Consider the following 113,302-nt stretch of genomic DNA (forward strand, 5'->3'; position numbering starts at 1 on the left):
GAGCGCGGCCTGCGTCTGCGCGTCCGGAGCCGGCCAGACCAGGAGCCGGCGCGGGTTGTCCAGAGGCTCGGGGGGCAGCTCGTCGTCCACGGGACGGGGCACGGCCCGGTTGACCACCTCGACGGCGCCACCGGGCCCGTCCAGCGGCTCGGGGCCCTCGGCGGAGCCCGCCTCGGGTGCTCCTATGGCGAAGGCACGGCCCTCGGGGGCGGGCTCCGCGAGCCGGCGCCGCCGGCCGGAGCCGTTCGTGTCGCCGGCCCCGCCGCCCTGGCCGAGGCTGCCCAGCGCGCGGACGCTGATCGGCGCCCCGGCGGCCTCCGCGGGGGCGTCCTGCGACTGCCGGGCTCCGGGTACGGCGATCTGCCCGCTGCCGTCCGAGTCCTCGGGGGCGGTACGGGCCGCCGGAACCGGCCAGGCCGGTGTGGCGGGCAGCGCACGCCGCCGCCCGGTGGGATGCGTCTCGGGGCCTACGGGTCCTACGGGGCCCTGCGCGCCCGCGTCCGGCCGCCCGGCGGCGGCTTCGGCGCCCTCGGATTCGGTGCCGGGCGCGCTCAGCACCCGGCGCCCGCGCCGCCCGCCGGCGGCTTCGGCGTCGGAGTCGGCCTCGGCGGGGGCCCGCGGCGGCTGCGGAGCCGGCGTCGGCCCGGCGGGCAGCGCGAAGCCGCCCTCGGGGGCGATGGGCCGTACGGGGGCGGGGGAGGCCGGGGGCGCGGGCATCGGAGTGGGCATCGGAGCAGGCATCGGCGCGGGCGTCGGCCCGAGCCCGGTCGCCGGGACCGGGCCGGCCGGCTGCGCCGGTCCCGCCGCGCCCAGCGCACGCCGCCGCCCGGCGGGGTGCTCCGTCAGCGGAACGGGAAGCCCGGGGAACGGCGGCACCGGCACGGGAGCCACCGGCACGGGCGGGAGCGCGGGCATCTGGGTCCCCTGCGGGGGCACGGGCCGCCCGGGGCCGCCCGGACGGTCGTTGCCGCCGCTGGAGTCGCCACCGCCGCTGCCGTCGCCGTTCTGGCCGCGGCGCCGCCCCGTGCCGCTGCCACCGCCCAGGCCCGCCGGGTTCACGGGGGACTGGGCGAGCTCCGCGGGAGCCCCGTCGCCGGGCCGGGCAACCGCCCCGGCCTCGCCGCCCCGGCGCCGACCGGACGGCAGCGCGAGCGCGCTCCCGCCGTCGGAGTCCTGACCCGTCTTCGCCACATCGGTGCCGGCGCCGGAGCCGCTGTCGGCCCCCTTGTCGGCATCTGCGTCGTCGTCGAGGAACGCGTCCACACCGCGCCGGGCGCGCCGGCCGCCGGAGACCTGCCCCGGGCCGCCCTCGCTCCCGGGAGCGGCCGGGGGAGCCTCCACGGGCTCGGGCAGGGTGACCGTCCCGGCTCCCGCACCCAGCGGCAGCTCCAGTACGTACGCCCCGCCGGGAGCGCCCGGCACCTCCACCGTCTGCAGCACACCGCCGTGCGCCTCCACGATGCCCCGCACGATCGGCTCGTGCACCGGGTTGCCGCCCTCGTACGGGCCGCGCACCTCGATCCGTACGACCTCGCCGCGCTGCGCGGCGGCCACCACGATCGTCGAGTCCGTGTACCCGCTGCCCTGACGGGTCTTGCCGGTGGCGTCCACCCCGGCGACGTCCGCGACCAGATGGGCGAGGGCGGTCGCGATCCGCTCCGCGTCCACCTCGGCCTCGATGGTCGGGGCGTGCACGGCGAACTGCGCCCGCCCGGGGCCGATGAGCTCGACCGCTCCGTCGACGCCGGCCGCGACGACCCCGTCGATCAGCACCTTCTTCTTGTCGAGCTTCTCGCCGCCCGCGTCGAGGCGCTGGAAGGCGAGCACGTTGTCGACCAGCGTGGTCATCCGGGAGTAGCCGGCGGCCAGGTGGTGCAGCAGTTGGTTGGCCTCGGGCCACAGCTGTCCCGCGTCGTCGGCGGCCAGCGTGGCCAGCTCCCCGCGCAGCTCCTCCAGCGGCCCGCGCAGGGAGTCGCCGAGGACGGACAGCAGCTGGGCGTGGCGCGCGGCCAAGGCGTCGTAGGAGCGCCGGTCGGTGAAGGTCATGACGGCGCCGACGAGCTGCTCCCCGTCCCGTACGGGAGAGGTGGTCAGGTCCACGGCGACGGGCTGCCCGGCCTTGTTCCACAGCACCTGGCCGCGGACCCGGTGCTTGCGTCCGCTGCGCAGGGTGTCGGCGAGCGGGGACTCCTCGAACGGGAACGGCGAACCGTCGGCGCGCGAGTGCTGGACCAGCCCGTGCAGTTCGCGGTTGCCGAGGTCGGTGGCGCGGTAGCCGAGGATCTGGGCGGCGGCCGGATTGACCAGCACGACCCTGCCGTCGGTGTCCGTGCCGACGACGCCCTCGGCGGCGGCGCGCAGGATCATCTCGGTCTGACGCTGGGAGCGGGCCAGCTCGGCCTCGGTGTCCACCGTCTGCGAGAGGTCCCGTACGACGAGCATCAGTAGCTCGTCGCCGGTGTACGAGGGCTGCGGCTCGCGGTAGGCGTCACGGCCGTCGAGATGGGCGGCGGTGACCTCGACGGGGAACTCGCTGCCGTCGGTGCGGCGCGCCACCATCCGTTTCGGGCGGGCACGGCCGCCCTCGTCCTCGCCGGGCCGGCGCATGGAGCCGGGGATCAGCTTGGAGTCGAAATCGGGCAGGAGGTCGAGCACGCCCCGGCCGACGAGCCCCGTACCGGGGCTCTCCATGACCTCAAGGGCGATCGAATTCGCGTTGACGACCGTGCCGTTGGCGTTGACGAGCAACAGCGCGTCCGGAAGAGCGTCGAGTATTGCTGCGAGGCGAGCAGCGCCTCGGGATGGCCTGCTGCTCACGACGAGCTTCCTCCCTGACCACAACTACCGGCATGTCACGGGAGGAGTCTAAGCGCACGGGCTCCCGATGAGGGGGCGGATGCCCGGCGCATAACGCCCGACCGGCGCATCCTCCCAGGTCAGGAACGCCCACCTGGAAGCACAGGTTCCAAGTCGTTCCACCGGCGGATCTCGCATCCGTTCGCCCGGCGGAACCGGGACTCCACCCTGTGGCCGTGCCAGGTTCCGGTGATCCGGGCGGTGGCGCGGCCGCCGTCCTGCATGGTGCACAGCTGGTTCTTGGGCTCGGGGGCGAAGGGGTCCTTCCCCTCGCGCCCGAGGGCTTCGAGGCGGGCGCAGGCGTCCTCGGCCCGCGGGTGGTTCCCGCCGGGCGGGTCGCACTCCAGCCGGTACTCGCCGTCGGCCAGCGGGTTGCCCGTGTCGGCCACGACGATGGTGAGCCGGTCGGGGGAGGGGGCGGACAGCAGCCGGCCGAGCGGCGGCAGCGGGGGCAGGGGGCCTGCCGCCCCTGCGGCCAGAGCGGAGGCGACGGCGAAAGCGGCGAGACGCAGCATGGGGAACTCCAGGTCGTCCGTACGTCGTACGACAGACCAACGACGAGCCGGCGCCGACGTTCCGCACACGGGGGTGCTTAAGGCTTTGCTCTGCGGGCCGCCCTCCTTGTACCGTGGGAGCGGATTGGTGACCGGCCCCTGGCCTGTGTCATCATCTGCACGCACCTTCGTACGCGAGGGTGTGCTGGAGGCGTCGCCTAGTCCGGTCTATGGCGCCGCACTGCTAATGCGGTTTGGGGCTTACCCCCCATCGAGGGTTCAAATCCCTCCGCCTCCGCACTTCACGAAGCCCCGGTCCTTGCGGACCGGGGCTTCGGTGCGTTCGGGGTCCGGGAGGGTGCGGGATCTGCCGGGGATCTCTCGGGGGTCTCTCGGGGGTCTGTCTGGGATCCGCCCGCGATCTGCCTGGGATCTGCCCGCGCAGACGCGCGCCGGGGACGCTCCGGCATCCAAGTGGATGATCTTCTTCCGAGCCGTTTCCGCAGGTCAGAGTGGGTGGGGCTAATGGATTTCGCGTCCCGGCGAGGTCCATGTATTGTTGTTCTCGCAAGGCCAACGGGGCGCAAAACCCCGGCGGACAAGCACTCGTAGCTTAACGGATAGAGCATCTGACTACGGATCAGAAGGTTGCAGGTTCGAATCCTGCCGAGTGCACAGCAGCCCAGAGGGCCCGGACGAAAGTCCGGGCCCTCTGGCGTTTCCGCCGTAAAGCAGCGGCGAGGTACGGCAACCGCTTCAGAAGCTGGGACCCATCACGTCTCCCCGGCGCTGGTCGGGCTCAAGCGGGCGGCGGGCGGCGTGCGGGTTGCCGGGGCTCGGGGCCGTTCAGTGAGGACATCGAGGGTGGCGTTGTCCTTCTTCCTGTTTTCTCCTCCTCAGTGATGAGGCCTGGCTCCGGGGAGCCACGGGGTGAGATGGCTCTGGCGGGGGACGCGGGGTGACGCACGGCCCGCCTACGGTTTCTTGGAGATCGACTCAACGGGAGAGGTCACCGGGAAAGCAGGGGGAGCTCACATGGGACTGTTCGGGAACGCGCACGCCGTGGATCCGGCGTCGGCACATCGCGAGTACGCGCGGCTGCTGGGGCAGGGGGAGCAGGTGCACGCCGCGTATCTGCTGATCCGCGACACGATCCTGTTCACCGACCGGCGGCTCGTGCTCATCGACAAGCAGGGGCTCACCGGGAAGAAGGTGGAGTACCACTCGATTCCCTACCGGAGCATCACGCACTTCTCCGTGGAGACCGCCGGCCATTTCGACCTGGACGCGGAGCTGAAGATATGGCTCTCCGGGAGCTCGGTGCCGATAGCGAAGACCTTTACGAAGGGCGTCGACATCTATGAGGTCCAGGCGATCCTGACCCAGTTCGTCGCCCGCTAGCCGGGCCACCGGAGGCGGGGGAGGAGCCGAACTCCGTTCGGTCGCGGGGGGTGAATGCAGGATCAGGTAGCGTCTCCGCGAGGGTTGCAGGGACGTGGGAGGAAGTTCGGTGGACGACATCGACCGGGCGCTGATCCAGCGCCTCCAGGAGGACGCGGGCCGGCCGTACGCGGCGCTGGCGGCCTCCGTCGGGCTCTCGGCGGGCGCCACCCACGAGCGCGTGCGCAAGCTGCGCGAGCGCGGGGTCATCCGGCGGACCACGGTCGAGGTGGATCCGGCGGCCGTCGGCATCGGGGTGCTGGCCTACGTGATGGTCGACTCCACGGCCTGGATGGGCGACTCGCGGGCCGCCTTCGAGGCCATCGCGGAGATCCAGGAGGCGCACATCATCGCCGGTAGCGCCTCGGTCATGGTCAAGGTCCGCACGGCCACCACCGAGCAGCTGCAGGACGTCCTGCGCCGGCTCTACGCCATCGACGGTGTCAGCGGGACGCAGGCCACCGTCGTCCTGGAGACCTTCTTCGAGCGACCGCTCCCCCTGTGACCTGGTGGTGCACCGGCCTCCGGTGGAATGACGGCCGGCCCGCCATGGGCTGGTACGGGCGGGGACCGGGGCAGGGAGAGCGCGCCAGCGTCCTCGCGTACGGGCAGCCGCTCGCCTTCGCCGCCCGGGGAGAGCGCCACTGCCTCGGCATCCGCAGGGCCGGGCGGCGGACGCCGTGCCCGACGGAGCGGACCGTGCCCGGCCGGGCCGGGAACGCCCAGTGCCCCGAGTGCGCCGGCCTGGACCGTTCCTTCTCGGTGGCGGCCGACACCAACGCCGGTGATCCGCGTACCTACCGGGTGTACCTCGCCTGGTTCGGGGCCGGACTGGTCAAGGTGGGCATCACCGCTGAGGAGCGCGGGTCCGTCCGGCTGCTGGAGCAAGGGGCGGTGGCCTGGGCCTGGCTGGGGCGCGGTCCGCTGATGGCCACCCGACGGACCGAGGAGCTGCTGCGGGCCGCGCTCGGAGTGCCCGACAGGATCGCCTATGCCCGTAAGCGGTCCGTGCGGGGAGAGGTGCCGCCGGGGCCCGAGCGGGCGGCGGAGGTCTCGGCCCTTCACGCACGGGCGGCCGCGCTGGAGGGGTGGCCGGAGTCGCTGGAGAGGCTGGAGTGCGAGGTGACCGACCACGCGGGAGCGTTCGGGCTCGGTACCCTGCCCGCCCCTGCCCGGGTGATCACCGAGATGGTGCCCGGGGGGACCGTCGCCGGGCTGCTCGTCGGGGCGGCAGGGCCCGATCTGCACTTCGCCGACGGGCTGGTGGTGGACACCCGGCTGCTCGCGGGATGGGAGCTGGTGGCGCCCGGGGAGGGCGATGTCACCGATGTGCCCGTGGCGGGGATCCCGAGCACCGGACGGGACACCGCCGCGCAGGACGGGCTGTTCTGACCCGGTCGGGCGAGTGACGGGGCAAGGTCAAAACTTGGATCCCTTTGACCGTCCGGGCCGTTTTCCGGTGGACATGCCGGGCGCCGGCCGCAGAGGGTGGTGGGCATGACCATCAAGCCCGTACAGGCCTTCGAACCGCCCTATGTCATCAGTGTGTTCACCAGCGTCCGGACCCCCGAGGACGGTGGATACCCCGAGACGCTCGACCGGATGACCGAGCTCGTCAGCGGCAACCCGGGCTTCCTCGGCTACGAGTCCGCGCGGACGCCCGGCGGGCTGGGCATCACCGTGGCCTACTTCCGCGACCACGAGTCCCTCGCCCTCTGGCGCCAGGAGATGGAGCACCAGGCGGCGATGAAGCAGGGCCGCGCCGACTGGTACGAGAGCTACACGCTGCACATCGCGACGGTCGAGCGGAGCCACGGCTTTGTCCGCGAAGACGGCTGAGGTCGTCCGGGCGTTCCGGGAACGGCTCGGGATCCCCGGACTGGTCGACGTACACACCCACTTCATGCCCGAGCGGGTCCTGGACAAGGTGTGGGACTACTTCGACGCGGTCGGTCCGCTGACCGGCGTCGAATGGCCCATCACCTACCGGCACGAGGAGGAGCAGCGGGTCGCTCTGCTCCGGGAGTTCGGGGTCCGGGCCTTCACCGCCATGCTCTACCCGCACAAGCCGGCCATGGCCGCCTGGCTCAACTCCTGGTCCGCCGATTTCGCCGCCCGCACCCCCGACTGCCTGCACACCGCGACCTTCTTCCCCGAGGACGGGGTACGGGAGTACGTCGGCCAGGCCGTCGCGGCGGGGGCCCGGATCTTCAAGGCCCACCTCCAGGTGGGCGGGTACGACCCCACCGACGACCGGCTCGACCCGGTCTGGGGGCTCCTCGCCGAGGCCGGGATCCCGACGGTCGTGCACTGCGGTTCGGGGCCCGTCCCGGGGAAGCACACCGGACCCGAGCCGATCGCCCGGCTGCTGGCCCGCCACCCCCGGCTGCCGCTGATCGTCGCGCACATGGGGATGCCGGAGTACGCGGACTTCCTCGACCTCGCCGACCGGTACTCCGAGGTCCGCCTCGACACCACCATGGCCTTCACCGACTTCTCGGAGCAGTTCAGCGGCTTCCCGCCGCAGGACCGCGGCCGGCTCGCCGACCTCGGCGACCGGATCCTGCTGGGCACCGACTTCCCGAACATCCCCTACCCCTACGAGCACCAGCTCGACGCCCTGGAACGGCTCGGCCTCGGCGACGCCTGGCTGCGCGCCGTCTGCCACGACAACGGAGCCCGGCTCTTCCGCCTGACCTGAGGGGCGGGAGGGGTTTCTCAGGGAATTCACAGGTTCAGGAAAGAGCGCTCTCACGGGCGTCGGCCAGCGTGTACCCATGACTGCGACGACCACTTCCCACGCGTCCACGTCCACCGGCAGCCACACGGCCCTCGTGCGGCCGGACGGCAGCCCGTGCCGGGTCCTCGTCGTGGACGACGAGGCCGCTCTCTCGGAGCTGCTCTCGATGGCCCTGCGCTACGAGGGCTGCGAGGTCCGCAGCGCGGGCGACGGCGCGGGCGCGGTGCGTGCGGCGCGGGAGTTCCGGCCCGACGTCGTCCTGCTCGACATCATGCTCCCCGACATGGACGGGCTGGCCGTCCTGGGCCGCCTGCGGCGGGAGCTCCCGCACGTCCCCGTGCTGTTCCTGACCGCGAAGGACTCGGTCGAGGACCGCATCGCGGGCCTGACGGCCGGCGGCGACGACTACGTCACCAAGCCCTTCAGCCTGGAGGAGGTCGTCGCCCGGCTGCGCGGCCTGGTCCGGCGCTCCGGCGCGGCGCAGGCCGCACGCGGCGGGTCGGTCCTGGAGGTCGGCGACCTGCGGCTCGACGAGGACAGCCACGAGGTGATCCGGGGCGGTCAGGACGTCCACCTGACCGCGACCGAGTTCGAGCTGCTGCGCTACCTGATGCGCAACCCGCGCCGGGTGCTGAGCAAGGCGCAGATCCTGGACCGCGTGTGGTCGTACGACTTCGGCGGCCAGGCCAACGTCGTCGAGCTGTACATCTCCTACCTGCGGCGCAAGCTGGAGGCCGGAACAGGCCTCCCGCCGATGATCCACACCCGCCGCGGCGCGGGCTACCTGATCAAGCCGGCCGACTAGTGGCGGCCGGCGAGCCCCGGCCGGAGCGCCGTGCGCGCGAGGCGGCCGAACCGGGAGCCGGGGACGTACGAGCACCCGCGCGCACCCGCCGTCCCCGCCGGCCGGGCCGCCCCGGGCGTCCCTCCGGCCCCCGCCGCCCCCGGTGGAGCCGGCGGCCCTGGTCGCTGCGGACCCGGCTGGTCGTCTCGGCGGTGGCCCTCATCGCCGTCGTCGGCGCGGCCATCAGCACCGTCACCACCGTCGCGCTGCGCTCGTACCTGGTCGACAAGGTCGACGAACAGCTGCGCGTCTCCGTCGAGATGGCGAGCCGCCCGGGCGCGGGCAAGTTCCCCCGGGAGAACAACCTCGGCGTCGTCATGGGACCCGGCTCCCCACTGGGGGCCGTCGGGGTCCGCCTCGACAGCACGGGCAAGACCGTCGACAGCGTCCGCAGCGAACGCAGTGCCGCCCTCGGCGGATCCGGGTCCGGCGGCCACCCGCCCCTCACCCCGGCCCAGGTCTCCGTCCTCGCCGGGGCCGCCCACAAAGCCGCCGACGGCCGTCCCGGCGACCCGGTCGAACTGCAGCTGCCCGGCCTCGGCGGCTACCGGGTGCTGACGTCGCCCGACGCGAGCATCGTGCTCGGCTTCCCGCTCACCGAGGTCGATTCCACCGTGCACACCCTGATCGCGGTGGAGGTCTTCGTCACCCTCGCAGGGCTCATCGCGGCCTCCCTCGCCGGACAGGTCCTGGTCGGCGTCGCCCTGCGCCCGCTGCGCCGGGTCGCCGCCACCGCCACCCGGGTCTCCGAACTCACCCTGCACAGCGGCGAGCCCGCCCTCCACGAGCGGGTCCCCGACGCCGAGGCCGATCCCCGTACCGAGGTCGGGCAGGTCGGCGCCGCCCTCAACCGGATGCTGGGCCACGTCTCCTCGGCCCTGACCGCACGCCAGCAGAGCGAGACCCGGGTCCGCCAGTTCGTCGCCGACGCCAGCCACGAGCTGCGCACCCCGCTGGCCTCCATCCGCGGCTACGCCGAACTGACCCGCCGGGGCCGCGAGGAGCCGGGCCCCGACACCCGGCACGCCCTGGGCCGCATCGAGTCCGAAGCCACCCGGATGACCGGTCTGGTGGAGGACCTGCTGTTGCTGGCCCGGCTCGACGCGGGCCGCCCGCTGTCCACCTGCGACACCGATCTGGCCCCGCTGGTCGTGGACGCCGTCAGCGATGCCCGGGCCGCCGGCCAGGACCACCACTGGCGCCTGGAACTCCCCGCGGATCCGGCGCCCGTCCGCGCCGACCCGGCCCGGATCCAGCAAGTGCTGGTGAACCTGCTGGCCAACGCCCGGACCCACACCCCGCCCGGCACCACCGTCACGGCCCATGTTTCACGTGAAACATCCGCCGTCCGGCTCCGGGTCGAGGACGACGGCCCCGGCATCCCGCCCGAGCTGCTGCCCCACGTCTTCGAGCGCTTCGCCCGCGGCGACGCCTCCCGCTCCCGCTCGGCGGGCTCCACGGGCCTCGGCCTGGCCATCGTGGCCGCCGTCGTCTCGGCCCACGGCGGCCACGTCGGCGTCCGCAGCGCCCCCGGCCACACCTCCTTCGAGGTCCTGCTCCCCCTGGCCGACCCGGCGGGCCCCGGCGTCTGCGCCGTACCCACCGCCTCCGCCGCCCTCACCGCCACGGCTCCGGCGGCGCAGCCGAACTCACAGACAGGCCACAGGGTCAGCACACAGCGGTGACAGCCCGGCCCGGGAGGGTCGGGGCATGCCTACCGACACCTCTCCCGGAGCGCTCCCGGTACGGGCGCCCCTCGCGCCCGTACCGGGTGAGCCCGTCCTCGACGTGGTGATCCCGGTCTTCAACGAGGAGACGGACCTCGGCCCCTGCGTGCGCAGGCTGCACGAGCACCTCACCCGGACCTTCCCGTACCCCTTCCGCATCACCATCGCCGACAACGCGAGCACCGACCGCACCCCCGAGGTCGCGGCCGCCCTCGCCGCCTCCGTGGCGGGCGTACGCAGCACCCGGCTGGAGCAGAAGGGCCGCGGCCGGGCCCTGCGCACCGTGTGGGGAGAGTCGGACGCGCCCGTCCTGGCCTACATGGACGTGGACCTCTCCACCGACCTCAACGCCCTGCTTCCGCTGGTCGCCCCGCTGATCTCCGGCCACTCCGACCTCGCCATCGGCACCCGCCTGGCCCGCTCCTCGCGGGTGGTCAGGGGAGCGAAGCGGGAGTTCATCTCCCGCGCCTACAACCTGCTCCTGCGCTCCTCGCTCTCCGCACGCTTCAGCGACGCCCAGTGCGGCTTCAAGGCGATCCGCCGCGAGGTCGCGACCCGGCTGCTGCCGCTCGTCGAGGACTCCGGCTGGTTCTTCGACACCGAGCTGCTGGTCCTCGCCGAGAGGGCCGGGCTGCGGATCCACGAGGTCCCGGTGGACTGGGTCGACGACCCCGATTCCACCGTCCACATCGCCCGCACCGCCGCCGAGGACCTCAAGGGCGTCTGGCGGGTCGGCCGGGCGCTGGCCGTCGGCGCCCTCCCGCTGGACCGGCTGGCCCGCCCCTTCGGGGACGACCCGCGCGACCGCACCGCCCTGCCCGGGGTACCGCGCGGGCTGGCCCGCCAGCTGCTGGGCTTCTGTGTGGTCGGAGCCCTGTCCACGCTCCTCTACCTGCTCCTCTACTCCGCGGCCCGCACCGCCGCCGGCCCCCAGCTCGCCAACGCCGCCGCGCTGCTGCTCTCCGCCGTCGCCAACACCGCCGCCAACCGCCGGCTCACCTTCGGCGTCCGCGGCCGGGCCCGCGCCGTGCGCCACCAGGCCCAGGGGCTCGTGGTGTTCGCCATCGGACTGGCCCTGACCAGCGGCTCGCTCGCCGCCCTCGGGGCCGCCAACGCCAAGCCGGGGCACAGCACCGAGCTGGCCGTCCTGGTCACCGCCAACCTTGCCGCCACCGTGCTGCGGTTCCTGCTCTTCCGCGCCTGGGTCTTCCCCGAACGGCGCGCCACTCCCGCGAAGGACCACTCCTGATGACCACGGCAGCGCTACCGCTCCACCCGCCCTCCCCGGCCTCCCCGACCCACCGGTCGGCCGGGGCGCACGCCGCGCGGCCCGGCTGGGAACGCCCCGCCTTCCTCGGGCTGCTCCTCGTCACCGCCGTCCTGCTGCTGTGGGACCTGGGGGCCTCCGGCTACGCCAACTCCTTCTACTCCGCGGCCGTCCAGGCGGGCAGCGAGAGCTGGAAGGCCTTCTTCTTCGGCTCCTCCGACGCCGGGAACTCCATCACCGTCGACAAGCCCCCGGCCGCGCTGTGGCCGATGATGCTGTCCGTCCGGCTCTTCGGGCTCGGCGCCTGGCAGATCCTGGTCCCGCAGGCCCTGATGGGCGTGGGCACGACCGCCGTGCTCTACGCCGCCGTGCGCCGCCAGTTCGGCCCGGTGGCGGCCCTGATCAGCGGAGCCGTCTTCGCGCTCACGCCCGTGGCCGCGCTGATGTTCCGCTTCAACAACCCCGACGCACTGCTGGCCCTGCTGATGACGGTCACCGTGTACTGCGTGCTCCGGGCCCTCGACGGAGCGCACACCAAGTGGCTCGTCTGGGCCGGGGTCGCGGTCGGCTTCGCCTTCCTGACCAAGACCCTGCAGGCCTTCGTCATCCTGCCGCCCCTCGCCCTGCTGTACGCCGTCTGCGCGCCGACCCGGCTGCGCAGGCGCCTCGGGCAGCTGCTGCTCTCCACGCTCGCGATGGTGGTGGCCGGCGGCTGGTGGGTGGCGATCGTCGAACTGTGGCCCGCCTCCTCCCGCCCGTACATCGGGGGCTCGCAGACCAACTCCTTCCTGGAACTGACCCTCGGCTACAACGGCCTCGGCCGGATCAACGGCGAGGAGACCGGAAGCGTCGGCGGCGGAGCCCGCACGGCCGCCGAAGGCATGACCGGCGGCCCCGGCGGTGGCGGCGGCGGTGGCGGCGGGATGAGCTGGGGTGAGACCGGCATCGACCGGCTGTTCTCCTCCAACATCGGCGGTCAGATCGGCTGGCTGCTGCCCGCCGCGCTGATCCTGCTCGTCGCGGGCCTCGTGGTCACCTGGCGGGCCCGCCGGGCCACCGACTCCCTGGAGGGCATGGCCCGCGCGGCCTTCCTCGCCTGGGGCGGGGCGCTGCTGATCACCGCGGTGGTCTTCAGCTTCATGCAGGGCATCTTCCACGAGTACTACACCGTCGCCCTGGCCCCCTACATCGCCGCCCTGGTCGGCATGGGCATCGCCGTCCTGTGGGAGGAGCGGGGCAGCCGGGCCGCCTCCCTCACGCTCTCGGGGACCCTCGCACTCACGTCGTACTGGGCCTTCGTGTTGCTCGGCCGCTCCGCGGAGTACGTGCCGTGGTTGCGCTGGTTGGTCCTCGCTGCCGGACTCGGCACGGCCCTGCTGCTGCCGTTCGCCGCGCGGCTGGGCCGCCGTACCGCACTCGGTATTGCGGCAGTCGGCCTGGGCGTGGCCCTGGCCGGACCCCTCGCGTACTGCCTGAGCACGGTGACCACCGCGCACACGGGCTCGATCGTCACGGCGGGCCCGGCGGTCGCGGGCGGCCGCGGCGGCCCCGGCGGCGGGATGCGCGGCTTCGAGATGCCGGGCGGCGGCGGAATGCCGGGCGGTGGCGGCGCCCCGCAGGGCATGCCCCAGGGCGGCGGCGGTCAGGGCGGCCAGGCCCCCGGCGGCCAGGGTGGTCAGGCCCAGGGTGGTCCCGGCGGCAACCAGACCACCGACGGCAACCAGACCACCGACGGCGGCCGGACGGGCCGGACCGACGGCGGCGGCCCGGGCGGAACCGGCGGGGGCATGGGCGGAGGCGGCATGGGCGGCCTGCTCGGCGGGACGAGGACCAGCGCCGAGGCCACGGCTGCGCTGCGCGCCGACGCGGACCGGTACACGTGGGCGGCGGCCGCCATCGGCTCGCAGAACGCCGCGAGTTACCAGCTGGCTTCGGAGCAGCCGGTGATGGCCCTGGGCGGCTTCAACGGCAGCGACCCCTCTCCGACCCTGGAGCAGTTCAAGGAGTACGTGAGCGCCGGGAAGATCCACTACTTCATCGGCCAGGGCAGTGCGGGAGCTGCCGCCGGCGAAGCGGGCGGCGCGGCCGAGACGGGCACCGCGGTCCGCGGCGGTGGCGGTCCCGGCGGGGGCGTGAGCAGTTCCATCGAGACCTGGGTCAAGGCCAACTTCAAGGCCTCCACCATCGGCGGAGCCACCTTCTACGACCTCACCGCGCCCACCTCGTAGGCGTCCACGACCTACGGAAACCTGCCAGATCTCCGCGTCCGCCCCCTGGCATCCAGGGGGCGGACCGGGCGTTTCGGGCGGCTCGCCGCCGCGCCCGCAGCCCCGTGGACCGCCCGGCTACTCCGCCGGGGCGGAGGCCGGCTCGTGGACCGCCGGCTTCGACCTCAGGGCGACCTCCTTGATGAACACCACCAGCACCAGCGAGAGCAGCGCGGTGGGGGCGGCGTAGAGGAAGACGTCGCCGACGCCGTGCCCGTACGCGGACTCGACGACCGTGCGGAAGGGCTCGTGCAGCTGGGCGAGGTCGGGGATCGCGCCCCCGCCGGTGCCGCCGTGGCCCATCGCCGCCGCCTTCGGGCCGAGCTCGGCCAGACCGTCCTTGACGTAGTGGGTGACCCGGTTGGCCATGACCGCGCCGAGCGCGGAGACGCCCATCGCGCCGCCGAGCGACCGGAAGAAGGTGACGACCGAGCTGGCGGCGCCGAGGTCTTCGGGGGCCACCTGGTTCTGGGAGGCGAGGACCAGGTTCTGCATCATCATGCCGAGGCCGAGGCCGGTCAGCGCCATGAAGATCGCGATGTGCCAGTACGGGGTGTCGTACCGCAGGGTGCCCAGCAGGCCGAGTCCGGCCGTCAGGAGCACACCGCCGGAGACGAGCCAGGCCTTCCACTTGCCGGTCTTGGTGATCACCTGACCGGAAACGGTGGAGGAGACGAAGAGCCCGCCGATCATCGGAATCGTGAGGATTCCGGACATCGTCGGGGACTCGCCGCGGGCCAACTGGAAGAACTGGCTGAAAAACACGGTGCCCGAGAACATCGCGATGCCGACGAAGAGCGAGGCGGCAGACGCGAGGCTGATGGTCTTGTTGCGGAACAGGCGCAGCGGAATGATCGGGTCGCTCGCCCTGGATTCGACGAGGACGAAGAGCAAGCCGAGGGCGAGCGCGCCGCCGGTCATCGTCCAGGTCTGCCAGGAGATCCAGTCGTACGAGCTGCCGGCCTGGGTCACCCAGATCAGCAGGAGCGAGACGGCGCCGCTGATCAGGAAGGCGCCGAGCCAGTCGACCTTGACGTCGCGGCGGACGACGGGCAGGTGCAGGGTGCGCTGGAGCACGACCAGGGCGATGACGGCGAACGGGATGCCGACGTAGAAGCACCAGCGCCAGCCGAGCCAGCTCGTGTCGGTGATGACCCCGCCGAGCAGCGGACCGCCGACGGTGGCGACGGCGAAGACCGCGCCGAGGTAGCCGCTGTACCGGCCGCGCTCGCGCGGGGAGATCATCGCGGCCATGACGATCTGGGCGAGGGCGGAGAGCCCGCCGACGCCGATGCCTTGGACGACGCGGCAGGCGATGAGCATGCCGGTGTTCTGGGACATGCCCGCGACCATCGAGCCGAGGACGTAGATCACCAGGGATATCTGGACCAGCAGCTTCTTGCTGAAGAGGTCGGAGAGCTTGCCCCACAGCGGGGTCGCCGCCGTCATCGAGAGCAGGGCGGCCGTGACCACCCAGGTGTACGAGGACTGGGTGCCGCCGAGGTCGCCGATGATCTGGGGCAGGGCGTTGGAGACGATCGTGGAGGACAGGATCGCCACGAACATGCCGAGCATCAGCCCGGAGAGCGCCTTCATGATCTGCGGGTGGGTCATGGGCGGGCTGTCGGACGCGGTCTCCGGCCGGCCGCCTCCCCGCACACCGGTGGGTGTGGTCGTAGCCATGTGTTTCCTTCGGTCTAGCTGTCTGGAAGCGTGAAGCTCGACCGGAGTCGGGCCAGCAGGATGTTCAGGTGGTCGATGTCCGCGTCGGACCAGTCGGCCAGGGCTTTCTCCAGCGCGTCGGTGTGGCGGGTGCCGAGCTCGGCGAGGAGCGCGCGGCCTGCCGGGGTCGGGCGCAGGATCCGGCAGCGGGCGTCGCCGGGGTCGGTGTCACGGGTGATCCAGCCGCGGTCGGCGGTGTGCGCGACGTGCCGGCTGGTCACCGAGATGTCGATGGCCAGGTGCTCCGCCAGGCGGCTGAGCCGCATCTCGCCGTGGCGGTCGAGCACCGTGAGCACGGCCGCCGAACCGGGAGGGCAGTCGGAGGGCAGGAGGCGGGCGAGGTCGCGCTTGACGGCGCCGATGCCGGTGAGCTGACGGGCCAGCTCGGCGTGACGCGTGGCAGGCGTGGCAGCCATCGCCGGCATGGCGGCCATGGCAGGTGCGGGCGCTACGAGCGCCACGGGCGGTGCGGTCACCGGGACCCCCCTCCGAATGTCGTTGCTTCGGGCAACCATAGAATCAGATGGTTGTTACAGGCAAATGAATCGGAGGCCTGGGCGGTAAAGGAATGGGAAAACCGGCTAGGGTCCTGCGCATGGCTGCGAATCACGACTCGAACCACAACTCACAGGCTCCCCAGGGCGACTACGACCCCGCGGGCAGCACTCAGATGTTCCGGGCGTTCGTCGAGGAGCCGGTACCGGCCCCCGCCGTCCCGGGCTCGCGCATGCAGAACCGTGCCGCCCGCAAGTCGGGCTCGGGCGCGGGCCTGTGGATCGGCGTCGGCATCGCCGCGGTGATCCTGATCGCCGTGGTGGCCTGGCTCGCGCTCTGAGGCTCGGCCGCCCGCTCAGTTCCAGGTGGCCGTGACCTTCTGGGTCTCCACGCGCATGCCCAGGGGGACGCGCCAGGATTCGACGCAGATCCGGTAGGTCTGCGTCTTCGTCGTGCCGCCCGCGATCGGGGCGGGCAGCGGCTGGGTCGAGTTGATGGTGGCCCAGTCGACGCCAAGGGCCCCGATGATGTGCGTCGCGAAGCTCACCGTGCCCGAACGGGCCGCGGTGCCTCCGGTGTTGGTGAAGGCCACCGTGACCTGCTCGCACCAGCGTTCCGCCGTGGCGGTACGGGTGGGCGCGCCGATGCTCAGCTTCGCCGGCGTGGCCGGAGGCCGCGAGGGCGTGGACGGGGCCGGCTTCGGGGGCGGGCTGGACGGAGTGCCGGGATTGGCGCCCGGGCCGGTGGGAGGCGTCGTGCCGGGTGCGGTGCCGGGAGGGTTCCCGGAGCCGCCGGGGTCGGTGGCCCCGCTTCCGCCCGGGGTGGAGCCGCCGGAGGGCTGGGTCCCCGGGGCGTCGGGCTGCGTACTGCCCGGGACCCCGCCCGGAGTGCCGGTCGGTGCGCCGGCCGACGGGATGTCCGCCGAGGTGCTGCCCGACGGAGCGCCGGCGGCCGCGGAGGATCCGGGGGCCGCCTGCGGGAGCGACTGGAACTCGACCCCGGCCTTGGGCGCGACGTTCTCCCCGGCACCCCGCTCCGGGCCCGGAGCCGCCGCGCCGACGGCCACGTAGCCCTCGCGCGCCGGGCCTGCGCAACCGGTCAGGGCGGCGGTGGCGGCCGTGGCGCACAGGACGAGCAGGGCGGCTGGCCGGGATACCTTTCGCATCCCGGCAGTTTTCCTGACGTGCCGTCAATTGGGAAGCGGGTGCGGTGGATTGCCCGAGCGCACCCGCACCCGGTGACCGCTGTGGCTACTCGCCGATCAGGCCGACGCGGAGCTGCGCGAGCGTGCGCGTCAGCAACCGGGAGACGTGCATCTGGGAGATGCCGACCTCCTCGCCGATCTGCGACTGGGTCATGTTCGCGAAGAACCGCAGCATGATGATCTGCCGTTCCCGGGGCGGGAGCTTGGCCAGCAGCGGCTTGAGCGACTCGCGGTACTCGACGCCCTCCAGCGCGGTGTCCTCGTACCCGAGCCGGTCCGCGAGCGAGCCCTCGCCGCCCTCGTCCTCGGGGGAGGGCGAGTCGAGCGAGGAGGCGGTGTACGCGTTGCCCACGGCGAGGCCGTCGACGACGTCCTCCTCCGAGACCCCGAGCACGGCCGCGAGCTCCGGCACGGTCGGCGAGCGGTCGAGCTTCTGGGCGAGCTCGTCACTGGCCTTGGTGAGGGCCAGGCGCAGTTCCTGGAGCCGGCGCGGGACGCGCACGGACCAGGAGGTGTCCCGGAAGAACCGTTTGATCTCACCGACGACCGTCGGCATGGCGAAGGTCGGGAACTCCACCCCGCGTTCGCAGTCGAACCGGTCGATGGCCTTGATCAGCCCGATCGTGCCGACCTGGACGATGTCCTCCATCGGCTCGTTGCGGCTGCGGAAACGGGCCGCGGCGTAGCGCACGAGGGGGAGGTTCAGCTCGATCAGGGTGTCGCGCACGTAGGTCCGCTCGGGACTGTCCGCGTCGAGGCCGGCGAGCCGCTTGAAGAGGGAGCGGGAGAGGGTGCGGGTGTCGATCCGGGTGTCGATGGCTTCCGAGCGGTGGGACACTGCCGGCACTTCACGCTGCTTGACGAGCGTGAGCACCTGTGAGCTGCCCTGGTCTACGGACATGCCACCCCCTTGAGGTCGCGGACGGTTCGCGCTTCATCTGCGCGCCCGTCGGAGGAACGCAGCCTCCACCTGAATACCGGAGGCGGGGCTGCGGCAAACGCGGTTCCAGCAGAATGTCACATGTCGGCAACACGCTGTAGCGCCATGTCGACAAGTATCTCCAGCGACAGAACACGTTAGGCCTGCTCTAGGGCGGGAATCTGGCGCTCTGTCCGGAAACGCGGAGAATGATCTCCACTCGATCCGGTTAGGCCTCGATCCTGTTTGCGGATCTCAGCCGGGCGAAGCTCCGGGCGAGGAGTCGGGAGACGTGCATCTGGGAGACGCCGAGCTCGGCGCTGATCTGCGACTGGGTCAGATTGTTGTAGTACCGCAGGAGGAGGATCCGCTGCTCGCGCTCGGGCAGTTGTACGAGCAGGTGGCGGACCAGGTCGCGGTGTTCCACGCCGGCCAGCTCGGGGTCCTCGTAGCCGAGGCGGTCGAGCAGGCCGGGGAGCCCGTCGCCCTCCTGGGCGGCCTCCAGGGAGGTCGCGTGGTAGCTGCGGCCGGCCTCGATGCAGGAGAGCACCTCGTCCTCGCTGATGCGCAGCCGCTCGGCGATCTCGGGGGTGGTCGGGGTGCGGCCGTGCGCGGTGGTGAGGTCCTCGGTGGCGGCGTTGACCTGGACCCACAGCTCGTGGAGGCGGCGCGGTACGTGGACGGTGCGGACGTTGTCGCGGAAGTACCGCTTGATCTCGCCCACGACGGTCGGCATCGCGAAGGTCGGGAACTGCACCCCGCGCTCGGGGTCGAACCGGTCGATCGCGTTGATCAGCCCGATCGTGCCGACCTGGATCACGTCCTCCATGGGCTCGTTGCGGCTGCGGAAGCGGGCCGCCGCGTACCGGACGAGCGGGATGTTGGCCTCGATGAGGGCGCCGCGCACCCGGGAGTGCTCGCTGGTGCCCGGCTGCAGGTCCTTCAGCTGCCCGAACAGGACCTGGGTGAGCGCCCGGGTGTCGGCACCCCGGCTCTGCGGCCTGGGGGCGACCGGGGCCTCCTCGGGGGCCTCCTGCTGGGGCGGTACGTGGGATTCCGGCGCCGGGGGCTGCGCGAGGGACTCCGGCGCCGCGGGCTGCGCGTGGGGCTGCGCCGGGGCGGGCGGGGAGGCCTGGGGCGGGGCCTGGGGCGGGGCCTGGTGCGGAGCCGGCACCGGGGCCTGCGGGGACCCCTGGTGCGGGCCCTGGTGAGGAGCCTGTGGGGAGCCCTGGTGCGGAGCCCGTTCGGATTCCCGGTGCGGAGCCTGGCCGGTTTCCCGGTGCGGTTCCTGTGGGTGCTCCTGCTGCGGGTCCTGCTGGGGCGGCACCTCGGGCGCAGTACTGGCCGGCACGGTCACGCCACCCCTTCACTTCACGTCATCAACTCATCCGTCAAAAGCGGTCATAGCATCACAAGACATGTGCACTGTGTGCAAGCACCGTATATCGCCGTGTTGAGGGCAAGTTGGGCATAACAGGGCATCCTGCCCCGTATGTGGGAACGCAAAAAGCCCCCCACCCGTCGGAGTGGGGGGCCGGGAAGTCCGGAAACCGCTTCAGCGTACGGGTTCAGCGCACCAGTTCGGTCATGAACTCGCCGATCGCCGTTGCGGCATCCGAGATTCCTTGGAAGCCTATTTGCACCATATCGGCGGCTTTTTTGGGCTGAGTGATGATGACGAAGAGGACGAAGACGACGAGGGCGCCCGATATCAGCTTCTTGGTTTCCACGTGCGCTGTCGGCCTCCCCAACCGGTCCTGCAAGGTCGGGAGAGTCTAGCCGGTCGTGTTCGAACACTCACCTGGCCTTTAAGGACCAATGACCTGGCGGCACAGGCCCTTTGCCGGTGTGCCGGCGGCCCCGGACGGCGCAGTATTGAACACGAGCCCACCGGTTCTGGCAGGAAATCGGTGAGCGAGGGACAGGACCTCACTGCGGGGTCCGAGCCGCAAGCTTCCCCCCTGACTGCGGCTTGGACTGGCAGGTTCCGTCCTCATCGGGGGAAGTGGCTTGTCCCCCCGATGCCACTTCCCCCGTCCCAACCGTTGAAGGTCCCGACTCAGGTCGGGGCCTTCTTCGCGTTGTCCGCCGAACGGTGCGGGCTCCGTGGGCTCAGCGGGCTGCGGGCGCTGCGGGCTTGAGGTCCTGCCTACTCCAGCCCGCCGGCCAGGTCGGCGATCGGCTGGACCGGGGCGATCACGGGCGCGAGCTGGTTCGGCAGTTCCATCAGCTGGTTGAGCTGGTTCAGGCCGCCGCTGACCTGCCCGCCGATCTCCTGCACCGAGGACGGGCTCGCCCCGTCCGGCATGCCCTGCGGCGCCGGCAGGTCCGGAAGGGTGAGCGGGGAGATCGGGGCGGCGGAGGCGGCGGGAGCCGCGAGGCCCGCGGCGGCCCCCGCGAGGGCGATGGCGGCGAGGATGCGCTGGGTCTTGGTCATGCCGTGACAACGGCCGAGGGCGCGGGCAGTCACGCGGATGTCCCTCGGACGCCGGTAGCACCGCGCGCCCGGTGGTCCCGTAGGCCGGTGGTGCCGCACGTCCTGGGAAACGCCGAGAGCCCCGACCCTTGCGGGGCGGGGCTCTCGATCAGAGCGGTAGCGGTGGGATTTGAACCCACGGATAGCTTGCACCATCACACGCTTTCGAGGCGTGCTCCTTCGGCCGCTCGGACACGCTACCGAGAGAGAGCTTAGCCCAAGGAGACCCGTGCTCTGAAATCGATACGCGCGCCGGCCCTCAGAGCTCGCGGAAGAACTCCGTCAGCTGCCGCGCGCACTCCCCCGCGAGCACGCCCGCGATGACCTCGGGCCGGTGGTTGAGCCTGCGGTCCCGTACGAGGTCCCACAGCGACCCCGCGGCGCCCGCCTTCTCGTCGGACGCCCCGTAGACGACCCGGGCCACCCGTGACTGCACGAGCGCGCCCGCGCACATCACGCACGGCTCCAGGGTCACCACGAGGGTGCACCCCGGGAGCCGCCATTCCCCGAGGGCGGCGGCCGCCCGGCGCAGCGCCAGTACCTCGGCGTGCGCCGTCGGGTCTCCGGTCGCCTCCCGTTCGTTGTGCCCGGTGGCGAGGAGCTTCCCGTCCGGGCCGAGCACCACGGCGCCGACCGGCACGTCGCCGGCCGGCACCGCCAGGGCGGCTTCCCGGAGCGCCAGGCGCATGGAGTCCTGCCACGGGTCCCGTACGGGATCGGGTGCGTACGGGGTGGGCTGCGGGGTGTGGTGGTGCGCGGGAATCACTAGCGGACGGCCTCCAGGACCTCGGTGGCGCCGAGCGAATCGGCGATCTCCGAGAGCGCGTCCCCGTCCAGGGTCATCAGTTGTTTGTGGCTGACCCCGAGGTCGTCGAGCAGCCTGGGGTCGCCGAGCGGGCCGGCGGGTGCCGGTTCGGCTCCGGCCCGGACGTCCTCGTCCGCGTCGGTGTCGTCCGTGTCGTCCACGTATGCGTGGTCCCCCCCGTCTCTGGCGGCGGATCCGCCGTCCGGATAGGAGGCGATGACCTCGTCTTCGCCGTCCTCGGTGCCGTCGAGGTCCAGCTCGTCGAGTTCGTCGTCCTCGTCGTCCTTGCCGAGCAGCTCGTCGGTCAGCATCGAGCCGTAGGAGCTGCGGGAGGCGGCGGCGGCGTTGGACACGTAGTAGCGCGGGTCCTCCTCGCCGTCCACCCGGACGACCCCGAACCAGGTGTCCTCCTGTTCGATGAGGGCTACCACCGTGTCGTCGTCGACAGAGGCGGAGCGGGCGAGATCGATCAGATCACTCAGAGACTCGACATCGTCGAGTTCCATGTCGCTCGCTTCCCACCCGTCTTCGGTGCGCGCGAGCAGTGCGGCGAAATACACCGTGACTCTCCCACTGGTCATAGGCGTGCCGGTTGGAGTTCCCCCCGGCCGGAGGTGGGTGGGGGTGGAACGGCCTCCTGCTCGCCGTTTCGTACCCCGCCCAGTCGGCATCGTGGCAGAAACGGAGCCATTGCGAGAGGTCTTCCGCGCCGTGGCGCTGGCCGCGCGTGTTGTACGGGGCCTCGTGCCGGGGCCGGGACGGGGGCCGGACGGCGGCCGGACGGCGGGCCTACGGAGGCGCGGCGGGAGCTCGCCGGGGCCTCCGGCAGGGGCCTCACCAGCGGAAGGTGCGCATGCGCATCTGCTGGCGCATGCGGGCGGCGCGGGCACGCCTGGGCTGGACCCGGTCGCGCAGTTCCCGGGCTTCGTGCAGGTCGCGGAGGAACTGCGCGCGCCGGGCTCTGCGCTGCGCCGTCGTCTCCAGCGGCTCGTGATCGTCATCGGGCATGGGTCACCGCCCCTGGCTGGTCCGGTCCGGTCCGTCCCCCCGAACCCCCACCTTCCCTCGGACCGGCCGTTTGATGCCACCTTCTGTCACCACTCGGAGGGAATTCAGTCGGATTCCGACAATCCCGGCGACTCGGATGGCTCAGTCACGCGGACTCCTTCGGCGGCTCCTCCCGGGACTCCCCCGTGGATTCCCCTGTGGATTCCTCCGTGGATTCCTCCGTGGATTCCGACAGCGTCGGGACGATCGCCACCGGCCCGTGGGCGTGCTGCAGCACGGCGTTCGCGACCGAGCCGATCATCAGGGACCGGATGTGCCGGCGCGGGTGGTGGCGCCCCACGACGACCAGCGCCGCCGAGTTCGAGGTGGCGACGAGGCGCCCGGCCGCGTCCCCGGGCACCGCGGCCTGCTCGACGGGCACGGTCGGGTACTTCTCCCGGAACGGCGCGAGCCGCTGCGTCTGGGAGCGGAGCATCTCCCGCTCGGCCGGCACGGCGTTCTCGTCCTCCCCCACCAGCGCCTCCGGCGGGATCACCGCGAAGGGGCTGTCGATCACCATCGTCGGCGACGGCGGGATGCTGTACGCCGACACCACCTGCAGGGTGGTGGCCCGCGCGGCGGCCTCCGTGAACGCGAAGTCCAGTACGTTGTCGGGCGTCTCGGCGGCGTGCAGTCCCAGCACCACGCGCCCGGCCGAGGCCTGGGCGGCCGCGTCCACTCCGCGCGCTTCGTGCGCGACCACGACCACCGGGCAGGCGGCGCTGGTGGCCACGGCACGGCTGTTCGAGCCGAGCAGCAGCGCGGCGAAGCCGCCGCGGCCCCGGGAGCCCATCACCAGCATCCGGGCGCCCTCCCCGATGTCCCGCAGGGCCTCCGGGACGGAGCCCTCCAGGGACTCGTAGCGGACTTCGGAGGGCAGTCGGCCCCCTGCGGCCAGATGGGCCCGTATCCGCGCGCTGACGGGGTCCTCGGACTCTTCGGGCTCGGTGCGGTCGTACAGGGAGGAACGGCGTGCCGCGTACAGCTGGGCGCTGTCGGACAGGACGTGGGCGACGATGAGCCCGGTGCCGTGGCGCACTGCCGCAGCCCTGGCCCACTCCAGGGCCTTGAGGCTGTGTTCGGATCCGTCGACTGCGGCGATCACCATTGCGTGGGTCATCAGTCCAGCGTGCTGGGGGTCCGGGCGGGTCGCATCTCCAGGGGTTTGCGGGCGTGGCCGCCGCTTCGGGCGCGAAGGGGCGGGCGCAGCGCGTAGCCTTTTGGGTATGGGTCGCGTATTTGCGGCCGTTTTTGCAGGTGGAGCGGTCGCAGGTAGCGGCGTCGCAGGTCGCAGGTGAAAGCCCGGCAGCTGAGTCTTGGAGGATGTTGTGCGTTTGCAGGTCGTGGATCACCCGTTGGTGGCGCACAAACTCACCACCCTGCGCGACAAGCGCACCGACTCCCCCACCTTCCGGCGCCTCGCCGACGAGCTGGTCACCCTGCTCGCGTACGAGGCCACCCGGGACGTGCGCACCGAGCAGGCCGACATCGTCACCCCCGTCGGTCCCACCACCGGCGTGAAGCTCTCCTACCCGCGGCCGCTGGTCGTACCGATCCTGCGCGCCGGTCTCGGCATGCTCGACGGCATGGTGCGGCTGCTGCCGACCGCCGAGGTCGGCTTCCTCGGCATGGTCCGCAACGAGGAGACCCTGGAGGCCTCCACGTACGCGACGCGCATGCCGGAGGACCTCTCCGGCCGCCAGGTCTACGTGGTGGACCCGATGCTCGCCACCGGCGGCACGCTCGTCGCGGCGATCAAGGAGCTCATCAAGCGCGGTGCGGACGACGTGACCGCGGTGGTGCTGCTGGCCGCGCCCGAGGGCGTCGAGATCATGGAGCGAGAGCTGGCGGGCACGCCGGTGACGGTGGTGACGGCCGCGGTGGACGAGCGGCTCAACGAGCACGGCTACATCGTGCCAGGGCTGGGCGACGCGGGCGACCGCATGTACGGCTCGGCGGAATAGCCCGCGCACCACGTGAAGAGCCCGGCCCCCGCTGAGGGGCCGGGCTTTCTCTGTCAGTCGGCGGATCGGCCGGTCAGCACTTCTTCGCGGGCGGCGCGGGCTGGGGGTTGGCCAGGGCGGCCAGGGCCTTGTCCGCGTCGGCCTTCGGCGTGAGCTCCTTGAAGGCGTCGCCCAGGATCAGGTCGACGTCCGCGGTCTCGCGGGTGTCGGTCTGCTGGGTGGCGCCGGCGAGGTTGGTGCCGAGGACGGAGAAGACGGCCTTGTCCGTCTGCGGCGAGCCGACCAGTATCCCGGCGCCCGGGACCTTCTTGTCGAAGTCGGCGGGGGCGTTGCCGACCTTGCCGATGGCGAAGCCGCGGCTCTTGAGCTCGTCGCCCACGGCCTTGGCGAGGCCCGCGCGCGGGGTCGCGTTGTAGACGTTGACCGTGATCCCGCCGGGCGGCGGGAGGACGACCTTCGGCGCGGAGGCGGCGGCGGTGGAGCCCGCCTTGGGGGCGGGGGTGGCGCAGTCCTTGGCCGCGGCGGCGGTCTTGCGTTTGTCCGCGTCGCCGCCGAACACATCGATGAGCTGCACGGCCCCGTAAGCGATCAGGGCGAGCCCGATGATCGATCCGAGCACCAGGAGGACGATCCGGCGGCGGCGTCGAGGGCGGGACATGCGGGGGTAAGCCGCTCCCGTGACCTTGTACTTTCCGCCCATGCCAGGGGGAGTGAGCATGCTCATGTGCGCAGCGTAATGCCGACCGCTGCCGATGCCCACTGAATCATCTGTTGATAGGGCAAGACCGACCCGAAAGGCGCAACCGGGACCTATCCGGCACCCGGGAAGGGTGGATCAGCCCAGTTCGAGGACGCGCGCGTGCAGGACCTGGCGCTGCTGGAGCGCGGCGCGGACGGCGCGGTGCAGGCCGTCCTCCAGGTACAGGTCGCCCTGCCACTTCACGACGTGGGCGAAGAGGTCCCCGTAGAAGGTCGAATCCTCGGCGAGCAGCGTTTCGAGGTCGAGCTGGCCCTTGGTGGTCACAAGCTGGTCGAGCCGGACCGGGCGCGGGGCGACATCCGCCCACTGCCGGGTGGTTTCCCTGCCGTGGTCGGGGTACGGCCGCCTATTTCCGATGCGCTTGAAGATCACACGGAAAGCCTACCGGGCAGGGGCCTGCGGGCGCAGCCTTGCGATGACGGTGCAAAGGTGGCAAATAGGCTATTTCGGGAGTGATATATGAGCCAGAGCACCGACCCCGCGTCCCCCGCCGGCCAGATCGCCGCGGGGTACGCCTTCACCGGCCCCGCGCTCGATCTGGGGGCCCTGCTCTGGGACGGGGCCTGCCTGCCGGAGCACCAGATCCGCATCCCGCTGTCGATGCTCAACCGGCACGGACTGGTCGCGGGAGCCACCGGAACGGGCAAGACCAAGACGCTGCAGCTCATCGCCGAGCAGCTGTCGGCCAACGGCGTTCCGGTCTTCCTGGCGGACATCAAGGGTGACGTCTCGGGGATCTCCGCGCCCGGTACGGCCAACGAGAAGATCGGGGAACGGGCCAAGGACGTGGCCCAGGATTGGGAGGCCACCGGATGCCCCGCCGAGTTCTACTCGCTCGGCGGCATCGGCCCCGGAATCCCGCTCCGGTCCACCGTGACGAGCTTCGGCCCGGTCCTGATGTCCAAGGTGCTCCAGCTCAACCAGACGCAGGAACAGTCGCTGGGGCTGATCTTCCATTACGCCGACACCAAGGGCCTGGAGCTGATCGACCTCAAGGACCTGCGGGCGGTCGTCGCGTTCCTGGTCTCGGACAAGGGAAAGCCCGAGCTCAAGGGCATCGGAGGACTCTCCACGGTGACCGCCGGAGTGATCCTGCGGGCGCTCACCGCCTTCGAACAGCAGGGGGCCGCGGAATTCTTCGGAGAGCCCGAATTCGACACCAGCGAATTCCTCCGGACGGCGGCGGACGGGCGCGGGCTGGTCTCCGTACTGGAGCTCCCGGCGGTCCAGGACAAACCGCAGCTCTTCTCCACCTTCCTGATGTGGCTGCTGGCGGACCTGTACACCGACCTTCCGGAAGTCGGCGATCTGGAGAAGCCCAAGCTGGTCTTCTTCTTCGACGAGGCGCACCTGCTGTTCAACGGGGCCTCGAAAGCCTTCCTCGAAGCCATCACGCAGACGGTCCGGCTGATCCGTTCCAAGGGCGTCGGCGTCTTCTTCGTCACCCAGACCCCGAAGGACGTGCCGGCCGACGTGCTGGCGCAGCTCGGCAACCGGGTGCAGCACGCGCTGCGCGCCTTCACCCCGGACGACGCGAAGGCGCTGAAGGCGACGGTGAAGACCTTCCCGAACTCCGACTACGACCTGGAAGAGCTGCTGACCCAGCTGGGGACGGGCGAGGCGGTGATCACGGTGCTCAGCGAGAACGGCGCGCCGACGCCGGTGGCGGCGACCCGGCTGCGGGCCCCCCAGTCGCTGATGGGGCCGATCGACGCCGGCGCGCTGGACCAGGCGGTGAAGTCCTCGCTGCTCTACTCGCGGTACGCGGAGCCCGTCGACCGGGAATCGGCGTACGAGAAGATCAGCGCCGAGCAGGCCGCGGCGGAGGCGGAAGCCGAGGCGGCGGCGGCCGCCGCGGAGGCGGAGAAGCAGGCGAAGGCGGCAGCGAAGGCGGCGCCGAAGCCGGATCCCTCGCTGGCGGAGCAGGTGGTGGGCAGCGGGCTCTTCCGCTCCCTGGCCAGGTCGATCGGTACGCAGCTGGGCCGCGAGATCTCCCGGTCCATCTTCGGCACGGCCAGGCGGCGCCGCTGACCCCGCTCGGGGGATCCGTACCTGAGGCCCTGTCCGGCCTGCGAGACTCGGAGCATGCGGACCGAACTCACCGATACGACCTCCAGCAAGGTCAACCGGGCCCTGCTCGACGCGCGACGGGCCGTCGGGAGCCCCACGATGGGGCTCGTGCTCAACCTCCTCGTCGCCACGGACGAGGAGAACGCCTACGACGCCGTCCGCGCGGCCTCCGAGGCCTCGCGCGAGCACCCCTGCCGGATCATCGCGGTCATAAAGCGCACCGCCCGCGGCTCGCAGAGGCTGCGGCAGAACCGGCTCGACGCCGAGCTGCGGGTGGGCTCCGACGCCGGATCCGGGGAGATCGTGCTGCTCCGGCTGCACGGGACGCTCAACGAGCACGCGGGCTCCGTGGTGCTCCCGCTGCTGGTGCCGGACGCGCCCGTGGTGGCCTGGTGGCCCGCCGAGGCACCGGCCGCGCCGGCCCGGGACCCGCTGGGCGCCCTCGCGCAGCGCCGGATCACGGATGCCGAGGCGGCCGACGACCCGGTCGCCGCGCTCGACGTCCGCGGCGGTGCCTACGAGCCCGGGGACACGGATCTGGCCTGGACCCGGCTCACCCCGTGGCGCTCGCTGCTGGCCGCCGCCCTGGACCAGAAGCCGCTCCCGGTGACGGGCGCGGCCGTGGAGAGCGAGCCCGGCAACGCGAGCTCCGAGCTGCTGGCCCGCTGGCTGGAGGACCGGCTCGGCGTGCCCGTGGAACGGGTGGCGACCGAGGGCCCGGTCATCACCCGGGTCCGGCTGTCGACCACGGCCGGGGAGATCCGCGTGGACCGCCCGGACGGGGTCCTGGCCACCCTGCTCCTGCCGGGCAGCCCCGACCGCAAGGTGGCGCTGAAGATCCGCAGCAGCGCCGAGCTCATCGCGGAGGAACTGCGACGGCTCGACGCCGACGAGATCTACGCTTCGGCGCTGCGCTTCAGGCGGCCGGCCCAGGCGTCGCTCTCCGCGTAGTGGTTGTCGTAGACCGGCTGGCTGTCGATGATGTCCTGCACCGTGGCCTCGCCGGCCCGCACCCGGCCGAGCAGCCGGTAGTAGTCGAAGCGGCCCATGCCGGGGGTGAAGCCGACGAAGACCTCGGCGGTGGAGTCCGCGGCCGGGGCGAAGGCGTGCTTCACACCGGGGGGCACGGCGAGGAAGTCGCCCTTGGTCAGGGTGTGTATCTCGTCGCCGAGCAGGACGTCGAGCGAGCCGTCCGTGACGTGGAAGAACTCGGTCGCCTTGGTGTGGAAGTGCACCGGGGCACCCGCCGCGCCGACCTCGAAGGTGGCCGTGTTGCAGGTGAGCTCGGCGGTGTCGGTGAGCAGCGTGATGAGGCTGCCGGGGCCATCGGAGATGATTTCGGCACTGGCGGCGCGGGTCAGGTTCTCAGTCATGATCCCGAGCTTAGGGGCAGGGTCTGACAACGGGCGCGACACTCGCCCGAACTGTCAATTCCGTTTACTGGAACCGCTGGTGGCCGCTTTCTCCGCCTTCGCGGCGGCCTTCGCCTCCTGCTTGTGCGCCCGTACCTTGGCCAGTGACTCCGGACCGGTGATGTCGGCCGCCGACCGGTAGACGTTCGCCGGCCCGTACCCGCCGGCCGCCTCGCGCCATCCGCGCGGACGCACCCCGAACCGCTTGCCGAGCAGCGCCAGGAAGATCTGCGCCTTCTGCTCCCCGAAGCCGGGCAGGGCCCGCAGCCGCGCCAGCAGCTCGGCGCCGGTGTCCACGCCGGTCCACACCGCCGCCGCGTCCCCTTCGTAGTGCTCCACCAGGTACGCGCACAGCTGCTGCACCCGCTTCGCCATCGAGCCCGGGTAGCGGTGCACGGCCGGCTTCTCGGAGAGCAGCGCGGCGAAGGCCTCCGGGTCGAAGGCGGCGATCGCGTGCGCGTCCAGGTCGTCGGAGCCCAGGCGCCGGGCGATCGTGTAGGGGCCCGAGAACGCCCATTCCATGGGTACCTGCTGGTCCAGCAGCATCCCGACCAGCGCGGCGAGCGGGCTGCGGCCCAGCAGCTCGTCGGCCTCCGGCTGCTGGGCGAGCCGGATGGTGACGCTCTTGTTCTTGTCGTCCATGCACCCAGGGTCCCGCGCGGCGGTGCTCCCCGCGCGATTGTCAGACCCCGCGCCTAGCGTTGAGTACCGAGACGGGTCACGTCGTACACGACACGGGAGTCGATCGATCATGACTGAGTTCACGGAAGGCGCGCCCTGCTGGGTGGACGCGATGTTCTCCGACCTGGAGGGCGCGAAGACCTTCTACGCCGACGTGCTCGGCTGGACCTTCGGGGAGTCCAGCAGTGAGTACGGCAACTACACGCAGGCCTACTCCGACGGCAAGGCCGTCGCGGCCGTCGTCCCGCCGATGCCGGGGGCGGAGGGCCATTCGCAATGGTGCCTCTACCTCGCCTCGCCCGATGCCGCGGCCACGGCCGCGAAGATCAAGGCGGCCGGCGGCGAGCTCCTCATGGAGCCGATGCAGGTCGGCTCCTTCGGCACGATGGCCATCGCGAAGGAGCCGAGCGGCGCCGTCTTCGGCGTCTGGCAGCCGGGCGACCACAAGGGCTTCGAGAAGATCGGCGAGGCGGGCGCGTACTGCTGGGCCGAGTTCTTCTCGCGCGACGTGGCCAAGCCGGACGCGTTCCTCCCGCAGGTCTTCCCGTACGGAACCCAGCAGATGGACCTCGGCGACGACCCCGAGACGGCCGGGATGGACTTCAAGGTCTTCAGCCTGGGCGGCCCGGAGAACCCGGTGCTGGGCCGGATGAACATGGGCACCGACTTCCCGCCGCAGATCCCCTCGTACGTCCAGGTCTACTTCGCCGTCCCGGACTGCGACGAGGCGGTCGCCAAGACCCAGGCCCACGGCGGCAAGCTGCACTTCGGCCCGATGGACAGCCCCTTCGGCCGCTTCGCGGCGGTGGCGGACCCGCAGGGCGCGGCGTTCGCCGTGATCGACGTGGCGAAGACGGTCGGAGAGATGCCGAAGTTCTCCTGACGGGCGGAGCGAGGCGGGGAGGAGCGGGGGCCCCGTCGCCCCCGCACCCTCGTGCGCCCTACGCGGCGAAGCCGAGGGCGAAGGCGGCGACCACCGGGGCCATGTAGAGCACCGGGAAGGGGGCGTGGGCGTAGGCCCGGGCCCGGAGCACGGTGAGCACGGCGCCGGTGTAGTAGACGACCAGGCCGATGCCCGCGGCGACGCCGACGGCAGGGACGAAGAGGCCGGCCAGCAGGCCCAGGGCCCCGGCGGCCTTGGCCGCGCCGAGCGCGGTCCACCAGGCCTGGGGGACCCCGTACTGCTCCATGGCCTCCACGACCCACGGGGCGCGGCGCAGGAGCGAGTACCCCGAGAAGCCCGACATGGCGGCGGCGAGTACGGCGACGACGGTGGCGGCGATGTCCATGAGGGGCTCCTCGGTAGGCGGTGTCGCGTCCGGCGGTGCGGACGGGATTTTTTCTTCCTCACCGCACTGACCCGCGCCACCGCACGGATGTGACAGGAACCGCGAAGAGAACCCCGAAGATTCTTTTCCCGGCGCACCGGCCAGCCGCCCGGGTGGTTCCGGGTGGCGGATGCGAGGGGCTGAACGCAGGCCGCTCCGAGGCCGCCTAACTTCGATCTTGTGCGGTTCTCCCCGGGCCGTACGAACGGAACTTTCTACATAAGAGGTCGAACCACTCATGAGCCTGAGCATCCGCAACCAGATCGCCGGCACCGTCACCTCCGTCACCTCGGGCGAGGCCATGACGACGGTCAAGGTCCGCCTGGAAGGTGGCCAGGACATCACCGCCGCGATCACCACCGACGCCGTCAAGGACCTCGGCCTCGCCTCGGGCTCCTCCGTGAAGGCGCTGGTCAAGGCCACCGAGGTCGCCCTGGCCACCGGCGTTGTCGACGGCATCTCCATCCGCAACCAGATCCCCGGCACCGTCGTGGACATCGCCACCGGCGGCGCCATGGCGTCCGTCAAGGTGGACGTGAACGGCGGCGGGCTGACCGCCGCCATCACCAAGGACGCCGTGGAGGCGCTCGGCCTGGCCGCCGGGTCCTCCGTCGTCGCGCTGATCAAGTCGACCGAGATCTCCCTCGCGACGGCCTGAGGCCCCTGCTCTACAGCCCCAGGCTCGGCGGAGACAGCGCGCCGAACCACACGTGCGTGACGGCGCTGACGTAGCGCGCCCCGCACCGGTCCGAAGGGACCACCAGCTGCGCACCCGCCTCGTCGAGGTCCTCACCGTCGAGGCGGGTCGCCAGCAGTACCGGGCTCGCGCCGAAGTCGGCGTCCAACTCGGCCCAGGACAGCATCGAATGGTGCCCGTCCCCGCCGGTCACGGCGAGCAGGAACCGCGAACGGTCCTTGCGGCGGCGGACGTCGAAGGCCGGGCCGGCGGCCGAGATGACCTCCCGGAGCAACGGCCCCTCGAACACGTGGTGCTGCGGACCGTTCGTCGCGCAGTCGAAGGTGACCGCGGCCCGGTGCTGTGCCCAGTCCCGCAGGTCCGCGACGCTGAGCGTCGCCGGGTGGTCCAGGTCTCCGTGCAGCATGAGTTTGGCCATGGGTCACTCATGCCCGGCTGCACGTCTCCGGGAACCTCGTATGCAAGGTTCGGAGCTTGATATGAGCCGCACCTATGCATCTGATAGTCGATTCTACCTGGCAGATTCGAGTTCGCCGAGGTGTCAGGCCGCGGCGCCGTGCCGGACCAGCCGTTGACCAGGCGGTTCACGTGCGGCCGCCCGCCTCGTGGATCCTCTGCCAGACCACGTCCCGTGTCACCGGGAGCTCCGTGAAGCGGATTCCCGTCGCGTCGCGCAGCGCGTTGGCGAAGGCCGGGGCCACCGGGTTGAAGGGGCTCTCGGACATGGACTTGGCACCGAGCGGGCCGATCGCGTCGGAGGTTTCCATGAAGTGGACTTCCGTACGCGGGACATCGGCGTACTGCGGGAGCCGGTAGCGGCGGAAGGCGGCCGTGGTGACCTCGCCGCGCCCGTCCACCCGTACGGTCTCGAAGAGGGTGGCGCCGAGGGCCTGGGCGACGCCGCCCTCGACCTGGCCGCGGCACTGCATCGGGTTCATGACCTTGCCCGCGTCGGCCGCGTGGACGCTGCGCAGGATCCTCATCTCGCCGGTGTCCGGGTCGACTGCGATGCGGAACCACTGGGCGTTGAAGGCCACCGAGCGCGGGGAGCCGCCCCAGTGGCCGTCGGCCGCGATCTCCTCCAGCCGGCCCGTGTCGTACGCGGCCTCGTACAGCTCCTTGAGGGTGACCAGGCGGCCCGCGCAGTCGAAGGCTTCGGCGGACAGCTTGCACAGGTGCCGGGCCGCGCCGGTGTGGCGGGCGGCGAAGGTGGTGAGGCGCTCGGCGAGGGAGTCGGCGGCCAGCATGACCGCCTTGCCCGCCACCACCGTGCCGGCCGAGCCGAAGGCGCCGGTGTCGTGCCGGACCACGTCGGTGTCGGACTGGCGGACGGCGATGCGGTCGACCGTGGTGTTCAGGGCTCCGGCGGTGATCTGCTTGTGGACGGTGGTGGTGCCGTTGCCGAACTCGGCCGTGCCCACGGCGATGTCGTACGTCCCGTCCCGCAGCAGGCTGATCCGGGCGTCGGCGTAGTGACCGCCGGGAGGTCCGGTCGCGATCATCGCGACCGCCGTGCCCTGACCCGTGAGCCAGCCCTCGGGAACGTCCTCGTGGCTGCGGTCCTCGGCGATGGCCTTGCGGACGACGTCCATGCACTGCTTCATGCCGTACGAGGCGATGAAGAGGTCCTCCTCATGGCCGATCGGGGTCACCATGTGGTCGCCGGGGCCGATGACGTTCTTCTCGCGCAGGACGAGCGGGTCCATGCCGAGCCGGACGGCGAGCTCGTCCATCACCGATTCGAGGGCGAAGAGCACCTGGCCCAGGCCGTAGCCGCGGAAGGCGCCGGCGGGCACGCCGTTGGTGTAGACGGAGTAGGCCTCGACCTCCTTGTTCGGGGCCTTGTAGACGGCGAAGGACTCGCCGACGCTGTGGAACATCACCGCCGGGCCGTGGTTCCCGTAGGCGCCGGTGTTGGAGACGACCCGGATGCGGAGCGCGGTGAGGGTGCCGTCCGCCTTGGCGCCGATCTTGATGGTGATCTTGAAGGGGTGGCGGGTGGTGGCCCCGTAGAACTGCTCGGCCCGGGTGAATTCGAGTTTCACCGGGCGCCGCAGTTTCAGGGCGGCGAGCACCACGATGTCCTCGGTGAGCATTTCCTGCTTGCCGCCGAATCCGCCGCCCACGCGGCTCGCGACGACGCGGACCTCGTCCTCGTTCAGGTCGTAGAGGGCGCACAGCGCTCGCCGGGTCAGGAACGGTGCCTGGGTGGAGGAGCGGACGGTGATGCGTTCGCCCGGTGAGCCGTCCTCCTTGGGCTCGAAGTACGCGACGCTGCCGTGGGTCTCCAGGCTGGCGTGCTGTACGCGCTGGGTCTGGAAGGTTTCCTCGTAGACGACATCTGCTTCCGCGTAGCCCTTCTCCATGTCGCCGAGGGTGTTGTGGACCTCGCCGCACACGTTGTTCTCGGCGCGGAAGATGCCCGACTCGGGTCCCTTGGGGTGGATGACCGGGGCGCCCGGGAGCATGGCCTCCTCCGGGTCGATGACGTACGGGAGTTCCTCGTACGTGACCACCACGCGGCGGCACCCCTCCTCCGCGGCCTGCTCGGAGTCGGCGACGACGGCCGCCACGCGCTGGCCGACGAAGCGGACTACGTCGTCCAGGACCCGGGTGTCCATCGGGTCCTCGGTCGGGTGCTCGTGACGGGCACTCGAATAGAGCCGGTCAGGGGCGTCGTGGTGGGTGAGGACCGCGTGGACGCCCGGGACCCGGAGGGCTTCGCGGGTGTCGATGGAGACGATGCGGGCGTGCGGGTGCGGGGAGCGCAGCAGCTTCATGTGGAGCAGGCCGGGGACGTCGACGTCGAAGGTGTAGCGGGCGGTGCCGGTGACGACCTGGGGGCCGGCGGGGGCGCCGAGGCTCTTGCCGACGGCCTGCCCCGCCTCCGGGGTTTCGACGTGCTTCACCCCGCGTACGGCGTCCTCGATGGCGCGGTAGCCCGTGCAGCGGCAGATGTTGCCCTTGAAGGCGCGCGGGAGGTCGTCGAGCTTGCCGTCGTCGTGGGCGGTGCCCCGCTCGGCCTGGAGGGCGGAGGTGGTCATCAGGAACCCGGCGGTGCAGAAGCCGCACTGGAAGCCCTGGGCGTCGAGGAACTGCTGCTGCGCGGGATGGAGTTCGCCGCCGGGCGAGCACAGCCCCTCGACGGTGGTGACCGAGCGGCCCTCGGCGCGGACGGCCGGGTAGAGGCAGCTGTGGACCGGCTGCCCGTCGACGTGGACCGTGCAGGCCCCGCAGTCGCCCTGGTCGCAGCCCTTCTTCACGCCGAACCAGCCGCGCTCGCGGAGGTAGGTGCGCAGGCACTGGCCGGAGCGGGGCTTCTCCTCGAAGCGCCGCTTGTTGATCTCGATCTCGTAGCTCATCGGGAAACGCCCTCCAGCGTGAGTTCGGCCCGGATCTCCTCCGCCAGGCGCAGGGCCATGTGGCGCCGCCAGGCGGGCAGTCCGTGGATGTCGTCGAACCACTCCTCAGGCCGGACGGCGGAGTCGATCGCCGCCCGCAGCTCGGCGGCCGTGGGCGGCAGCGCGAACCAGAAGCGGAACGGTCGGGTCGTCGCGGCGGAGACGGTGACCGTGAGGGAGCCGTCGGCGGGGTCGGACGCGCCGATGACGAGGGCGCCGGAGCGGCCGAGCCCGTAGAGGGAGGCCTGGCGGAAGGCGGTTCGGCAGTCCAGCGCGCGGGCGGGCAGGCGGACCGAGCGGAGCAGCTCGCCGTCGCGGAGGTCCTTGACGCCGGCCCCGCGGATGAAGTCGGTGACGGGCAGGCGGCGGGTGGCGCCGTCCTGGCCCTGGAGGAGGACGGTGCCGTCGAGGGCGGCGGTGAGGGAGATCATCGGACCTGCGGGGAGGCCGTTGCAGAGGTTGCCGCCGACGGTCGCCATGTTCCAGATCTTGAAGCTGGCGAGGAAGGCCCGGCAGCACTGTTCGAAGAGCGGCGCGGCCGTGGCGGGCAGGGTCCGGCCGAAGCGGGACAGCTCGGTGATGGTGCAGGTGGCGGCGATGTCGAGGGAGCCGTCAGGCTGCCAGGACAGGGGTGGCCAGCCCATTCGGGAGAGGTCGACGAGACGGCGGATGTGGGGCTGGGGCTCGGAGAAGAGGTACGTGCCGCCGCCGAGCCAGGCGTCACCCGGACGCCAGGGTTCGCGGCGGCGGGCGTCGCGTACGTCGAGCACCGTGTTGAGGTCCATTTCCCGCCATCCTTTCCGTCGTTGTCTCGTCGCCGGCTCGTCGCCCGCGTGCCGCCCGCCCGTGGGTTTTCGCCGTTTTCCGTCGTCCCGTCAGTGAAACAACGCGCCGGGGGCGGGGGCGACTGGTCCCCGCCACGGAAAAACACCAGGGCCGACGGGGCCTGCCTGGTGAATCATCCAAGAGGCTGTTCGGAGGGTTGCCCTTGCATTTACCATGGCTAGCCTCATATTCGCCTCGCGATTGTGGGCTGCCACCCGCCGCAAGGAGTCCCTGTCATGCACGTCCTCGACCTGCTCCAGTCCGACAACCTCGGCCTCACCCTGCTCTGGGGCGAGCAGTCCCTTCTCGGCCAGGAGGTCAGTGGGGTGACCGCCACCGACCTGGAGGACCCTGGCCGGTTCCTGGGCCCCGGGGAGCTCGTCCTCAGCGGCCTCGTGTGGTGGCGTCCGGGGGCCTCGGCGGCCGCCAGGACCGACCGGTTCGTCGCCGCACTCGCCGACGCCGGAGCGCGGGCGCTGCTGGCGGGCGAGGAGACCCACGGAGGGGTGCCCGAGGAGCTCGTCGCCGCCTGCCGGGCCCACCGGATGCCGCTGGTGGCGGTGCCCGCGCGGACCAGCTTCCGGGCCGTCACCGAGGCGGTGTACCTCCGCCAGTGGGGTGACCTCAGCCGGCGCCCGACCCGGCACTTCGCGCTCCCCGAGAACGTGCGCAGCGAGCTCAGCGGACTCCTGGAGGGCGGAGCCGGGCCGGCGGAGCTGCTGGACCGGGCGTGCGCGCACCTGGGCCGGCTGCCCTGCTACCTGCTGACCGCGAGCGGCCGCACGGTGGCCCGTACCCCGTCCGCGCCCGCGATCCCGGCCCAGCGGGCCGCCTCCGCCGCGAAGGGCGGGGTCTCACTGGGCGTCGAGGCCGAGGGTTCCCCGTACGACGCCTGGCTGCTGCACGTCCCGGACGCGGACGCGGCGCCGCCGCGGGTGCTCCACGAGATCGCCGAGGTGTTCGCGCAGTACCGCGACGGCCGGGCCCGCCGGGTGGCCGCGCGACGGGCCGCCGGACGGGACCTGCTCGCCCTGGTGGCGGCCGAGGCCGAACCGGACCTCCTCGGCGCCGCGCTCCAGGCGGCCGGACTGCCCGCGGGGGGTCCGTACCGGGTGGTGGCGGCGACCGACGGCGATGCGCTGGCGGAGGCGCTGGGGCACCTGGAGGGGGTCCGGTGGGCGGCGGGGCCGGGCGGGGCGGTGCTGTACGAGGGCCCGGACGGGGGCGACGCCACCGCCAGGCCCGACACCACCGCCAGGCCTGACGCCACCGCCAGGCCCGACACCGCCGATCTCACCGACCGGCTGGGCACCGTATGGCCGCTGCTCCAGGCGTGCGCCGACCCGGGGGCCGACCTGCGGCTCGGCGTGGGCGCGCGGACGGCTTCGGCCGACGGGCTAGGCGCGTCACTGTGCCAGGCGCGCTTCGCGCTGACGGCAGCCGACGCGGTGGTCCCGGTCCGCGGGGTCGAGCGGCTGGACACCCTGAACGAACTGCTCGCGGGGGTCCCGCCGGAGGTGCGCGGAGTCTTCGGGGCGCGGACGCTGGGCTCGCTCGGGGACGGGATGCTGCGGGAGACGCTGGAGGTGTTCCTCGCGAACAACTGCTCGTGGACGCGTACGGCGGAGGCGCTGCACCTGCACGTGAACACGGTCCACTACCGGATCGAACGGGTGGAGGCCCTGACCGGCCGCGACCTCTCGCGCCTCGACCACAAGCTGGACCTGTACGCGGCGCTGCGCTGCTAGCCGTTGCCGTTGCCGTAGGGCGGGCCCTAGAAGGCCAGGTCGATGTGCACGTCCGTGGACTTCACCCGAGCCGTCACGGTGACCCCGACCGCGATGCCGAGCTCCTCGACCGACTCCCGGGTCACCACGGAGACGAGGCGGTACGGGCCCGACTGGACCTCGACCTGGGCCGCGACCTCGTCGAGCCGGACGGCGGTGACGATCCCCGCGAAGGAGTTGCGCACGGAGGTGGCGGCGGCCGTCTGCGGCACCGGATGCAGACCCGCTGCCCGCTCCTTGGCGAAGGCGGCGAGGGCGACCCCGTCGACGGTTCGTGCCCCGTCGGACGACCGGCGCGCGGGCAGCCGGCCCCCGTCGGCCCAGCGGCGGACGGTCTCGGGGCTCACGCACAGCAGGCCGGCGGCCTGCCCGATCGAGTACGAGGGCACGCGCGCAGCCTAGTGCTGCGACCGGAAGGGTTCACCGGGTCGCGGGGCGGCTCTCGGGATAGGCCACAAGGCCACAAAGGGGGTAAAGGCGGCAGTTGGCGTAGCGTCGTAAGAGCGACCAGGAATTGGCCGCGGCATGTGGAAGAAGGGTGCCGCCGATGTCCGTCCCGTCCGACCAGCCTGCCCCGCCCGTCCCGCCCGTCCTCCCCCTCCTCGTCGGGTTCGACGGGTCCGCCCGGAGCCTCGCCGCCGCCCGGTGGGCCGCCCGTGAGGCCCTGGCCACCGGGGCGCCGCTCCGGCTGCTCCACGTGGGCCAGGCCTGGCCGACCGTCCAGCCGATCTCGGTGGAGTTCCAGCCCGTGCTCGGCGAGGGCGAGCGCGCGGCGAGGACCGTACTCACGGCCCTCGCCGAGGAACTCCGCGCCACCCACCAGGGCCTGACCGTCGAGGCGGCCACCGCCGAGGGCGGACCCGGCAACGAGATCCCGCGGGCGGCCGCGCAGGCGCACGCCGGGCTGATCGTGCTCGGCGCGAGCGGCGAGGCCCGCCACCACGTGGCCCCGGGGCTCGGCTCCACCGCCCTGCACGTGGCGGGGCGCGCCGAGGTCCCCGTCGTCCTGGTACGGGAACCCGCCGAGCGCGCACCGCACGGACACGGGGTCGTCGTGGGGGTGGAGCCGGCGGGCGACCATGCCGCGGTGCTCGACTTCGCCTACGCCTGGGCGGCCCGCCACGACCTCCCGCTGCGCGCGGTGCACGCCGTGCAGACGGACCCGGCGGACCCGCAGGAGCTCGAAGCGGCGGTGGCCGCGGCCGGAGCGCGCTACCCGGGGGTGCGCACCGAGTGCGTGACCCGCCACGGCGACCCGGCGCGGCTCCTGCTCGACGAGTCCGCCGAGGCCGACCTCTTGGTCGTGGGCCGCCGCCACCACCGCCCCCTGCACGGCATGGGCCCCACGGACCACGCGGTGGCCCACCACGCCCACAGCCCGGTGGCCCTGATCCCGCACGGCTAAGCCGTCCCTGCCGTCTGTTCAGCCGCGCACGAACCGGCGGTCGGCCTCGGAGACCCGTTCCCGGGGGCCGGCCGAGCGGAGCACCACGTCGAGGACGCGGCCCGGATCGGCGGCGTAACAGTTCGAGAACCAGGCCATGTTGGCCTCCACGACGACCACGGTGCCGCCGGCGAAGCCGACGTCGACGGTCACGGCACTCGGCAGGGTGTCATCCGCTGCCGCGAGCAGCCGGGCCGCGAAGGCGCGTACCTCCGCGGCCCGCGGGTCCTCGTCCAGCGGGGCGGGATCCAGCCGTCCGTGGACGGCGTAGCGGCTCCCGGCGGCGATCTCCCCGTCCAGGAGGAAAAGCCGGTATTCGGCGGCGAAGTCCACCACCCCGGAGACCAGCACCGGGGTGTCCGGCGGCAGTTCGGGCAGCTCGGCGCCGTCCGCGTACACAGCGGCCGGGAAGGACTTCTCGCGCGGCGGCTTCACGAAGGCCGGCCCCCGCAGCGCCGCCCGCGCCTCTCCCAGGCTGCTCAGCCGGATCCCGCGCCCGGTGGCCCACTCCGGCAGCCCGGCCAGCCAGTCGTCCGGCGGCTCCAGCAGCCCGATCCCGAGCGCCCCGGCCACCCGCGCCCCGGCCGCGGGCCCACCGCACCAGTACACGACCCGCCCCGCCAGCCCCCCGAGCTCGGCGTCGAGCCCCCGCACCTCCATCCCCCGCCGCCCGGCCGCCTCACCGAGCAGCCCGGCGGTCGTGGTCCGCTGCCCGGGCACCAAGAACACCGCATCGTCCATGGGGCCATGGTGATCGCAGACCGGGCGAACGGGAAGGCAGACGGCCCCCTCACCGCCGCAGAAGCACGATCACCGACCCCCACATCGTCAGCAGTACGTTGCCCAGGGCGTACGGCACCGTCGTTCCCAGGGCCGGGATCTGGCTGCGCGCGCGTTCCGTCAGGGCGCCCAGCGCGGCCGTCGTGGTCTGGGCTCCGGCCAGGGCGCCGAGCAGGATCGGGAGGGGGAGCCGCTGCACGAAGTGCCCGTAGGCGAATCCGGCCAGCAGCGGCACGCTCGTCACGGCGGCGCCCCAGAGCAGCAGCGGCCAGCCGGCTTCGCGCAGGCCCGGGACGAAGCTCGGGCCCGCGTTGAGGCCGACGACCGTGACGAACACGCACAGGCCGAGCGTGCCCATCAGCCACTGCGCGGCCGACGGCAGGTTCCCGTACGTGGGGTACTTGCTGCGGATCCAGCCGAAGACCAGCCCCATCAGCAGCGCCCCGGTGGAGGTGGACAGCGACAGTGGAGCACCGGCCGCGTGCAGCGCCGGGATGCCGAGGCAGCCGCCGAGGAAGAGCCCGAGCGCGATCCAGACCATGTCCGTCGCGAAGCTGGTCGGCACCGGCTTGCCGAGCTCCGCCGCGGCCGCCTCCACCCGGCTGCGCGGCCCGGTCAGGACCAGGGTGTCGCCCCGCTCCACGGTGCTGTCGAGGCGGACCCGCAGGTCGGCGCCGGCCCGCCAGTGTTCGTCGACGAAGACCCCCGGCATGAACTGCTCGTGGCGCAGGGTGCGGATGGTGCGGCCGCTGAGGTTCCGGTCGGTGATGACCACGTGCAGGGACTCGGTGCGGTAGGCGAGCAGCTCGAAGTCGTCCGTCTCCATCCCGATGTGCGTGCGCGCGTCGTACGCGACGAGGTCGCCGCGGACCGCGCTGACGGCCAGGACGTCCCCGATCTCGACGCGGGTGTCCGGAGTGTGCTCCAGGATCTCCCCGCCGCGCCGCAGCCGGGTGATGTAGAGCCGCCGCCCGGCGGCCTTCTGTTCCGCCTCGAAGTCCCCGATCGTGCGCCCGGCGAAGGCCGCCACGTCGACGGCGTACGCGCGCAGCACGTGCTTGTAGTAGCCCTCCCCGGCGTCGGGGTCGTCCTCGGCGGCCTCCAGATCGGCGGCGAGCACGGCGCTCTCGGCCGCGAGGTCCCGGCGCAGGAGGCGGGGCAGGAACCCGGCGAGGAGCAGCGCGGGCAGGACCGTACCGAGGGGGTACGTGACCGCGTAGGCGACGGCGATCAGATGCGACTGGTCCCGCGCCTCGGCCGCGCCGACCCCGGGCAGGTGGGCGATGGCGTCGGAGCCGACGCCGATGACGGCGGACTGGGTGAGGCCGCCGCCGAGCAGCCCGGCGGAGAGCCCGGGCCCGTAACCGGCGAGGGTGGCGAAGGCCCAGGCGGAGGCGAGTCCGGTGACGCAGACGATCAGGGCGAGGACGACCTGGGGGAGGCCGTCCTTGCGCAGGGCGCGGAAGAACTGCGGGCCGACGTCGTAGCCGAGGGCGAAGAGGAACATGAGGAAGAAGACGGACTTGATCGGACCGTCGATCTCCACCTTGGCCTGGGAGCCGATGACCAGGCCGGCGACGAGGCATCCGGTGACGGCGCCGAGCGCGATGGACTTGTAGCGGAGGCGGCCGAGCAGGAAGCCGACGGCGATCGTCAGGAAGATGAGCAGCTCGGGGTAGGGCCGGAAGATCTCCGTCCTGAGCCAGTCCATCCACGCCACCCGCACCCACCCGCTTCCGCCCGGCCGCGTGCCCGGCCGCATGCCCGGCTGCGGACCCGTCGGTGCGCCCGCGCGACCTCCTGGCCGTCTCGGGAAACGGTATGTGCCGGTTTGCCCACCCGCATGTCCAGCCCGCCGGCGCACCGGCAGGCCGGCGGGTCAGCGGGCGACCCGCTCGGCGAGGTACTGCTCCCAGGTGCGTCGGCCGAGCGCCTGACCCGGGGCGGTCAGATGGCCGGCGCGCCAGGCGGCCCCGACCTTCCCGGGGACGTGGACGGGAAGGACGGCGCGGCGCTTGCCCGCGGCGCGCAGCCAGTCCCTGGCGAGGCCGGCGGCCGGGTACACGGTCGGGCCCGCGAAGTCGGGTACGCGGCCGGCCGGGTCGCCGAGGGCCAGTTCGACCAGCCGGTCCGCGACCTCGCCCGCGTCGGCCGGCTGGCAGTCGGTGCGGGAGGGCACGAGGACCACCGGGAGCTTGGACAGGGCCCCGAGGGCGAGGTCGAGCAGCGCCGGGAACTGGGTGGCCCGCAGGTTGGTCCAGCCGATCCCCGAGGCGGCGAGCACCTGCTCGCCCTCCAGCTTGACCCGGTAGTACGGGTAGGGGATCCGGTCGACGCCGACGATCGAGATGTTGACGACGTGCTCGACGCCGGCCCGCTTCCCGGCTTCCAGCAGGTGCCGCAAGCCCGGGAGGTCGTTCTTGAAGTGCCGGAGGTCGCTCGCGCAGTGGATGACCGTGACGACGCCCGCGAGTGCCTCGTCGAGTCCGGCGCCGGTGGTCAGGTCGCCGGTGTACCAGTCCACGCCGGCGTCCTCGGGCAGCGCGGTCCTGCGCGTGAGCGCGCGCACCGGGCGGCCGGTGCGGCGGACCCGCTCCAGCACCTCGCGGCCGAGCATGCCCGTCGCTCCGGTCACCATGATCGTGTCGTTCTTCATCAGTCTCGGCCTTCCGAATCCGCTGTCGCTGCCGCCGCCGTCGGCCCCGTTGCCGGCGCCGTCGGCGTCGCCGTCACTGATGAAGAACCGGCGGGTCAGTCGTTCCGTGACAACTCTCGGAGCTGAGTTGCGAGGAAGGCGAGTTTGTCCGGGTTCAGGACGAGCCGGATGCCCGTGATCCCGCCCTCGCCGAGCTCCAGCGCCCCGAACGCCGTCAGTTCGCCGTCCGCCCAGCTGACCACCGCCGGAACGCCGTTCGCCTCGGCGAACCCGATCTGCGCGCCGTTGACCCACCGGGAGAACAGACCGACGAGGAAGCGGGCCGCGTTGTCCCGCCCGGCCACCGGCCGGCTCGCCGCACTCGCCTTGCCGCCGCCGTCCGACCAGACGACGACCTGGTCGGAGAGGAGCTGCTCCAGCTGCTCCATCGCCCCCTCGGACGCGGCGGCCAGGAACCGGGCGAGCAGCTCGTCGTCCTGCTCCCGCGAGCTGGTGAACCGCGGCCGGCCGTCGGTCAGGTGCTGCTTGGCCCGGCGGTAGAGCTGGCGCGCGTTCGCCTCGGAGCAGTCGAGTACGCCCGCGATGTCGCGGTGGCTGTAGTCGAAGGCGTCCCGCAGCACCACGGCGGCCCGCTCGGGGGCCGACAGCCGCTCCATCATCGTCAGCACGGCGAACGACACCGAGTCCCGCTGCTCCGCCGTCTCCATCGGCCCCAGCGCCCCGGCACCGGTCCCCACCGGCTCCGGGATCCAGGGCCCGAAGTACTCCTCGCGCTGCACCCGGGCGGAGGTGAGCCGGTTCAGGCACAGGTTGGTGACCACCTTGGCCAGCCACGGGCCCGGCGCGGCCACCTGACCGGGCTCGACGCCGTGCCAGCGCAGGTACGCGTCCTGCACGGCATCCTCGGCCTCGGCCGCCGAGCCGAGCATCCGGTACGCCAGCGAGAACAGCCGCGATCGATGGTCCTCGAACTCCTGTGCCGTATCCATGGCCCCACGCTAGCGAGCACCCCCGGCTCGGGCTCCTGAGGGCCGACGGCGACGGAAGCCGCGACGGAAGCCGAGACGGGGGAACGCAAAGAGCCCCACCGCAAGCGGTGGGGCTCTTCAACGTATTGCCCGGTGAGAGCAATGGCGGAGGATACGAGATTCGAACTCGTGAGGGGTTGCCCCCAACACGCTTTCCAAGCGTGCGCCCTAGGCCACTAGGCGAATCCTCCGCGGCAAACAATACAAGACGTTGAGGGGTGCTCGCGAACGTGATCGTCGGGTGGGCTCTGGCGGGGGTCCGGGTCGGGGTCCGGGTCGGGGTGCGGGTCGATTCCGGGGCCCTCCATCCGCTAGGGTGGGGCCCAGCCCCTCACGTGGCGCTATCTCACCCAACTCCCCCAGGGCCGGAAGGCAGCAAGGGTAAGTGGGCTCTGGCGGGTGCGTGGGGGGCGCTTTGCGTTCCCGGAACGGGTCGGGCCGGCCGGGCCGCTCAGCGGGAGCGCGCGCGGACCACGGTGGACCGGGCGGGTCTGCGGGCCGCTGTTGTCGGTGGGCCCGGATAACCTCGTAGACGTGTCGTCCCTTGCGCTGTACCGCCGCTACCGCCCCGAGTCGTTCGCCGAGGTCATCGGTCAGGAGCATGTCACTGACCCGCTGATGCAGGCGCTGCGCAACAACCGGGTCAATCACGCGTACCTGTTCAGTGGGCCGCGAGGCTGTGGCAAGACCACCAGCGCGCGCATCCTGGCCCGCTGCCTGAACTGTGAGCAAGGCCCCACGCCCACCCCCTGCGGGGAGTGCCAGTCCTGCAAGGACCTCGCGCGCAACGGGCCGGGTTCCATCGACGTCATCGAGATCGACGCGGCCTCGCACGGTGGTGTGGACGACGCCCGTGACCTGCGCGAGAAGGCCTTCTTCGGGCCCGCCTCCAGCCGGTACAAGATCTACATCATCGACGAGGCGCACATGGTCACCCCGGCGGGCTTCAACGCCCTGCTGAAGGTGGTCGAGGAGCCGCCGGAGCACCTCAAGTTCATCTTCGCCACGACCGAGCCCGAGAAGGTCATCGGCACCATCCGGTCCCGGACGCACCACTACCCCTTCCGGCTCGTGCCCCCCGGCACCCTGCGGGACTACCTCGGCGAGGTCTGCGGCCGCGAGGGCGCCCACGTCGAGGAGGGCGTGCTGCCGCTCGTCGTGCGCGCCGGAGCCGGATCCGTCCGTGACTCCATGTCCGTCATGGACCAGCTCCTGGCCGGCGCCACCGAGCAGGGTGTGACGTACGCCATGGCCACCTCGCTCCTCGGGTACACCGACGGCACGCTCCTCGACGCCGTCGTGGACGCCTTCGCCGCCGGGGACGGGGCCGCCGCCTTCGAGATCGTCGACCGGGTGGTGGAGGGCGGCAACGACCCGCGCCGCTTCGTCGCCGACCTGCTGGAGCGGCTGCGCGACCTGGTGATCCTGGCCGCCGTGCCCGACGCCCGGGAGAAGGGGCTGATCGACGCCCCCAACGACGTGGTCGAGCGGATGCAGGCCCAGGCCTCCGTCTTCGGGGCCGCCGAGCTGTCCCGGGCCGCCGATCTGGTCAACACGGGGCTCACGGAGATGCGCGGGGCCACCTCGCCCCGGCTGCAGCTGGAGCTGATCTGCGCCCGCGTGCTGCTGCCCGCCGCCTTCGACGACGAGCGTTCCGTGCAGGCGCGGCTCGACCGGCTGGAGCGCGGCGGCGCGGCATCCGCCGCCGCTGCCTTCGCCCCGGCCCCCGCCATGGGCTACGTACCGGGGCCGGAGGCCCACGCGATGGCCCCCGCGGCCGTACGGCCCCCCGTGCAGCCGGCTCCGACCCAGCAGGCTCCCGCGCACCAGGCTCCCGCGCACCAGGCCCCCGCCCCGGCCCCGGTGGCTCCGCCCGAGCCGGTGGCCGCCGCCCCGGCTCCGGCCCCGGCCGCTGCCCCCGGCGCCTGGCCCGGCGCCGCGCAGCCCGGCGGCGGCGCCCCCGGTGCCTGGCCCGGCGCTGCCACGCCCGGGGCTCCCGCGCCCGCACCGGCGGCCCCCGCCGCGGGTGCCTGGCCCGGGGCGGCCACCCCCGGCGCCCCGGTGGCCCCCGCGGCTCCCCCGGCGGCCCCCGCGCAGGCCGCCCAGGCCTCCGCTCCGGCGGCGCCCGACGCCCCGGCACCCGGCATGGCCGCCGGCGCCGGGCAGATCCAGGCCATGTGGCCGGCCGTCCTGGACGCCGTCAAGAACCGCCGCCGCTTCACCTGGATCCTGCTCAGCCAGAACGCCCAGGTCGCCGGCTTCGACGGCACCACCCTCCAGCTCGGCTTCCCCAACGCCGGAGCCCGCGACAACTTCGCGAGCAGCGGCAGCGAGGACGTCCTCAAGGCGGTGCTCGCCGAGCAGTTCCAGGTCACCTGGAAGATCGAGGCCGTGGTCGGCGGGGGCGCCCAGCCGATGGCCCCGGTGTCCGCGTCCTCCTACGGCGCTCCGCCCGCGCCCGCCTACAACCAGCCACCGGCCCAGCAGTCCCCGCAGCAGTCACAGCAGCCCCAGCAGTCGTACCAGCAGCAGCCGCAGCAGTCCCCGCAACAGCCCCAGCAGCCGCAGCAGTCGTACCAGCAGCAGTCCCAGCAGCACCAGCAGCCCACCCACCAGGCACCCCCGCCGGTCGCTCCCGAGGACGACATCGCGGAGGCGGACGACCCCGACCTCGTCGACACCGCCCTCAGCGGACACGACCTGATCGTGCGCGAACTCGGGGCCACCGTTGTAGAGGAATATACGAACGAATAGGGGGTCTGACTTGGGTGCCCGCACGAAGGGCACCCGGGAACGCGGGCTAGTCTTCATCGCGTGAAGGTCCTCGTCATCGGCGGCGGCGCCCGCGAACATGCCCTGTGCCGCTCTCTGTCCCTCGATTCCGACGTCAACGCGCTGTACTGCGCCCCCGGCAACGCCGGCATCGCCGAGGTGGCCGAGCTCCGCCCCGTCGACCCGCTCGACGGCGAAGCCGTCGCCCGCCTCGCCACCGAGCTCCGCGTCGACCTGGTCGTCGTCGGCCCGGAGGCCCCGCTCGTCGCCGGGGTCGCCGACTCCGTGCGCGCGGTCGGCATCCCCGTCTTCGGCCCGTCCGGCGAAGCCGCGCAGCTGGAGGGCTCCAAGGCCTTCGCCAAGGACGTGATGGCCGCCGCCGGCGTCCCGACGGCCCGCAGCTACGTGTGCACCACCCCGGAAGAGGTGGACGAGGCCCTCGACGCCTTCGGCGCCCCGTACGTGGTCAAGGACGACGGCCTCGCCGCCGGCAAGGGCGTCGTGGTCACCGACGACCGGGCAGCCGCCCGCGCCCACGCGCTGGCCTGCGACCGGGTGGTCATCGAGGAGTTCCTCGACGGCCCCGAGGTCTCCCTCTTCGCCATCACCGACGGCGTCACCGTGCTGCCGCTCCAGCCCGCGCAGGACTTCAAGCGCGCGCTCGACGGCGACGCGGGCCCCAACACCGGCGGCATGGGCGCGTACTCCCCGCTCCCCTGGGCCGACCCGAAGCTGGTCGACGAGGTCATGGCCTCCGTCCTGCAGCCCACCGTGGACGAGCTGCGCCGCCGCGGCACCCCCTTCTCCGGGCTGCTCTACGCGGGCCTCGCGATCACCTCGCGCGGGACGCGGGTCATCGAGTTCAACGCCCGCTTCGGCGACCCCGAGACCCAGGTCGTCCTGGCCCGGTTGCGCACCCCGCTCGCGGGCGTGCTGCTGGGCTCCGCCAACGGCACCCTGGACACCCTGCCCCCGCTCAGCTGGCGCGAGGACGCGGCCGTCACCGTGGTCATCGCCTCCCACAACTACCCGGAGACCCCGCGCACCGGGGACCCCATCACGGGCCTGGCCGAGGTGGCCGAGCTGGACGCCCCGCACGCGTACGTCCTGCACGCGGGGACCCGCGCCGAGGGCGACGCGGTCGTCAGCGCGGGCGGACGCGTGCTGTCGGTGACGGCGACCGGTTCCGATCTGGCGGAGGCCCGGGACAGGGCGTATAAGGCGGTCGCGCGGATCGGGCTGGACGGCTCGCAGTACCGCACGGACATCGCCGAGAAGGCCGCGGAATCCCGCTGACCGGCGGCGTTCAGCGGGATTCGACGCAAGCGGGCCCGGTGCGCACTCGGTGCGGCCGGGCCCGCGCGCATGCTCGCGTGCGAGTGCATCCGGCCGCGTTCGAACGCACCCAGCTTTACCCAAAGCCATTCCATCGGGTGATCGTCCCCCGGTCTGCCTGACGGCCGCCTCCGCCCCAACTATGGTGCGGCGCAAGCATTCCGGCTCTCATTCCGGCACATGGCCCACCGGCATTGCGATGTCAGTGGCTGGTGTCACAGTGGGGGAGTGAGCAACGCCGCCGCATGGCAGAGGGGGTGAGGTCCGGCCGTGTCCGGAACCGGTTCGATCGCTGAAGTGGGTACGCCGTCCGCGCGTTCCCGTGCCTTGGCCGTGCTGCGTGTGCGCAGCAGGGCCCTGGCCGTCGGGCTGCTGCCCGCCGCGCTGGCCGTGGTGCTGGTGAGCGCCCGCATGACGGGCCGGCTCGCCGGTGACCCCTGGCAGGCCGTGACCCTCGTCGTGTGCGCCGTCGCCGCGTTCGTCCTGCTCGTCGGCGGGATCTTCGCCGCCGTCGTGCTGCGGGCGAGCCCCGCCATGACCCCGACCGTGCCGCTGTCGGAGTCCGCCGCACCTGATCTCTACCGGCTCGTACGGGACCTGGCGGACCGGATGGACGTTCCTGCGCCCTCCGCGATAGCCCTGACCCCCGACTGCGACAGCTGGCTGGAGGACCGCACGCACGCCGCGCACCGCCGTGCCCGCGGCCGCGCGCTCATATCAGGTGGGGCCGCCGGAGCCGGTGGCCCGGAGTCCGAGCCCGGCGCCGCCCCGGTGCTGGTGATCGGCTCGCCGTTCCTGTGGTGGATGAGGGTCGCCGAGCTACGGGCCGTCCTCGCGCCCGTCGTCGCCGGTACGGGCCCCTCCGCCCACCCGGACATAGCCGATGCGCGCGGATTCGTACGGGGCCTCGACGCCGCCGTGGACGTGGGCGGCCGCCGTTTCCTCGGCTGGATCGGCGCCCCCGCCCGGCTGCTGCTGCGGCTGTGCCGGGTGGACGCCGCCGAGATGGAGCGCGGGGTCGCCGCCGCCGCCTCGGACCGAGCCCAGGGTGTGGACTACGCGCTGCGCATCGTCGCCCAGGAGCAGGTCGGGCTGGCGTACGCCGGCTGGGACCGGCTGCTGACCCGCGTCGCGCTGCCTGCCTGGCGCATGGGCCGCTGGCCCGCGCACCTGGACGCGGGCGTCGTCTCCGCACTGACCGAGCTGTCCCGGCGCGACCGGCTCGCCGACGGGTTCACCTCGCGGCTGGGCGAGCGCCCGGCGTGCGATCTGCTGGACCAGCCGGGTGCGGTGGACGAGGCCGCCTCGCTGCTGGCGGCTCGGCTGTTCCACGGGGGACCGGCCGAGGCCGGTCCGGACTGGTCGCCGGTGGACTGGGCGGCCTATCCGGAAGAGGTCGTCGACCGCAAGTGGCGCACGGAGGCGGCCCGCCTGCTGGCCGCACTGGACGCGCTGTCGGCTCCGTCGGTGCCCGCCGCCTCCACGGTGGAGCGGGTGCTGGCCCACCTCGCGGAGGCCGATGCCGACGCCCTGGCGGGCCGGCTGAGCGGTGACCTGGCGCGGGAGTCCGTGCCCGCCCCGGCGGCCTCCGCCGCGGGCCGCGGGGCCGACACCCTGCCGCTGTTCCCGCTGGAGGCTCCGCGCAGCGGGCGGGACCTGCTGGCGGACCACGTCGTGGCGCTGGTGTGCTGCGCCGCCGTCGACTCCGCCGGGGGTGAGCCCGGGCTGGACTGGCTGGACGGGCCCGTCCTGCTGATCGCCGGGGTGCGGCGGGCCGACCTCGCCGGACCGGTGCTGGCGCTCGTGGAGGACCGGGACCCCGCCCCGCTCCGGGACTGGCTCGCGGAGGTCGGCGTACGCCCCGAGAAGCCGGTCCGTCTGGTCTAGGCCGTCTCTTTCGGATCTTGCCGGTTGAGCCCGCGTCGTCCGGTGCCGTGCATCGGCGCCTTGGCGGGGCGCCGGAGTACTGGACGTACTTGGCGTTCCGCCAAGGCGGCGAGGCGCGGTGCCGGGCGGCGCGGGCCAGGCAAGATCCGGAAGAGACGGCCTAGGGCCTGCGGGCCCCGGGCGCCCCGGGCCCACGCCCCAGGGCGCACGGCACTGCGACCTCTCAGGCCCCCCGGGCCCCAGGACCGGGAGCGGGCGGGATCCCCGTTGAACTTTTCGCGACGAACGGTGACGGAGTGCGTGCGTTATGTGATGTGCTGGGGATCGGTCGCGGCATTCGGGGGAGCGAGGGAGGGGAGCAGCGGTATGGGTGCGGAGCAGATCCGGCGTTGGGAGTCAGGTGCGCTCGCGCACGCGGTCACCGATCCCTTCGGCCAGGGCCCCCTGCCGTGGTTCCGGGGGAGCGAGCTCTACTACGACGACAACGGTCAGGTCGTGCCCTGGTACGTGGACCCGGCCGTCGCCGCCGGGCCGGGGCAGCAGATCCCCAGGGCCCGTGGCGCGGGCGGCCCCCGCACCGCCGACGACGTGCACCGGCAGATCAAGGGGTTCGCCTCCACCGGAGCCGTCGCGCCCGGTGAGGCCATCGACTTCCACATCACCGTGGATCCGCCCCAGCAGTTCTCCGTGGACGTCTACCGCATCGGGCACTACGGCGGTGACGGCGCCTCCAAGATCACCACCAGCCCCCGGCTCTCCGGCATCGTCCAGCCGGCGCCCCTGACCGCCGACCGCACCGTCTCCTGCCACCACTGGTGGCTCTCCTGGCGGCTCCAGGTCCCCTCGTACTGGAGCGTCGGCGCCTACGTGGCGGTGCTGACGACCGCCGACGGATACCGCTCGCACATCCCCTTCACGGTGCGCGACGACCACCCGGCCGATCTGCTGCTCCTGCTGCCCGACATCACCTGGCAGGCCTACAACCTCTACCCGGAGGACGGCAGGACGGGCGCGAGCCTCTACCACGCCTGGGACGAGGAGGGCCGGCTGCTCGGCGAGCGCGACGCCGCCATCACCGTCTCCTTCGACCGCCCCTACGCCGGCGCGGGCCTGCCCCTGCACGTGGGGCACGCCTACGACTTCATCCGCTGGGCCGAGCGCTACGGCTACGACCTCGCCTACGCCGACGCCCGCGACCTGCACGCCGGCCGCGTCGACCCCACCCGCTACCGCGGCCTGGTCTTCCCCGGCCACGACGAGTACTGGTCCGGCCCGATGCGCCGCACCGTCGAGCGCGCCCGCGACCACGGCACCTCGCTCGTCTTCCTCTCCGCCAACACCATGTACTGGCAGGTCGAGCTCTCCCCCTCGCCCTCCGGGGTCGACGACCGGCTCCTGACCTGCCGAAAACGCCGCGGCCCCGGCCGCCCCAGCCTGTGGCGCGAGGTGGACCGCCCCGAGCAGCAACTGCTGGGCATCCAGTACGCGGGACGGGTCCCCGAGCCCGCGCCCCTCATCGTGCGCAATGCCACGCACTGGCTCTGGGACTCCACCGGAGCCGTCGAGAACGACGAACTGCCCGGCCTGGTCGCGGGCGAGGCCGACCGGTACTTCCCGCGCACGCAGTTGCCCGAGCACCAGAGCCGGATGCTGCTCGCGCACTCCCCGTACGAGGACGGCGAGGGCCACCGCCGCCACCAGGAGACCTCCCTCTACCGGGCTCCCAGCGGCGCGCTCGTCTTCGCGTCGGGCACCTTCGCCTGGTCCCCGGCCCTCGACCGCCCCGGGCACGTGGACGAGCGGGTCCAGCGGGCCACCGCCAATCTCCTCGACCGCATCTGCAAGAGGGACTGACCGGACCCGCGGTCCCCGCCCCCGGCCCGGTGCGGGAGAATGGGCCGCGCGCTCGTACAGAACCACAGGGAGACTCCGTGCCCGGATTCGTCGAAAAGCCCGAGCCGGTCCAGGTGCCCGGCCTCGTCCACCTCCACACCGGCAAGGTCCGCGACCTCTACCGCGACGAGGACGGCCATCTCGTCATGGTCGCCAGCGACCGCATCTCCGCCGCCGACTGGGTGCTGCCCACCGAGATCCCGGACAAGGGCCGGATCCTGACCCAGCTCTCCCTGTGGTGGTTCGACCAGCTCGCGGACCTCGTCCCGAACCACGTCATCAGCACCGAGCTGCCCGCCGGCGCCCCCGCCGACTGGGCCGGCCGCGCCCTGGTCTGCCAGAACCTCGACATGGTCCCCGTCGAGTGCGTGGCCCGCGGCTACCTGACCGGCTCGGGCCTCGCCGAGTACGAGAAGACCCGTACGGTCTGCGGGCTGGCCCTGCCCGAGGGCCTGGTCGACGGATCCGAGCTGCCCGCCCCGATCTTCACCCCGGCCGCCAAGGCCGAGGTCGGCGAGCACGACGAGAACGTCTCCTACGAGGAGGTCGCGCGCACCCAGGGCGCCGAAACGGCCGCCCTGCTGCGCCAGACCACCCTCGCCGTCTACGGCCGGGCCCGGGACATCGCCCGCGACCGCGGGATCATCCTGGCGGACACCAAGTTCGAGTTCGGCTTCGACAAGGACGGCAACCTGGTCGCCGCCGACGAGGTGCTGACCCCGGACTCCTCGCGCTTCTGGCCGGCAGACCTGTGGGAGCCGGGCCACAGCCAGCCGTCCTTCGACAAGCAGTACGTCCGCGACTGGCTGTCCTCCCCGGCCTCCGGCTGGAACTCCAAGGGCGAACTCCCGCCGCCCGTCCTCCCGCAGGAGATCGTGGAGCAGACCCGCTCCCGGTACGTGGAGGCCTACGAGCGGCTCACGGGCCAGACCTGGGTCTGAGCCCCCACACGCCCGAGAACGGCGGAAGAACGGCGAAGGGCCCCGGAAACGGGGCCCTTTTCCCCGGGGCGCCGACCCCGGGAAACGAAGAAAGCCCCGGTTTGAGGACCGGGGCTTTCTTCACTGCTGAGCGGACAACGCGACTCGAACGCGCGACATCCACCTTGGCAAGGTGGTGCTCTACCAACTGAGCTATGTCCGCAGGTGCGCCGTAGCGCGAGAACTACTATACCCAACCCCGGGCCCGTGCGAGACGCACCGCCGTGTGCCGGTTCTCGGCGCCCAGCTTCGTCGCCGCCGAGGACAGGTAGTTCCGCACCGTCCCCGGGGACAGTGAGGCCCGCTCCGCGATCTCCGCGATCGGCGCCCCGTCCCCCGCCAGTTCCAGCACCTCGGCCTCGCGGGCGGTCAGCGGGGAGTCGCCCGCGCTGATGGCGTCGGCCGCCAACTCCGGATCCACGTAACGGCCTCCGGCGTGCACGGTACGGATCAGCTCGGCCAGCCGCTGCGCCGAGACGGTCTTCGGCGCGAAGGCCCGTACGCCCGCGGCCAGCGCCCGCTTCAGGTGCCCGGGCCGGCCGTGGCTGGTCACGATCATGGTCTTGCAGTCGGGGAGTTCGGCCCGCAGGGATGTGGCCACGCTCACACCGTCGGCCCCCGGCATCTGCAGGTCCAGCACCGCCACGTCCGGCCGGTGGGCCCGCGCCATCGCGAGCGCCTCCGGCCCCGAGGCGGCCTCGGCGACGACCAGCAGATCGTCCTCCAGCCCCAGCAGCGCGGCGAGCGCGCCCCGGATCAGGTGCTCGTCGTCGGCCAGCAGTACGCGTACGGGGCTCATGCCCGCGCCTCCAGTTCTCGGATCGGCCCGGCCGCCGGGCCGGGAATCTGCGCCCGCAGCCGGAACCGGCCGCCGCCCACCGGGCCGGCCTCCAGCGTGCCGTCCAGCGCCGCGAGCCGTTCCCGCAGGCCCGCGAGCCCCGAGCCCGGCGGCCCGGCCGGGGCCTTGGGGGCCCCGTCGTTCTCCACCACCAGCGTGAGCGCGCCCGAGGGGGCGGCCGTCAGCCGGATCACGCAGCTGCGGGCGTCGCCGTGCCGCAGGACGTTCGTCGTCGCCTCGCGCACCACCCAGCCGAGCGCCGACTGGGCCTCGGCGGGCAGCTCGCGGCCCTGCTCGTACTCGACCAGGCAGTCCATTCCGGCCGCGTGCAGGACTCCGCGCGCACCTTCCAGCTCCACCGCGAGGTTCGCCTCGCGGTAGCCGCGGACCACGTCGCGGACCTCCTTCTGGGACTCCCGGGCGATCCGCTGCACCTCGATCATCTGGTCGACGGCCTCCGGGCGTTCGCGCCGTGCGAGCTGCACGGCCAGCTCGCTCTTGAGGGCGATCACCGCCAGATTGCGGCCCATGACGTCGTGCAGGTCCCGGCCGAACCGCAGCCGCTCCTCGGCCACCGCGAGCTGCGCCTGGACCTCGCGGGCCCGGTCCAGCTCGTACACGGTGTCGAGCAGCCAGCCGGAGAATCCGCAGGCGAAGCTGAGGAAACCACCGGTCAGCAGCACCCCGACGGCCAGACCGGCGGACTCGCTCGCCGAGATGCCGAAGGCGAAGGACGCCAGGCCGACGAAGGCGGCCGTGGCCGGAGCCACGTAGCGCATCTCCCGGACCTTGCGCAGACACAGGACGAACGTGCCGCTGGCGAAGGAGGTCATGCCGACGACGACGGTCTGGGCCGCCGACGAAGCGTCGACGAGGCCGGCCGCCCGCACGGCGAGGACGCCCAGGGAGGCGGCGACGGTCAGGGCGGCGGTGAGGGCCGCGAGCCGCACCGGACGCTCGCGCCGGCCGAGGATCCAGTCGATCGACCGGGAGGAGAGGAAGCCGACGAGCACCGACTGCGCGCACACCGTCAGGAAGAGCGCGAGCCCGACCACCGGCGAGGCCTTCCCGGCCATCGAGCCCAGTGCGGCCAGTCCGATCGACACGATCTCGACGACCACGAAGAAGTGGAACGACCAGCGCGTGTACAGCTCGACCTTCCCCGCGCTGCTGCGGTTCTTCCACCAGCCGCTGAGTTTCATGGCCCCAGTCTCGCGGCCTTGCGGCCGGGACGGGGATGACACCTGTCATGGATCTCGGATATGCGGCAGGAAATACGACAAAGGCCCCGGTCAATGACCGGGGCCTTCATACGCTGAGCGGACGACGCGACTCGAACGCGCGACATCCACCTTGGCAAGGTGGTGCTCTACCAACTGAGCTACGTCCGCATGCTTCCCACGACAAAACTGCCGTGCGATGCGTGCATCACTCTACCTGATCCACAACCGTGGTCGGTAAAGCGAGCAGAGCGGGTGACAGGGATCGCACACTGCGCCTTCCCCCTGGAAGGGGGATGTTCTGCTACTGAACTACACCCGCACGACTTCGGGGTCTGACCTGTGGCCTCGCCCCTTGGCGTGATCCACACACTAGCGGATCCGTGGGGGTGGATGGCAAATCGGCTCTCAGTGAGCGGCGTTGTACTCCTCGTAGACCTTCTTGGGGATGCGTCCGCGCGGCGGGACGTCGAGCTGGTTGGAGCGGGCCCAGGCCCGCACGACCGCCGGGTCGGGGGCGATGGAGGTGTGCTTGAAGGTCTTCCCGGAGCGGGCCTGGCGGCGGCCGGCGGCCACGAACGGGGCGAGGCTCTTCCGCAGTTTCTTTGCGTTGGCCACATTGAGGTCGATCTCGTACGACTTACCGTCCAGCCCGAAGACGACCGTTTCCGATGCATCTCCACCATCGATGTCGTCGGAGATCGTGACTACTACGCGCTGCGCCACGGATATCGGTCCCTTCGTGCGACGCCGCTCCCCGCTGACGTGCGCGGACGGAGCGGTGATGTCGCCTGTGTGGATGTTTCGGAGGAATGCATCTTTCTGGCGTCGCCGTGCACCGAAAAATGCCGGTGCAACGGAGGAATCCTTTGTACCCCGATTCTCATTGCATTGCGAAGCCCAGTTAATTATCTCCGCGTGTCCCGCCGCAATGCCGGGCGCGTGGTTTTCCGGCGGATTTTGCGAAGCGTTGGTGAAGCCGAAACGGCGTGGAGGATCGTACAAGCGAGAAATCTACCCGCGTAGAAATTTCCTCCAGGTACGCTGAGGGAACCGCCTTCGCACCAACCACCTCATCGGGAGTGCCAGTGGCACGCGTCGTAGTCGACGTCATGCTCAAGCCGGAGATCCTCGACCCCCAGGGCCAGGCGGTGCAGCGTGCACTGCCGCGCCTGGGCTTCGAAGGGATCGCCGACGTCCGCCAGGGGAAGCGCTTCGAACTGGAGGTGGAGGGACCGGTCGACCAGGCCGCCCTCGACCGCATCCACAAGATGGCCGAAACCTTCCTCGCCAACACCGTCATCGAAGACTTCACCGTGAAGGTCGAGGCCTGACGGTGACCACTCGCATCGGAGTCGTCACGTTCCCCGGAACGCTCGACGACCGTGACTCGCTGCGCGCCGTGCGCCTCGCGGGAGCCGAGCCCGTATCGCTCTGGCACCGCGACAAGGACCTCCACCAGGTCGACGCGGTCGTCCTCGCGGGCGGCTTCTCCTACGGGGACTACCTGCGCGCCGGAGCCATCTCCCGCTTCTCGCCGGTGATGGAGAGCATCATCGAGCAGGCCAAGGGCGGCATGCCCGTCCTCGGCATCTGCAACGGCTTCCAGATCCTCACCGAGGCCCACCTGCTGCCGGGGGCGATGCTCCGCAACAACCACCTGCACTTCATCTGCCGCGACCAGAAGCTGCGGGTGGAGAACGCGGAGACCGCCTGGACCGGTGACTACACCGCCGGCGAGGAGATCTCCGTACCGCTCAAGAACATGGACGGCCGCTACGTGGCCGACGAGCGGGTGCTGGACGAACTGGAGGCCGAAGGCCGAGTGGCCTTCCGGTACCTCGACGTCAACCCGAACGGCTCGCTGCGCGACATCGCCGGCATCACCAATGCCGCGGGCAACGTCGTCGGCCTCATGCCGCACCCCGAGCACGCGGTCGAGCCGCTGATCGGGACGGGCCGCACCGACGGCCTCCCGTTCTTCACCTCGGTCCTGAAGAAGCTGGTCAGCGCATGAGCCTCGACACCGTCAAGAACGCCACCGAGACCCCGGACGCCTCCCAGCCCTGGAAGGAACTCGGCCTCAAGGAGGACGAGTACGCCCGGATCCGCGAGATCCTGGAGCGCCGTCCCACCGGCGCCGAGCTCGCCATGTACTCCGTCATGTGGTCCGAGCACTGCTCGTACAAGAGCAGCAAGGTCCACCTGAAGCAGTTCGGCGAGAAGGTCCCGCAGAACGACGCCATGCTCGTCGGGATCGGCGAGAACGCCGGAGTCGTCGACGTCGGCCAGGGTTACGCGGTCACCTTCAAGGTCGAGTCGCACAACCACCCGAGCTACATCGAGCCCTACCAGGGCGCGGCCACCGGCATCGGCGGCATCGTCCGCGACATCCTCGCCATGGGCGCCCGCCCGGTCGCCGTCGTCGACCCGCTGCGCTTCGGCGCGGCCGACCACCCCGACACCAAGCGCGTCCTGCCGGGCGTGGTCGCGGGCATCGGCGGCTACGGCAACTGCCTCGGCCTGCCGAACATCGGCGGCGAGGTCGTCTTCGACGCCTGCTACCAGGGCAACCCCCTCGTGAACGCCGGCTGCATCGGCGTCATGAAGCACGAGGACATCCACCTCGCCAAGGCCTCCGGCCCGGGCAACAAGGTCATCCTCTACGGCGCCCGCACGGGCGGCGACGGCATCGGCGGAGTCTCCGTCCTCGCCTCGGAGACCTTCGACGACACGAAGCCGACCAAGCGTCCGGCGGTCCAGGTCGGCGACCCCTTCCAGGAGAAGCTCCTCATCGAGTGCACCCTGGAGATCTTCAAGGAGAAGCTGGTCGCGGGCATCCAGGACCTCGGCGGCGCCGGGCTCTCCTGCGCCACGAGCGAGCTGGCCTCCGCCGGTTCCGGCGGCATGCGCGTGGACCTCGACACCGTTCCGCTGCGCGACGCGACGCTCTCGCCCGAGGAAATCCTCATGAGCGAGTCGCAGGAGCGCATGTGCGCGATCGTCGAGCCGCAGTACGTGGACCGCTTCATGGAGATCTGCGAGAAGTGGGACGTCATCGCCACCGTCATCGGTGAGGTGACCGACGGCGAGCGCCTGGAGATCTTCTGGCACGGCGAGCAGATCGTGGACGTGCCCCCGGGCACCGTCGCCCACGAGGGTCCCGTCTACAACCGCCCGTACGCGCGCCCCTCCTGGCAGGACGCGCTGCAGGCGGACGACGCCGGCAAGCTGCCCCGCCCGCAGACCGGCGAGGAGCTGCGCGCGCAGGTCCTAGCCCTGGTCTCGTCACCGAACCAGGCCTCGAAGTCCTGGATCACCGACCAGTACGACCGCTTCGTCCAGGGCAACACGGTGCTCTCGCAGCCCGAGGACGCCGGCATGGTCCGCATCGACGAGGAGACCAACCTCGGCGTCGCCATGTCCACCGACGGCAACGGCCGCTACGCGAAGCTCGACCCCTACACGGGCGCGCAGCTCGCGCTGGCCGAGTCCTACCGCAACGTGGCCGCGACCGGCGCCAAGCCCCTCGCGATCTCCGACTGCCTGAACTTCGGCTCCCCCGAGGACCCGGACGTCATGTGGCAGTTCGCCGAGGCCTGCCGCGGTCTCGCGGACGGCTGCCTGGAGCTGGGCACCCCGGTGACCGGCGGCAACGTCTCCCTCTACAACCAGACGGGCGACATCGCGATCCACCCGACCCCGGTCGTGGCGGTCCTCGGTGTGATCGACGACGTCAACCGCCGTACGCCGATGGCGTTCGCGGAGGCCGGCCAGCTGCTGTACCTGCTCGGCGACACCGCCGAGGAGTTCGGTGGTTCGGCCTGGTCCGAGGTGGTCCACCAGCACCTCGGCGGCATGCCGCCCAAGGTGGACCTGGGCCGCGAGAAGCTCCTCGCGGAGATCCTCATCTCGGCCTCGCGCGACGGCATGATCGACGCCGCGCACGACCTGTCCGACGGCGGCGTGATCCAGGCGCTCACCGAGTCCTGCCTGCGCGGCGGCAACGGTGCGCGGATCGTGGTGCCGGAGCCGCTGGACGCCTTCACCTTCCTGTTCTCCGAGTCCGCGGGCCGCGCCATCGTGGCCGTCCCGCGCAGCGAGGAGCTCCGCTTCACCGACATGTGCGGTGCGCGGGGCCTGCCGGCGACCCGGATCGGTGTGGTCGACGGCGAGGAGATCGAGATCCAGGGCGAGTTCACCCTCCCGCTGGCGGAGCTCCGTACCGCCCACGAGGGCACGATCCCGGCACTGCTCGCCTGAGCAGCCGTTCTGCACGAACCGCGCAGCCCCCGTCCGGAACCGTTCCGGGCGGGGGCTCGTCCGTTCCGGCAAGGAGCCCGCGCCGACGGCGGTGGCGGGGCCGGCGGGGGGAACGGGGCGCAGATGGAGCAGAGTTGGGGCCGGTGGCTCCTCGGGGCCGGGATACCGGTGATCGTGGCCGCCGTGGGGGTGGGCGGCTGGTTCCTCTACGACAACTCCGGGGACCGTGCGCGGAGCCGGGCGGAGATCATCGAGAACTGTCAGGGACTGGTCGATCCGGATGCGGTGATGGGGTTCGGCATGCCCAGGGTGGAGGCGGGCGCCACGGCGGACCAGGCGTGCGTGCTGCTGCGCGAGGGGACGTTCGAGGGCCAGAAGCAGATGGACGAGTTCGCCTCCGTCACGGTGGTGACCTCCAAGGACGCCGAACCGGGCGGAAGCAGGTTCGATCACGGGCCCTTCAGCGTCACGGCGATCGCGAAGTGCGCCGACCCGGCCAGGTCCGGCGGAGTGACCGCCCTGCGGGCGACCGCCGCCGGCGAGGGCGACGGCCGGGGCAGAAGGGGGCGCGGCTTCCTGTCGGGGCTGGCCCGCGAGGCGGCCGTGCGCGCCGCGGCGAAGGCGGGCTGCGAGACCAGTCTGCCCCCGGCACCGAAGGACTGAGGTGGGCCGTCCGGCCGGTCCGGGCGGCGTAGGGTCGGCCCCATGCCGCCCGCCAAGAAGAAGCCGCGCACCTACGACCACGCCAGGACCCGCGCGGCCGTCCTCGCGCAGTTCCACCACGTCCGCGACGCCGTACGGGAGTTGGAGCCGGAGCAGCTCGCGCGCCCGAGCGGGGTCGGGGACTGGTCCGTCGCGGAGCTGGCCGCGCACATCGCGTGGATCGCCGACTCGCTGGCCGGCGGCCTCGCCCGGCCGCCCGCCGCCGTCGCCGAACTGTCCGCCGCCGAGTGGCCCTTCGCGACGGCCTCGCTCGCCGGGAAGATCGCCGAGGCCGCCAAGGAGACCCTGGAGGGCGCCCCGCTCGCCGAGCTCTACGACCGGGCCGGAGCCCGCCTCGCCGAGGCGCTCGAAGCGAACCCCGGCGGGCGCGTGCTCGACCTGTGGATCGGGGCCATGACCCTGGCCGACTTCCTGGTCACCCGCACCGTCGAGCTCGTCGTCCACACCGAGGACCTGCGCCGCGCCACCGGCCTGGACATCCCCCTGGACCGCCAGGCCCTGGCGGCCTGCACCCGGCTGCTCGCCGACGCCCTCGCGATCAAGGCTCCGGGCGGGGCGGTGGAGTTCCGCGTGCCGCCGTTCGCGGTGGTGCAGTGCGTCGAGGGGCCCCGGCACACCCGCGGCACCCCGCCGAACGTGGTGGAGACCGACCCGCTGACCTGGATCCGGCTCGCCACCGGCCGGACGAGCTGGGCCGAAGCGCTGGACGGGGCCCAGGTCAGGGCCAGCGGCGAGCGCGCCGACCTCTCGGCGCTGCTCCCCCTGATGAGCTGATCCGGGAACCGGTTCGCGGCCGGCCGCGTCCCACCGGCATGCGTACGCTGCCGCTCCTCCCCGCCGCCCTGGTCGCCGTACTCGCGCTGTCCGCCACCGCCACCGCCTGCGGTGACGGCGGCGCCGATCCGGGGACGCAACCCGCCCGCGGGTTCTCCGGATCCTGGTCGGTCGAGAGCCTGACCGTCGACGGCGCGGTGCTGCGCGCTCCCGCTGCCGCCCGGCTGTCCGTGGAGCGCGGCAAGGGCTACGAGGCCGAAGCCAGCGGAAACTACGGCTGCAACGGCTTCACGGCCGCGGTGGTCTTCGACTCGGCGGCCACCATGACCGTGTCGCCCGGCGCCCACACGGACATGGCCTGCGCCGACCTGCCGTTCGAGACGGCCTTCGCCAAGCTCTTCCGGGGCTCGCTGACCGTGGAACAGGGCCAGGAGAAGATCACGCTGAAGACCTCCGACGGGAGCACGATCGCCCTGAACTCGAAGCCTCCGGCCCCCGCGGCCCCGCTCGTCGCCACGCAGTGGACCGTGGATTCCCTGATCAAGGGGGAGACGGCCTCCTCGGTCCCGGCCGGCGCCGAGGGCCGGGCCCGCTTCACCGTGGGCGCGGACGGGACGGTGAGTGGCAACCTCGGCTGCAACCGGTTCAGCGCGAGCGCCGCCGTCGAGGGCAACCGGCTCACCGTCGGCCCCCTCATCACCACCCGGATGGCCTGCGAGGGCGGACCCGGAGAGGTCGAGCGGGCCCTCACGGAGCTGTTCGGCGGCGGCCCGCTCGACTGGAAGATCCAGGGCGACGCCCTCACCCTCACCGCGACCGGTTCGGGCACCGCCATCACCGCGAAGGCGGCCTCGGCCGTCGAGTGACCTCCGCTCTCAGACGTGCGCGGTCCCGCCGTCCTTCGCCATCGCCCCGGCGATCCGGCGCACGGACTCGGCCCACACCTCGTCCGGGAGCTTCGGCAGCACGTCGTCCCACAGCGGCAGACAGGAACCCCGCAGCTGCAGCATCCCCTCGGGGCGGGCCATCAGGAAGAGGTGCAGGTGGGCGCCGCCGTCCCCCCACTTGTTCACATGGACGCGGGCGATCCCGTCCAGCGTGCGGATCGCCCGCTCCACCCGCTGGAGCATCGCGCCGAGCTCGGCCGCCCGCTCGGACGGCAGGTCCAGCAGGTCGTGGTGGCCGCGCGGCACCAGCATCACCGCCGCCGGCAGTGCGCCGTGCTCCGCGTGCAGCCGCCAGTGCTCGTCCGTCCAGAGGTAGCTGGAGTCCGGTCGGGCGCAGGAGCGGCAGGTGTCCGGCCCGGCCTCACCGCCGCGGGGCGGCTCGGGCAGGACGGGATCCTCCAGCACCTTGATCCGCAGGTCCCCCTCGTACGGGAAGATCTCCCAGAACGGGATGCCGTCGGCGGGGAAGGGGATCCGCTCGCCGATCGGCAAACCACGTACGTACTCACTGGGTTCGGGTATCGCATCGCTCATGATCCGCAGCTTTCCACAGGCTGTGGACCACGCCGGCGGCCCGGGGACGGGTGATCAGCCCGGGTACGGCAGCAGCCCCGCGTCCGTCTTCTCCCAGGCCGCCCGCAGCTCGGCCAGGCGGGCCGGCTCCAGGGCCGCCTTGTCGGCCTGCTCGCGGATGTCCCCGGCCAGGTTGAAGAGCTGGTCGCGGCCCGCCTTGCCGCGGTAGTACTTCCAGTCGCCGCGGCGCAGCGCCCGCTCCCCGCGCACGCGCCAGAAGAGGTTGCGCTCGGCGACCTTCTCGCCGCGCAGCAGGTACCCGGCCAGGCTGACCCCGTCCAGCGGGTACGCCGGGTTCGCGCGGGCGCCCGCCAGCTCCAGCAGGGTGGCCGTCCAGTCGGGGGTGAAGACCGGCACGTGGCTGACCTGGCCGCCGTCGAGCCGGGCGGGCCAGCGCACGATGTTCGGGACGCGGATGCCGCCCTCCTGGAGGGAGGACTTGTTGCCCGCGAGCGGCCAGTTGTGGGAGAAGCGCTCGCCGCCGTTGTCGCTGGAGAAGAAGACCAGGGTGTCCTCCTCCTGGCCGGAGCGATTGAGGGCCCGCAGCACCTCGCCGATCGAGCGGTCGAGGTCCTCCACCATCTCCTTGTACTTCTCGATGGACCCGCCGTCCTCGTGCCACAGGGCCCGCCTGTCGCCGGCCTTGATCCGGCGCGTGACCTCGGCGCTCGCCTCGGTGTCCCCGTCGGCGATCCACGGCCAGTGCGGGGTGGTGAAGTTGAGGTTCAGCAGCCACGGCTTGTCGCCGTGGTCGCGGGAGACGTACTCACTCGCCCGTTCGGTCAGGATCCGCGTGTAGTAGCGCAGGTCCTTGTACTCGGCGTCGCCCTCGTAGAGGTCGTACGAGCCGTCCCCGCCCAGCTTGGAGTAGTACTCCAGCGCCCCGCCGAAGTTGCCGAAGAACTCCTCCCAGCCCGACTTGGTCGGGCTGTAGTCGGGCAGGAAGCCGCAGTGCCACTTGCCTATGAGCGCGGTCGAGTACCCGGAGCCGCGCAGCAGCGAGGCCAGCGTCGGGTGGGTCGGCTCCAGGCCCGCCGACTTGTCGGCGATGGGCTCGGCGAGCCCGCCCTTGGCGCGGCCCGGGTAGCGGCCGGTGTACAGGCTGAAGCGGGTCGGGGAGCAGGTGGCGGAGCCGGAGTAGGCGTCGGTGAAGCGGACGCCCTGGCGGGCGAGCCGGTCCAGGTGCGGGGTCTTGATGTGCGCGGAGCCGTACGAGGACAGGTCGGCCCAGCCGAGGTCGTCCCCGAGGATGAACAGGATGTTCGGGCGGCGGGAGCGGCGGCCCCGCTCCTGCGCCCGGAACTCCCTCTCCTGCGGGCCCGCCAACCGGGCTTCGGCGGGCGCGGCCTGGGCCGGGGCGGCGGCGCCCAGCCCCACGGCCGCGGCGGCCGCGGTCACGCCGACCGCGCCGCCGAAGGCGCGCCGGGACAGGTTGGGTTCGTACGAGGTCACGGGTACTCCAGAGCAGGGCCCGCCGGCCGTCCGGCGCGGGCCGGCTCCGGGCGGCGCGGGACGGCGCAGGGCACGGCGGAGCGGATGCGGACGGAAAGCGGCGGGGAAAGGAGAAAAAGGAAAGGGAAAAGCGCGTGTGACTACGCAGAACAGCGACAGATGGCGCTGGCGACACGGACGAGGTCCACGTGTCGGCGCGCGACGAGGGTGACGGTGCGGTCACCGAGAGGCTGCATGTGCCGGAGCCTGTACGAAACCACAGGCGACTGTCAACCAGGGCAATCCGGATATTGAGACGAACAGGTTTCGTCACCCTGCGTGCTGTGACATTTCCCGGGCATCCCCAATTCGGACCAGTGGTCGATCTCGCCTACACTCGGGGGCGTGCCTCGTGGTGATGGACGACTCAACCACGACCTGCTCCCCGGCGAAAAGGGCCCCCAGGACGCTTGCGGCGTCTTCGGTGTCTGGGCTCCGGGTGAAGAGGTCGCCAAGCTCACCTACTTCGGACTGTATGCACTACAGCACCGCGGACAAGAGTCCGCGGGTATCGCTGTGAGCAACGGTTCCCAGATCCTCGTCTTCAAGGACATGGGCCTCGTTTCCCAAGTCTTCGACGAAACCTCTCTCGGCTCGCTCCAGGGTCATATCGCGGTCGGTCACGCCCGCTACTCGACCACTGGTGCCTCCGTCTGGGAGAACGCTCAGCCGACCTTCCGTGCGACCGCCCACGGCTCCATTGCCCTGGGTCACAACGGCAACCTGGTGAACACCGCCGAGTTGGCCGAGATGGTCGCCGACCTCCCCCGTCAGGACGGCCGCGCCACCCAGGTGGCGGCCACCAACGACACCGACCTGGTCACCGCCCTCCTGGCCGGCCAGACGGACGACGACGGCAAGCCCCTGACCATCGAGGAGTCGGCCACCAAGGTCCTCCCGAAGGTGAAGGGCGCCTTCTCGCTCGTCTTCATGGACGAGGGAACGCTCTACACCGCCCGTGACCCGCAGGGCATCCGCCCGCTGGTCCTCGGCCGCCTGGAGCGCGGCTGGGTGGTGGCGAGCGAGACCGCCGCCCTCGACATCTGCGGCGCCAGCTTCGTCCGCGAGGTCGAGCCGGGCGAGCTGATCGCGATCGACGAGAACGGTCTGCGGACCTCTCGTTTCGCGGAAGCAAAGCCCAAGGGCTGTGTCTTCGAGTACGTCTACCTGGCGCGCCCGGACACCGACATCGCCGGCCGGAACGTCTACCTCTCGCGTGTCGAGATGGGACGGCGCCTGGCCAAGGAAGCCCCGGCCGAGGCCGACCTGGTGATATCGACGCCGGAATCGGGCACGCCCGCCGCCGTCGGCTACGCCGAGGCCAGCGGGATCCCGTACGGCGTGGGCCTGGTCAAGAACGCCTACGTGGGCCGGACCTTCATCCAGCCCTCGCAGACGATCCGCCAGCTCGGCATCCGCCTCAAGCTCAACCCCCTCAAGGAAGTCATCCGGGGCAAGCGCCTGGTGGTCGTGGACGACTCGATCGTCCGCGGCAACACCCAGCGCGCCCTGGTCAAGATGCTCCGCGAGGCCGGCGCGGCGGAGGTCCACATCCGGATCTCCTCGCCGCCGGTGAAGTGGCCGTGCTTCTTCGGCATCGACTTCGCCACCCGGGCCGAGCTGATCGCCAACGGCATGTCGGTCGACGAGATCGCCACGTCGCTGGGTGCGGACTCGCTCTCGTACATCTCGCTCGACTCGATGATCGAGGCGACGACCATCCAGAAGCCCAACCTCTGCCGTGCCTGCTTCGACGGCGTGTACCCCATGGAACTGCCTGACCCGCAGCTCCTGGGCAAGCAGCTCCTGGAGACGGAGCTGGCCGGCGGCACCGACGCCGCCGACGCCCTCCGGCGCCCGTAGGGCCCGAGGCAGCGCCACGGTCCGCGGGCTCGTCAGAGCCCGCGGACCGGGCCCCCTCCCCTCTCCCCCCTCATCCTGCTCAACCTGCGCGAGGCCTTCTCTTTCAGGCTTTTCCGGGGCCTCGCACCACTCGCAGCAACGACACGAAAGCTCTCCCTGTCATGACAGAGAAGACCACCGGTGCCAGCTACGCAGCCGCGGGCGTGGACATCGACGCGGGAGACCGCGCCGTCGAGCTGATGAAGGAGTGGGTGAAGAAGACGCAGCGCCCCGAGGTCCTCGGCGGCCTCGGCGGTTTCGCCGGCCTCTTCGACGCCTCCGCCCTCAAGCGCTACGAGCGCCCCCTGCTCGCCTCCGCCACCGACGGCGTCGGCACCAAGGTGGACATCGCCCGCCGCATGGGCGTGTACGACACCATCGGCCACGACCTCGTCGCGATGGTCATGGACGACATCGTCGTCTGCGGCGCCGAGCCGCTCTTCATGACCGACTACATCTGCGTCGGCAAGGTCCACCCCGAGCGCGTCGCGGCCATCGTCAAGGGCATCGCCGAGGGCTGCGTCCTCGCCGGCTGCGCCCTGGTCGGCGGCGAGACCGCCGAACACCCCGGCCTGCTGGGCCCGGACGACTTCGACGTGGCGGGCGCGGGCACCGGCGTGGTCGAGTACGACCGTCTGCTGGGCGCCGAGCGCATCCGTACGGGCGACGCCGTCATCGCGATGGCGTCCTCCGGTCTTCACTCGAACGGGTACTCGCTGGTCCGCCACGTCCTCTTCGACCGGGCCGGAATGTCCCTGGAGGGCCACGTCGAGGAGCTCGGCCGGACCCTCGGCGAGGAGCTGCTGGAGCCCACGAAGATCTACTCGCTGGACTGCATGGCACTCACCCGTACGGCCGACGTGCACGCGTACTCCCACATCACGGGCGGCGGCCTCGCGGCCAACCTCGCCCGGGTGATCCCGGACCACCTGCACGCCACGGTCGACCGCTCGACCTGGACCCCCGGTGCGATCTTCGACCTGGTCGGCAAGGCCGGGCAGGTGGAGCGCCTGGAGCTGGAGAAGACCCTGAACATGGGCGTCGGCATGATGGCCGTGGTCCCGCAGGAGTCGGTGGACGTGGCCCTGACCGCCTTGGCCGACCGGGGCGTCGACGCCTGGGTCGCGGGAGAGATCCTGGACCGCGGCGACCACACCGAGGGCGCGACGATGACCGGTGACTACGCGGGCTGACCGTCTCGGGGAGCCGGCCACCACCGGCTCCCACCTGCGCGAACAGCACGGAAACCCGGCCCGGGGCGATGCCCTGGACCGGGTTTCCGTACATATGAAGCTGTGTGCCGCTGCTGAGGAAGAGGATCAGCGCACCGCGAGGAGTCCGACGCCGAATGGCGCGTCAAGCACCGCGACGGTAGACGGACGGACCGGACTCTTCGTCCTCGTCCTCGTCATCGCTGTTGTAGCGCTCCGCGTACTTGGCGTACGGGTCGTCCTCGTCATCATCATCAAGCTCGTCATCGACGACCGGCTCGCTGACAGGCAGCGGTTCCGTGTGCGATGCGCCCAGCTCATTGGCCAGACGCGACAAGTCAGTCCCGCCGCTGCTGTACTTCAGCTGGCGGGCGACCTTCGTCTGCTTGGCCTTTGCCCGGCCGCGCCCCATGGCTCGACCCCCTCGGTGACGGGGCTCGACGGCCCCAGAGTCTGACACGCGTTCATGGTTCGGAGCGGGCTCTCCGTGGAGAGACCGTCCGTAGGGGTTTAACGGTACCTGCTTCCGCGGCCATACGGTACGCCGCCCGCATGACGCGCCCCGGTGCAGTACCAACAAGGCGCCCCGTCCCCGCTGGTCAGCTGCGATTTTAGCCGTTTCCTGACGGACGACCCGCCGAAGCGCAGTGAGTTCCGTCTCGCTGCGCCCCGGCGGGCCGCCCCAGAGGCGCCGTAAGGGCCCCGTGAGGGCCCCGTGAGGACCCCCGTGAGGGTCAGACCGCGCGCGCCGCGCTACGGGCGTCCGCCATGCGCTGCTCGGCGATGCGGTCGGCTGCCGCGGCCGGCGGGATCCCGTCCGACTTCGCACGTGCGAAGATCTCCAGCGTGGTGTCGAAGATCTTCGTGGCCTTGGCCTTGCAGCGGTCGAAGTCGAAGCCGCGCAGCTCGTCGGCGACCTGGATGACCCCGCCCGCGTTGACCACGTAGTCCGGCGCGTAGAGGATCCCGCGGTCCGCGAGGTCCTTCTCGATGCCGGGGTGGGCGAGCTGGTTGTTCGCCGCACCGCAGACGATCTTGGCGGTGAGGGCGGGCACCGAGTCGTCGTTCAGGGCCCCGCCGAGCGCGCAGGGGGCGTAGATGTCCAGGCCCTCCACGCGGATCAGCGCCTCGGTGTCGGCGACGGCGGTCACCTTGCCCGGGTGCTTGTCCAGGATGCGCTGCACGGACTCGGTGCGGACGTCCGTGATGACGACCTCGGCGCCGTCCTCCAGCAGGTGCTCGACCAGGTGGTGGCCGACCTTGCCGACGCCCGCGACGCCGACCTTGCGGCCGCGCAGGGTCGGGTCGCCCCACACGTGCTGGGCGCTGGCGCGCATGCCCTGGAAGACGCCGAAGGCGGTGAGGACCGAGGAGTCGCCGGCGCCGCCGTTCTCGGGGGAGCGGCCGGTCGCCCAGCGGGTCTCGCGGGCCACGACGTCCATGTCGGCCACGTAGGTGCCGACGTCGCAGGCGGTCACGTAGCGGCCGCCGAGGGACTCCACGAACCGGCCGTAGGCCAGCAGCAGTTCCTCGGACTTCAGGGCGTCCGGGTCGCCGATGATGACGGCCTTGCCGCCGCCGAGGTCGAGCCCGGCGAGCGCGTTCTTGTACGACATGCCGCGCGAGAGGTTCAGCGCGTCGAGGACGGCCTCCTCGTCCGAGGCGTACGCGTGGAACCGCGTACCGCCGAGGGCGGGGCCCAGGGCGGTGGAGTGGATCGCGATGACGGCCTTCAGGCCGGAGGCTCGGTCCTGGCACAGCACGACTTGCTCGTGGCCGCCCTGTTCACTGCGGAACAGGGTGTGCAGGACGCCGTCGGTCATTTCGGTCACGGTGGTGACTCCCATGGATGAGATGCGGCGGGAAAGACGCCCACCCTGCGGGTGGGGGAGGGCGTGCTGGGAGCAGCGTAAGACCTGCCGGGCCCCGTGTTCCCCCGTGTCCGGAGATCGGGACGTTCCGGGTCGGCGGCCCGGGGTGGCGGGCGGGGTGCGACCGGGCTGCGACCGGGCTGCGACCGGGCTGCGGGCGGGGCCGCGGGCCGCCGTCGGAGTAGCGCCGGGCGGGGCGGGGGAGTACGAGAGCGTGAGCGAATCCCCCGATCCCCGGCTGCCGTCCGCCCGCTCGGCCCCCGCCGTCCCCTACGCCTCCTACCTGCGCGTCTACGAGCCGCTGACGGCCTTCCCGGAGCCGGAGCGCACCCACTGGGCCGACTACGCCCGGCGCGGGGCCACCCCGACGGCCCAGGACGAACTGCGACGGTCGCTCGTGGACTTGGTGCGGGTGCCCGTGGTCGGGGTCCCGGCGCACGAGAGCGCGGACGCCTTCACCGCCGAGGTCGACGGGGTCCTGCTGGTCTGCCCCTGGCGGACGAGGCTGCGCGGCTGGCTCGCGCTCCAGGAGCTGGTGGCCGAGTTCCCGCTCCCGGTGCTCGACGCCGCCCTGCCCGCGGCCGCCCGCCGCCGCGCGGCCGAGGAGTACGAGGCCTGGCGCGGGCGGAACCCCGATGCGCGGCCGTGGATCCGTACAGGGGTCTGGCAGGTGCCGCTGCGCTGGTTCGTGCTGGTGTCCGACGAGGAACGGGAGTACGTGTCGGGCGAGGCGCTGCGCTACCGGACGCCGATGGTGCAGGCACGGCGCCGGCTCGCGCGGGGGCTGCGGACCCTGCGGGAGGCGGAGGGGTACGGGATGCTCGCCGACGGGCTGGTGGAGGTCGGGAGCTGGCTGGAGGAGTTCCACCCCCGCTCGATGGTGGAGCTCGACTACGGCGGGCTGCTGCATGCCCTGCCGGCCGACCGGCTGGAGGCCGACCACTCGGCCGCGGACCTGGCGGCGGGGCTCGCGGCCCTGCGGGCCGGGGACCGGGACGGGGCGGCGGGGACGTACGGGGCCCTGGCGGAGCGGTGGCGGGCGGTCCGGGAGAGACTCTTCGCCAACTGAGAGGTTCGGTTCCGAATCCGGTCGGAGTGACCTGCGCGACCCGAGTAGCGACTCCGGAGGCGGTTGTCCATCCGCCGATCGGCCGAGCACGGACGAGAACGTCCAGCTCAAGGCCGTGATGCCCTCTTTTGGGTCTTTGTTCCGGGACCTACGTCCCGATACGGGCCATTGGTCCAAGGGTGACGGACCGCACTTTCTACACCCTTGCGCCCTTCCCCTACCCTCGTGCCAAAATAGGACAAGGAGTCCGGGGAGGGTTCCTTCCGTCCAACTAAGGGCGGAATGCTCGGTATTGCACTCTACGGGGGGTCTGACGACTCCTGATCGCTCTGTGACTGATCGTCACAGTGGGGTGACTGTCCGTTATGGGACGGTCCATCGGCTTCCGCCGCTGATGAACACCTCGGAGGGCAATTCCATCGGTTTGGCCGTCGAGGCTGGACGGATGGTGTAGTTGTAGTGCCGAGGACAAGCCGTTCGTCCTATAACCGACTCGGCCCGCGTATGTCCATTTCGGGCAACGTGGGCCAAGGTGCAGAATTTAGAGGAAAGAACCGAGATGGTTCGGTTCTCCCGAGGAGGCCGCTCATGACCGCTCGCACCCCTGATGCCGAGCCGCTGCTGACCCCGGCTGAGGTTGCCACGATGTTCCGCGTGGACCCGAAGACGGTCACCCGTTGGGCCAAGGCTGGCAAGCTCACGTCCATCCGCACCCTGGGTGGACACCGCCGCTACCGCGAGGCTGAGGTCCGCGCACTGCTTGCGGGAATTCCGCAGCAGCGCAGCGAGGCCTGAGGTTCCGCAGCACCACTTATTGCCGGGTCTATATCGGGTCCCCCAATCCGATGAGATCCACAGAGCTTTGAAACGACCGGACCTGCCCCAACAGGTTCATCAGTCGTTCGATCGCGCTGGACTCCGCCGGGTCCAGCGCGATCTTTTTTTATGCCCTGGTCAGGGGGTTATCGAGCTGGTGTGCGGAGCCGCCGGGGGTGGGTGCAATGGCACATATAAAATCGAGTGGACGTATGAGTGCCATAAAAGCGTGCGTCTCAAAAACACATGGGGTGACTCCCGTCACAGATGATCACTCTTGTGGATCAGGCAATGCACCCCGTAAAGGGACGTGCCGCACAGAGCGCATCATCCGGACGGGCGATGTCGCGGCCGCCACGCGACGGTGGGGTCGGAGGGGTCGCGGACGGCGGCGAGGCGGTGGCCAGGCGCGGCCGAGCGGTGGCGAGGCGCGGCCGGGCGGTGGCCGGGCGGAGCGGTCCGGGTTTCTCCGGCGGCCCCGCACGGGGCTCCAGGCGCCTCCCAGCGCGCCGTGAAGGGCCTGCTGGGGGTTCTGGGGCCGGCTGGGCCCAATCGGGCCCGTGAGGCGCCCTGGTGGGCCGTTCGGCCCAACGGGCCCGTGCGGCGGTCGGTGGACCGGCCGGCACCTCGGGCCGTACGTCGCCCCGCACTTCGGTGCCGAAGTGCCCCCTCGGTGCCATCCGGCCCCGGAAACGCGTCAGGGCCCGCATCCCTGGGGATGCGGGCCCTGACGATCTTGCGAACCTGACGGGACTTGAACCCGCGACCTCCACCTTGACAGGGTGGCGAGCTAACCAACTGCTCCACAGGTCCTTGATTTGCGGCCGCTGGGCGGCTGCGAATCAGACTGTACCGCAGCTCAGGGGGTGCAGTCGAACTCGATCACCGAGCGGGTCCCGGGGCGGCCGCGTCCACCGCCTTCACGATGCGCTTGTCGGAGATCGGATAGGCCGTTCCGAGGGCGTGCGCGAAGTAGCTGACCCGCAGTTCCTCGATCATCCAGCGGATCTCGGTGACCGCCGCCGGGACCGGGCGCCCCTTGGGCAACTGCTCCAGCAGCCACAGGTACTCGTCCCGCATCTCGTGGACCTTCTCCATGCGCGTGGTGTCGCGCTGGACGCCCGTGGGCATCTGCTGGAGCCGCCGGTCGATCGCCACCAGGTAGCGCATCAGGTCCGGCAGCCGGCGCAGTCCGGTCAGTGTGACGAAGCCGGCCGGCATGAGCGCCGCGAGCTGCGTCTTGACGTCCTGGACGTTGGCCACCAGGGCGAGGCTGGCCGTGGTCTTCAGGCGGCGTTCGCAGGCCTGCCAGGCGGCCAGCACCTGCTGCACCTGCGTGATCGTCCGTACGGTCGTGTCCACCAGGTCGGTCCGCACGGCCTCGTAGAGCTTGCGGAAGCCCGCCTCGTCCCACGCCGGTCCGCCGTGCCGCGCGATCAGGTGGTCGGCCGCCGCGGTCGCGCAGTCGTCGAACAGCGCCTGGATGGAGCCGTGCGGATTGCGCGACAGCGCCAGCTTCTGCTGGTTGCTCAGGTGGTCCGAGGCGAACTTCGCCGGGTTCACCGTGATGTTGAGCAGGATGAGCCGCCGGGTGCCGAGCCGCATGGCCTGCTGCTGCTCGGCCTCGGTGTCGAAGAGGCGTACGGAAACGCTCGTACCGGCGTCCACGAGCGCCGGGTACGCCTTCACCGGCTGGCCGGCCCGGCGGGTCTCGAAGACCTTGGTCAGGGTGCCGATCGTCCAGTCCGTGAGCCCGGCCTTCTCCACCGACTCCCCGCCCTCCCGCTCGGCGGTGGCCGCGGCGGCCTGCGAGAGGGCCTGGCGGGCCTTGGGCTTGAGCTGGAGCCGCAGGGCCTCCAGGTCCTTGGCCTCGGCGAGGTTCTTGCGGCGCTCGTCGACGATCCGGAAGGTGATCTTCAGGTGGTCGGGGATGCGGGTGAGGTCGAAGTCCTCGGCGGTGACCGGGACCCCGACCATCCGCTGGAGCTCCCGCGCCAGCGTCACGTGCAGGGGCTCCTGCAGCGGGTGCGAGGTGGCCAGGAAGCGGGTCGCGAAGTTCGGCGCGGGCACGTAGTGCCGGCGGATCGGCTTCGGGAGGGACCGGATCAGCTCCGTGACCACCTCTTCGCGCAGGCCCGGGATCTGCCAGTCGAAGCCCTCGTCCGTGACCTGGTTCAGCACCTGGAGCGGGATGTGGACGGTGACGCCGTCCGCGTCCGCGCCCGGCTCGAACTGGTAGGTCACCCGGAACTTCAGCCGGCCCTGCATCCAGGAGTCCGGATAGTCGGCCTTGGTGACCCCGGCCGCCTTTTCCGTCAGGAGCATCTCGCGCTCGAAGTCGAGCAGTTCGGGCTCGTCGCGCTTCTTGTGCTTCCACCAGGAGTCGAAGTGCGCCCCGGAGACCACGTGTTCGGGGATCCGCTGGTCGTAGAAGTCGAAGAGCGTCTCGTCGTCGACCACGATGTCGCGGCGCCGGGCCCGGTTCTCCAGCTCCTCCACCTCGGTGAGGAGCTTGCGGTTGTCGGCGTAGAACTTGTGGTGGGTCCGCCAGTCGCCCTCGACCAGGGCGTTGCGAATGAACAGATCGCGGGAGACCTCGGCGTCGATCCGGCCGTAGTTGATCTTCCGCTGAGCGACGATCGGCACGCCGTACAGCGTGACCTTCTCGAAGGCCATCACCGCTGCCTGGTCCTTCTCCCAGTGCGGCTCGCTGTACGTGCGCTTGATCAGGTGCTGGGCGAGCGGCTCCACCCACTCCGGCTCGACCTTGGCGTTCACCCGGGCCCACAGCCGCGAGGTCTCCACCAGCTCGGCCGACATCAGGAACTTCGGCTGCTTCTTGAACAGCGAGGAACCCGGGAAGATCGCGAACTTGGCGGACCGGGCCCCCAGGTACTCGTTCTTGTCGGTGTCCTTCAGCCCGATGTGCGAGAGCAGGCCGGCGAGCAGGGAGATGTGCACGCTCGTCTCGGGGGCATCGGCCTCGTTGACGTGGATGCCCATGGACTTGGCGACCGTACGCAGCTGCGAATAAATGTCCTGCCATTCGCGGATCCGCAGGAAGTTCAGGTACTCCTGCTTGCACATCCGGCGGAAGGAGGAGGAGCCGCGCTCCTTCTGCTGCTCCCGGACGTAGCGCCACATGTTCAGGAAGGAGAGGAAGTCGCTCGTCTCGTCCTTGAACCGGGCGTGGTTCTGGTCGGCCTGCGTCTGCTTGTCCGAGGGCCGCTCGCGCGGGTCCTGGATGGACAGGGCCGCCGCGATGACCATGACCTCGCGGACGCAGTTGTTCTTGTCCGCCTCCACCACCATGCGGGCGAGCCGCGGGTCCACGGGCAGCTGGGAGAGCTGGCGGCCCATCGGCGTGAGCCGCTTCTTGTGATCCTTCTCGTCCGGGTCGAGCGCGCCGAGCTCCTGGAGGAGCTGCACGCCGTCGCGGATGTTGCGGTGGTCCGGCGGGTCGATGAAGGGGAACTTCTCGATCTCGCCGAGGCCGGCCGCGGTCATCTGGAGGATGACGGAGGCGAGGTTGGTGCGCAGGATCTCGGCGTCCGTGAACTCCGGACGGGTGGTGAAGTCGTCCTCGGAGTAGAGCCGGATGCAGATGCCGTCGCTGGTACGGCCGCAACGGCCCTTGCGCTGGTTGGCGCTGGCCTGCGAGATCCGCTCGATGGGCAGCCGCTGGACCTTGGTGCGGTGGCTGTACCGGGAGATGCGGGCGGTGCCCGGGTCGATCACGTACTTGATGCCGGGGACGGTCAGCGAGGTCTCGGCGACGTTGGTCGCGAGGACGACGCGGCGCCCGGTGTGCTGCTGGAAGACGCGGTGCTGCTCGGCGTGCGAGAGGCGCGCGTAGAGGGGGAGGACCTCGGTCAGGCGGAGCTTGCGCTTCTCCAGCGCGTCCGCCGTGTCGCGGATCTCGCGCTCGCCGGAGAGGAAGACCAGGATGTCGCCCGGCCCCTCCGCCTGGAGCTCGTCGACGGCCTCGCAGATCGCGGTGATCTGGTCGCGGTCGCTGTCCTCGGAGTCGTCTTCGAGGAGCGGCCGGTAGCGGACCTCCACCGGGTACGTCCGGCCGCTGACCTCGACGATCGGGGCCTCGCCGAAGTGCCGGGAGAAGCGCTCCGGGTCGATGGTCGCCGAGGTGATGATCACCTTGAGGTCGGGGCGCTTGGGCAGCAGCGTGGCGAGGTAGCCGAGCAGGAAGTCGATGTTCAGCGACCGCTCGTGGGCCTCGTCGATGATGATCGTGTCGTACGCGCGCAGCTCGCGGTCCGTCTGGATCTCGGCGAGCAGGATGCCGTCCGTCATCAGCTTGACGAAGGTCGCCTCCTGGTCCACCTGGTCGGTGAACCGGACCTTCCAGCCGACGGTCTGGCCGATCTCGGACTTCAGCTCCTCCGCGATGCGCTCCGCGACCGTGCGGGCCGCGATCCGGCGGGGCTGGGTGTGCCCGATCATGCCCCGGACGCCGCGCCCCAGCTCCATGCAGATCTTGGGGATCTGCGTGGTCTTGCCGGAGCCGGTCTCGCCCGCGACGATCACGACCTGGTGGTCGCGTATCGCCTCGGCGATCTCGTCCTTCTTCTGGCTGACGGGAAGGTTCTCGGGATACGTGACCTCGGGCTTTCGCGAGGCGCGCTTGGCCAGTCGCACGGCGGCCGTTTCGGCCTCCGCTGCGATCTCGTCGAGCACGGCCTGCTTGGCCTCGGGCTTGCGGATGCGGCGGGCGCCTTCGAGGCGGCGGCCGAGGCGGTGCGCGTCACGGAGGGAGATCTCACCGAGAAGCGTCTGCAGGGCGGCGAAGGAAGTAGACATACCTGGTCGAGGATCTCACCCGTAGGTGCCGGGTGGCGAACGCATTTGTGGGGCTGACCCGTACCATTTCGGGACGAGTCCCCCGAGCGTTACCCCGATGTGTCCCTCCGGCACGTCACCGGCGATGTCCCGTCGCCTTCCTGCCGATGTCCCAGTGAGAGGCCGCCCACGATGCCCCGCAGCCGCCGCCTCCGGTGCGTGTTCGCGGTGCTGCTGGGCTGGGCCCTGCTGGCGGGGACCTTCCAGGCGGCGGCCGCTCCGGTGACCGCCCGGGTCGCGGCGGCGCCGGTGGCCTTGACCGTCCCGGCCGTCGCGACGGTTCCCCCGGTCCTGGCCGTCCCGGTCGCCGAGGCCCTCGCAGCCGCCGGGCAGGGGGCCGTGCGGGCAGGGGCCTCCGCGGAGCCGGGCTCCGCCGCTCCCGTCGCGGCCTTCGCCGCCTCCGCCGGGCCGCCCGGACCCGCCTGCGCCCCGGGTTCACCCGGCCGGGACGGCGTACCCGCCCTGCCGGCGCGGGCCGGGTCCGACCAGGCGCAGGCCCAGGCCCCGCCCGTGCGGCCCGGGCCCGAGGTGGCGGTCCCGTCGCGGGCGATACCCGTACGGGCCCTCGTACGCGGGCCCGACCGGCCGGCGCCGTCCCCGCCGGAGCTGTCCGTGATGCGGGTCTAGGAGGACCGGCCGCATCGGCCACCCGGTCCTACCCTTCCGTCCGCACAGCTCTGGAGCACCCGCATGCCCGCCTCCCCTTCCTCCTCCTCTTCCTCCCGCAAGCCCCTGCTGATCTCCGCCGGGGTCGCCCTCGCCGCCGTCACCCTCGGCCTCGTCTCCTGGCAGGCCACCAAGCCCGAGGACACCACCGACGGCGCCGCCCGGCAGTCCGCGGCTGCCGTTCCGGAGGCCGGATCCGCCACGGACCCCGCCGCGCAGCTCAAGGCCCTGGCCCGCCGCGAGTCCGGGGACAAGCTCGCGGCCGGCCGGGCCGACGCTCCCGTCGTCCTGATCGAGTACTCCGACTTCAAGTGCGGCTACTGCGGAAAGTTCGCCCGCGACACCGAGCCCGCGCTGGTGAAGAAGTACGTGGAGGACGGCACCCTGCGCATCGAGTGGCGCAACTTCCCGATCTTCGGCGCCGACTCCGAGGCCGCCGCCAAGGCCGCCTGGGCGGCGGGGCAGCAGGACCGCTTCGCGCAGTTCCACGCGGCCGCGTACGCCGAGGGAGCCAAGGAGAAGGGCTTCGGCGCGGAGCGGCTGACGGAGCTGGCGCGCGAGGCCGGGGTCCCGGACCTGGAGCGCTTCAAGAAGGACATGGCCGGGGAGCAGGCCGCGGCCGCTCTGGCGAAGGACCAGGAGGAGGGCTACCGCATCGGCGTCACCTCCACCCCGTCCTTCCTGATCAACGGGCAGCCCATCGCCGGAGCCCAGCCCCCTGCGGCCTTCGAAGCCGCCATCGCCAAGGCCAAGGCGCAGGCGGCCGCGAAGTGACCGACGCCGGATACCTGGCCGCCCTGCTCGGCGGCCTCCTCGCGCTGCTCAGCCCGTGCAGCGCACTGCTCCTGCCCGCCTTCTTCGCGTACTCCATCGACTCCACGTCCCGGCTGCTGGCGCGCACCGGGATCTTCTACGCGGGCCTCGCGAGCACCCTCGTACCGCTGGGGGCGGCGGGTTCGTACGCCGGGCGGTTCTTCCACGGCAACCGCGAGGCCCTCGTGCTGTTCGGCGGCTGGCTGATCATCGCGCTTGGCCTCGCCCAGATCCTCGGGCTGGGCTTCGCCTCGAAGCGGATCTCGGAGCTGTCGGGGAGGATCCGGCCGACCACCGCCCTGTCGGTGTACGCGCTGGGCGCGGTCTACGGGCTGGCCGGCTTCTGCGCCGGGCCCATCCTCGGCAGCATCCTGACGGTGGCGGCGGTCAGCGGCAGCCCGGTCTACGGAGGCCTGCTGCTGGCGGTGTACGCACTGGGCATGGCCGTGCCGCTGTTCGTGCTGGCACTGCTCTGGGAGCGCTTCGACCTGGGCCGCCGGCGCTGGCTGCGCGGCCGCACCTTCTCGGTCGGCCGCTTCGAACTGCACACCACCTCGCTCGCCTCGGGCCTGTTCTTCATCCTGCTCGGCGTGCTGTTCCTGGCCTACGACGGGGCGAGCGCCCTGCCGGGGGTGCTGGACGTGGACGATTCGTTCGCGGTGGAGCAGCGGGTGCAGGCCGTGGCGGACGCGGTTCCGGACTGGGCGCTGCTCGGACTGGTGGCCGTGGCGGCCGCCGGCGCGGGCCTGGCGCAGTGGCGCCGGCGGGCCCGGGCGGCGGCCGGAGCGGGCGCGGGCGCGGAAGGGGAATGACGAAGAAGGCCCCGTCCGATGGACGGGGCCTTCTTGATTCTGGTGGCTGGGGCCGGGGTCGAACCGGCGACCTATCGCTTTTCAGGCGATCGCTCGTACCAACTGAGCTACCCAGCCACGAAACCGTTTCCGGCTTCAGCGAACCTGACGGGACTTGAACCCGCGACCTCCACCTTGACAGGGTGGCGAGCTAACCAACTGCTCCACAGGTCCTTGCAATGTGCGAGCACAAGTCTCGCACACGGTAATGCGTACCCCCAACGGGATTCGAACCCGTGCTACCGCCTTGAAAGGGCGGCGTCCTGGGCCACTAGACGATGAGGGCTAAAGGCCCGCCGGGCACTTTCCAGCGCGTCGGGGACGTGAGAAGCATATGGGATCCCGGCGGCGATCGCCAAAACGGTTTCCGCGGGCGGGTCCGAGGCGGGCCGGAGGCGGGTTCGCGGCGGAGCGGATGCGGGTCCGGAACGGCCTGAGGGGTCAGCCCCAGCCGAGTTCGTGGAGCCGCTCGTCCTCGATGCCGAAGTGGTGGGCGATCTCGTGGACCACCGTCACGGCGACCTCGTGGACCACTTCCTCCGCGCTCTCGCACATCCGCAGGGTCGGCCCCATGTAGATCGAGATCCGGTCGGGCAGGACCCCGGCGTACCACTCGCCGCGCTCCGTGAGCGGGGTTCCCTCGTAGAGGCCGAGCAGTTCGGGGTCGTCGGCGGCGGGCTCGTCCTCCACGAAGACGGCCACGTTGTCCATGACCCGGGTCAGCTCCTCGGGGATCGAGTCCAGCGCTTCGGCCACCAACTCTTCGAACGCGTCACGCGTCATCTCCAGCACGAGGCCATTCTCCCGTGCCGGGGTCCGATTGCGGCGGACCGGTTTCCCCGGCCCGTTTCCGGCGGGCCGGGACCCGTCGCGGGAGAATGGCCCGGTGGCGACATGCGAAGCGGAGTGCGGATGACCCGGCCGGCGCGGGGGCCGGAGGCCATCGACCCCGACGTCGACCTCCACGTGCCGGCGCAGCGCGCCGAACCGCAGGGCCGGGTGCTCGCTGCCGTGGCCGCGGGCGGCGCCGTGGGAGCCGCGGCGCGGTACGGGGTCGGGCTGCTGTGGCCGGCCGCGCCCGGGGCCTTTCCGTGGGGGACCTTCTGGATCAACGTGGCGGGCTGCGCGCTCATCGGCGTCCTCATGGTGCTGATCAGCGAGGGCGGCCGGTCGGCGCACCCCCTCGTACGGCCCTTCCTGGGGGTGGGGGTGCTCGGCGGGTTCACCACCTTCTCCACCTACGCCGTGGACTTCGCGCGGCTGCTCGACGCCGGTGAGGCCGGTACCGCGCTGGCGTACGCCGGGCTCACGGTGGCCGGGGCGATGGGCGCCGTGTGGGCCGCTGCCGTGATCACCCGGCGCGCCGTCGGTGACGGCCGGGGCCCGGCCCGGGGGTGGGGGCGGGGATGAACTGGCTGATCGTCATGGTGGGCGCGGCCGTCGGGGCGCCCCTGCGGTACCTGACCGACCGGGCCGTGCAGGCGCGGCACGACTCGGTCTTCCCCTGGGGGACCTTCGTGGTGAACGCGGCCGCCTCCCTGGTGCTGGGGGCGCTGACCGGCGCGGTGCTGGACGGGGCCGCCTCCTCTCGGCTGAACCTGCTGCTCGGTACGGGGCTGTGCGGGGCGCTGAGCACCTACTCGACGTTCTCCTACGAGACGCTGCGCCTCGCCGAGCGGGGCTGGAAGTTCCTGGCGGCGGCCAATGTGGCGGCCTCGGTGCTGATCGGGCTGGGTGGGGTCACGCTCGGCCACCAGGTGGCGGGACAACTGTTCGCCTGAGGGCGCGCCGCCCGTCTCCGTCGGGGCGTACTGGGGCGTGACCCATACGGGGCAGAGGGAGTTGGGCACATTGACCCGCTCATCGCGGACCTTTGCCAGCGTTCCGGAGGTGCCCCGTGCGCCAGTTTTCCGCTTCCCTCCGATCCCCCCGGTCGCTTCGCCTCGCGGTCGCCGCGCTCGCGGTGGCGGCGACCGCGGGCTGCATGAGTGTCGGGGAGGACGCCGCGAAGCCAGGGCCCTCCGCCTCGACGGGTGTCCAGGGCGGCAAGTCCGGCGGTGGCTCCTCGTCCGGGAAGGGCGCCGGGAGCCAGGGCGGCGGCCACGGCTCGAAGGGCGGTACGGGGAACCAGGACGGCAAGTCCGCGGGCCCCGGGACCACCTCCGGCGCGGCCGGGGCCTCCCCCAGCCCGGGCGCGCCGGCCGGTCCGCCCGGGGCTCCCTCGCCGTCGGCCGGTCCGGGTGGCGAAGCGGGCGGCCAGGGTCCCCAGCAGCCCCCGGCGGGCGGTTCCGGGTCCGGGTCGGGCTCCGGTGGAGGCGGCTCCTCCGGTGGCGGCCAGCCCGCCTCCCCGACCCCGGAGCCGCCGGCCTCCGAACCGCCGGTCTCCCCGCCGCCAGTGACGGAACCCACACCGGCTCCGGAGTCCCCGAAGCCGGAGGAGTCGACCGATCCGGGCACCCAGCCCTAGGCCCGATGTCGGCTCGGACCCGGCCCGATCCGCCCGCCAGGCTCTGGCGGGCGGATGGTGTTTCCGCAGGTCAGCGCCGTCTTCGGGGGTGGGACTTGCCAGACCCGGGGGAGGGTGCGTATGGTTATAGATCGTTTGATCCCATTGCCCGGCGCCGACTCCGAAGAGCGCCGCGTGGCGCGTACTCTCCCCAGCCGTGGCTGACCGCATTGAGGCGGTCGATTTGCGAATTCACGGAGTTTGGGCGCGTGCCGAGACTCCGGAAGGTTTCGCATTTCGCATGTCCATTTCCAGTTCTGACCGTTCCGTCATGCCCGAGAACGACTCCAACGAGATCGTCGACGCCGAGACCCTTGCGGTCACCGAGGCCATCGAGGCCGTAGTCGCCGACGAGATCATCGAGGCCCTCGAGGCCGACGTGGCGAACCACGAGTCCGACGAGTCCGATGACTCCTTCGAGGACTCCACCGAAGACTTCAACGACGACGCAGAGGCCGACGACGCCGACGCCGAGCCCACCCTGACCTTCGGCGACCTCGGTCTGCCGGACGGCATCGTGCGCAAGCTCGCGCAGAACGGCGTCACCGCGCCCTTCCCGATCCAGGCCGCGACCATCCCGGACGCCCTGGCCGGCAAGGACATCCTCGGCCGTGGCCGCACCGGCTCCGGCAAGACCCTCTCCTTCGGTCTGCCGACCCTGGCCTCGCTGGCCGGTGGGCACACCGAGAAGAAGAAGCCCCGCGCGATCATCCTGACGCCGACGCGTGAGCTCGCGATGCAGGTCGCCGACGCTCTCCAGCCCTACGGCGACGTCCTCGGCCTCAAGATGAAGGTCGTCTGTGGCGGTACCTCCATGAGCAACCAGATCTTCGCTCTGGAGCGCGGTGTCGACGTCCTCGTCGCCACCCCGGGCCGTCTGCGCGACATCATCAACCGCGGCGCCTGCTCCCTGGCGAACGTCCAGGTCGCGGTCCTCGACGAGGCCGACCAGATGGCCGACCTGGGCTTCCTGCCCGAGGTCACCGAGCTGCTCGACCAGATCCCCGGCGGCGGCCAGCGCATGCTCTTCTCCGCCACCATGGAGAACGAGATCGGCACCCTGGTCAAGCGCTACCTGACCAACCCCGTCACGCACGAGGTCGACAGCGCGCAGGGCAACGTCACGACCATGACGCACCACGTCCTCGTCGTGAAGCCGAAGGACAAGGCGCCGGTCACGGCGGCCATCGCCGCCCGCAAGGGCCGCACCATCATCTTCGTCCGCACCCAGCTGGGCGCCGACCGCATCGCCGAGCAGCTCATCGAGTCCGGCGTGAAGGCCGACGCGCTGCACGGCGGCATGACGCAGGGTGCCCGTACCCGCGTCCTCGCCGACTTCAAGGACGGCTACGTCAACGCGCTCGTCGCCACCGACGTCGCCGCCCGCGGCATCCACGTCGACGGCATCGACCTGGTCCTGAACGTGGACCCGGCCGGTGACCACAAGGACTACCTGCACCGCTCGGGCCGTACCGCCCGCGCCGGCAAGTCCGGTGTCGTCGTGTCGCTGGCGCTTCCGCACCAGCGCCGCCAGATCTTCCGCCTGATGGAGGACGCGGGCGTCGACGCTTCGCGCCACATCGTCCAGGGCGTCGGCGCCTTCGACCCCGAGGTCGCCGAGATCACCGGTGCCCGTTCGCTGACCCAGGTCCAGGCCGACTCCGCGAACAACGCCGCCAAGCAGGCCGAGCGCGAGGTCGCCGACCTCACCAAGCAGCTGGAGCGCCTGTCGCGCCGTGCCGTCGAGCTGCGCGAGGAGGCCGACCGCCTGGTCGCCCGCTCCGCACGTGAGCGCGGCGAGGACCCCGAGGCCGCTGTCGCCGAGGTGGTCGAGGCCGCCGAGGCCGAGGTCGCGGCAGCCGTGGCCGAGCCGGTCGCGGAGGAGCGCCCCGCGTTCCAGAGCCGTGACGACCGTGGCAACTACGAGCGCCGTGACAACCGTCGCGACGACCGTGGTGACCGTGGCGGCGACCGTGGCGGCTTCCGCCGTGACGACCGCGGCGACCGCGGTGGCGACCGTGGCGGTTTCCGCTCCGGTGGCGACCGTCCGACCGGTGGTGGCTTCCGTCGTGACGACCGCCCCTCGGGTGGTTTCAACCGTGACGACCGTGGTGGCGACCGTGGCGGTTTCCGCTCCGGTGGCGACCGTCCGACCGGTGGCGGTTTCCGCTCCGGTGGCGACCGTCCGGCCGGCGGCGGTTTCCGCTCGGGCGGCGACCGTCCGACCGGTGGTGGCTTCCGTCGTGACGACCGCCCCTCGGGTGGTTTCAACCGTGACGACCGTGGCGGCTTCCGCTCGGGCGGCGACCGTCCGACCGGTGGTGGCTTCCGTCGTGACGACCGCCCCTCGGGTGGTTTCAACCGTGACGACCGTGGTGGCGACCGTGGCGGTTTCCGCTCCGGTGGCGACCGTCCGACCGGTGGCGGTTTCCGCTCCGGTGGCGACCGTCCCGCCGGTGGTGGCTTCCGTCGTGACGACCGCCCCTCGGGTGGTTTCAACCGTGACGACCGCGGTGGCGACCGTGGCGGTTTCCGCTCCGGTGGCGACCGTCCGACCGGTGGCGGCTTCCGCTCCGGTGGCGACCGTCCGGCCGGCGGCGGCTTCCGCTCCGGCGGCGACCGTCCCGCCGGCGGCAGCGACCGCCGCGACGACAAGCCCCGCTGGAAGCGCAACGGCTGAGACCGGCCGCTGAACTGATCGCCTGACAGGGCCCCTACGACCACCCGTCGTAGGGGCCCTTTCGGCGTTGTCGGCCCCTGTTGCTAGGCTCCGCAGACTTTGCAGTGGGGGCAGGGCGAGGGCGCTGGCCGCCGCTGAGGCGGGCCCCCGAGTTCCGGGGGGAATGATGAGACGAACGCGCACGCGCGCACTGGCCGCGCTCGCGCTGACCACCACGGTGGTCACGCTGGCCGCCGTACCGGCCACGGCGGCGGAGGCACCGACAGGAGCAGCGGTCGTGCGGGCCGCGGCGGCCGAGACCGTACTGCCCGCGACCCAGCGGCGCATTCCGCGCGGCACCCGCATCCTCGAAGCGGGTACGACGGGCCTGCTGCTCGCCCAGGAGGGCGACGACCGGCTGCTCTGGATCGACTACGCGACGGGCACCACGACCGCGCTCGCGACGCGTCTCGCGTCCAAGCCCGTGTACGACGTCGACAACGGCTCCTTCACGCAGGCCCCGTTCAGCTTCGAGCCCGGGTACTACGGCGCGGGCTCCGACACGGTCGCCCTGTACTCCGCGACTCCGGTGCCGCACGTGACCCTTCAGAAGGGTGCGGGCGCTGCCTTCGCGGACATCGCCCTGCCGCCCGGCCAGACGTACAAGGGCACCTTCGGGGACACCGTGGTCACCGTCGAAGGCGACCCGAACGCGCCCGGTGCGTACCACCTGCTCAAGGCCGGCGGAGCCGGCAAGGCGAGTGACACCCCGGTGAAAGGGCTCCTGGCCGGCGCCGCGGAGAGTCGGTTGGTGGACGGCGACGCGAAGTCCGTGATCGTGCGCCAGGCCGTGTCCGTCCCCTCCGGCAGGGCCTGGCGCTGGATGATGATCGACCTCGCCACCGGGCAGGCGACGGGGCTGCCGGACCGCCCCGACCCGGAAGACCCGTACGCGGTCACCGGCTTCCGGCTCGCTCCGCGGGGGCTGCTGCGGTTGCACGGCCACGGCACTCGGGTGGATGTGCTGGACAGGGCGAAACTCGATGCCGCACCTCTGAGGACGTTGGGGATCTCGGCTCCGGACCAGCCGGAATTCGCCCTGCTCGGTCGCGAGACCCTGCTGGGTGTGGACCCGCGGATCAACGACGACCGCACCGGTGGCAATCTCTGGAGCCTTCCGGAGGGCAGCGACGACAGCAACGTCGAGCTCGGGTCCGCTCACCTGCAACTGGCCGTCGCTCCCGACGGCTCGGTCCTCGCCGTCGGCTCCGTCGCGGAGTCGAGCACGAGCCAGGGAGACGTGGCCTGGGCCGTCCACCGGCTCACCCGGTCGGCTACCGGTGCCACAGAGGTGAAGCGTGTCGCCACCGTCGCGCCGGTGCCGGCCTCGGTCTACGGCCTGGCTCTCGGCAGCGGCATCCTGAACACCTCGGACAACAGCACCGTGTACGAGCCCGCGACCATCATCGGAACCTATCGAACCGCACGGCTGAGCACCGGCCCCGGTACGCCCGCGGTCCTCTCCAGTACGGTCGACCGGCCCACCGGCGGTGAGGACGGGGGCTGCTGGAGCTGGGACAGCAAGCGCTGCCTGGCCATGTTCTCCTCCGGAGACGGCAACCACGGCCGCCTCAATCCCACAGAGCAGGGCGGCACGGTCCTCTTCCCGTCCGGCGCCACCGGCTGGGGTCCCAGGGTCACCACCGGAGAGGACAGCCCGGCGCTCACCGACTTGTCGGGCCGCTTCGGCATCGTCGCGGGGCTCTCCTCCGGCAACCAGTACGTGACCGAGTTCAAGGAGCCCTCCTCCGGATCCGTGCTGATCAAGCGCGACAAGGTGGCCTCCGCGGTCTGGGGCTCCACCCTCTGGAGCGGCTCCACGGCGGACGGCACGATCAGCCGGCAGGACCTGCCCCGAGGCGCCGCGCAGAAGGTCTTCAAGACGCTCGACGGCTGCATGCCGAACGCGCTCCAGGCCGTCGGCCGCTGGGTCTACTGGGCCTGCCCGAAGGACGCGGACGCGGGCAAGCCGGCCGCGGCCGGCCTCTTCGACCAGACCTCCGGCAAGGCGGTGGCGGTGCCCGCCGATCCCGCGCTCCTCGGGGACGGCTATCTGGTGCGCCGTACGGAGACCACGGGGCTCGAACTGACCGACCTGACCGGCGGGGTGCCGGCGGCCGGCAAGACGCTGCCCACGCGGGTGCTGGTGGGCAAGGCCGCGCTGGGCGCGTCCATCGGGCGCCGCACCGGCTGGACGGTCGACCGCTTCGGCGGCCACGTCGCCTACGTGGACGACGCGGAGCGCGTGCACATCGTGCCGACCGGCGTGGCGGCCTCCCCGTTGACTGGGATCGACGTGGTGGCGCCCGCCGCCGTACTGGACCTCAAGAAGGTGCCCGCACAGACGTGGACCGGGAAGTGGTGGCTGTCCAAGCCCGCCGCCTCGTGGACGCTGAAGGTCCGGGACCGGGCGACGGGCGTCCTGACCGTCGTGCGCAGGGGCGGCGAGGCGCGCGGCCTCATCGCCCCCACCTGGGACGGCAAGGACGCCTTCGGGAAGCTCTTGTACAGCGGCGCGTACGACTGGGCGCTGACCGCCAAGCCCGCCGACGGGCTGGGCGCCGACCTCATCGTCTCGGGGGCCGTTTCGCTCTCCGGGGCCGGGGCGAGGCCGCCCCGGGACCACGTCGGGGACGGGAACGGCGACCTGTTCGGGCTGAAGGCCGACGGGACGGCCGAGTTCCGTCCGGGCGGCGCGGGCGCCTTCGGCGCGGCCGTCTCCGGTAGCGGCTGGACCGGCGCGAACGCGGCCAACGCCGTACTGCCGTTCGGCGACGTGGACGAGGACGGCTGCAACGACGTGCTCGTGCGGATGGCGGCCGGTGAACTGCGGGCCTACCGCCCCGGCTGCGGGAACCCGTTGAAGCCGGCCTCGCCGTACACGGTGGTCGGGGCTGGCGGCTGGAACACGTACGACACGCTCGTCTCCCCGGGGGACCTCACGGGTGACGGGCGGGCCGATCTGCTGGCCAAGAACGACGCCACGGGCCACCTGTTCCTGTACGCGCTCAACGGCACCCGGCTGGAAGCGAAGGTGCTGGTGGCCGAGGGCCTGAAGGGGTACCGGCTCACGGGTGCGCGCGACCTGAACGGAGACGGCCGCGGCGACCTGTTGGGCCGGGACCCGGCCGGGAAGTTGTGGTTCTACGCCGGCGGGGCCGACGGCAAACCGGCCGCCCCGGTCCAGATCGGTACGGGCTGGAACATTTTCAACGCGGTCGTCGGCGTTGGCGACATCACCGGTGACGGCAAGTCCGACCTGGTGGCGCGGGACACGTCGGGGGTCCTGTGGCGCTACGCCGGGCGGGGCAACGGCAGGTTCGAGGCACGCGTGAAGATCGGCGACGGCTGGGGGGCGTACGCGAGTCTGAGTTGATGACACGGTCCGGACAGCCGATACCCCATCGGCTGTCCGGCGCTCTGCGGCTATGCTCTGGGGTGAGCACACCGAGGGCCATTAGCTCAATTGGCAGAGCAGCGGACTTTTAATCCGTTGGTTGTCGGTTCGAGTCCGACATGGCCTACTGCTCGCAGGCGGGGGTTAACCCCTCTGACCTGCTACTTAGCGCCTCGATTGGCTTCGGCCGATCGAGGCGCTTCGTCGTTCGGGACCCCGTGCGGGAGCGATGCGGGAGCGGCGGTGCTGGAACTCCCGTTCGCCGCCACGGCCGGACGTGCTCTCGGGACGAGCCGGGCAGCTGCCTCAGCTGCGGCCTTGTCGACCTCGGGCAGCAGGCTCGTGTACGTGTCCGAAGTCAGCGTGATGGTGGAGTGCCGCAGCGTCTCCTTGATGGTGTGGAGGTCGCCACCGCCGGCGTGCGTGAGGGTCGCCGTCCCGTGGCGCAGGTCCCGGAGGTTGATGGGCGGCAGGCCGATCTCCTCGTAGAGGCGCCGGAACTCCTTGGAGACGGTGCCCGGATGCAGCCAGGTGCCGTCCTCCTTGGTGAAGACCTTCCCCGTGTTCTGCCAGCCTTTCCCCCACTTGAGGCGCTCCTTGTTCTGGCGGACCCTGTGCGCCCGCAGAACGGCCACGGTGTCGTTGTCCAGGCCGATGGTGTTCGCGCTGGAGTCCGTCTTCGGCTCCGACTCGTACGGCGTCCATCCGTCCTGCACGATCTCGCTCGCGACGGTGAGGAGCCCGGCGTCCAGGTTCACGTGCGTCCAGTCCTGGCCGACGCCCTCGCCGCGCCGCAGACCGCGGAACGCGATCAGGTGGAAGAACGCGTACAGCCGGTGGTCTGACGCGTGGTCGAGGAAGGCCCCGAGCTGCGCCGGCATCCACACCATGACCGGGCTGGGCTTCTCGCCGGTCTCCAGCCACCGCTCCACGCGCTCAGCTGTCCACAGGAGCGGCTTGGGCCGCTTGCCCGACTCAAGCTCTACGTGCGCGGCCGGGTTGAAGGTGACGAGCTGCCGAGCAATCGCGGCATTCAGCGCGGCCCGCAGCGTCCGCCGGATGCTCTGACGGGTCGCAGGACCCGTGAGCTTCCGGAACGGCTTCATCTCGGCGAGCTTCTCCTTCTCCAGAGCCAGCTTGGCCCGCTCGGCGGCAACAGGGCGCCCAGCCTTGCTCGGCTTGCACCGCGCGATCTGATCACGGCGCTCCTGGTTCTCGGCCGCGATCACCTCGTTCTCGTCGCCGATGGCGTCGAACATCTCCACGAGGTGCCCGACGTTGAGCCGGTCCAGCCGCAGGTGCCCGATGCGCGGCTTCAGGTGAACCTTGATGTGTGAGGCGTACCCGTTGGTCGTGGTCTTCCGGGTCTTCTTCGCCGCGAGCCAGGTGTCGAGCCACTCGCCGACCGTGATTCGGATGGTGAGCGACTGCGTGGTGTGGAGCCGGCGCCGCGTCTCTTCGAGGTCCGGTAGCGGAGCCTTGTCCTGCGCCACTTTGGCCAGCAGCTCGACGATGCGCTCGCGGCCCTCGTCGTCGTCCGAATCGGCCAGGGCGAGCAGGGCCCGTATGTGGTCCAGGTCGGCCTGGGCTTCCCCCTTCGACTCGTAGCCGCCACGGGTGAACGAGCGCCGCGTGCCCTCGCTGGTGGGCGGGAGCTCCTGCCGCAGCCTGTACGCCCCGTGGCGCTTGCCCTTGAGTTTCGGGCACTTACTCCCGAGCAGCTTCCCGCTCTCCTGGTCCCGGCAGTTGCACCGCCGGTGAGTCGACCCGTTCAATCTCAGTCCCCCTCAACAGATCCCCGCGACCCCTTCGCCACGGGCCCCAACTGACCTTGCTTGCGTGCCGCCCCGACCCACTTCGCGGCAGCGGAGTGCGAGACGCCGAAGTGCTCGGCGACCGCGACGGTGGGCGGCCGGCCTTGCTTGTGCGCCTCTCGGTAGACCTCGGCCACGTTGGTCAGGTGGTCCGGGGTGAGGCTGCGGCGCTGCCCAGGTGTCTGCTGCGACGGCAGCAGGGCGAACAGCGGGGCCAGCAGGCGCCGTGCCTCTTCCTTCTTCCGCTCGAACGCGGAGGCCGACTGGTCGGCCTGAGGGGCAAGGATCTCCCCGAGCCATTCGGTGGCCGAGCTGTTCACCAGCTGCATGAACGCGGCGTGCTTCCACGTCGCGATCCCTGCCGCTCCGAGAACCGCTTCGAGACCGAAGTCGGCTCCCGTGTCCCCGGTCATGACGGACACCAGCTGCACGCCCGATTGGGGGTCGGCGCGGAAGCACAGCGCGACCGTGGCGCGGACCTTCTTCCCCACGGCGATACCGGTGAAGTGGCTCGGCATCTTCAGGTGCCCGAGATCGACGAGAGGCGGTTCCCCGCGGAACTGGTCGTAGGGCCAGCCGGGGGTGGCTACGTAGTCCCATCCATCGGGCACTCCATCATTCTGCATGCCTTAATCCTGCCTGAAGGGCAAGGAAGTGGCAAGGATGACTGTCCCGCTCGTTCCCTCTCCCGCGCTCATGGACTCCATCCCGCTTTCCCGGTCTCTCCTTGTTTGTGCTCATCAAGTCTCATCTGGTCTCTCATCTTCCTTCTCAGTCCTTCTCTTTCCCTATCTAACCTTGCCTGTCGGCAAAGTTCATTATCTGCCACGGGGTAAAGAAGTCCTGTGGAGTTGAGGCAAGGTATCGGCTAGGCTCGGTCCATGATCAGAACTGATGTCCTGCGTCTTGCGCAGGTACGGGCCGACGCTGCCTCGGGGGCAGCGATGCGCACCCGTGCCGCCGCTCGGCTGTCGCTGTCGGAGATCGCGGACCTGTGCGGGGTGGACCCGTCGACGGTCTGGCGCTGGGAACGTGGGAAGCGAAGCCCGAGGGGAGAGGCCGCGCTCGCTTATGCGCGGGTCCTCGAAGACTTGGCCCAGCACAGGCTTCACCGAGACGAGGTGGCATGAGCGGCGCCCTCACCCGAGCCGAGCTGCTCGCCCTTCCGGCGACCGTCGACCTTGAGACTGCCGGCCGCGCGTTCGGACTCAAGCGCAGCACGACGTACACCCTGGCGAAGCGGGGAGAGCTGCCGGTGCGGACTATGCGGCTCGGCCGCGCACTGCGGGTCGTCACCGCCGAGCTGCACGTAGCACTCGGCATCCGTCCGCAGGAAGAGGCCGGGCTCCGCACGGATGTTGGCGCATCCGCCGGAGCCCTCGAACTCTCCAGCTCTGTCCAAGCCTGAACAGCACGACGGCACGGGGTGCGAACGACGAAGCCCGCCCCGTGCCGCCGCAAGGAGACCTCTACATGCAGGAGCCTATCCAGCTCCCCAGCACGATCGAGTCCGACCTATTGGCGGCCCGTTCCCGGCCCACCGCACCGAACCCCCTGCGCGTCGCTCTCTGGGCCGCCGCGCAGGGCTGGCACGTCCATCCGCTTACGCCGGGAACGAAGATTCCCGTCCGCGGATGTGACCGGTGTTCTCCTGGGACCAAGCAGCGGCCCAACCGGCAGTACACCGAGCATGATGGGCACGCCTGCCCCTGCGTCGCCGCTGGCCGTCCCTGCCACGGTGTCCTCGCCGCGACCAACGACCCCAGCCTGATCGTGGCCTGGTGGAACCGTCTGCCAGCTGCCGGCGTGGGAATCGCAGCAGGGCCGTCCGGGCTGGTCATCCTTGATGTGGACAGCCACGAGGGAGATGCCCCCGTTGACCCGGAGGCCCTTCTCCCCGGCGTCGACCTGCCCTATGACATCGCGCCTGGCAGTGTTGCGGACGGTCGTGACACGCTGGCCCTGCTCGTCGAGGCGCGGCGCGCGACGCTGCCCGGCTGTGGGCCGGAGACGCTCACCGTGCACACTCCTTCGGGCGGCGTGCACTACTGGTTCCGTGCCCCGGCCGGTACGACGTGGCGCCCGCTCGCCGGTGCCTTGGGCTGGCAGCTCGATGTGCGCGCGGGGTCCTCATACGCGGTGGCGCCCGGCACGTCCACTCGTGCCGGCGCGTACACCGCGCTCGGCGACTGCCGTACGGTCGCCGAGCTGCCCGTCTGGCTGGCGCGGGACCTCGACCGCACCGGGCACCGCGTACGCCCCGAGCGACCCCGCACCGCACTGCCCTGGCGCTCCCACACCGTGGGCGGCGGGTACGTCGCCGCTGCCATCGAGGGCGAGCTGCGCGCCGTCGCTGAGGCGCAGGCTGGCACCCGTAACGAGACCCTCAACCGTGCCGCTTTCAACCTCGGCACGCTGCGCGCCGTCGGCCAGCTCGACCGCGCCCAGCTCGCCGACGTGCTCCGCGACGCCGCGCGCCACGCCGGACTGCCCGACCGTGAGGCTGAGGCCGCGATCCGCTCCGGACTGTCGGCCGGCGAGCGGTACCCCCGCACCCTCACCGGAGCTGCCGCGTGACCCATGTCCCGACCTTCAACCCGACCGCCGCTGCTCGCTCCGTCGTGCCCTTCCCTGTGCAGGGTGCGGGCACGGAACAGCAACGTGCCCCGAAACAGGAACGACAGCCCCCGCAGGCCGAGGTACTGCGCGTGCTCGGGCAAAACCGGTTCCGGTACCTGCATCACAACGGCGCCCCGTACGCAGTCCCGTACGACGGCCCGCCCATCGCCGTGCCGCTGCGCGCCGCCGCGCACACGGGGACCGGAAGCCTGCGCCAGCACCTGACCTACGCCTACGTCACCGAACACGACCGAACGCCGTCGCAGACCGCGCTCGCCGACACGCTCGCCGCCCTCGACGCGCTCGCCATGCGGGCCCCCGAGACCGAACTGCACCTGCGCGTCGCCGCAGACCCCGAGGACACGGCAGTGTCCTGGCTCGACCTCGGCCGCCCGGACGGGGAGTCTGTCCGCCTTGCCCCGGACGGATGGGCGCTGACGTCCCCGGACCCGGAGACTGGGCCGATATGGCGGCGCAGCAAGTTGGTTCGCTCCTTGCCTCGCCCGGACCGCTCCGCCGGCGGCTGGCGCGAGGGCATCGAGGAGTTCGCCGAGCTGCTGCCGTTCACGCCGGAGACGCTGCCGCTCGCGGTCGGCTGGCTGCTGGCCGCGCTGCGCCCGGAGATGCCGCGCCCGATCGCATACCTGACTGGCGAGCAGGGAACGGGCAAGAGCACCTCGGGCCAGATGCTCGCGGGGATCATCGAGGGTGCTCGCGCTCCATTGCGACAGGCGCCCGAGAACCTGCGCGACCTCGGCCCGACCACCGCGGCCGGATGGGTGCTCGCCCTCGACAACCTCTCCGGGCTGCCTGGCTGGCTGTCCGACGCCCTGTGCCGCATCGTTACGGGCGACGCGCAGGTGACCCGAGCCCTCTACACCGACGACGACGTGAACGTGCTGACCTACCAGCGCCCCGTACTGCTCACCGGGATCGACCTCGGCGCACTCCGCAACGACCTCGCCGAGCGCATGCTGCCACTCGAACTCCAGCCTATCCCCCGCCATAAGAGGCGCACCGCGGGATCGCTCTGGGCCACGTACGAGCAGGCACACCCGCGCATCCTCGGCGCCCTGCTCGACCTCGCCGTCGCCGTGTGGGCGGATCTCCCGCACGCCGCGGCGGACCTGGCCGAGCGTCCACGGCTCGCCGACTTCGCCGAGCTGCTGCACGCCCTCGACCGCGTCACCGGCTGGCACAGCCTCGCCGCCTTCAACGGGGCACAGGACGCCCTGAACGATGCCGTGCTCGACGGCCACCCTGTCGCCGGAGCCCTGCGGGAGTGGACCGAATCGCCGGGCTTTCCGCCCGGCGGCTGGCAGGGCACCATGGCCGAGCTGCACCGGCAGCTCGGCAGCGATGGCCGTGGCCTCGGCGACGGGTGGCCGAAGACGCCGGCCGTTCTGAGCGCCCGCATTCGACAGGTCGCACCGGCACTCCGCGCCCGCGGTATCCAGGTGGCACGAACCTCGGGCAGCAACAAGCACGGCAAGGTCTACGCCGTCACGCGCCACCCGACCCCGTGATTGCGCCCCCTTTAGCGCAGATCACGTGCCCCGGAACGGCAACAGCCGCCCGGGGCACTTTCCTGTCCGGGGGACGCACGGGGGACGGCGGGGGGACGAAGGGGACGTAGGCCGATCCTCGAGGCGCCCCCTTGATTCCCGCGGCACGGCGCGGATCACGGGACCGGGGGACTCAGGGGACGCCTCCGCACCCGTTCTCCTCTGTCTCAGTCAGAGAAGGAAGGAGGAAGGAGAGAGAGCAGCCTGGAAACAGCGTCCCCTGCGTCCCCAACGTCCCCTCCGAAGCCTTCGGGTGTCTCCGCCGCGACCGGTCGTGACTTGCGCGCGCGGGTGCGCGCGAATACAGCACACCACTGACAACGAGCCCCTGCTCGTCTCAACGCAGCCCAGGCGCGCGACGCCGGCACCCCACACGCAACGACCGGTCGAAGCAGCCTCCGCGCGCGGGAAGGCCCATCGCCACAGGGGCTACCTCAGGCGTCCGGGGCCGGAGCCTCTGGCTTCTGTTCCGCCACGTACGTGCCGCGCCCCGAAAGGGCATAGAGGAGACCTTCGTCGGCGAGCGCCGCAATCGCACGGCGGACGGTTGGACGGGAAAGCCCGTACTCGTCCGCAAGGGCGTTCTCGCCGGGAATGGCGCGGTTGGTTTTCCAGTCACCGCGCTTCAGGCGTGCACGCAAGATCCCCGCGAGCTGTTGGAACGGCGCATCGGGTGCGTCGCGCTCCACCTGGTCATCCGGCCCGTACTCCATGAGCCGAAGGTATCCGGCCGATGGCACAGCGGCATTCCCTGACAGGCCTATACAGCCCTTTACAGGCTTTTACAGGTAGGGCTAGGGTCGCCACACAACAAGACCCCCGCGACGCGGCGAACGTCCGGGGGCGTGGCCCATCAGCTATCTGGAGCTGACGAACGTGACTGACCTTATCGCGCACCTTGTGCGCTTACTCGTGCTGCTGTTCCCCGCTGGCGGGAGGCACCGAGCTGCCCCCTTGCCGGGCAACGCCCCGTCCCCGCAACCTCGGCGCTCCTCGTTACCGGAACACAGGAGCCCGTACGCCCGTGAGTCGGCAGAGAAGAGGCCGTTCACGGACACGATCAATCCCGTACGCCCCTACGTCACAGCCCCGCGCCGCAAGCACCCTGACGACCCGGAGCGCCGCGCGCAGGCGGAACGCCGATGGGCGCTCGACATGGCACTGCGCGGTATCGATGTTGGCCCGGCCGTGATCCACGGCAGGCAGGTGCCCCCCGGCGGTCGTACGGTCCACATGGCGGTGGGAGCTTGACGGCCATCGCCTGCTGCCGCTGCGGGCGCCTGACGTCGGCCCCCGTCGCGGTTCGCCACATCGAGCGGTCGAGCGGCCCAGGCCGGACGCTGTACGCCTGTCCAGACTGCGCGCCCCACCTCACCCCCGGCCCCCTGCCGACAGAGCTGCCCTGCTGATTTACGGCGGCCTCGAAGTCGAGACCCAGCCCCGCCCGGAGACCCTCCAGGCGGGGCTGGGCCATCTCCGGATGCCCGGCTCGACTCACGGGGCTGGTCGTACCTCGCGTGAGATTGAATTGACCGTTTCCTCTTCTGCCCGTTCTGAGGCCGTAGAACGCCGTGCTCCGTGCCTCGCAGGTCGCGAATCGGCCCCAAGAGGAAACGGCCCACGAATCCGAGGAGTCGTGCCTCCCACGCGGACCTCAAGCGGGTTGGTTGCCCACATGCAGCCTCGCCGGCGCGCAGAGGGGATGTGGGCCTACGCTGCTTGCTGGGCACGCTTCCTCCGTTCCTTCGCGTACCAGATGAAGTGAACGAGAAGAGTCTTGTATCCCCATGAGGGGACCGTGGCGCCCAGCAAGATCCACAGGGTTCCCCACCAGCCGCGGTGTCCGCCTGGGTCCCAAATCGGGATCCACAGAAAGTTGCCGGCGATCAGTGCGAGCCAGTGCCCAGTCTCCTTGGGGACGCGTCCAGCTCGGAACTCGAAGAACATCGTCAGGGCCATGTAGAACATGAAGATGTAGAGGTTGAGGATCCACATGACTGGGCTGATGTCTGAGTACCGCTCGACGAAGCGCACTTGATACGGCCACTCGAAGACCATGACCAGAGCCAAGATCATCAGCGGAGTGGCTTGCAAGAGAGTCCGCGCAATCTGGGCGATCTTGTCCTCATGGCGAAGGGCGAAGTCCCCGAACCCCTCATACAGGGGATTGGGTGCCAGTTCAGGGTCGATTCCCTTCCTGGCCCTGATCGCCTCGGTCAAGGCCTCCTCTTGCGTGGCGCCCCGAACGCGCATCCCGGCGCCGTCGACGTACGCCTCTACCTCGGCGGCGAAGCCCCGCATGTTCTCGCTCGTCAGGCGCGAACTCAGCGGTATCTGCACCCATGAGGGCGGCTGTTCGGCCGCCCTCAGCTGTTTGGTGAGATTCGTCCAGAAGATCATCCCCGTGTCGGGGTCGTAGACGATGCCTAAGACAGGGATGCGGCTCTGCTTCCAGTCGTCATAGTGGTCGTCCACCGGGATGGCGTAGCCGCGGGCCCGTTTGTACTTCTTTCCGCTCTTGACCTGCGCGGCGAAGTAGTGGCCGGTCCGTTTCCCGCTACGAGTGAGGTTGACGAAGAGGTCTTCGCCATGGTCGTTTCCGCCGTCGATTTCCTGAACGATGTGCTCGTGGTCCTCAAGCAGCGTGCGTACGGCGTTGACGCCTGCCCTCTCGATGCGACGGCTCGGACGGATAGTCGCCACTGCTCCCCCTCACAGTCAGTGCGTCGACGATACCGACGGCCACTGACACTGGGTAGATCTTCCGCAACGGCTGGTGATCACGAGGGCCGTCATCGCTTCTGGGTAGTAGCGGCGAGTCCTGGACCAGCCGCTCAAATCAGAGGCGGGATGGTGTCGCCTTGCGGTTCGTGGCAGGGTCGCCCCCATGCGGATTTTGGTGATGGGCGGCACCTGGTTCCTTGGCCGAGCGATCGTTGACGATGCGCTTCGACGCGGCTGGGATGTAACAACGTTCAATCGGGGCCGCTCCGGCGTGGTCGAGGGCGCCGACACCGTCCGGGGTGACCGGACGAGCCCCGACGACCTGAAACGGCTGGCCTCACGCGGACCATGGGATGCCGTGATCGACACGTCCAGCAGCGAGTTCCCGCCCCGTGACGTCCTTCTCGCCACCGACATCCTGCGCCCGGCCGCTGCCCGATGGGTGCACGTCTCCACCGTGTCCGTCTATCAGGGGTGGCCCCACCACCCGCTCACCGAGGACTCCCCCTTGTTGGAGTGCCCGCCGGACGCCGATGAGTCCTTCGGTCACACAGGGGCCGATGGCAGTCCGACGAAGTACGGGTTCCAGAAGGCAGGAGGAGAGGCTGCCGTGCGCGCCGCCTTCGGGGACGATTCGGTGTTCCTGCGGCCGGGAGTGATCCTGGGTCCTGGCGAGTACGTCGGGCGCCTCCCGTGGTGGCTCACCCGTGCCCAGCGCGGCGGCCCGATTGTCGTCCCGGCGCCGGCCGCCCAGGTGATCCAGCCCGTTGATGTGCGGGATGTCGCCGTCTTCGCCGTCGATCAGGCCGCTGGCACCGATAGCCCTGGCCGGGCATTCAACATCGCCCACCCCGAGGGCACCAGCTGGTCCGACTTCATCACTGATTGCCTGGCCGCCACCGGTAGTACCGGAAGCCCAGTGTGGGCTGATGCGGCGACGCTCACTGCACACGGTGTGAAGCAGTGGACGGAGCTTCCGCTGTGGCGCACCCACTCCGGGGTGTGGTCCGTCGACGCCTCCCGTGCAGTGGCGGCCGGGCTTCGCTGCCGTCCGCTTGCCGACACCATTGCGGACACCTGGGCGTGGATGCAGGCAGACGGCCGACCGGTCGAACACCCGAGGTGGGCCGAACACGGCGTGGACCCAGCCAAGGAAGCCCAGATCCTCGCTGCCCTCGGCCTCCCGTAGACACGAGGGGCAGGGTCACTCGATGGCGAGGAGCCCGCTGCCCGTACCCAGCTGCCGCGGCGCCGAGAGGCGCCCGAATTCCTCGATCTGTTCGCCGAGCGTGACAGCCACCCGCGTCTCCCTGAACGCGGGGGCCGTCAGAGCTCGGCGCAAACCGCCGGTGCGCTCCAGCAGCCCCGCCACACGCTGTTCCGCCGGGATCGCCCACACCGTCTCCAGAGTCGTCGCCGCTGCGTCCAGGTCGCCCCGGAGCAGTTGTGCGGCGGCGAGATCGGCAGCGGCCTTGCCCCGTACCGGTACTGACTGCCGGGCCGGCGGCCGGGACGCGACCAGATCCAGCGCCCGTTGCGCCGTCACCTCCGCGCCTGCCCCGTCGCCGACGAGCAGGGCGGTGGTGCCGTTGGACATCAGCAGGCGCTCCTCGTTGAAGGCGAACTCACCGCCGACGTCATCGTGCAGGGCGTCACGCTCGCCGCTGTCCTGCCGGGTGGACGCGATGAGCGCGCGGGTGGCCCGCTCCCGGTCCCCGAGGTGCCCATGGGCGCGGGCTTCGATGGACAGCAGCCGGCGCCTGGCCGTGTCGCCCAGACCGGCGTAGGCCAAGGCGGTCCGCGCATGCCGTACGGCCTCGGAAGGTCGGCCCGTGAAATAGGCGCAGATTGCCAAGGACCCAGTGGCATAAGCCCGTAGCGGATCGAAGCGCGCCATCTCTCCGTACAGGGCCGCCGACCGGGCAAGGCGTGCCGAGTCGTCCAGTGCGCCGAGGTCGAAGGCGGCGGTCGACAGCAGCGCGCACGCCTGCCCCGCCACGATCAGCAGGTCCTGCTGCTGTACGGGCACCTTGGTGAGTCCGCGTTGGTGCTCTGCCTCCGAGCGCAGGGCCTTCGCTCGCCGGAACACGTCGAAGGCGCTCACGGCGCCGTACGAGCGGGCGAGGGACAGGGCGTCGTCACGGAGCTGGTCGATGGTCGTGTCGGATACGGACTGCGCGGCGGCAGCCCCCGCCTCATCAGCGGCGTCACGTGCGGTCATGGCGATTTCACTTTCGAGGTCGTACGCAGTGGGAGTCACCGAGGTCGAGGTCGACAGCGCGGGCGGCGGCCCGAACAGTGACGTGGCCTCCACACCGAAGAGCTGCTCCAGTACCCGGCACGTGTCCGGTCCGGGCATGGTTTTGATCCGGCCCGACGTCCACCGCCGGAACTGTGCCTCCGACACCGACATGCCCCGCACGCCGGCCTGTGAGGCCGCGCGCTCGAACGCCGTGACGAAGTCCCTGTAACGCCAATGCCGTTGCTGGACTAACACGCGCAACAGCGTCACCGGATCGCCCATCGGTCGCTCCCTCAAGGTCAGGAGACGGGCCACATCGCGCCCCGTTCCACTTCGTGCCTACTGGCCAACACACCTGCTGCGCAATGAAATCCGTGCAGATGACATCACGGCGCCACCTTCATGACACCCCGATCACCCTGGCGAGCACCAGATGACACCAAGCGCATCGTGGTCGTGACACCCGCACCAGAGGGACTCTTACGCCACCTCGAAGACCCCAGCGAAAGGGAGTGGACCGTGAGCAGCCCCCGGCTTCCCCGACGAACCCCTGGCGCAACCAGCACGCGCTACGAGGCCGTCGTGGCCCCGTACGGGGAGACGGACGTCGGCACCCCGTTGGAGCGCCGCGGTCTGCCCAGGGCTGCCGAGGCGTTCCGCAGTGGGAACGGTGACCCCTCCACGTGGAGCTCCGCGCAGTTCGACGCCTTCCTCGGCCTCGGGGGTGCCCAATGAGCACGACTACGGAGGCAAACGTCTGGGTCACGGAGGACACCGCGCACCGGCTGCTCGGGCAGGACGTTGCACACCCCACCAGCGGACGTCACGGAACCGTGGGCGCGGTCCTGATCTACGTATCGAAACTTACGGGCAGGCCGGTCAGGAGGGTGGCGCACATGCGCCCGATGGACCACTCGGGTCGGGAATGGACCGCCGATCCGGACACCCTCCAGCCCCTACGGTCGATTGCCCACCAGGCCCAGTCCAGCGAGACGAAGGACTGAACAGGCTTCCCGTCGGCGCTGAACAAGCGATCGGCATCGACGGGGAACGGCGCCAGCGCGCCGCGCACGAAACCGGCGAGGTGTCATACGGCACCACACCGGCGGCACCAGAGCGGATCCAAGCTGCCCGTCCCGGGCAGTCACCCTTCCACCAAGGAGATCAGCTATGCCGAAGCCCAGGAAAGAGAAGCAGAACCACCTCATCTACGCGGACGTCGTGGACTCCAAGTCCAAGGCGGGCGTGTGGATGGGCGAGCGTGCTTCCTTCCGCGACAAGCAGGGCCGCATCCTGGAGGCCCTGAAGGACCGCACCGACTGGGTCAGCCTGGAGGGCGCGGTCATGGTCATCAGCACCGAGCCGGCCGGTCTCACGGTCATCGCGCCGAACCCGACGCTCCCCGGTGTGATCGTCCTCTCCGATGGCGGCTCCCCCGCGGCCTCCGCCCGGCTCCAGGCCGACGCCGAGGACAAGGTCCGCGCCGTCATGGCCGAACTGGGCATCGCTGAAGAGGAAACGGCGGCCTGACCCAGTGGCCACTCCCCAGCTGCTGTGGGGGAAATACTTCCAGTACGACCGGGACGGCGAGGCTGTCCTCCTCGACCCGGTCACGCTGGAGAGTGTGCTTCTCGACCCCGGCGAGGTCTCTGACCTCGCCGGGGTCCCCCCGACCGCGACCCACTTAGCCCTCGCCGGGCTCGGCTTCACCCAGGACGGCCCCGCGGCCGACCGCCGTGAAGCACTCCACCACCGCCTCCACACCCTGGGTATCGACCCGACACCGCGCGGGATCAGCGGCCTCCGGGTGGTGCTCACCGACCGCTGCAACATGGCCTGCACGTACTGCTTCGTCGACACCAACAGCGGCAAGCCGGACATGACGGAGCAGGAGCTCGCCGCCGGCCTTGAGTTCATGTTCGAGCAGAACGCTGGGCAGGAGGAGGTCTCGATCCAGTGGTTCGGCGGCGAGCCGACGATCCGCTTCGACCTCATGCAGTACGGCGACGAACTCGCCGACACCCTCGCTGCCCGCTACGGCGTCGAGCGGGTCCGACGCACAGTCGTCACCAATGGCGCCCGCCTGACCGACGAGGCCCTCGACCACTTCGTACAGCGCGAGTACGGGGTGGGCATCTCCATCGACGGCCCTCCCGGGATCAACTCGGCGAACCGGCTGCTCCTCGGCGGGCAGCCCGCCGACGACCGCATCCGCCGCAACGTCCGGCGCCTGGTCGAGGCGAAGGGCCTGCACGTCGGCTGCAACCTCACCCCGACGGCGTCGAACATCGGGCGCCTGGCCGAGAGCGTGCAGTGGATCATCGACGACCTCGGCCTCAAGTTCATCTACGTCAACACGCCCATCCCCACCGGGGGCAAGTGGCGGGTGAATGGCGCCGACCTGGCACGGGAGCTCTACGAAGCCCGCCTGACCGCACTTGGGAAGGGCGGGATGCTCTTCTCCGTCCTCGACCGGGCCTTCCAGGCACTCGACACCCGCCGGCCGATGCTGTTCGACCACATGCAGGGCGACCGCAGCCTCAACGCCGCCCTCCTGCCCGGCAACCGCGTCAGCGTGTGCGACATCAACTTCACCGAACCCGAGTTCCTCCACACACTCGACGAGCTACGGTCGGACCCCAGCCGCCTCACAAGGGCGACGAAGAAGGTCGCGCCGATCCCCGCGTGCGGCGACTGCCCGGCGCTGGCCATCTGCGGCGGCCCGTCCCGCAACGAACAGGCCCTCATCGGCGGCAGCACCCCCGACCCGCAGATGTGCGCCTTCTACACCAGCACCGTGGCCATCGCGGTCTGGGACAACACGGGGGTGCAATGAGCACCCCCGCCCGTACGGCGCTGATCTCGACGGCCGGCCACTGCGAGGTCGCGTGCAGCTTCTGCTTCCGGGCCGACCGCGCCCGCGGCTTCCTCACCACCGCGACGTACACGCGTGCCCTGTCGCGGCTGAAGGAGGCCGGGGTCGAGGGTGTGTGCCTGACCGGTGGTGAGCCGACCCACCACCCGGACATCCGGCAGCTCGTGCGGCTGGCCCTCCAGTTCGGCATGACGGTGTCCATGGTGACCTCGGCACGCTCGGAGGCTGAGGTCACCGCCCTCGCGGGGGTCGGTCACCTTCTGACCAACGTGACCGTCTCCGCGGACTCGCAGGGCGCGATGGCGCTCGGCCGCACCACCCGGAGTGCGGCCTCTGCTGTTGCAACACTGGGTGCCGTGGACACCCCGTCGAAGGTCCTTCACCTCACCTACTGGGATGTGGACGACGACGAAGCCGCGCAGCTCGCCGACCTCGTAGCGGGAACGGGGATCGACGTCCAGCTGAGTCCCGTCCTCCTCTCCGAAGCCGCCCTGCGCCGGGATAACCGATCACTCCAGGACTCCCTGGTCCAGAGGGCGCGCGACACGGCGGCACTCGACCAGTACTTCCGCCTGTCCAACGGATACCGGTCCTACCTCGACGACCTGCGGCAGCTACAGCTGTCCAAGGAGGAGAGCCACCCCTGCCGGTCGGCCACCCTCTACATGTCGGCCGACGGCGAGGTGCGGCACTGCCCCTACGGAGCATCCGAGGTCAGTGTCCACGCCCCACGTACCGAGATCCGAGCCTTCCTCGACGCGCCGGCCACGGACCGCGTCGGACCTGACTGCGCCGCCATCTGCCGCCCCGCGTCCCGCGACTGCGCGGCGGCCTGACCTTGGGGGTCCACGTGCAACCGTCGGTCTCCGTCACCGATCCCGACGACTTCAACAGCCACTGGAGGCAGCCGCCGAACTTCCGCATGCAGGTCCCGTTCGACTACCTGTTCTTGCCGGCGATCGACATCCTCGACCACGTCCGCCGGGACGAGGAGGTGCGGTTCACGATCCTCGGCGAGGACGACTGGAAGGTGCGCATGGACCGCACCGCCGCGTTCCGGACGGCCCCGGTCGAGGAGATCGCCACGTGGCCGTTCCGCCTGGTGCACTTCAACCTCACCCGGTTCTACGGCGAGATCCTGGCGGGCTTCCAGGACGAGGTCATGGTGCCCTGGCGCACCCATCTGTCGTCGCAGGGATTCACGTGGCAGCGGTGCGCACCCATCCTGTTCCTGTCCACCGAAGGGGCAGCCTCGACCTACCACAACGACAACTCGCACGGTCTGGTGTGGCAGGTCCAAGGGGTCAAGACCTTCCACAGCTACCACAACCCCGACAAGCACCTGTCCCCCGAAGCCGCGGTCCTCGGTGAGACCACCGCTGAGGATCCCCCGCCGCACGACGAGGCGGCCCGGCAGTCGGTGACGATGCAGCCGGGCGACCAGCTGTGGAGCCACGCCCTGACCCCGCACTGGGTCACCACTGAATCGCCGCTCGCGCTCAGCGTCGCCCTCTCCCACGGCGGCCTGTCCCGCCGCGGCCGATACGCGGACCGCGAGCTGGCCCTGCGCGACCACTGGGACAAGAACCCCGCCGAGGCGTGGACCCTCGACCTCGGCCACACCCGGTACTGAGCCAGCCCTCTGCCCCACCGCCAGACAGACGGTGGGGCAGCGGTGCGTATACCCCTGACTCAGGGGGTGAGGCGGTTCGGCCCCCGGAACAGGAACGCGGCCTCGCGGATCGAGTCCAGGCCGAGCATGACCATCAGGATCCGGCCCAGGCCGGCGCCGAGGCCGCCGTGGGGCGGGCACCCGAACCGGAAGATGTTCATGTAGTCCTGCATCGGCTCGGTGTCCATGCTCTTCTCCTCCGCCTGCTTGAGCAGCACGTCGGAGCGATGCTCACGCTGGGCCCCAGTGGTGATCTCCAGGCCCTTCCAGAGCAAGTCGAAGCTGAGCGTCAGGTCCGGCCGGTCCGCCGGACGCATGTGGTAGAAGGGCCGGATACTCGCCGGGTAGTGCGTGATGAACACGAACTCGTGGCCCGTGAGCTCCTTCATGTGGGCGGCGATGGTGCGCTCACCTTCCGGGTCCAGGTCCTCCTTGACGCCTTCGGAGTCCCAGCCGCCGGCCCGCAGGATCTCCTGTGCCTCGGCCATCGTGATCCTGGGGAACGGAGCCTCCGGTACGACAACTTCGATGCCGAAGATCTCCCGGATCGCCTCACCGTGGACCTCGGCGACCTTCGCGATGGCGTGGGCGAGCATCCGCTCCTCGAACGCCATCACGTCCTCGACGTCGTCGATCCACGACAGCTCGACGTCCACGCCGGTGAACTCGGTCGCGTGCCGGGAGGTGTACGACGGCTCGGCCCGGAAGACAGGCCCGATCTCGAAGACCCGGTCGATACCCGCGGCCACGGCCATCTGCTTGTAGAACTGCGGCGACTGCGCGAGGTAGGCCGACCGGTCGAAGTACCCGAGCTTGAACACCTCCGCGCCGGACTCCGAGGCGGTACCCATCAGCTTCGGCGTGTGCATCTCCGTGCAGCCGTTCCGCATGGCGTACTCGCGCAGCCCCTGCTCCAAGGTCGTCTGCGCGGCGAACACCATCTGCGCGGTGGCACGCTTGCGTACGTCGAGGAACCGCCAGTCGAGCCGATGCTCGGGGCCGGTGTGCTCGTCGATCGGCAGCGGCGTCTCCGCCCGGTTCAGCACCTCGATCGCCTCGGGGACGATCTCCAGGCCACCCAGGTTGACCTGGGCCGCCTCTACGACGCGTCCGGTGATCCGGACGGCGGACTCGGGGGTAAGCGACTCGATGACGGCTTCGAGCGGGCCGCCGTCGCGCTTGTGGGTCACCTGGGCCATGCCGGAGTGGTCCCGCAGGATGACGAACTGCATCTTGCGCTGCAGCCGGAGTGCGTTCACCCAGCCGGAGACGGTGACGGTCTGGTCGACGTGTGCGCGTAGGTCAGAAACCAGTACGCGGCTAGTGGTGTGGATCATCGCAGCCCTCCAGGGGCGTCGTCATGATCCCTTGGAAGCGTGGGCGAGAAGGGTACTCGCGGTGCCACCACGCCTTTGCCACCGCCAGACAGCGGCGGCCTCATTCAGCCCGATGACGGGGGCAAACCGGCGGGGCATTGGGCCCGAGGGCCTTTCCTCCCCGCGCTCGGGAGGGTCTTCACCATGGGTGCGAGTCCGCCTTCACAGCTGCCGGCGGCTCTCTCTGCTCGCGTGATCCGTGGCTACTCGTCTCCGTCGACGCGTTGGTCACGAGGATAGGGATCCACCAAGCCCCTCGCAACGGATTCACGGTGGTGGCGCACCAGGTGACCGGATGGTGCCCCTGCCGAGGCCAGATTAGAGACCCCCGTCGCCCATCGCTGCTGCTTTGCAAGGCCGCCACGAGAATGCGCGGCAACTACGATCAGGGCCGCGAAGCCGTCCGGGCCGCTTGCGGCCCTGGACTCCCGACCAGGAGGGGACCGCCGCACATGGGTAGGACTGAGTACTACAACGACCCGACCGCGCCGAAGGCCAACACCCTCATCCCCGCCAGCAACCTGCTCGTCGTCGACGACACCGGTGCCGTCCTCCTCCAGCGCCGCCGGGACACCGGTCAGTGGGCACTGCCCGGCGGCGCCCAGGACATCGGCGAGACGGCTGCCCAGTGCGCGGTACGCGAGTGCCTAGAGGAGACGGGGATCGTCGCCGAGATCACCGGCTTCCTCGGCGTCTACACCAACCCGAAGCACATCGTCGCGTATACCAATGGCGAGATCCGCCAGCAGTACGAGAACACTTACATCGGCCGCCCCATTGGCGGTGCGCCCACGGTCAACGATGAAGCCGACGGCGTCCGCTTCATCCAGCCCGCGGACCTCGACCACTACGACATCCACGCCAGCATGCGCCAGCAGATCGGCGACTACCTCGCCGGCACGTACCCCTATCTCGGCTGAACGGGCAGCTTCGCTCCAACCCCGCTGGTCCGCCAATGCAACTCAGGGCAAAGATGTGCTCGAAGACCTGAGATCCGGTTTGCCGCATGCGTCACCACGCTGGGCGAAGTTGATGAACGGGCCCCGAAATCGCTGAAGATGGAGTGCGGCACGGCGGCGCCGAGCCAGGAGCAAGAGCAAGCGAGGGGAACGGGGAAAGCGTGACTGACGTGGAGCGCATGCTCGAAGAGGCGCAGGCCATGATGACGGAGGAGGTCTTTGAGGGGGTGCTGAAAGCCCAAGGCATCGATCCCGACGACCTGTCCTCGCTTCAGGACCTCCTCGCCATTGGCCTCACGAACGGAGCATGGCGCAACAGCTGCGTGGAGAACTGGCATGCCGAGGGGCGTCTGTCCGACGGCGACATGCTGCGGATCAACAGCCACACCACGCTCGGTATACGCCAGCGCCTCCGCGGATGGTGCACGGAGCACGGCATCACCTCGGGGAGCAGCGAAGCGTTCGAGAGCGTCACGGTGGAGGACGTGGACGTCCTTGGGCATCGACTCTTCAAGTGGCTGACCAACCCCAACCGCAAGCTCCCGACCGGCATGACCCTGGGCGAGCTCGCGCGAACCGATGAAGACCTCGCGGAGTACGAGGATCACGCGGACGGGAAGTTGGGAGCCTTCGCCGGCCAGATGGAGAAGAAGGGAGTCCGCCACGGCATCCTTTACACGGCTGGCCACGGCGCGCTGGCCTGCGACCGCTGGTGGGGCCATCCCACCTGGCCCGCTCGCGTCGACCGTTTCATCTCCGTACTGGACACCCCCGCGGATCCCCACTGGGGCACTGACGGCGAGCGCCTCAAGCGCCTGGGCCCAGAGCCGGCCGCCTTGCAGGATCGTGGTGCCCTGCGCGGGACACTGTTGCGGACGCCGTGGGAGCTCGAAGCGCAGACCGCAGAGTGGATCACTGACTCTGGAATCGGCTACTTGACGCCGGCTGTCTGATCTTTGGGAGATTGCCCGGTGTGGTACTCCGCAGCAAGCCGACGGGGCCCCGCTATTCCCGGCGGGGCTCTTTGAGGATTTGCGTGGTGCTGAGGAGGCAGCCGCGCCCTCACACTGACCACTTAGAGTGATGGATCAGTGCGTTCCTCTGTGCCCACCTGGGCAAATACCGACTTACTTCGCGACTGACAGTCCGACCCTCTAGGCTGCACGGTGTGGTTCTACAGGTAGAGATGGCACAGAGTGCAACACAAGAGCAGGATGAGGCCGTGACCGGAGATGATCGGATCCAGGTGCACTGTGGTGACGCCTATGACCTCATGCCGACTCTTGCACCGGAGTCCATTGACCTGCTGATCACCTCGCCACCGTACTGGGGCTTGCGCAGCTACGGGCAGGACCACAACGAGGACATCCTCAAGGAGTGGCTCGCTGAGGACGAGAGCCGCGTCCAGACCGATGTGCCGCCTTATGAGTGGTACCGGGACCATGGCGGCGTCCTCGGCCTGGAGCCCCTGCCCGAGTGGTACATCAGCCACCTCGTGGAGATCCTTCAGCGAGGCGCGGCTGCCCTGAAGCCCGGCGGCAGCATGTGGATCAACATCGGCGACACGTACTTCGCTCGTTGGTCGAGCATCCGCCACGACGGGCGTCAGGGCCTCGGCGACAATCCGCGTTCTCGGCGCCGGACCCCTATGGGTGGGTTCCGCCAGGAGAAGCAGCTGCTCCTCATCCCGAGTCGCTTCGCCATCGCCATGCAGGATCTCCGGTGGATCCTGCGCAACGACCTCATTTGGCACAAGCCGAATATCCCGCCGCGGCCCGAGAAGGACCGTCTGCGACTCGCGCACGAACACTTCTTCCACTTCGTGAAGCGCCCCAAGGAGGGGCGCGCGAAGTACCACTACGACCTCGGTGAAGTCGAGGCCGGAGCACGTGATGTCGTGTACTACGACTTCGATGAGGCCGACCAGCTGGAGAGCAGCGAGTCAGAGACCTCGTACTACGACTACCTCGAGGTCGAGGCCGGCGGGTACGACGTGGTGAAGACACACGTGCGTTCGGGGTCCGATGGCCATTCGGCTACATTCCCCGTGGATTTGGTCAAGCCGCGAATCCTGAGCTCCTGCCCCCCTGGCGGAACGGTGCTGGACCCGTTCTGTGGAACTGGGCGGTCACTTTCCGTAGCGGCAGCCTCTGGGCGCAAAGCTATCGGGTTCGAACTGCACAAGCCGTTCCATGAGGCGGCTACGCAGAATGCCAGCGAAGCAGCTGGTCAGTTGTCTTTTGATCTGAATGAATCGAAGGAGACGGGGTCTTAGTTTGTCCGGGGGCGGAGCAAAGGCAAAGAAGGAACCGGGAAACTTCATTGCGGAATGGTTCGGGCATCGGGTCTACCCGGTCGTCGCGGAGACCGCGAGCAGTCTGGCTGACCAGAGTGCTCAGCGGTGTCCGTTTCTGACCGAGGTCACAGGTAAGCAGACCAAGTGCGTCAAGCGTGCCAACTCTGCTGGCGTCTGCACGATCAGCAGCAACAGCAACGGTCCACGACAGGACTGGCTGGCCTGTCCGTTCAGGGCGCTGGATCTTCCCATGCTTCATGACGCAGCCCATCGCCTCTTCGGCTACGCCAAGGGCGACGATGTCAGCATCGTTGCGGTTCCCAAGCTTGAAGAGAAGCCTGTTGCTGCGGATGTTCGGAAGCGGGTAGCCGCGGGCGAGCCTACGATCGTCTACTTCCAGAACAAGTTGGGTGGGGAGATCTCTATTAGCCCCACCGACCGTTCGCCGGAGTTCTCCTTCGACGCCACCATGATTGAGCTGGTCCCAGACTCGTCTGGGGAGCTGAGCGTGGGCCGATACGGTGTCTTCGAGATCCAGACGATGGACTTTCACGGCACCTACCAGGCGGCCGTCGCGAACCTCCGAAACGCCAGGCACATGCATGCGGGTGAGTTCGGAGAGACGATCGCTTCGCACCCTCAGTGGCTCTCCGAGAGGGTCGAAGGCCCGAACATCGCGAACGCCTTCAAACGCACCTTCTACCAGATGATGTTCAAGTTTCAGGTGGGAGCGCACGAGGCATCGGCAGGGTGCATCCTCGCTATCCCGCGGGCCGTGTGGGAAAGCTGGCAGCGGCACCTTGGCCGCCCGGACCTGGTTGATCACGGGGACGGCACGGTACGGCTCGTACGGCCCGGAGACACCCCGCTGGAGAATCCGCCGGCGTGGATCTACGTGTTCGACACAGAGGTGTCCGACACGTGCACCCCCAACGCTTTGAACCTCTGGCGCGTGATCGGTACGGATGCCGCAACGTTGGGTCACTACACCCTCGATGTCGCGCCAGAAGCGGCGCTGGCAGCAGGAGGTTCGGTCGACCGTCTGCACAGCGTGATAACGCAGCGGTTGTCCAAGTACCTGCCGGAGCTCAAGCCGACTCACGGGCGTATCAAGAAGGCGGCGGCTGGCGCCGGACAGCTGACCTTGTGACTTGCTGAGCCGGTCTGCGTACGAAGCGGACCGGCTCGGTGTTTGCGCGCTCACGGCGACCTCGGGGGTGGGTAACTTCCCGAGGTCTGCCGGTACGCCCGCGGCACGGCCTTTTAGGCCAGATTGCGGTGGTTCCTGGGTATGTGTCTCACGGTCTGTCAGATGGCCCTGCAATGATCTCCTGCCATGGTGAGATACATGTGGGGGGAGGCGGCTGCCGGCGTAGTCCACGCGGCTAAGTCGCCAGGTGGACACCCGCTTAGACGCGTTCAGCGAACCGCGCTTCTGGGCGCAGGGCTTCTCAATCCTCGCCAGGGGGCTGTGTAGTGGCTACCGCCCCGAGGAAAAGATCCGAAAGGTCCCTGCGGTCCGAGAGGTTGTTCCGGGCGCGCGTCTCTGAGCTTGGTGGCGAAGTCCTCGAAGTGCAGTGGCTCGGTAGCAGGAAGGCCCACCGGGTGAGATGCGCAGCTGGGCACGAGGGTGCAAGCTTTCCATCTAACATCCAGCAAGGGCACGGCATCTGCCGGATCTGTGCATCAGACTTCCGCTCTCTGGCGGTCGAGGCGGCATTTCGATCCCGTGTGGCGGAATTGGGCGGGATCGTTCTAGAAGAAAAATGGCTTGGTAATCACACGCCGCATAAGGCCCGTTGTGTCAATGGGCACGAATGTAGACCATGGCCAAGTCATGTGCAGCAGGGTAGCGGAATCTGTCCCACATGTGCTGGGAACGACAAGAAGGCAGCCGAGGCGGCCTTTAGGCGGGCCTTGGCCGAGATAGGGGCCGAGCTTATCGAGCCGACCTACCTCGGTACGAAGGAACCACACAGAGTTCGGTGCGCCAGTGGGCATGTGTGCTACCCGTGGCCGTCTCAGCTACGACGTGGGGAAGGGATTTGTCGTACCTGTGCCGGGAAAGATCCGAAGGTAGCGGAAGCCAACTTCAGACGCCGCGTCGCCGAGTTGGGGGGCGTTGTCCTTGAACCGCAGTGGCTCGGGGCAACCACGCCACATCGAGTCAGGTGCGTCCAGGGGCACGCGAGCACTCCATGGCCGTCCGCAGTCCAGCGGGGGCAGGGAATCTGTCGCACCTGTGCGGGTAGGGATCCGAAGGCTGCCGAGGCGGCATTCCGTGCACGTGTTGCTCAGCTGGGAGGAACCGTTCTAGAAGCGAAATGGCTTGGCAATGATAAGCCGCATCGGGTTCAGTGCAGCAAGGGCCACGTATCGAGGCCGACACCGAGTAACGTGCGAGCCGGGTGTGGTATATGCCGTACCTGTTCAGGTAAATCGTGGGACGTTTTCTATGTCGTTGCTGACGAAATCAACAACGTTGTGAAATTTGGCATCACTTCCGGAGATCCGCGCCCACGCCTATCTCAGCATGAGCGTAGCGGATTTGATTGCGTAATCCGCTTGGTTGAAGGTGCCCCTGAGGCGCACAAGCTGGAAAACCTCTGCATTTCTGCAATGCGGGATGTGGGAGAAAGGCCCGTGCGAGGCCGCGAATACTTTGATATCCGCTCGCTCGGAACGATACTGGATATCGTTGACGGATGGCTTGGCGTCACTCGCTAGAAGGTTGCGCCGCGCTGCGGAAGGCGGCATCAGAGGTGAGGTGCTCCCGCAGGCACCGAACGCGCAGGTCAGGGCGTATGAGATGCGGGAGCGTTGCGGGAGCGGACGCCCTTGGATGGGGTGCTCACGGACTCCCTGATGCTGTCCCAGCTGGACGGGGCATAGCTCCTGACCTGCACAGGAGTCCGTGAGTTGGATCATGGCTCACCTAGTTGGATGAATACCTTTCGACTTTTAATCCGTTGGTTGTCGGTTCGAGTCCGACATGGCCTACTGCTCGAAGCGCCCCATCCGGTCCTCCGGATGGGGCGCTTCTGGTTGTGACGGCCGGTCAGGGGTGCGGCGGGAGCCAGCCGTGCTGGACCGCGCGGGCGTCAACCTCGGCTGGAAGCTCCTCCCGGGCCGGACCCCGGAGGCGGTCCCCGCCGCCCCGGCCGCGCCCCCCGCCACCGACACCTCCGCCGAGCAGTCCGCCCGGGCCGACGAGGTCCTGATCGGAGAGTCCCGATGGCCGCAGTCACCGTCGGGGCCGCTGGGAAACCAGCGGTCCCCCGCCGTGTTTCATGGGGCTGACCTGGGGTTATTCGCACTCCAGGCACGGCTCGGACGTCAATTGGCGGAGGCCTCCCCCCGGATGGCGTAGAGTTGTGTTTACCGACGCGGGGTGGAGCAGCTCGGTAGCTCGCTGGGCTCATAACCCAGAGGTCGTAGGTTCAAATCCTGCCCCCGCTACTCAGTACGAAGGCCCGGTCCCCTGTGGGGGACCGGGCCTTCGTCGTATCCGCGGTCCGCCGTGCGCGCCCCGTCACCCGAACGGTCCCGCCCGGGTCGCCGTACGGGCCCTCCTGCCCCCAGCCTTGGGGGGCGAGGCGGACCGGGCGGCAGGAGAGCAGCGTGGTGGGGCTGGGCCGGCAGGGCAGGGGCGAGCGCTTCTTCGGCGCGGTCGCCGGCAGCGCCGTGATCCGTCGGACCGTCAAGACGCTCCCGGGCACCCTGATCGTCCTCGGCTTCCTCTTCGACGTGCTGACCCCGCCCAGCTTCACCGGCTCCCCCTTCTTCTCCGCCGCCCCGCTCATCGCGGCCCCGCTGTTCTCGCTCCGGGCCACCGTCCTGACCGGGATCCTGGCCACCCTCGCCGTGGTCGTGCTGCACCTCTACAACGGCACCACCTTCAAGGTGGAGGCCATGACCGAGCTGGTCACCGTCCTGACCGTCTCCGGGCTGGCCACGCTGATCAACATCGTCGTGCGGCGCGGTACGGAGCAGCTCGCCTCCGCGCGCGGGATCGCCGAGGCCGCCCAGCGCGCCGTCCTGCCGACCCCCGCCGAGCGGATCGCGGGCCTCCAGGTCTCGGCCTCGTACGAGGCCGCGCAGGCGGACGCCTTCATCGGCGGCGACCTCTACGCCGTGCAGGACACCCCGTACGGGGTGCGCCTCGCGGTGGGTGACGTACGGGGCAAGGGCCTCGGGGCGGTCGAGGCCGTCGCCGTGGTCCTCGGGGCGTTCCGGGAGGCGGCCGAGAGCGAGCCCACGCTGGAGGGCGTGGCCCGGCGGCTGGAGCGGGCGCTGGCCCGGGAGGGGAACCGGCGCGACAGCCTGGACGCGGTGGAGGGGTTCACCACGTGCGTGCTCGGCGAGATCCCGCCGGGCGCGGGCCTGCTGCGGCTCGTCAACCGGGGCCACCCCGAGCCGCTGCTGCTGTACGCGAACGGCGGCCTCGCGGAACTGGTCCCCGTCGAGCCGGCGCTGCCCCTGGGCATGGGGGAGCTGGGCGGCTGGCCGGACCGGGTGCAGGAGTGGCCCTTCCCGGAGGGGGCGACGCTGCTCCTGTACACGGACGGGCTGACCGAGGCCCGGGACGGGGCGGGGGCCTTCTACGATCCGGCGGCCCGGCTGCGCGGGCGGGTCTTCCCCGGGCCCGACGAACTGCTGAGCGCGCTCGCGACCGATGTCCGCCGTCACACGGGCGGCGCGGCGACGGACGACATGGCCCTGCTGGCGGTGGCCAGACCGGGGGCGCGGCAGCCGAACCGGCGCCGGACGGTGCGGGTGGTCCCGATCGGGGACGAGGCGTGACCGAACGTAGCCGAAGGAGCGCGTTCGGCAAGCGATCTGACGGACCATCAATGTGAAGATGTGGCGAGAGGGGTGGGAGGGATGGCCGATTTTTGCCCGGGTTGATCACCGAATGCGGCGAGAAGTCCTGGCCAAGGCTGTGCAGGCGGTGGCTGATTGTCGTTAACGATCAATCGCAACTGCTTGGAATCACTCCCCCTTCTCTATTACCGTTCGATAACGCAGAGCGGTCGTCCCAGCCGTCGCAAGAGACGGCACCGTGCGCGTGCTCGCCCATGAGGAGTGTGCCCCGGTGGCCTCCAACTCGCCTGCCCCTGAAGGCATCGACGTCCAGGAGCAGCCCACCGCCGGAGCCTGGGGCGAGTGGAACCCCACCGAGGACTCGGCCCGCCCGCCCCGCGGCAAGCACCGTGTCCTCAAGCAGCGCGGGGGACTGGCCCGTTCCTCCACCGTCCTCGGCGTCGGCGTGATCGCCGCGGTCGGCGCGGGCGGCATCGCCACCGCTCAGGACCGGCCCCAGGTCGCCATATCCCTTCCCTCGCTGCCCCCCATGCCCTCCCTCCCCGAGGCACTGGGCGGCGGGGCCGGCGACGCCGCCGCCGACGCCGACACGGCCGCCGCGCGGTCCGCGGAGCAGTCGCGGACCGGGATCATCCCGCAGCAGGCCGACCGCCGCTCCGACGCGGGCGAGCTGCTGCGCAGCCGCATCCTCCAGCAGGCCGAGTCCCAGCAGGAGGCGGCCGCCGCCCAGGAGCGGGCCGAAGCCGAGCGGGTGGCACAGGAAGCCGCGGCCCAGCAGGCCCGCGACGCCCAGGCTGCCAAGGAAGCGGCCGAGAAGGCCGCGGCGGAAGCGGCGGAGAAGGCCGCGGCCGAGGAAGCGCGCCAGGCGCAGGCGGCCAAGGAGGCCGCCGAGGCCAAGGCCAAGGCGGAGAGCGCTGCCCGGGCGGCCGGATCCTTCTTCCTGCCGACCTCGGCCTACACCCTCACCTCGCACTACGGCGACTCCGGCTCGATGTGGTCCTCCGGCCACCACACCGGCCTCGACTTCGCCGCCCCGACCGGCACCCCCGTCAAGGCGGTCGGCTCCGGCAAGATCACCTCGGCCGGCTGGTCCGGGGCGTACGGCTACCGCATCGTGCTGGAGCTCCCCGACGGCACGGAGATCTGGTACTGCCACCTGTCCTCGATGTCGGTGACCGGCGGCTCCGTCGCCGGGGGCGACACCATCGGCCGGGTCGGTGCGACCGGCAACGTCACCGGCCCCCACCTCCACCTCGAAGTGCGCCAGGGCGGCGTCACGGTGGACCCGCTGTCATGGCTGCAGGCACGGGGCCTGAACGTCTAGGACCCGGTACGAGGCCCGGCGCCGGCCCGCTGAGCGAGCCGCCGAGCGGGCCCCCGGGTGAGCCTCCGAGCGGGCTCAGGGGGTCGAACCAGGGCGGGAGCAAGTCCTCCAGCACCGCGGCCCGCGACAACGCCGGGCCCGCCGTCGCCCGGCGCAGCCAGAGCCGGCGGAGCAACTCCCGCTCCCGCCCCGCGAAGTCCGGCTCCCGGTCCGGGCCGCCGCTGCGCGCCCGGTGACGTAGCAGGGCCAGGGCCGCGGCATCGGCCTCGTACAGCGCGACCGCGCGTCCGGCAGGCCGGCCCCCGGTGCTCCGGGCCAGCGCGCGGGCCAGGGAGCGCGCGGGCATCGACACCAGCGCGGGCACCTCGGCCGGGCTCAGCCAGCCGGCGGCCGCGTACAGGGCGAGCTCCCCGGCGACGGCCCGCAGTCGGCGGCGCCGTATCCACACGGCCAGCCAGGCCAGCAGCCCGAACGCCGGGACCATCACGCAGCCGTAGACCACGTAGAACCCGGACTCGCCCAGGTCCGAGGAGCTGTTCCACAGCGCGTGCAGTCCCATGGCCGAGGCCAGCCCGAGCAGCGGCAGGCCGATCCGGCGCGTGCGGCGCACGGCGAGCGCGGCGGCGCCGAAGCCGAGACCGGTGGCCACGGTGAACAGCGGATGCGCGAACGGGGACATGACGCCCCGGACGAAGAACGTCGCCGCCGTCACGGAGTTCAGGACCCCGGTGCCGTTCCGGGCGTCCTCGACGAAGGCGTTGCCGAGGTAGAGGATGTTCTCGGTGAAGGCGAAGCCGGTGGCGGTGAAACCGGCCATCACGAAACCGTCGGAGGGGCCGGTGAACTGGCGTCTCCTGAACAGGAACACCAGCAGCAGGGCGGCCGCCTTGGCGCTCTCCTCGACCACCGGGGCGATCGCCACCGAGCCGAGCTGGTCGGCATTCGAGGGATCGGCGGTGGCCGCGGCTATCCACTCGGTCGCGAAACTGTTGGCCAGTATGGCGATCAGCGCCGCGGCGCACGCCCCCCAGCCGAAGCAGAACGACAGCTGCGCCCACGGATGCGGCGCGGCCCGCCCCACCCAGTGGAACGCCGCCAGAAGCGGCACCACCGGCAGCAGGGCCAGGCCCAGACCGACGAAGAACCCGGGCGTACCGGTCTGTTCGCGTACGAGTTCCAGGATCGCGATGCCGCAGACCCCGAGCAGCACGACGAGCACGCAGGTGCGCACGGCGCCGGGGGTACGCGGCACGCGGTGCGGAAGCCGGGGCGGCCGGGTCGCTCGGAGCACGCGATGACTCTACCGAGCCGACCCGACACGCGGAGTGATGAGCTCAGTTCTCGGCGATACCCGTGCGCCGGAACAGCAGATCGTGTACGACGTGCCCCTTGTCGAGGCCCTGCCCCTCGAAGCGGGTGAGCGGCCGGAAGTCGGGCCGGGGCGCGTAACCGCCGTCCGCCTGCGTGTTCTCGAACTCCGGCTGGGCCGTCAGTACTTCGAG

101 protein-coding genes, 13 tRNA genes and 1 other RNA gene (2 of these 115 only partly in view) are annotated in these 113,302 nt (G+C 71.1%); 62 read left to right on the top strand and 53 right to left on the bottom strand.

Annotated features, from left to right (window positions below):
* A protein-coding gene (locus OG276_RS18910) for a PAS domain-containing protein (protein ID WP_266907032.1) crosses the window boundary here: on the bottom strand, window positions 1-2,817 show its 5' portion. The gene continues 648 nt to the left of window position 1, outside the view; 2,817 of the gene's 3,465 nt are visible here — the first part of the coding sequence; it begins with the start codon at window positions 2,815-2,817; the stop codon falls past the left edge of the window.
* A gap of 119 nt (window positions 2,818-2,936) precedes the next feature.
* Window positions 2,937-3,371, bottom strand: a complete 435-nt coding sequence (locus OG276_RS18915; RefSeq protein ID WP_266907034.1) for an SSI family serine proteinase inhibitor — start codon at window positions 3,369-3,371, stop codon at window positions 2,937-2,939.
* Between the two features lie 186 nt (window positions 3,372-3,557).
* On the opposite strand from OG276_RS18915, the gene OG276_RS18920 reads away from it, so the two are divergent.
* The 11 genes from OG276_RS18920 (at window position 3,558) to OG276_RS18970 (ending at window position 13,596) form a co-directional block, all read left to right on the top strand.
* A tRNA-Ser gene (locus OG276_RS18920) sits at window positions 3,558-3,648 on the top strand.
* A gap of 304 nt (window positions 3,649-3,952) precedes the next feature.
* Window positions 3,953-4,025, top strand: a tRNA-Arg gene (locus OG276_RS18925).
* 360 nt (window positions 4,026-4,385) lie between these two features.
* Window positions 4,386-4,751: a PH domain-containing protein gene (locus OG276_RS18930; RefSeq protein WP_243341815.1), complete on the top strand. Its 366-nt coding sequence runs from the start codon at window positions 4,386-4,388 to the stop codon at window positions 4,749-4,751.
* A 109-nt stretch (window positions 4,752-4,860) separates the two neighbouring features.
* A complete protein-coding gene (locus tag OG276_RS18935; protein ID WP_266907038.1) occupies window positions 4,861-5,295 on the top strand; it encodes an Lrp/AsnC family transcriptional regulator in 435 nt (144 codons plus the stop codon).
* Window positions 5,296-5,339: 44 nt separating this feature from the next.
* Window positions 5,340-6,182: a DUF2797 domain-containing protein gene (locus OG276_RS18940; protein WP_266907040.1), complete on the top strand. Its 843-nt coding sequence runs from the start codon at window positions 5,340-5,342 to the stop codon at window positions 6,180-6,182.
* Window positions 6,183-6,287: 105 nt separating this feature from the next.
* Window positions 6,288-6,629: an antibiotic biosynthesis monooxygenase gene (locus OG276_RS18945; RefSeq protein ID WP_266907042.1), complete on the top strand. Its 342-nt coding sequence runs from the start codon at window positions 6,288-6,290 to the stop codon at window positions 6,627-6,629.
* Entirely contained in the window at window positions 6,610-7,491 is an 882-nt protein-coding gene (locus OG276_RS18950; protein ID WP_266907044.1) for an amidohydrolase family protein, read from the top strand. Before OG276_RS18945 ends, OG276_RS18950 begins: the two co-directional genes overlap by 20 nt.
* Window positions 7,492-7,567: 76 nt before the next feature.
* Window positions 7,568-8,335 (top strand): response regulator transcription factor, encoded by a 768-nt coding sequence (locus tag OG276_RS18955; protein WP_323182344.1) that lies wholly within the window; start codon window positions 7,568-7,570, stop codon window positions 8,333-8,335.
* Window positions 8,335-10,059, top strand: coding sequence for a HAMP domain-containing sensor histidine kinase (locus OG276_RS18960; RefSeq protein WP_323182345.1), 1,725 nt, complete (start codon window positions 8,335-8,337; stop codon window positions 10,057-10,059). The genes OG276_RS18955 and OG276_RS18960 overlap by 1 nt, the downstream gene beginning before the upstream one ends.
* Window positions 10,060-10,084: 25 nt before the next feature.
* Window positions 10,085-11,350, top strand: coding sequence for a glycosyltransferase (locus OG276_RS18965; RefSeq protein WP_266907048.1), 1,266 nt, complete (start codon window positions 10,085-10,087; stop codon window positions 11,348-11,350).
* Window positions 11,350-13,596, top strand: a complete 2,247-nt coding sequence (locus tag OG276_RS18970; RefSeq protein ID WP_266907050.1) for a glycosyltransferase family 39 protein — start codon at window positions 11,350-11,352, stop codon at window positions 13,594-13,596. Before OG276_RS18965 ends, OG276_RS18970 begins: the two co-directional genes overlap by 1 nt.
* Window positions 13,597-13,713: 117 nt before the next feature.
* On the opposite strand, the gene OG276_RS18975 is transcribed toward OG276_RS18970, so the two are convergent.
* Complete coding sequence (locus OG276_RS18975; protein ID WP_266907052.1) at window positions 13,714-15,318, bottom strand: MDR family MFS transporter; 1,605 nt, start codon at window positions 15,316-15,318, stop codon at window positions 13,714-13,716.
* Between the two features lie 14 nt (window positions 15,319-15,332).
* Window positions 15,333-15,773, bottom strand: a complete 441-nt coding sequence (locus tag OG276_RS18980) for a MarR family winged helix-turn-helix transcriptional regulator (protein ID WP_266912920.1) — start codon at window positions 15,771-15,773, stop codon at window positions 15,333-15,335.
* A gap of 179 nt (window positions 15,774-15,952) precedes the next feature.
* Here OG276_RS18980 and OG276_RS18985 point away from each other — a divergent pair, with 179 nt between their 5' ends.
* Window positions 15,953-16,192, top strand: coding sequence for a hypothetical protein (locus OG276_RS18985; RefSeq protein WP_266907054.1), 240 nt, complete (start codon window positions 15,953-15,955; stop codon window positions 16,190-16,192).
* A 15-nt stretch (window positions 16,193-16,207) separates the two neighbouring features.
* On the opposite strand, the gene OG276_RS18990 is transcribed toward OG276_RS18985, so the two are convergent.
* From OG276_RS18990 to OG276_RS19035, 10 genes are all read right to left on the bottom strand, one after another.
* Window positions 16,208-17,017 (bottom strand): hypothetical protein, encoded by an 810-nt coding sequence (locus tag OG276_RS18990; protein ID WP_266907056.1) that lies wholly within the window; start codon window positions 17,015-17,017, stop codon window positions 16,208-16,210.
* A gap of 85 nt (window positions 17,018-17,102) precedes the next feature.
* Window positions 17,103-17,957, bottom strand: coding sequence for an RNA polymerase sigma factor SigF (locus tag OG276_RS18995; RefSeq protein ID WP_243341827.1), 855 nt, complete (start codon window positions 17,955-17,957; stop codon window positions 17,103-17,105).
* A 247-nt stretch (window positions 17,958-18,204) separates the two neighbouring features.
* The gene (locus tag OG276_RS19000) at window positions 18,205-19,149 is read right to left on the bottom strand and encodes an RNA polymerase sigma factor SigF (protein WP_266912922.1); all 945 of its coding nucleotides are present in this window, start codon (window positions 19,147-19,149) and stop codon (window positions 18,205-18,207) included.
* 394 nt (window positions 19,150-19,543) lie between these two features.
* Window positions 19,544-19,705 carry a hypothetical protein gene (locus tag OG276_RS19005; protein ID WP_214954785.1) on the bottom strand — a complete coding sequence of 54 codons (162 nt, stop codon included), beginning with the start codon at window positions 19,703-19,705 and terminating at the stop codon, window positions 19,544-19,546.
* Window positions 19,706-20,124: 419 nt separating this feature from the next.
* Window positions 20,125-20,445: a hypothetical protein gene (locus tag OG276_RS19010; protein WP_266907058.1), complete on the bottom strand. Its 321-nt coding sequence runs from the start codon at window positions 20,443-20,445 to the stop codon at window positions 20,125-20,127.
* Window positions 20,446-20,566: 121 nt separating this feature from the next.
* Window positions 20,567-20,653, bottom strand: a tRNA-Ser gene (locus tag OG276_RS19015).
* A gap of 57 nt (window positions 20,654-20,710) precedes the next feature.
* The gene (tadA, locus tag OG276_RS19020; RefSeq protein ID WP_266912924.1) at window positions 20,711-21,139 is read right to left on the bottom strand and encodes a tRNA adenosine(34) deaminase TadA; all 429 of its coding nucleotides are present in this window, start codon (window positions 21,137-21,139) and stop codon (window positions 20,711-20,713) included.
* A gap of 77 nt (window positions 21,140-21,216) precedes the next feature.
* A complete protein-coding gene (locus OG276_RS19025; protein WP_266907060.1) occupies window positions 21,217-21,816 on the bottom strand; it encodes a hypothetical protein in 600 nt (199 codons plus the stop codon).
* A gap of 274 nt (window positions 21,817-22,090) precedes the next feature.
* Window positions 22,091-22,264 (bottom strand): hypothetical protein, encoded by a 174-nt coding sequence (locus OG276_RS19030; protein WP_243341832.1) that lies wholly within the window; start codon window positions 22,262-22,264, stop codon window positions 22,091-22,093.
* A gap of 145 nt (window positions 22,265-22,409) precedes the next feature.
* Window positions 22,410-23,423, bottom strand: coding sequence for a universal stress protein (locus tag OG276_RS19035; protein WP_266907064.1), 1,014 nt, complete (start codon window positions 23,421-23,423; stop codon window positions 22,410-22,412).
* A gap of 208 nt (window positions 23,424-23,631) precedes the next feature.
* Between OG276_RS19035 and upp the strand changes: the two genes are divergently transcribed.
* Window positions 23,632-24,267, top strand: coding sequence for a uracil phosphoribosyltransferase (gene upp, locus OG276_RS19040; RefSeq protein WP_250738518.1), 636 nt, complete (start codon window positions 23,632-23,634; stop codon window positions 24,265-24,267).
* 73 nt (window positions 24,268-24,340) lie between these two features.
* On the opposite strand, the gene OG276_RS19045 is transcribed toward upp, so the two are convergent.
* Both OG276_RS19045 and OG276_RS19050 read right to left on the bottom strand, forming a co-directional pair.
* Complete coding sequence (locus tag OG276_RS19045; RefSeq protein WP_266907068.1) at window positions 24,341-24,991, bottom strand: LytR C-terminal domain-containing protein; 651 nt, start codon at window positions 24,989-24,991, stop codon at window positions 24,341-24,343.
* A 111-nt stretch (window positions 24,992-25,102) separates the two neighbouring features.
* Complete coding sequence (locus OG276_RS19050) at window positions 25,103-25,399, bottom strand: type II toxin-antitoxin system VapB family antitoxin (RefSeq protein ID WP_112446725.1); 297 nt, start codon at window positions 25,397-25,399, stop codon at window positions 25,103-25,105.
* An 87-nt stretch (window positions 25,400-25,486) separates the two neighbouring features.
* Here OG276_RS19050 and OG276_RS19055 point away from each other — a divergent pair, with 87 nt between their 5' ends.
* On the top strand, window positions 25,487-27,058 hold the full coding sequence (locus OG276_RS19055) for a helicase HerA-like domain-containing protein (protein WP_266907072.1): 1,572 nt from the start codon (window positions 25,487-25,489) through the stop codon (window positions 27,056-27,058).
* 54 nt (window positions 27,059-27,112) lie between these two features.
* Window positions 27,113-28,048, top strand: coding sequence for a glucose-6-phosphate dehydrogenase assembly protein OpcA (gene opcA, locus OG276_RS19060; protein ID WP_266907074.1), 936 nt, complete (start codon window positions 27,113-27,115; stop codon window positions 28,046-28,048).
* On the opposite strand, the gene OG276_RS19065 is transcribed toward opcA, so the two are convergent.
* Together OG276_RS19065 and OG276_RS19070 are read right to left on the bottom strand one after the other, a co-directional pair.
* Window positions 27,994-28,470: a cupin domain-containing protein gene (locus tag OG276_RS19065; protein ID WP_266907076.1), complete on the bottom strand. Its 477-nt coding sequence runs from the start codon at window positions 28,468-28,470 to the stop codon at window positions 27,994-27,996. The two genes, opcA and OG276_RS19065, sit on opposite strands and share 55 nt — an antisense overlap.
* Window positions 28,471-28,524: 54 nt before the next feature.
* A complete protein-coding gene (locus OG276_RS19070) occupies window positions 28,525-29,151 on the bottom strand; it encodes an HhH-GPD-type base excision DNA repair protein (protein WP_266907078.1) in 627 nt (208 codons plus the stop codon).
* 109 nt (window positions 29,152-29,260) lie between these two features.
* On the opposite strand from OG276_RS19070, the gene OG276_RS19075 reads away from it, so the two are divergent.
* Window positions 29,261-30,073 carry a VOC family protein gene (locus OG276_RS19075; protein WP_266907080.1) on the top strand — a complete coding sequence of 271 codons (813 nt, stop codon included), beginning with the start codon at window positions 29,261-29,263 and terminating at the stop codon, window positions 30,071-30,073.
* A gap of 58 nt (window positions 30,074-30,131) precedes the next feature.
* On the opposite strand, the gene OG276_RS19080 is transcribed toward OG276_RS19075, so the two are convergent.
* On the bottom strand, window positions 30,132-30,479 hold the full coding sequence (locus OG276_RS19080; RefSeq protein ID WP_266907082.1) for a DoxX family protein: 348 nt from the start codon (window positions 30,477-30,479) through the stop codon (window positions 30,132-30,134).
* A 277-nt stretch (window positions 30,480-30,756) separates the two neighbouring features.
* On the opposite strand from OG276_RS19080, the gene OG276_RS19085 reads away from it, so the two are divergent.
* Window positions 30,757-31,176 (top strand): molybdopterin-binding protein, encoded by a 420-nt coding sequence (locus OG276_RS19085; RefSeq protein ID WP_266907084.1) that lies wholly within the window; start codon window positions 30,757-30,759, stop codon window positions 31,174-31,176.
* Between the two features lie 10 nt (window positions 31,177-31,186).
* On the opposite strand, the gene OG276_RS19090 is transcribed toward OG276_RS19085, so the two are convergent.
* From OG276_RS19090 to OG276_RS19100, 3 genes are all read right to left on the bottom strand, one after another.
* A complete protein-coding gene (locus OG276_RS19090; RefSeq protein ID WP_266907086.1) occupies window positions 31,187-31,633 on the bottom strand; it encodes a molybdopterin-dependent oxidoreductase in 447 nt (148 codons plus the stop codon).
* A gap of 166 nt (window positions 31,634-31,799) precedes the next feature.
* Complete coding sequence (locus OG276_RS19095; RefSeq protein ID WP_266907088.1) at window positions 31,800-34,577, bottom strand: molybdopterin-dependent oxidoreductase; 2,778 nt, start codon at window positions 34,575-34,577, stop codon at window positions 31,800-31,802.
* On the bottom strand, window positions 34,574-35,401 hold the full coding sequence (locus OG276_RS19100; RefSeq protein WP_266907089.1) for a xanthine dehydrogenase family protein subunit M: 828 nt from the start codon (window positions 35,399-35,401) through the stop codon (window positions 34,574-34,576). The genes OG276_RS19095 and OG276_RS19100 overlap by 4 nt, the downstream gene beginning before the upstream one ends.
* 276 nt (window positions 35,402-35,677) lie before the next feature.
* On the opposite strand from OG276_RS19100, the gene OG276_RS19105 reads away from it, so the two are divergent.
* Window positions 35,678-37,189 carry a helix-turn-helix domain-containing protein gene (locus OG276_RS19105; RefSeq protein ID WP_266907091.1) on the top strand — a complete coding sequence of 504 codons (1,512 nt, stop codon included), beginning with the start codon at window positions 35,678-35,680 and terminating at the stop codon, window positions 37,187-37,189.
* A 26-nt stretch (window positions 37,190-37,215) separates the two neighbouring features.
* Here OG276_RS19105 and OG276_RS19110 read toward each other — a convergent pair whose 3' ends face one another.
* A complete protein-coding gene (locus OG276_RS19110) occupies window positions 37,216-37,617 on the bottom strand; it encodes a molybdopterin-binding protein (protein WP_266907093.1) in 402 nt (133 codons plus the stop codon).
* Between the two features lie 158 nt (window positions 37,618-37,775).
* On the opposite strand from OG276_RS19110, the gene OG276_RS19115 reads away from it, so the two are divergent.
* Window positions 37,776-38,633, top strand: coding sequence for a universal stress protein (locus OG276_RS19115; RefSeq protein ID WP_266907095.1), 858 nt, complete (start codon window positions 37,776-37,778; stop codon window positions 38,631-38,633).
* Window positions 38,634-38,651: 18 nt separating this feature from the next.
* Here OG276_RS19115 and OG276_RS19120 read toward each other — a convergent pair whose 3' ends face one another.
* The 5 genes from OG276_RS19120 to OG276_RS19140 all read right to left on the bottom strand — a co-directional run bounded on the left by OG276_RS19120 (window position 38,652) and on the right by OG276_RS19140 (window position 43,327).
* Window positions 38,652-39,413: an ATP-grasp domain-containing protein gene (locus OG276_RS19120; RefSeq protein ID WP_266907097.1), complete on the bottom strand. Its 762-nt coding sequence runs from the start codon at window positions 39,411-39,413 to the stop codon at window positions 38,652-38,654.
* A gap of 49 nt (window positions 39,414-39,462) precedes the next feature.
* Complete coding sequence (locus tag OG276_RS19125; RefSeq protein ID WP_266907099.1) at window positions 39,463-41,163, bottom strand: aspartate:alanine exchanger family transporter; 1,701 nt, start codon at window positions 41,161-41,163, stop codon at window positions 39,463-39,465.
* 168 nt (window positions 41,164-41,331) lie between these two features.
* Window positions 41,332-42,108 (bottom strand): SDR family oxidoreductase, encoded by a 777-nt coding sequence (locus tag OG276_RS19130; protein WP_266907101.1) that lies wholly within the window; start codon window positions 42,106-42,108, stop codon window positions 41,332-41,334.
* A 95-nt stretch (window positions 42,109-42,203) separates the two neighbouring features.
* The gene (locus OG276_RS19135) at window positions 42,204-43,097 is read right to left on the bottom strand and encodes an RNA polymerase sigma-70 factor (protein WP_266907103.1); all 894 of its coding nucleotides are present in this window, start codon (window positions 43,095-43,097) and stop codon (window positions 42,204-42,206) included.
* Window positions 43,098-43,239: 142 nt separating this feature from the next.
* Window positions 43,240-43,327 (bottom strand) — tRNA-Ser (locus OG276_RS19140).
* Window positions 43,328-43,458: 131 nt separating this feature from the next.
* On the opposite strand from OG276_RS19140, the gene ffs reads away from it, so the two are divergent.
* The 6 genes from ffs (at window position 43,459) to OG276_RS19170 (ending at window position 51,964) form a co-directional block, all read left to right on the top strand.
* Window positions 43,459-43,557, top strand: an RNA gene (gene ffs / locus OG276_RS19145) — signal recognition particle sRNA small type.
* Between the two features lie 113 nt (window positions 43,558-43,670).
* The gene (locus tag OG276_RS19150; protein ID WP_266907105.1) at window positions 43,671-45,890 is read left to right on the top strand and encodes a DNA polymerase III subunit gamma and tau; all 2,220 of its coding nucleotides are present in this window, start codon (window positions 43,671-43,673) and stop codon (window positions 45,888-45,890) included.
* A gap of 60 nt (window positions 45,891-45,950) precedes the next feature.
* Window positions 45,951-47,204 carry a phosphoribosylamine--glycine ligase gene (gene purD / locus OG276_RS19155; protein WP_266907107.1) on the top strand — a complete coding sequence of 418 codons (1,254 nt, stop codon included), beginning with the start codon at window positions 45,951-45,953 and terminating at the stop codon, window positions 47,202-47,204.
* A gap of 309 nt (window positions 47,205-47,513) precedes the next feature.
* Window positions 47,514-49,130, top strand: a complete 1,617-nt coding sequence (locus tag OG276_RS19160) for a hypothetical protein (protein ID WP_266907109.1) — start codon at window positions 47,514-47,516, stop codon at window positions 49,128-49,130.
* 366 nt (window positions 49,131-49,496) lie between these two features.
* On the top strand, window positions 49,497-50,984 hold the full coding sequence (locus OG276_RS19165) for a N,N-dimethylformamidase beta subunit family domain-containing protein (RefSeq protein WP_266907111.1): 1,488 nt from the start codon (window positions 49,497-49,499) through the stop codon (window positions 50,982-50,984).
* 77 nt (window positions 50,985-51,061) lie between these two features.
* Window positions 51,062-51,964 carry a phosphoribosylaminoimidazolesuccinocarboxamide synthase gene (locus tag OG276_RS19170; RefSeq protein WP_266907112.1) on the top strand — a complete coding sequence of 301 codons (903 nt, stop codon included), beginning with the start codon at window positions 51,062-51,064 and terminating at the stop codon, window positions 51,962-51,964.
* A gap of 129 nt (window positions 51,965-52,093) precedes the next feature.
* Here the strand turns inward: OG276_RS19170 and OG276_RS19175 are convergent.
* The 6 genes from OG276_RS19175 to OG276_RS19200 form a co-directional block, all read right to left on the bottom strand.
* Window positions 52,094-52,166 (bottom strand) — tRNA-Gly (locus OG276_RS19175).
* A gap of 24 nt (window positions 52,167-52,190) precedes the next feature.
* Window positions 52,191-52,802: a response regulator transcription factor gene (locus tag OG276_RS19180; RefSeq protein ID WP_266907114.1), complete on the bottom strand. Its 612-nt coding sequence runs from the start codon at window positions 52,800-52,802 to the stop codon at window positions 52,191-52,193.
* Window positions 52,799-54,043 carry a sensor histidine kinase gene (locus OG276_RS19185; protein ID WP_266907116.1) on the bottom strand — a complete coding sequence of 415 codons (1,245 nt, stop codon included), beginning with the start codon at window positions 54,041-54,043 and terminating at the stop codon, window positions 52,799-52,801. The genes OG276_RS19180 and OG276_RS19185 overlap by 4 nt, the downstream gene beginning before the upstream one ends.
* 116 nt (window positions 54,044-54,159) lie before the next feature.
* Window positions 54,160-54,232: transfer RNA gene (locus OG276_RS19190), tRNA-Gly, on the bottom strand.
* Between the two features lie 79 nt (window positions 54,233-54,311).
* Window positions 54,312-54,383, bottom strand: a tRNA-Gly gene (locus tag OG276_RS19195).
* Between the two features lie 86 nt (window positions 54,384-54,469).
* Entirely contained in the window at window positions 54,470-54,787 is a 318-nt protein-coding gene (locus tag OG276_RS19200; protein WP_266879001.1) for an Lsr2 family protein, read from the bottom strand.
* 356 nt (window positions 54,788-55,143) lie between these two features.
* Here OG276_RS19200 and purS point away from each other — a divergent pair, with 356 nt between their 5' ends.
* The 6 genes from purS to OG276_RS19230 all read left to right on the top strand — a co-directional run bounded on the left by purS (window position 55,144) and on the right by OG276_RS19230 (window position 60,687).
* A complete protein-coding gene (gene purS, locus OG276_RS19205; RefSeq protein WP_008740952.1) occupies window positions 55,144-55,395 on the top strand; it encodes a phosphoribosylformylglycinamidine synthase subunit PurS in 252 nt (83 codons plus the stop codon).
* Window positions 55,396-55,397: 2 nt separating this feature from the next.
* The gene (gene purQ, locus OG276_RS19210; RefSeq protein WP_266907118.1) at window positions 55,398-56,078 is read left to right on the top strand and encodes a phosphoribosylformylglycinamidine synthase subunit PurQ; all 681 of its coding nucleotides are present in this window, start codon (window positions 55,398-55,400) and stop codon (window positions 56,076-56,078) included.
* On the top strand, window positions 56,075-58,324 hold the full coding sequence (purL, locus tag OG276_RS19215; RefSeq protein ID WP_266907120.1) for a phosphoribosylformylglycinamidine synthase subunit PurL: 2,250 nt from the start codon (window positions 56,075-56,077) through the stop codon (window positions 58,322-58,324). Before purQ ends, purL begins: the two co-directional genes overlap by 4 nt.
* A gap of 123 nt (window positions 58,325-58,447) precedes the next feature.
* Window positions 58,448-58,987 (top strand): hypothetical protein, encoded by a 540-nt coding sequence (locus OG276_RS19220; RefSeq protein WP_266907122.1) that lies wholly within the window; start codon window positions 58,448-58,450, stop codon window positions 58,985-58,987.
* Window positions 58,988-59,029: 42 nt separating this feature from the next.
* Complete coding sequence (locus OG276_RS19225) at window positions 59,030-59,821, top strand: maleylpyruvate isomerase family mycothiol-dependent enzyme (protein ID WP_266907124.1); 792 nt, start codon at window positions 59,030-59,032, stop codon at window positions 59,819-59,821.
* Window positions 59,822-59,859: 38 nt separating this feature from the next.
* On the top strand, window positions 59,860-60,687 hold the full coding sequence (locus tag OG276_RS19230; RefSeq protein WP_266907126.1) for an META domain-containing protein: 828 nt from the start codon (window positions 59,860-59,862) through the stop codon (window positions 60,685-60,687).
* 9 nt (window positions 60,688-60,696) lie between these two features.
* On the opposite strand, the gene OG276_RS19235 is transcribed toward OG276_RS19230, so the two are convergent.
* The 3 genes from OG276_RS19235 to OG276_RS40955 all read right to left on the bottom strand — a co-directional run bounded on the left by OG276_RS19235 (window position 60,697) and on the right by OG276_RS40955 (window position 63,029).
* Window positions 60,697-61,302 (bottom strand): HIT family protein, encoded by a 606-nt coding sequence (locus OG276_RS19235; RefSeq protein WP_266907128.1) that lies wholly within the window; start codon window positions 61,300-61,302, stop codon window positions 60,697-60,699.
* 54 nt (window positions 61,303-61,356) lie between these two features.
* Complete coding sequence (locus tag OG276_RS19240) at window positions 61,357-62,793, bottom strand: sulfatase (RefSeq protein WP_266907130.1); 1,437 nt, start codon at window positions 62,791-62,793, stop codon at window positions 61,357-61,359.
* A gap of 140 nt (window positions 62,794-62,933) precedes the next feature.
* Window positions 62,934-63,029 (bottom strand): putative leader peptide, encoded by a 96-nt coding sequence (locus OG276_RS40955; RefSeq protein WP_323187867.1) that lies wholly within the window; start codon window positions 63,027-63,029, stop codon window positions 62,934-62,936.
* 148 nt (window positions 63,030-63,177) lie between these two features.
* On the opposite strand from OG276_RS40955, the gene purF reads away from it, so the two are divergent.
* The gene (gene purF, locus OG276_RS19245; protein ID WP_266907132.1) at window positions 63,178-64,695 is read left to right on the top strand and encodes an amidophosphoribosyltransferase; all 1,518 of its coding nucleotides are present in this window, start codon (window positions 63,178-63,180) and stop codon (window positions 64,693-64,695) included.
* Between the two features lie 161 nt (window positions 64,696-64,856).
* The gene (gene purM / locus OG276_RS19250; RefSeq protein ID WP_266907134.1) at window positions 64,857-65,927 is read left to right on the top strand and encodes a phosphoribosylformylglycinamidine cyclo-ligase; all 1,071 of its coding nucleotides are present in this window, start codon (window positions 64,857-64,859) and stop codon (window positions 65,925-65,927) included.
* 163 nt (window positions 65,928-66,090) lie between these two features.
* Here the strand turns inward: purM and OG276_RS19255 are convergent, their stop codons facing one another.
* Both OG276_RS19255 and OG276_RS19260 read right to left on the bottom strand, forming a co-directional pair.
* Window positions 66,091-66,357 carry a DUF3073 domain-containing protein gene (locus tag OG276_RS19255; protein ID WP_243341155.1) on the bottom strand — a complete coding sequence of 89 codons (267 nt, stop codon included), beginning with the start codon at window positions 66,355-66,357 and terminating at the stop codon, window positions 66,091-66,093.
* Window positions 66,358-66,679: 322 nt separating this feature from the next.
* On the bottom strand, window positions 66,680-67,777 hold the full coding sequence (locus OG276_RS19260) for a Glu/Leu/Phe/Val dehydrogenase dimerization domain-containing protein (protein WP_323182346.1): 1,098 nt from the start codon (window positions 67,775-67,777) through the stop codon (window positions 66,680-66,682).
* A 277-nt stretch (window positions 67,778-68,054) separates the two neighbouring features.
* Between OG276_RS19260 and OG276_RS19265 the strand changes: the two genes are divergently transcribed.
* Both OG276_RS19265 and bldC read left to right on the top strand, forming a co-directional pair.
* Complete coding sequence (locus OG276_RS19265) at window positions 68,055-68,885, top strand: hypothetical protein (RefSeq protein WP_266912926.1); 831 nt, start codon at window positions 68,055-68,057, stop codon at window positions 68,883-68,885.
* Between the two features lie 588 nt (window positions 68,886-69,473).
* Window positions 69,474-69,680 carry a developmental transcriptional regulator BldC gene (bldC, locus tag OG276_RS19270; protein ID WP_003949541.1) on the top strand — a complete coding sequence of 69 codons (207 nt, stop codon included), beginning with the start codon at window positions 69,474-69,476 and terminating at the stop codon, window positions 69,678-69,680.
* Window positions 69,681-70,440: 760 nt separating this feature from the next.
* Here the strand turns inward: bldC and OG276_RS19275 are convergent.
* Window positions 70,441-70,514: transfer RNA gene (locus OG276_RS19275), tRNA-Asp, on the bottom strand.
* A 69-nt stretch (window positions 70,515-70,583) separates the two neighbouring features.
* A complete protein-coding gene (gene hrpA, locus OG276_RS19280; RefSeq protein ID WP_266907139.1) occupies window positions 70,584-74,519 on the bottom strand; it encodes an ATP-dependent RNA helicase HrpA in 3,936 nt (1,311 codons plus the stop codon).
* Between the two features lie 171 nt (window positions 74,520-74,690).
* Here hrpA and OG276_RS19285 point away from each other — a divergent pair, with 171 nt between their 5' ends.
* The 3 genes from OG276_RS19285 to OG276_RS19295 all read left to right on the top strand — a co-directional run bounded on the left by OG276_RS19285 (window position 74,691) and on the right by OG276_RS19295 (window position 76,849).
* Complete coding sequence (locus tag OG276_RS19285) at window positions 74,691-75,185, top strand: hypothetical protein (RefSeq protein WP_266907141.1); 495 nt, start codon at window positions 74,691-74,693, stop codon at window positions 75,183-75,185.
* Window positions 75,186-75,248: 63 nt separating this feature from the next.
* On the top strand, window positions 75,249-75,998 hold the full coding sequence (locus tag OG276_RS19290) for a DsbA family protein (RefSeq protein WP_266907143.1): 750 nt from the start codon (window positions 75,249-75,251) through the stop codon (window positions 75,996-75,998).
* Window positions 75,995-76,849: a cytochrome c biogenesis CcdA family protein gene (locus tag OG276_RS19295; RefSeq protein WP_266907145.1), complete on the top strand. Its 855-nt coding sequence runs from the start codon at window positions 75,995-75,997 to the stop codon at window positions 76,847-76,849. The genes OG276_RS19290 and OG276_RS19295 overlap by 4 nt, the downstream gene beginning before the upstream one ends.
* Before the next feature lie 40 nt (window positions 76,850-76,889).
* Here OG276_RS19295 and OG276_RS19300 read toward each other — a convergent pair.
* From OG276_RS19300 to OG276_RS19315, 4 genes are all read right to left on the bottom strand, one after another.
* Window positions 76,890-76,966, bottom strand: a tRNA-Phe gene (locus OG276_RS19300).
* Window positions 76,967-76,988: 22 nt separating this feature from the next.
* A tRNA-Asp gene (locus OG276_RS19305) sits at window positions 76,989-77,062 on the bottom strand.
* Between the two features lie 39 nt (window positions 77,063-77,101).
* Window positions 77,102-77,174 (bottom strand) — tRNA-Glu (locus OG276_RS19310).
* Between the two features lie 155 nt (window positions 77,175-77,329).
* The gene (locus OG276_RS19315) at window positions 77,330-77,680 is read right to left on the bottom strand and encodes a metallopeptidase family protein (RefSeq protein ID WP_266907147.1); all 351 of its coding nucleotides are present in this window, start codon (window positions 77,678-77,680) and stop codon (window positions 77,330-77,332) included.
* Between the two features lie 102 nt (window positions 77,681-77,782).
* Between OG276_RS19315 and OG276_RS19320 the strand changes: the two genes are divergently transcribed.
* The 6 genes from OG276_RS19320 (at window position 77,783) to OG276_RS19345 (ending at window position 85,637) form a co-directional block, all read left to right on the top strand.
* Complete coding sequence (locus OG276_RS19320) at window positions 77,783-78,298, top strand: CrcB family protein (protein ID WP_266907149.1); 516 nt, start codon at window positions 77,783-77,785, stop codon at window positions 78,296-78,298.
* Window positions 78,295-78,669 carry a CrcB family protein gene (locus tag OG276_RS19325; protein WP_266907151.1) on the top strand — a complete coding sequence of 125 codons (375 nt, stop codon included), beginning with the start codon at window positions 78,295-78,297 and terminating at the stop codon, window positions 78,667-78,669. The genes OG276_RS19320 and OG276_RS19325 overlap by 4 nt, the downstream gene beginning before the upstream one ends.
* A gap of 203 nt (window positions 78,670-78,872) precedes the next feature.
* Complete coding sequence (locus OG276_RS19330; RefSeq protein WP_266907153.1) at window positions 78,873-79,355, top strand: hypothetical protein; 483 nt, start codon at window positions 78,873-78,875, stop codon at window positions 79,353-79,355.
* Window positions 79,356-79,635: 280 nt separating this feature from the next.
* Entirely contained in the window at window positions 79,636-82,074 is a 2,439-nt protein-coding gene (locus tag OG276_RS19335; RefSeq protein ID WP_266907155.1) for a DEAD/DEAH box helicase, read from the top strand.
* Between the two features lie 163 nt (window positions 82,075-82,237).
* Entirely contained in the window at window positions 82,238-85,489 is a 3,252-nt protein-coding gene (locus OG276_RS19340) for a VCBS repeat-containing protein (RefSeq protein ID WP_266907156.1), read from the top strand.
* Between the two features lie 75 nt (window positions 85,490-85,564).
* Window positions 85,565-85,637 (top strand) — tRNA-Lys (locus OG276_RS19345).
* Between the two features lie 34 nt (window positions 85,638-85,671).
* On the opposite strand, the gene OG276_RS19350 is transcribed toward OG276_RS19345, so the two are convergent.
* Both OG276_RS19350 and OG276_RS19355 read right to left on the bottom strand, forming a co-directional pair.
* On the bottom strand, window positions 85,672-87,285 hold the full coding sequence (locus OG276_RS19350) for a tyrosine recombinase XerC (protein WP_266907158.1): 1,614 nt from the start codon (window positions 87,283-87,285) through the stop codon (window positions 85,672-85,674).
* A 2-nt stretch (window positions 87,286-87,287) separates the two neighbouring features.
* On the bottom strand, window positions 87,288-87,935 hold the full coding sequence (locus OG276_RS19355; protein WP_266907160.1) for a hypothetical protein: 648 nt from the start codon (window positions 87,933-87,935) through the stop codon (window positions 87,288-87,290).
* A 333-nt stretch (window positions 87,936-88,268) separates the two neighbouring features.
* Between OG276_RS19355 and OG276_RS40960 the strand changes: the two genes are divergently transcribed.
* The 4 genes from OG276_RS40960 (at window position 88,269) to OG276_RS19370 (ending at window position 91,469) form a co-directional block, all read left to right on the top strand.
* A complete protein-coding gene (locus tag OG276_RS40960; RefSeq protein ID WP_353963466.1) occupies window positions 88,269-88,454 on the top strand; it encodes a helix-turn-helix transcriptional regulator in 186 nt (61 codons plus the stop codon).
* On the top strand, window positions 88,451-88,732 hold the full coding sequence (locus tag OG276_RS19360; RefSeq protein WP_215146330.1) for an integrase: 282 nt from the start codon (window positions 88,451-88,453) through the stop codon (window positions 88,730-88,732). Before OG276_RS40960 ends, OG276_RS19360 begins: the two co-directional genes overlap by 4 nt.
* Window positions 88,733-88,797: 65 nt before the next feature.
* Window positions 88,798-89,901 (top strand): bifunctional DNA primase/polymerase, encoded by a 1,104-nt coding sequence (locus tag OG276_RS19365; protein WP_266907163.1) that lies wholly within the window; start codon window positions 88,798-88,800, stop codon window positions 89,899-89,901.
* Complete coding sequence (locus OG276_RS19370; protein ID WP_266907165.1) at window positions 89,898-91,469, top strand: hypothetical protein; 1,572 nt, start codon at window positions 89,898-89,900, stop codon at window positions 91,467-91,469. The genes OG276_RS19365 and OG276_RS19370 overlap by 4 nt, the downstream gene beginning before the upstream one ends.
* 473 nt (window positions 91,470-91,942) lie before the next feature.
* Here the strand turns inward: OG276_RS19370 and OG276_RS19375 are convergent, their stop codons facing one another.
* Window positions 91,943-92,221 (bottom strand): GntR family transcriptional regulator, encoded by a 279-nt coding sequence (locus OG276_RS19375; RefSeq protein ID WP_266907167.1) that lies wholly within the window; start codon window positions 92,219-92,221, stop codon window positions 91,943-91,945.
* Window positions 92,222-93,218: 997 nt separating this feature from the next.
* A complete protein-coding gene (locus OG276_RS19380; RefSeq protein ID WP_266907168.1) occupies window positions 93,219-94,211 on the bottom strand; it encodes a DUF4365 domain-containing protein in 993 nt (330 codons plus the stop codon).
* Between the two features lie 184 nt (window positions 94,212-94,395).
* Between OG276_RS19380 and OG276_RS19385 the strand changes: the two genes are divergently transcribed.
* Window positions 94,396-95,421, top strand: a complete 1,026-nt coding sequence (locus OG276_RS19385) for an NAD-dependent epimerase/dehydratase family protein (protein WP_266907170.1) — start codon at window positions 94,396-94,398, stop codon at window positions 95,419-95,421.
* Window positions 95,422-95,436: 15 nt separating this feature from the next.
* Here the strand turns inward: OG276_RS19385 and OG276_RS19390 are convergent, their stop codons facing one another.
* Window positions 95,437-96,756 (bottom strand): DNA-binding protein, encoded by a 1,320-nt coding sequence (locus OG276_RS19390; protein WP_266907172.1) that lies wholly within the window; start codon window positions 96,754-96,756, stop codon window positions 95,437-95,439.
* 237 nt (window positions 96,757-96,993) lie between these two features.
* On the opposite strand from OG276_RS19390, the gene OG276_RS19395 reads away from it, so the two are divergent.
* The 6 genes from OG276_RS19395 (at window position 96,994) to OG276_RS19420 (ending at window position 100,982) form a co-directional block, all read left to right on the top strand.
* On the top strand, window positions 96,994-97,209 hold the full coding sequence (locus OG276_RS19395) for a hypothetical protein (RefSeq protein WP_266907174.1): 216 nt from the start codon (window positions 96,994-96,996) through the stop codon (window positions 97,207-97,209).
* Complete coding sequence (locus OG276_RS19400) at window positions 97,206-97,478, top strand: hypothetical protein (protein ID WP_266907176.1); 273 nt, start codon at window positions 97,206-97,208, stop codon at window positions 97,476-97,478. Before OG276_RS19395 ends, OG276_RS19400 begins: the two co-directional genes overlap by 4 nt.
* Window positions 97,479-97,644: 166 nt before the next feature.
* Window positions 97,645-98,004, top strand: a complete 360-nt coding sequence (locus OG276_RS19405; protein ID WP_266907177.1) for a hypothetical protein — start codon at window positions 97,645-97,647, stop codon at window positions 98,002-98,004.
* Window positions 98,005-98,008: 4 nt separating this feature from the next.
* Window positions 98,009-99,310 (top strand): radical SAM protein, encoded by a 1,302-nt coding sequence (locus OG276_RS19410; protein ID WP_266907179.1) that lies wholly within the window; start codon window positions 98,009-98,011, stop codon window positions 99,308-99,310.
* A complete protein-coding gene (locus tag OG276_RS19415; protein ID WP_266907181.1) occupies window positions 99,307-100,185 on the top strand; it encodes a radical SAM protein in 879 nt (292 codons plus the stop codon). The genes OG276_RS19410 and OG276_RS19415 overlap by 4 nt, the downstream gene beginning before the upstream one ends.
* Window positions 100,186-100,199: 14 nt before the next feature.
* Window positions 100,200-100,982: a hypothetical protein gene (locus OG276_RS19420; protein WP_266907183.1), complete on the top strand. Its 783-nt coding sequence runs from the start codon at window positions 100,200-100,202 to the stop codon at window positions 100,980-100,982.
* A gap of 59 nt (window positions 100,983-101,041) precedes the next feature.
* Here the strand turns inward: OG276_RS19420 and aspS are convergent, their stop codons facing one another.
* A complete protein-coding gene (gene aspS / locus OG276_RS19425; RefSeq protein WP_266907185.1) occupies window positions 101,042-102,358 on the bottom strand; it encodes an aspartate--tRNA(Asn) ligase in 1,317 nt (438 codons plus the stop codon).
* 491 nt (window positions 102,359-102,849) lie between these two features.
* On the opposite strand from aspS, the gene OG276_RS19430 reads away from it, so the two are divergent.
* The 7 genes from OG276_RS19430 to OG276_RS19460 all read left to right on the top strand — a co-directional run bounded on the left by OG276_RS19430 (window position 102,850) and on the right by OG276_RS19460 (window position 111,800).
* A complete protein-coding gene (locus tag OG276_RS19430) occupies window positions 102,850-103,317 on the top strand; it encodes an NUDIX domain-containing protein (RefSeq protein WP_266907187.1) in 468 nt (155 codons plus the stop codon).
* Between the two features lie 200 nt (window positions 103,318-103,517).
* Entirely contained in the window at window positions 103,518-104,309 is a 792-nt protein-coding gene (locus OG276_RS19435) for a hypothetical protein (RefSeq protein WP_266907189.1), read from the top strand.
* Between the two features lie 269 nt (window positions 104,310-104,578).
* Window positions 104,579-105,631: a site-specific DNA-methyltransferase gene (locus OG276_RS19440; protein ID WP_266907191.1), complete on the top strand. Its 1,053-nt coding sequence runs from the start codon at window positions 104,579-104,581 to the stop codon at window positions 105,629-105,631.
* 1 nt (window position 105,632) lies between these two features.
* Window positions 105,633-106,802, top strand: a complete 1,170-nt coding sequence (locus OG276_RS19445; protein ID WP_266907193.1) for a NotI family restriction endonuclease — start codon at window positions 105,633-105,635, stop codon at window positions 106,800-106,802.
* A gap of 2,235 nt (window positions 106,803-109,037) precedes the next feature.
* Window positions 109,038-109,111 (top strand) — tRNA-Met (locus OG276_RS19450).
* 171 nt (window positions 109,112-109,282) lie between these two features.
* Window positions 109,283-110,455, top strand: coding sequence for a PP2C family protein-serine/threonine phosphatase (locus tag OG276_RS19455; RefSeq protein WP_266912928.1), 1,173 nt, complete (start codon window positions 109,283-109,285; stop codon window positions 110,453-110,455).
* 292 nt (window positions 110,456-110,747) lie between these two features.
* Window positions 110,748-111,800, top strand: a complete 1,053-nt coding sequence (locus OG276_RS19460; protein WP_266907195.1) for a M23 family metallopeptidase — start codon at window positions 110,748-110,750, stop codon at window positions 111,798-111,800.
* Here OG276_RS19460 and OG276_RS19465 read toward each other — a convergent pair.
* Both OG276_RS19465 and trmB read right to left on the bottom strand, forming a co-directional pair.
* Window positions 111,751-113,031: a PrsW family intramembrane metalloprotease gene (locus OG276_RS19465; protein ID WP_266912930.1), complete on the bottom strand. Its 1,281-nt coding sequence runs from the start codon at window positions 113,029-113,031 to the stop codon at window positions 111,751-111,753. The two genes, OG276_RS19460 and OG276_RS19465, sit on opposite strands and share 50 nt — an antisense overlap.
* A 103-nt stretch (window positions 113,032-113,134) precedes the next feature.
* Window positions 113,135-113,302: the end of a tRNA (guanosine(46)-N7)-methyltransferase TrmB gene (gene trmB, locus OG276_RS19470; RefSeq protein WP_266907197.1), read on the bottom strand. The gene runs 654 nt beyond the window's last position; the window shows 168 of its 822 coding nt (coding positions 655-822); the start codon falls outside the window, past its right edge; it ends in the stop codon at window positions 113,135-113,137.

The sequence above is a fragment of the Streptomyces sp. NBC_00086 genome (assembly GCF_026343255.1).
Classification (GTDB): Bacteria; Actinomycetota; Actinomycetes; order Streptomycetales; family Streptomycetaceae; genus Streptomyces.

What these genes read in the sequence shown, in the direction of transcription:
- OG276_RS19165 (WP_266907111.1), top strand. Translation starts at nt 49,497, where the DNA reads ATGGGTGCGGAGCAGATCCGGCGTTGGGAGTCAGGTGCGCTCGCGCAC.
- OG276_RS19065 (WP_266907076.1), bottom strand. Translation starts at nt 28,470, where the DNA reads ATGACTGAGAACCTGACCCGCGCCGCCAGTGCCGAAATCATCTCCGAT.
- OG276_RS19125 (WP_266907099.1), bottom strand. Translation starts at nt 41,163, where the DNA reads ATGGACTGGCTCAGGACGGAGATCTTCCGGCCCTACCCCGAGCTGCTC.
- OG276_RS18940 (WP_266907040.1), top strand. Translation starts at nt 5,340, where the DNA reads ATGGGCTGGTACGGGCGGGGACCGGGGCAGGGAGAGCGCGCCAGCGTC.
- OG276_RS19360 (WP_215146330.1), top strand. Translation starts at nt 88,451, where the DNA reads ATGAGCGGCGCCCTCACCCGAGCCGAGCTGCTCGCCCTTCCGGCGACC.
- tadA (WP_266912924.1), bottom strand. Translation starts at nt 21,139, where the DNA reads ATGCGCCTGGCGCTCCGGGAAGCCGCCCTGGCGGTGCCGGCCGGCGAC.
- OG276_RS19385 (WP_266907170.1), top strand. Translation starts at nt 94,396, where the DNA reads ATGCGGATTTTGGTGATGGGCGGCACCTGGTTCCTTGGCCGAGCGATC.
- OG276_RS19185 (WP_266907116.1), bottom strand. Translation starts at nt 54,043, where the DNA reads ATGAAACTCAGCGGCTGGTGGAAGAACCGCAGCAGCGCGGGGAAGGTC.
- OG276_RS19180 (WP_266907114.1), bottom strand. Translation starts at nt 52,802, where the DNA reads ATGAGCCCCGTACGCGTACTGCTGGCCGACGACGAGCACCTGATCCGG.
- OG276_RS19135 (WP_266907103.1), bottom strand. Translation starts at nt 43,097, where the DNA reads ATGGATACGGCACAGGAGTTCGAGGACCATCGATCGCGGCTGTTCTCG.
- OG276_RS19090 (WP_266907086.1), bottom strand. Translation starts at nt 31,633, where the DNA reads ATGGCCAAACTCATGCTGCACGGAGACCTGGACCACCCGGCGACGCTC.
- OG276_RS19075 (WP_266907080.1), top strand. Translation starts at nt 29,261, where the DNA reads ATGACTGAGTTCACGGAAGGCGCGCCCTGCTGGGTGGACGCGATGTTC.
- OG276_RS18980 (WP_266912920.1), bottom strand. Translation starts at nt 15,773, where the DNA reads ATGGCTGCCACGCCTGCCACGCGTCACGCCGAGCTGGCCCGTCAGCTC.
- OG276_RS18930 (WP_243341815.1), top strand. Translation starts at nt 4,386, where the DNA reads ATGGGACTGTTCGGGAACGCGCACGCCGTGGATCCGGCGTCGGCACAT.
- OG276_RS19365 (WP_266907163.1), top strand. Translation starts at nt 88,798, where the DNA reads ATGCAGGAGCCTATCCAGCTCCCCAGCACGATCGAGTCCGACCTATTG.
- purM (WP_266907134.1), top strand. Translation starts at nt 64,857, where the DNA reads ATGACAGAGAAGACCACCGGTGCCAGCTACGCAGCCGCGGGCGTGGAC.
- aspS (WP_266907185.1), bottom strand. Translation starts at nt 102,358, where the DNA reads ATGATCCACACCACTAGCCGCGTACTGGTTTCTGACCTACGCGCACAC.
- OG276_RS19405 (WP_266907177.1), top strand. Translation starts at nt 97,645, where the DNA reads ATGCCGAAGCCCAGGAAAGAGAAGCAGAACCACCTCATCTACGCGGAC.
- bldC (WP_003949541.1), top strand. Translation starts at nt 69,474, where the DNA reads ATGACCGCTCGCACCCCTGATGCCGAGCCGCTGCTGACCCCGGCTGAG.
- OG276_RS19220 (WP_266907122.1), top strand. Translation starts at nt 58,448, where the DNA reads ATGGAGCAGAGTTGGGGCCGGTGGCTCCTCGGGGCCGGGATACCGGTG.
- OG276_RS40955 (WP_323187867.1), bottom strand. Translation starts at nt 63,029, where the DNA reads ATGCAGCCTCTCGGTGACCGCACCGTCACCCTCGTCGCGCGCCGACAC.
- OG276_RS19100 (WP_266907089.1), bottom strand. Translation starts at nt 35,401, where the DNA reads ATGGACCTCAACACGGTGCTCGACGTACGCGACGCCCGCCGCCGCGAA.
- OG276_RS19255 (WP_243341155.1), bottom strand. Translation starts at nt 66,357, where the DNA reads ATGGGGCGCGGCCGGGCAAAGGCCAAGCAGACGAAGGTCGCCCGCCAG.
- OG276_RS19340 (WP_266907156.1), top strand. Translation starts at nt 82,238, where the DNA reads ATGATGAGACGAACGCGCACGCGCGCACTGGCCGCGCTCGCGCTGACC.
- OG276_RS19330 (WP_266907153.1), top strand. Translation starts at nt 78,873, where the DNA reads ATGAGTGTCGGGGAGGACGCCGCGAAGCCAGGGCCCTCCGCCTCGACG.
- OG276_RS18945 (WP_266907042.1), top strand. Translation starts at nt 6,288, where the DNA reads ATGACCATCAAGCCCGTACAGGCCTTCGAACCGCCCTATGTCATCAGT.
- OG276_RS19430 (WP_266907187.1), top strand. Translation starts at nt 102,850, where the DNA reads ATGGGTAGGACTGAGTACTACAACGACCCGACCGCGCCGAAGGCCAAC.
- OG276_RS19390 (WP_266907172.1), bottom strand. Translation starts at nt 96,756, where the DNA reads ATGGGCGATCCGGTGACGCTGTTGCGCGTGTTAGTCCAGCAACGGCAT.
- OG276_RS19235 (WP_266907128.1), bottom strand. Translation starts at nt 61,302, where the DNA reads ATGAGCGATGCGATACCCGAACCCAGTGAGTACGTACGTGGTTTGCCG.
- hrpA (WP_266907139.1), bottom strand. Translation starts at nt 74,519, where the DNA reads ATGTCTACTTCCTTCGCCGCCCTGCAGACGCTTCTCGGTGAGATCTCC.
- OG276_RS19375 (WP_266907167.1), bottom strand. Translation starts at nt 92,221, where the DNA reads ATGGAGTACGGGCCGGATGACCAGGTGGAGCGCGACGCACCCGATGCG.
- OG276_RS40960 (WP_353963466.1), top strand. Translation starts at nt 88,269, where the DNA reads ATGCGCACCCGTGCCGCCGCTCGGCTGTCGCTGTCGGAGATCGCGGAC.
- OG276_RS19415 (WP_266907181.1), top strand. Translation starts at nt 99,307, where the DNA reads ATGAGCACCCCCGCCCGTACGGCGCTGATCTCGACGGCCGGCCACTGC.
- OG276_RS19320 (WP_266907149.1), top strand. Translation starts at nt 77,783, where the DNA reads ATGCGAAGCGGAGTGCGGATGACCCGGCCGGCGCGGGGGCCGGAGGCC.
- OG276_RS19225 (WP_266907124.1), top strand. Translation starts at nt 59,030, where the DNA reads ATGCCGCCCGCCAAGAAGAAGCCGCGCACCTACGACCACGCCAGGACC.
- OG276_RS19400 (WP_266907176.1), top strand. Translation starts at nt 97,206, where the DNA reads ATGAGCACGACTACGGAGGCAAACGTCTGGGTCACGGAGGACACCGCG.
- purL (WP_266907120.1), top strand. Translation starts at nt 56,075, where the DNA reads ATGAGCCTCGACACCGTCAAGAACGCCACCGAGACCCCGGACGCCTCC.
- OG276_RS18915 (WP_266907034.1), bottom strand. Translation starts at nt 3,371, where the DNA reads ATGCTGCGTCTCGCCGCTTTCGCCGTCGCCTCCGCTCTGGCCGCAGGG.
- OG276_RS18995 (WP_243341827.1), bottom strand. Translation starts at nt 17,957, where the DNA reads ATGTCCGTAGACCAGGGCAGCTCACAGGTGCTCACGCTCGTCAAGCAG.
- OG276_RS19335 (WP_266907155.1), top strand. Translation starts at nt 79,636, where the DNA reads ATGTCCATTTCCAGTTCTGACCGTTCCGTCATGCCCGAGAACGACTCC.
- OG276_RS19080 (WP_266907082.1), bottom strand. Translation starts at nt 30,479, where the DNA reads ATGGACATCGCCGCCACCGTCGTCGCCGTACTCGCCGCCGCCATGTCG.
- OG276_RS19120 (WP_266907097.1), bottom strand. Translation starts at nt 39,413, where the DNA reads ATGGACGATGCGGTGTTCTTGGTGCCCGGGCAGCGGACCACGACCGCC.
- OG276_RS18990 (WP_266907056.1), bottom strand. Translation starts at nt 17,017, where the DNA reads ATGCGAAAGGTATCCCGGCCAGCCGCCCTGCTCGTCCTGTGCGCCACG.
- OG276_RS18975 (WP_266907052.1), bottom strand. Translation starts at nt 15,318, where the DNA reads ATGGCTACGACCACACCCACCGGTGTGCGGGGAGGCGGCCGGCCGGAG.
- OG276_RS19285 (WP_266907141.1), top strand. Translation starts at nt 74,691, where the DNA reads ATGCCCCGCAGCCGCCGCCTCCGGTGCGTGTTCGCGGTGCTGCTGGGC.
- OG276_RS19290 (WP_266907143.1), top strand. Translation starts at nt 75,249, where the DNA reads ATGCCCGCCTCCCCTTCCTCCTCCTCTTCCTCCCGCAAGCCCCTGCTG.
- OG276_RS19130 (WP_266907101.1), bottom strand. Translation starts at nt 42,108, where the DNA reads ATGAAGAACGACACGATCATGGTGACCGGAGCGACGGGCATGCTCGGC.
- OG276_RS18985 (WP_266907054.1), top strand. Translation starts at nt 15,953, where the DNA reads ATGGCTGCGAATCACGACTCGAACCACAACTCACAGGCTCCCCAGGGC.
- OG276_RS19030 (WP_243341832.1), bottom strand. Translation starts at nt 22,264, where the DNA reads ATGCCCGATGACGATCACGAGCCGCTGGAGACGACGGCGCAGCGCAGA.
- OG276_RS19055 (WP_266907072.1), top strand. Translation starts at nt 25,487, where the DNA reads ATGAGCCAGAGCACCGACCCCGCGTCCCCCGCCGGCCAGATCGCCGCG.
- OG276_RS18965 (WP_266907048.1), top strand. Translation starts at nt 10,085, where the DNA reads ATGCCTACCGACACCTCTCCCGGAGCGCTCCCGGTACGGGCGCCCCTC.
- OG276_RS19095 (WP_266907088.1), bottom strand. Translation starts at nt 34,577, where the DNA reads ATGAGCTACGAGATCGAGATCAACAAGCGGCGCTTCGAGGAGAAGCCC.
- OG276_RS19045 (WP_266907068.1), bottom strand. Translation starts at nt 24,991, where the DNA reads ATGAGCATGCTCACTCCCCCTGGCATGGGCGGAAAGTACAAGGTCACG.
- OG276_RS19230 (WP_266907126.1), top strand. Translation starts at nt 59,860, where the DNA reads ATGCGTACGCTGCCGCTCCTCCCCGCCGCCCTGGTCGCCGTACTCGCG.
- OG276_RS19115 (WP_266907095.1), top strand. Translation starts at nt 37,776, where the DNA reads ATGTCCGTCCCGTCCGACCAGCCTGCCCCGCCCGTCCCGCCCGTCCTC.
- opcA (WP_266907074.1), top strand. Translation starts at nt 27,113, where the DNA reads ATGCGGACCGAACTCACCGATACGACCTCCAGCAAGGTCAACCGGGCC.
- OG276_RS18955 (WP_323182344.1), top strand. Translation starts at nt 7,568, where the DNA reads ATGACTGCGACGACCACTTCCCACGCGTCCACGTCCACCGGCAGCCAC.
- OG276_RS19035 (WP_266907064.1), bottom strand. Translation starts at nt 23,423, where the DNA reads ATGACCCACGCAATGGTGATCGCCGCAGTCGACGGATCCGAACACAGC.
- OG276_RS19085 (WP_266907084.1), top strand. Translation starts at nt 30,757, where the DNA reads ATGAGCCTGAGCATCCGCAACCAGATCGCCGGCACCGTCACCTCCGTC.
- OG276_RS19105 (WP_266907091.1), top strand. Translation starts at nt 35,678, where the DNA reads ATGCACGTCCTCGACCTGCTCCAGTCCGACAACCTCGGCCTCACCCTG.
- OG276_RS19070 (WP_266907078.1), bottom strand. Translation starts at nt 29,151, where the DNA reads ATGGACGACAAGAACAAGAGCGTCACCATCCGGCTCGCCCAGCAGCCG.
- OG276_RS18970 (WP_266907050.1), top strand. Translation starts at nt 11,350, where the DNA reads ATGACCACGGCAGCGCTACCGCTCCACCCGCCCTCCCCGGCCTCCCCG.
- OG276_RS19325 (WP_266907151.1), top strand. Translation starts at nt 78,295, where the DNA reads ATGAACTGGCTGATCGTCATGGTGGGCGCGGCCGTCGGGGCGCCCCTG.